Source organism: Bacillus sp. ISL-34 (assembly GCF_018613325.1).
Taxonomy (GTDB): Bacteria; Bacillota; Bacilli; order Bacillales; family DSM-1321; genus Peribacillus.
This window is the reverse complement of record NZ_JAGGQJ010000011.1, coordinates 229,432-321,120: the sequence shown is the minus strand read 5'-3', so window position 1 is coordinate 321,120 and position 91,689 is coordinate 229,432. Positions and strand designations below refer to the sequence as shown.

The 91,689-nt window shown below is 40.5% G+C and carries 87 protein-coding genes, 1 pseudogene and 1 riboswitch (1 of these 89 only partly in view); of the genes and pseudogenes, 28 read left to right on the top strand and 60 right to left on the bottom strand.

Going from position 1 to position 91,689, the window contains the following annotated elements; translation table 11 throughout:
• On the bottom strand, positions 1 to 923 hold a 923-nt coding region (locus J7E52_RS26915; protein WP_286197670.1), incomplete at its 3' end, for an SH3 domain-containing protein.
• 588 nt (positions 924 to 1,511) lie between these two features.
• Between J7E52_RS26915 and J7E52_RS11530 the strand changes: the two genes are divergently transcribed.
• The 4 genes from J7E52_RS11530 to J7E52_RS11515 all read left to right on the top strand — a co-directional run bounded on the left by J7E52_RS11530 (position 1,512) and on the right by J7E52_RS11515 (position 3,519).
• Positions 1,512 to 2,117 carry a protein kinase family protein gene (locus tag J7E52_RS11530; RefSeq protein ID WP_214746201.1) on the top strand — a complete coding sequence of 202 codons (606 nt, stop codon included), beginning with the start codon at positions 1,512 to 1,514 and terminating at the stop codon, positions 2,115 to 2,117.
• Between the two features lie 32 nt (positions 2,118 to 2,149).
• Complete coding sequence (locus J7E52_RS11525; RefSeq protein ID WP_214746198.1) at positions 2,150 to 2,593, top strand: DUF6376 family protein; 444 nt, start codon at positions 2,150 to 2,152, stop codon at positions 2,591 to 2,593.
• Positions 2,594 to 2,718: 125 nt separating this feature from the next.
• The gene (locus tag J7E52_RS11520) at positions 2,719 to 3,147 is read left to right on the top strand and encodes an SRPBCC family protein (protein ID WP_214746195.1); all 429 of its coding nucleotides are present in this window, start codon (positions 2,719 to 2,721) and stop codon (positions 3,145 to 3,147) included.
• Positions 3,148 to 3,519 (top strand): ArsR/SmtB family transcription factor, encoded by a 372-nt coding sequence (locus J7E52_RS11515; protein WP_214746193.1) that lies wholly within the window; start codon positions 3,148 to 3,150, stop codon positions 3,517 to 3,519.
• A 37-nt stretch (positions 3,520 to 3,556) separates the two neighbouring features.
• Here J7E52_RS11515 and J7E52_RS11510 read toward each other — a convergent pair whose 3' ends face one another.
• The 9 genes from J7E52_RS11510 to J7E52_RS11470 all read right to left on the bottom strand — a co-directional run bounded on the left by J7E52_RS11510 (position 3,557) and on the right by J7E52_RS11470 (position 12,379).
• Entirely contained in the window at positions 3,557 to 6,415 is a 2,859-nt protein-coding gene (locus J7E52_RS11510) for a YhgE/Pip domain-containing protein (RefSeq protein WP_286197687.1), read from the bottom strand.
• A 2-nt stretch (positions 6,416 to 6,417) separates the two neighbouring features.
• Positions 6,418 to 6,924: an Rrf2 family transcriptional regulator gene (locus tag J7E52_RS11505; RefSeq protein ID WP_214746189.1), complete on the bottom strand. Its 507-nt coding sequence runs from the start codon at positions 6,922 to 6,924 to the stop codon at positions 6,418 to 6,420.
• A gap of 174 nt (positions 6,925 to 7,098) precedes the next feature.
• Positions 7,099 to 7,413 (bottom strand): thioredoxin family protein, encoded by a 315-nt coding sequence (locus J7E52_RS11500; RefSeq protein WP_214746188.1) that lies wholly within the window; start codon positions 7,411 to 7,413, stop codon positions 7,099 to 7,101.
• A gap of 250 nt (positions 7,414 to 7,663) precedes the next feature.
• Positions 7,664 to 8,059: a VOC family protein gene (locus J7E52_RS11495; RefSeq protein ID WP_214746186.1), complete on the bottom strand. Its 396-nt coding sequence runs from the start codon at positions 8,057 to 8,059 to the stop codon at positions 7,664 to 7,666.
• A 45-nt stretch (positions 8,060 to 8,104) separates the two neighbouring features.
• Positions 8,105 to 8,476 (bottom strand): hypothetical protein, encoded by a 372-nt coding sequence (locus tag J7E52_RS11490; RefSeq protein WP_214746184.1) that lies wholly within the window; start codon positions 8,474 to 8,476, stop codon positions 8,105 to 8,107.
• A 9-nt stretch (positions 8,477 to 8,485) separates the two neighbouring features.
• Positions 8,486 to 9,382, bottom strand: coding sequence for a glycosyl hydrolase family 8 (locus tag J7E52_RS11485; protein WP_214746182.1), 897 nt, complete (start codon positions 9,380 to 9,382; stop codon positions 8,486 to 8,488).
• Positions 9,383 to 10,025: 643 nt separating this feature from the next.
• Positions 10,026 to 10,712 (bottom strand): VOC family protein, encoded by a 687-nt coding sequence (locus J7E52_RS11480; protein ID WP_214746180.1) that lies wholly within the window; start codon positions 10,710 to 10,712, stop codon positions 10,026 to 10,028.
• A gap of 260 nt (positions 10,713 to 10,972) precedes the next feature.
• Positions 10,973 to 11,620 carry a pentapeptide repeat-containing protein gene (locus tag J7E52_RS11475; protein ID WP_214746178.1) on the bottom strand — a complete coding sequence of 216 codons (648 nt, stop codon included), beginning with the start codon at positions 11,618 to 11,620 and terminating at the stop codon, positions 10,973 to 10,975.
• 276 nt (positions 11,621 to 11,896) lie between these two features.
• A complete protein-coding gene (locus J7E52_RS11470; protein ID WP_214746176.1) occupies positions 11,897 to 12,379 on the bottom strand; it encodes a YjdJ family protein in 483 nt (160 codons plus the stop codon).
• Positions 12,380 to 12,514: 135 nt separating this feature from the next.
• Here J7E52_RS11470 and J7E52_RS11465 point away from each other — a divergent pair, with 135 nt between their 5' ends.
• From J7E52_RS11465 to J7E52_RS11455, 3 genes are all read left to right on the top strand, one after another.
• The gene (locus J7E52_RS11465; protein ID WP_214746174.1) at positions 12,515 to 13,165 is read left to right on the top strand and encodes a DUF6944 family repetitive protein; all 651 of its coding nucleotides are present in this window, start codon (positions 12,515 to 12,517) and stop codon (positions 13,163 to 13,165) included.
• 487 nt (positions 13,166 to 13,652) lie between these two features.
• Complete coding sequence (locus J7E52_RS11460; protein WP_214746363.1) at positions 13,653 to 14,072, top strand: MarR family winged helix-turn-helix transcriptional regulator; 420 nt, start codon at positions 13,653 to 13,655, stop codon at positions 14,070 to 14,072.
• Positions 14,073 to 14,084: 12 nt separating this feature from the next.
• Positions 14,085 to 15,284, top strand: a complete 1,200-nt coding sequence (locus J7E52_RS11455) for an MFS transporter (protein ID WP_214746172.1) — start codon at positions 14,085 to 14,087, stop codon at positions 15,282 to 15,284.
• A gap of 237 nt (positions 15,285 to 15,521) precedes the next feature.
• On the opposite strand, the gene J7E52_RS11450 is transcribed toward J7E52_RS11455, so the two are convergent.
• The 9 genes from J7E52_RS11450 to J7E52_RS11410 all read right to left on the bottom strand — a co-directional run bounded on the left by J7E52_RS11450 (position 15,522) and on the right by J7E52_RS11410 (position 23,067).
• On the bottom strand, positions 15,522 to 16,742 hold the full coding sequence (locus J7E52_RS11450) for a hypothetical protein (RefSeq protein ID WP_214746170.1): 1,221 nt from the start codon (positions 16,740 to 16,742) through the stop codon (positions 15,522 to 15,524).
• A gap of 25 nt (positions 16,743 to 16,767) precedes the next feature.
• Positions 16,768 to 17,598 (bottom strand): hypothetical protein, encoded by an 831-nt coding sequence (locus J7E52_RS11445; RefSeq protein ID WP_214746168.1) that lies wholly within the window; start codon positions 17,596 to 17,598, stop codon positions 16,768 to 16,770.
• Positions 17,595 to 18,281 carry an ABC transporter ATP-binding protein gene (locus J7E52_RS11440; RefSeq protein WP_214746166.1) on the bottom strand — a complete coding sequence of 229 codons (687 nt, stop codon included), beginning with the start codon at positions 18,279 to 18,281 and terminating at the stop codon, positions 17,595 to 17,597. Before J7E52_RS11440 ends, J7E52_RS11445 begins: the two co-directional genes overlap by 4 nt.
• Positions 18,278 to 18,658 (bottom strand): GntR family transcriptional regulator, encoded by a 381-nt coding sequence (locus J7E52_RS11435; protein ID WP_214746164.1) that lies wholly within the window; start codon positions 18,656 to 18,658, stop codon positions 18,278 to 18,280. Before J7E52_RS11435 ends, J7E52_RS11440 begins: the two co-directional genes overlap by 4 nt.
• Before the next feature lie 191 nt (positions 18,659 to 18,849).
• Positions 18,850 to 19,605: an AAA family ATPase gene (locus J7E52_RS11430; protein WP_214746163.1), complete on the bottom strand. Its 756-nt coding sequence runs from the start codon at positions 19,603 to 19,605 to the stop codon at positions 18,850 to 18,852.
• Between the two features lie 106 nt (positions 19,606 to 19,711).
• Positions 19,712 to 20,326: a YdbC family protein gene (locus J7E52_RS11425; RefSeq protein ID WP_214746160.1), complete on the bottom strand. Its 615-nt coding sequence runs from the start codon at positions 20,324 to 20,326 to the stop codon at positions 19,712 to 19,714.
• A complete protein-coding gene (locus tag J7E52_RS11420) occupies positions 20,313 to 20,852 on the bottom strand; it encodes a GrpB family protein (RefSeq protein WP_214746157.1) in 540 nt (179 codons plus the stop codon). The genes J7E52_RS11425 and J7E52_RS11420 overlap by 14 nt, the downstream gene beginning before the upstream one ends.
• Positions 20,853 to 20,991: 139 nt before the next feature.
• Entirely contained in the window at positions 20,992 to 22,017 is a 1,026-nt protein-coding gene (locus J7E52_RS11415) for a 2-keto-3-deoxygluconate permease (protein ID WP_214746154.1), read from the bottom strand.
• 84 nt (positions 22,018 to 22,101) lie between these two features.
• Positions 22,102 to 23,067 (bottom strand): sugar kinase, encoded by a 966-nt coding sequence (locus tag J7E52_RS11410; protein WP_214746152.1) that lies wholly within the window; start codon positions 23,065 to 23,067, stop codon positions 22,102 to 22,104.
• A gap of 289 nt (positions 23,068 to 23,356) precedes the next feature.
• On the opposite strand from J7E52_RS11410, the gene kduI reads away from it, so the two are divergent.
• From kduI to J7E52_RS11395, 3 genes are all read left to right on the top strand, one after another.
• The gene (gene kduI / locus J7E52_RS11405; protein WP_214746360.1) at positions 23,357 to 24,187 is read left to right on the top strand and encodes a 5-dehydro-4-deoxy-D-glucuronate isomerase; all 831 of its coding nucleotides are present in this window, start codon (positions 23,357 to 23,359) and stop codon (positions 24,185 to 24,187) included.
• 46 nt (positions 24,188 to 24,233) lie between these two features.
• Positions 24,234 to 25,010 (top strand): 2-dehydro-3-deoxy-D-gluconate 5-dehydrogenase KduD, encoded by a 777-nt coding sequence (kduD, locus tag J7E52_RS11400; protein ID WP_214746150.1) that lies wholly within the window; start codon positions 24,234 to 24,236, stop codon positions 25,008 to 25,010.
• 161 nt (positions 25,011 to 25,171) lie between these two features.
• A complete protein-coding gene (locus tag J7E52_RS11395) occupies positions 25,172 to 26,179 on the top strand; it encodes a LacI family DNA-binding transcriptional regulator (protein WP_214746147.1) in 1,008 nt (335 codons plus the stop codon).
• A gap of 94 nt (positions 26,180 to 26,273) precedes the next feature.
• Here J7E52_RS11395 and J7E52_RS11390 read toward each other — a convergent pair whose 3' ends face one another.
• The 8 genes from J7E52_RS11390 to bioB all read right to left on the bottom strand — a co-directional run bounded on the left by J7E52_RS11390 (position 26,274) and on the right by bioB (position 33,704).
• On the bottom strand, positions 26,274 to 26,783 hold the full coding sequence (locus tag J7E52_RS11390; RefSeq protein WP_214746145.1) for a GrpB family protein: 510 nt from the start codon (positions 26,781 to 26,783) through the stop codon (positions 26,274 to 26,276).
• A 39-nt stretch (positions 26,784 to 26,822) separates the two neighbouring features.
• Positions 26,823 to 27,323, bottom strand: a complete 501-nt coding sequence (locus tag J7E52_RS11385; protein ID WP_214746142.1) for a hypothetical protein — start codon at positions 27,321 to 27,323, stop codon at positions 26,823 to 26,825.
• Entirely contained in the window at positions 27,320 to 27,691 is a 372-nt protein-coding gene (locus tag J7E52_RS11380; protein ID WP_214746139.1) for a hypothetical protein, read from the bottom strand. Before J7E52_RS11380 ends, J7E52_RS11385 begins: the two co-directional genes overlap by 4 nt.
• 570 nt (positions 27,692 to 28,261) lie before the next feature.
• Positions 28,262 to 29,062 carry a molybdate ABC transporter substrate-binding protein gene (modA, locus tag J7E52_RS11375; protein WP_214746136.1) on the bottom strand — a complete coding sequence of 267 codons (801 nt, stop codon included), beginning with the start codon at positions 29,060 to 29,062 and terminating at the stop codon, positions 28,262 to 28,264.
• 91 nt (positions 29,063 to 29,153) lie between these two features.
• The gene (locus tag J7E52_RS11370) at positions 29,154 to 30,320 is read right to left on the bottom strand and encodes an MGDG synthase family glycosyltransferase (RefSeq protein ID WP_214746133.1); all 1,167 of its coding nucleotides are present in this window, start codon (positions 30,318 to 30,320) and stop codon (positions 29,154 to 29,156) included.
• 101 nt (positions 30,321 to 30,421) lie between these two features.
• Complete coding sequence (locus J7E52_RS11365; RefSeq protein ID WP_214746130.1) at positions 30,422 to 31,021, bottom strand: DedA family protein; 600 nt, start codon at positions 31,019 to 31,021, stop codon at positions 30,422 to 30,424.
• A 17-nt stretch (positions 31,022 to 31,038) separates the two neighbouring features.
• Positions 31,039 to 31,737: a polysaccharide deacetylase family protein gene (locus J7E52_RS11360; RefSeq protein ID WP_214746357.1), complete on the bottom strand. Its 699-nt coding sequence runs from the start codon at positions 31,735 to 31,737 to the stop codon at positions 31,039 to 31,041.
• Between the two features lie 1,001 nt (positions 31,738 to 32,738).
• The gene (gene bioB, locus J7E52_RS11355) at positions 32,739 to 33,704 is read right to left on the bottom strand and encodes a biotin synthase BioB (protein ID WP_053537392.1); all 966 of its coding nucleotides are present in this window, start codon (positions 33,702 to 33,704) and stop codon (positions 32,739 to 32,741) included.
• Positions 33,705 to 34,307: 603 nt separating this feature from the next.
• Between bioB and J7E52_RS11350 the strand changes: the two genes are divergently transcribed.
• From J7E52_RS11350 to J7E52_RS11335, 4 genes are all read left to right on the top strand, one after another.
• Positions 34,308 to 34,892 (top strand): biotin transporter BioY, encoded by a 585-nt coding sequence (locus J7E52_RS11350; protein WP_214746127.1) that lies wholly within the window; start codon positions 34,308 to 34,310, stop codon positions 34,890 to 34,892.
• On the top strand, positions 34,871 to 35,578 hold the full coding sequence (gene bioD / locus J7E52_RS11345; protein ID WP_214746124.1) for a dethiobiotin synthase: 708 nt from the start codon (positions 34,871 to 34,873) through the stop codon (positions 35,576 to 35,578). The genes J7E52_RS11350 and bioD overlap by 22 nt, the downstream gene beginning before the upstream one ends.
• Positions 35,575 to 36,957, top strand: coding sequence for an adenosylmethionine--8-amino-7-oxononanoate transaminase (bioA, locus tag J7E52_RS11340; protein WP_214746120.1), 1,383 nt, complete (start codon positions 35,575 to 35,577; stop codon positions 36,955 to 36,957). The genes bioD and bioA overlap by 4 nt, the downstream gene beginning before the upstream one ends.
• A gap of 224 nt (positions 36,958 to 37,181) precedes the next feature.
• Entirely contained in the window at positions 37,182 to 37,562 is a 381-nt protein-coding gene (locus tag J7E52_RS11335; protein ID WP_214746118.1) for a hypothetical protein, read from the top strand.
• Between the two features lie 58 nt (positions 37,563 to 37,620).
• On the opposite strand, the gene J7E52_RS11330 is transcribed toward J7E52_RS11335, so the two are convergent.
• Positions 37,621 to 39,009 carry an amino acid permease gene (locus J7E52_RS11330; RefSeq protein ID WP_214746115.1) on the bottom strand — a complete coding sequence of 463 codons (1,389 nt, stop codon included), beginning with the start codon at positions 39,007 to 39,009 and terminating at the stop codon, positions 37,621 to 37,623.
• Between the two features lie 502 nt (positions 39,010 to 39,511).
• Positions 39,512 to 39,590: riboswitch (glycine riboswitch) on the top strand.
• Positions 39,591 to 39,796: 206 nt separating this feature from the next.
• Between J7E52_RS11330 and J7E52_RS11325 the strand changes: the two genes are divergently transcribed.
• The 4 genes from J7E52_RS11325 to J7E52_RS11310 all read left to right on the top strand — a co-directional run bounded on the left by J7E52_RS11325 (position 39,797) and on the right by J7E52_RS11310 (position 43,760).
• The gene (locus J7E52_RS11325; RefSeq protein WP_214746113.1) at positions 39,797 to 41,137 is read left to right on the top strand and encodes an amino acid permease; all 1,341 of its coding nucleotides are present in this window, start codon (positions 39,797 to 39,799) and stop codon (positions 41,135 to 41,137) included.
• A 273-nt stretch (positions 41,138 to 41,410) separates the two neighbouring features.
• Positions 41,411 to 41,611, top strand: a complete 201-nt coding sequence (locus J7E52_RS11320; RefSeq protein WP_214746110.1) for a DUF3311 domain-containing protein — start codon at positions 41,411 to 41,413, stop codon at positions 41,609 to 41,611.
• Positions 41,608 to 43,086 (top strand): sodium:solute symporter family protein, encoded by a 1,479-nt coding sequence (locus J7E52_RS11315; RefSeq protein ID WP_214746108.1) that lies wholly within the window; start codon positions 41,608 to 41,610, stop codon positions 43,084 to 43,086. Before J7E52_RS11320 ends, J7E52_RS11315 begins: the two co-directional genes overlap by 4 nt.
• Before the next feature lie 452 nt (positions 43,087 to 43,538).
• Positions 43,539 to 43,760, top strand: a complete 222-nt coding sequence (locus tag J7E52_RS11310) for a hypothetical protein (RefSeq protein ID WP_214746105.1) — start codon at positions 43,539 to 43,541, stop codon at positions 43,758 to 43,760.
• On the opposite strand, the gene argH is transcribed toward J7E52_RS11310, so the two are convergent.
• Genes argH through J7E52_RS11285 form a run of 5 tightly spaced genes read right to left on the bottom strand, consistent with a single transcriptional unit; the run spans position 43,754 to position 50,384 of the window.
• On the bottom strand, positions 43,754 to 45,238 hold the full coding sequence (gene argH / locus J7E52_RS11305; protein WP_214746100.1) for an argininosuccinate lyase: 1,485 nt from the start codon (positions 45,236 to 45,238) through the stop codon (positions 43,754 to 43,756). The genes J7E52_RS11310 and argH overlap by 7 nt on opposite strands.
• A gap of 15 nt (positions 45,239 to 45,253) precedes the next feature.
• Entirely contained in the window at positions 45,254 to 46,942 is a 1,689-nt protein-coding gene (locus tag J7E52_RS11300; RefSeq protein WP_214746097.1) for an ABC transporter permease, read from the bottom strand.
• A complete protein-coding gene (locus J7E52_RS11295; protein WP_214746094.1) occupies positions 46,939 to 48,051 on the bottom strand; it encodes an ABC transporter ATP-binding protein in 1,113 nt (370 codons plus the stop codon). The genes J7E52_RS11300 and J7E52_RS11295 overlap by 4 nt, the downstream gene beginning before the upstream one ends.
• Positions 48,052 to 48,066: 15 nt before the next feature.
• Positions 48,067 to 49,158: an extracellular solute-binding protein gene (locus tag J7E52_RS11290; RefSeq protein WP_214746091.1), complete on the bottom strand. Its 1,092-nt coding sequence runs from the start codon at positions 49,156 to 49,158 to the stop codon at positions 48,067 to 48,069.
• Positions 49,158 to 50,384 (bottom strand): ROK family transcriptional regulator, encoded by a 1,227-nt coding sequence (locus tag J7E52_RS11285; RefSeq protein WP_214746088.1) that lies wholly within the window; start codon positions 50,382 to 50,384, stop codon positions 49,158 to 49,160. Before J7E52_RS11285 ends, J7E52_RS11290 begins: the two co-directional genes overlap by 1 nt.
• Before the next feature lie 256 nt (positions 50,385 to 50,640).
• Here J7E52_RS11285 and J7E52_RS11280 point away from each other — a divergent pair, with 256 nt between their 5' ends.
• Complete coding sequence (locus J7E52_RS11280) at positions 50,641 to 53,148, top strand: NEW3 domain-containing protein (RefSeq protein WP_214746086.1); 2,508 nt, start codon at positions 50,641 to 50,643, stop codon at positions 53,146 to 53,148.
• A 63-nt stretch (positions 53,149 to 53,211) separates the two neighbouring features.
• Here J7E52_RS11280 and J7E52_RS11275 read toward each other — a convergent pair whose 3' ends face one another.
• From J7E52_RS11275 to J7E52_RS11230, 10 genes are all read right to left on the bottom strand, one after another.
• Entirely contained in the window at positions 53,212 to 53,946 is a 735-nt protein-coding gene (locus J7E52_RS11275) for an amino acid ABC transporter ATP-binding protein (protein ID WP_286197666.1), read from the bottom strand.
• Positions 53,943 to 54,587: an amino acid ABC transporter permease gene (locus J7E52_RS11270; protein WP_214746083.1), complete on the bottom strand. Its 645-nt coding sequence runs from the start codon at positions 54,585 to 54,587 to the stop codon at positions 53,943 to 53,945. Before J7E52_RS11270 ends, J7E52_RS11275 begins: the two co-directional genes overlap by 4 nt.
• A 64-nt stretch (positions 54,588 to 54,651) precedes the next feature.
• Entirely contained in the window at positions 54,652 to 55,428 is a 777-nt protein-coding gene (locus tag J7E52_RS11265) for a transporter substrate-binding domain-containing protein (protein ID WP_214746080.1), read from the bottom strand.
• A gap of 326 nt (positions 55,429 to 55,754) precedes the next feature.
• Complete coding sequence (locus J7E52_RS11260) at positions 55,755 to 57,071, bottom strand: MATE family efflux transporter (RefSeq protein ID WP_214746077.1); 1,317 nt, start codon at positions 57,069 to 57,071, stop codon at positions 55,755 to 55,757.
• A gap of 100 nt (positions 57,072 to 57,171) precedes the next feature.
• Positions 57,172 to 57,993 carry a nickel import ATP-binding protein NikE gene (nikE, locus tag J7E52_RS11255; protein ID WP_214746074.1) on the bottom strand — a complete coding sequence of 274 codons (822 nt, stop codon included), beginning with the start codon at positions 57,991 to 57,993 and terminating at the stop codon, positions 57,172 to 57,174.
• 33 nt (positions 57,994 to 58,026) lie between these two features.
• The gene (gene nikD, locus J7E52_RS11250) at positions 58,027 to 58,863 is read right to left on the bottom strand and encodes a nickel import ATP-binding protein NikD (protein WP_396020268.1); all 837 of its coding nucleotides are present in this window, start codon (positions 58,861 to 58,863) and stop codon (positions 58,027 to 58,029) included.
• Positions 58,864 to 58,873: 10 nt separating this feature from the next.
• Entirely contained in the window at positions 58,874 to 59,704 is an 831-nt protein-coding gene (gene nikC, locus J7E52_RS11245) for a nickel ABC transporter permease subunit NikC (protein WP_214746069.1), read from the bottom strand.
• Positions 59,701 to 60,645, bottom strand: a complete 945-nt coding sequence (gene nikB, locus J7E52_RS11240; RefSeq protein ID WP_214746066.1) for a nickel ABC transporter permease subunit NikB — start codon at positions 60,643 to 60,645, stop codon at positions 59,701 to 59,703. The genes nikC and nikB overlap by 4 nt, the downstream gene beginning before the upstream one ends.
• Before the next feature lie 17 nt (positions 60,646 to 60,662).
• A complete protein-coding gene (nikA, locus tag J7E52_RS11235; protein WP_214746063.1) occupies positions 60,663 to 62,288 on the bottom strand; it encodes a nickel ABC transporter substrate-binding protein in 1,626 nt (541 codons plus the stop codon).
• Positions 62,289 to 62,628: 340 nt separating this feature from the next.
• The gene (locus J7E52_RS11230) at positions 62,629 to 63,966 is read right to left on the bottom strand and encodes a YjiH family protein (RefSeq protein WP_214746060.1); all 1,338 of its coding nucleotides are present in this window, start codon (positions 63,964 to 63,966) and stop codon (positions 62,629 to 62,631) included.
• 796 nt (positions 63,967 to 64,762) lie between these two features.
• On the opposite strand from J7E52_RS11230, the pseudogene J7E52_RS27405 reads away from it, so the two are divergent.
• A pseudogene (locus tag J7E52_RS27405) lies at positions 64,763 to 65,041 on the top strand (potassium channel family protein); the annotation flags it as partial.
• Between the two features lie 27 nt (positions 65,042 to 65,068).
• The gene (locus J7E52_RS11220; protein ID WP_214746057.1) at positions 65,069 to 65,812 is read left to right on the top strand and encodes an NAD-binding protein; all 744 of its coding nucleotides are present in this window, start codon (positions 65,069 to 65,071) and stop codon (positions 65,810 to 65,812) included.
• A 177-nt stretch (positions 65,813 to 65,989) separates the two neighbouring features.
• On the opposite strand, the gene J7E52_RS11215 is transcribed toward J7E52_RS11220, so the two are convergent.
• From J7E52_RS11215 to J7E52_RS11190, 6 genes are all read right to left on the bottom strand, one after another.
• Complete coding sequence (locus tag J7E52_RS11215) at positions 65,990 to 67,495, bottom strand: malate:quinone oxidoreductase (protein WP_214746054.1); 1,506 nt, start codon at positions 67,493 to 67,495, stop codon at positions 65,990 to 65,992.
• A gap of 619 nt (positions 67,496 to 68,114) precedes the next feature.
• Positions 68,115 to 69,035 carry a type I pantothenate kinase gene (gene coaA / locus J7E52_RS11210; RefSeq protein ID WP_214746052.1) on the bottom strand — a complete coding sequence of 307 codons (921 nt, stop codon included), beginning with the start codon at positions 69,033 to 69,035 and terminating at the stop codon, positions 68,115 to 68,117.
• Between the two features lie 95 nt (positions 69,036 to 69,130).
• Positions 69,131 to 69,424, bottom strand: a complete 294-nt coding sequence (locus tag J7E52_RS11205; RefSeq protein ID WP_214746049.1) for an RNA polymerase alpha subunit C-terminal domain-containing protein — start codon at positions 69,422 to 69,424, stop codon at positions 69,131 to 69,133.
• A gap of 177 nt (positions 69,425 to 69,601) precedes the next feature.
• Positions 69,602 to 70,999, bottom strand: a complete 1,398-nt coding sequence (locus tag J7E52_RS11200) for an amino acid permease (protein WP_214746046.1) — start codon at positions 70,997 to 70,999, stop codon at positions 69,602 to 69,604.
• Between the two features lie 332 nt (positions 71,000 to 71,331).
• Positions 71,332 to 72,291, bottom strand: a complete 960-nt coding sequence (locus J7E52_RS11195; protein WP_214746043.1) for an L-threonine 3-dehydrogenase — start codon at positions 72,289 to 72,291, stop codon at positions 71,332 to 71,334.
• A 45-nt stretch (positions 72,292 to 72,336) separates the two neighbouring features.
• Entirely contained in the window at positions 72,337 to 73,527 is a 1,191-nt protein-coding gene (locus J7E52_RS11190) for a glycine C-acetyltransferase (RefSeq protein WP_214746040.1), read from the bottom strand.
• Positions 73,528 to 73,897: 370 nt separating this feature from the next.
• Between J7E52_RS11190 and J7E52_RS26910 the strand changes: the two genes are divergently transcribed.
• Entirely contained in the window at positions 73,898 to 74,029 is a 132-nt protein-coding gene (locus tag J7E52_RS26910) for a hypothetical protein (protein WP_309476882.1), read from the top strand.
• A 526-nt stretch (positions 74,030 to 74,555) separates the two neighbouring features.
• Here the strand turns inward: J7E52_RS26910 and J7E52_RS11185 are convergent.
• The 5 genes from J7E52_RS11185 to J7E52_RS11165 all read right to left on the bottom strand — a co-directional run bounded on the left by J7E52_RS11185 (position 74,556) and on the right by J7E52_RS11165 (position 78,946).
• A complete protein-coding gene (locus J7E52_RS11185) occupies positions 74,556 to 75,077 on the bottom strand; it encodes a YehS family protein (protein ID WP_214746037.1) in 522 nt (173 codons plus the stop codon).
• Positions 75,078 to 75,194: 117 nt separating this feature from the next.
• Positions 75,195 to 76,580, bottom strand: a complete 1,386-nt coding sequence (rlmD, locus tag J7E52_RS11180) for a 23S rRNA (uracil(1939)-C(5))-methyltransferase RlmD (protein ID WP_214746035.1) — start codon at positions 76,578 to 76,580, stop codon at positions 75,195 to 75,197.
• Positions 76,577 to 77,461, bottom strand: coding sequence for a DNA-3-methyladenine glycosylase family protein (locus J7E52_RS11175; protein WP_214746032.1), 885 nt, complete (start codon positions 77,459 to 77,461; stop codon positions 76,577 to 76,579). Before J7E52_RS11175 ends, rlmD begins: the two co-directional genes overlap by 4 nt.
• 122 nt (positions 77,462 to 77,583) lie before the next feature.
• On the bottom strand, positions 77,584 to 78,369 hold the full coding sequence (gene pdaA / locus J7E52_RS11170) for a delta-lactam-biosynthetic de-N-acetylase (protein ID WP_214746029.1): 786 nt from the start codon (positions 78,367 to 78,369) through the stop codon (positions 77,584 to 77,586).
• 391 nt (positions 78,370 to 78,760) lie between these two features.
• Positions 78,761 to 78,946, bottom strand: coding sequence for a hypothetical protein (locus tag J7E52_RS11165; RefSeq protein ID WP_214746026.1), 186 nt, complete (start codon positions 78,944 to 78,946; stop codon positions 78,761 to 78,763).
• Between the two features lie 111 nt (positions 78,947 to 79,057).
• On the opposite strand from J7E52_RS11165, the gene J7E52_RS11160 reads away from it, so the two are divergent.
• Positions 79,058 to 79,195 carry a hypothetical protein gene (locus J7E52_RS11160; RefSeq protein WP_214746024.1) on the top strand — a complete coding sequence of 46 codons (138 nt, stop codon included), beginning with the start codon at positions 79,058 to 79,060 and terminating at the stop codon, positions 79,193 to 79,195.
• Between the two features lie 49 nt (positions 79,196 to 79,244).
• Here J7E52_RS11160 and J7E52_RS11155 read toward each other — a convergent pair whose 3' ends face one another.
• Positions 79,245 to 80,813 carry a fumarate hydratase gene (locus J7E52_RS11155; protein ID WP_286197662.1) on the bottom strand — a complete coding sequence of 523 codons (1,569 nt, stop codon included), beginning with the start codon at positions 80,811 to 80,813 and terminating at the stop codon, positions 79,245 to 79,247.
• A gap of 304 nt (positions 80,814 to 81,117) precedes the next feature.
• Positions 81,118 to 81,303 carry an SE1561 family protein gene (locus tag J7E52_RS11150; protein ID WP_034305661.1) on the bottom strand — a complete coding sequence of 62 codons (186 nt, stop codon included), beginning with the start codon at positions 81,301 to 81,303 and terminating at the stop codon, positions 81,118 to 81,120.
• Positions 81,304 to 81,453: 150 nt separating this feature from the next.
• On the opposite strand from J7E52_RS11150, the gene yfkAB reads away from it, so the two are divergent.
• Complete coding sequence (gene yfkAB, locus J7E52_RS11145; protein WP_214746021.1) at positions 81,454 to 82,581, top strand: radical SAM/CxCxxxxC motif protein YfkAB; 1,128 nt, start codon at positions 81,454 to 81,456, stop codon at positions 82,579 to 82,581.
• 33 nt (positions 82,582 to 82,614) lie between these two features.
• Here the strand turns inward: yfkAB and J7E52_RS11140 are convergent, their stop codons facing one another.
• On the bottom strand, positions 82,615 to 83,427 hold the full coding sequence (locus J7E52_RS11140) for a YfkD famly protein (RefSeq protein ID WP_214746020.1): 813 nt from the start codon (positions 83,425 to 83,427) through the stop codon (positions 82,615 to 82,617).
• A 471-nt stretch (positions 83,428 to 83,898) separates the two neighbouring features.
• Positions 83,899 to 84,954: a calcium/proton exchanger gene (cax, locus tag J7E52_RS11135; protein ID WP_214746018.1), complete on the bottom strand. Its 1,056-nt coding sequence runs from the start codon at positions 84,952 to 84,954 to the stop codon at positions 83,899 to 83,901.
• Between the two features lie 222 nt (positions 84,955 to 85,176).
• Here cax and J7E52_RS11130 point away from each other — a divergent pair, with 222 nt between their 5' ends.
• Both J7E52_RS11130 and J7E52_RS11125 read left to right on the top strand, forming a co-directional pair.
• A complete protein-coding gene (locus J7E52_RS11130) occupies positions 85,177 to 86,313 on the top strand; it encodes an MFS transporter (protein ID WP_309476883.1) in 1,137 nt (378 codons plus the stop codon).
• Positions 86,314 to 86,636: 323 nt separating this feature from the next.
• Positions 86,637 to 88,556 (top strand): heavy metal translocating P-type ATPase, encoded by a 1,920-nt coding sequence (locus tag J7E52_RS11125; RefSeq protein ID WP_214746016.1) that lies wholly within the window; start codon positions 86,637 to 86,639, stop codon positions 88,554 to 88,556.
• Positions 88,557 to 88,776: 220 nt separating this feature from the next.
• Here J7E52_RS11125 and J7E52_RS11120 read toward each other — a convergent pair whose 3' ends face one another.
• Together J7E52_RS11120 and J7E52_RS11115 are read right to left on the bottom strand one after the other, a co-directional pair.
• Entirely contained in the window at positions 88,777 to 89,616 is an 840-nt protein-coding gene (locus tag J7E52_RS11120; protein ID WP_214746015.1) for a YihY/virulence factor BrkB family protein, read from the bottom strand.
• A 16-nt stretch (positions 89,617 to 89,632) separates the two neighbouring features.
• Entirely contained in the window at positions 89,633 to 90,025 is a 393-nt protein-coding gene (locus tag J7E52_RS11115) for a YtxH domain-containing protein (protein WP_214746013.1), read from the bottom strand.
• Positions 90,026 to 90,255: 230 nt separating this feature from the next.
• Here J7E52_RS11115 and J7E52_RS11110 point away from each other — a divergent pair, with 230 nt between their 5' ends.
• Both J7E52_RS11110 and J7E52_RS11105 read left to right on the top strand, forming a co-directional pair.
• Positions 90,256 to 90,480, top strand: coding sequence for a DUF1128 domain-containing protein (locus tag J7E52_RS11110; protein WP_034305672.1), 225 nt, complete (start codon positions 90,256 to 90,258; stop codon positions 90,478 to 90,480).
• Positions 90,481 to 90,577: 97 nt separating this feature from the next.
• Positions 90,578 to 91,689 carry the 5' portion of a molybdopterin molybdotransferase MoeA gene (locus J7E52_RS11105; protein WP_214746011.1) on the top strand. Its footprint extends 154 nt past the window's final position, so 1,112 of the gene's 1,266 nt are visible here — the first part of the coding sequence; it begins with the start codon at positions 90,578 to 90,580; the stop codon falls past the right edge of the window.

The following is a 91,689-nucleotide window of genomic DNA, read 5'->3' as shown; positions in this document are numbered from 1 at the left end:
TTGGATTCCGAATACACCGTCACTTTCGTACCTTTTGAAAGTATTGATACTATGCTTGCGGTAGCTTTTCCGCTTTTTCGCATATTGAGTGAGCCCGTGCTCACATTCACATATTTCGTCGTCGTTTTAACCGCTGCCTCAGCTTTTTTTACCGTTCCAGGCTTCGTTGCCGATAGATATTTGGTACTGACATATCCTTCTTTTCCATTGACTTTGATTTTCGCCCAGCCTTTGGATTCCGAATACACCGTTACCTGTGTGCCCCTTGTCAGCTTCGCGACTATGCTTGCACTATCTATCCCGCTTTTTCGCATATTAAGTGAACCTGTGCTCACATTCACATATTTTGTTGTAGTTTTAACGGGCGCCGCAACTTTGGTTACCGTTCCAGGCTTCGTTACCGATAGATACTTGGTACTGACAAACCCTTCTTTCCCATTGGCTTTCACTTTCGCCCAGCCTTTGGATTCCGAATACACCGTTACCCGTGTGCCCCTTTTCAGCTTCGTGACTATGCTTGCACTATCAATGCCGCTTTTTCGCATATTAAGTGAACCTGTGCTCACATTCACATATTTCGTTGTCGTTTTAATGGTTACTGCAGTTTTCGTTAAAGTCCCTGGCTTCGCTGCCGATAAATACTTGGTACTGACATATCCTTCTTTTCCATTGGCTTTGATCTTCGCCCAGCCTTTGGATTCCGAATACACCGTTACCTGTGTGCCATTTGCCAGCTTTGCAACTATGCTTGCACCTTCCGCCCCGGATTTTCTCATATTGAGCGAACCGGAATTTACATGGACAAACATGACGTCTTCAATATTGGCCTGTTCCGCATGTAGTGGAGCTGCAGATATTTTTTCTTCGAAGGCAACTGTAGACAGCACTGCAAAACAGAAAGTTGGTATAATTAATTTCTTCATCTCATTCTCCCTACTAAAGAATTATATTTTTAACATTTATTTAAATATCGGTTAAAATAAGTATAATAATATAGGTAAATATGCTCATTCATCTAAAATATATCATATTCCTTTAGATCTATAGGGAGATAGAGGAGATTGTAACACAATAGTAAACTAATAGACATTTAAGTAATTAAATAGAAATATTCGCAACGAAGCCTACGCGACAAGCCGATAATAAAAAATAAAGTATATTGATATAATTACTTAACAAGCAAATTAATAATGATGAGACGAGCATCTTTCTGCCTAAATCGAATATATATATAGGGTAAGCACCGATCCTTATATTTGACGGATCGATGCAATAACCTATATAATTACTGTATATAACTTATAAGAATCCTTCTGTTAAGGGGAGTAGCTATACAATAAAGTCGTCAGTACAGGATTGAATCCTCGGCTTTATTGGCAACTGTTTTTAGTTGTTTGCAAGACCTTGCCGATTATTTGGTGAGGTCTTTTAATTTTCAAAAGACGGTATAACCAAAAATCGGTTATACCGTCTTTTTTGATTCGAAAAATTGCACAATAGAGGTGAAAAGTATGCAGAACTATAATGAATTAGCTCAAAGCGTTAAGATTTCCGATGATAAAAAGCATATACTGCTTGATGCCGACCCATCTTTATCACTGATCGGAAAAGGCCGCAGCGCATATGTATTCCGAATACATTCCACCAATAAGGCACTAAAAGTGTTTTTCCCGGATCATACTCACACAGCTAAAGTTGAAGCTGAAATATACAATACCGTCCAATCCATCGAATACTATCCAACCTTATATGATGCGGGGGAAAATTACCTGGTTATAGATCACATTGAAGGCAACACTCTTTTTGAATGTTTAACATTGGGAATCCCGATAACGGAAGAAAACATCGCAGAGATAGACCATGCCCTGCAATTGGCAAGGAAAGAAGGATTGAATCCTTCAGATATCCATTTACGAAACATCTTCATCACTTCCGAAAAAAAGGTGAAGATCATTGACGTTGCAAGGTTTAAGCAAGTGAAATCCTGCAATCAGTGGCACGACTTGAAAAGTGCTTTTCACCTTTTTTATTCTAAGTCATTTTTTCCGAAGAAGATCCCAAGCTTCATACTGAATTCGATTGCAGCGATTTATAAAAAGAGATTTCTGCCCATCTGATCATTACTAAAAAAATCACATTGGAGGCACATATGAAAAAAATAATGACCATTGCTTTACTGTCCATCATTACATTAAGCGGATGCTCAGCTTTAGAAGAAGTCAATTCATCATTGGAGTATGCAGATAATGCGACGGAGTATGTAAATACCGTTAAGGACTTTGCCAATGAGGTGCCCGCAATGTCACAGGATGCCGTAACGAATGCCGAAGCAAGAGCAAATCTTGAAAAAGAACTGGAATTGATGAAAACGGAGATTGAAGAATTCAATGCAACTGAACCACCCCAAATCGCTGAAGGCATCCATGAGAAGATCGTCAGCTCCAATCAACAGCTTTCAGACGGAATAGAACTATACTTGAATAATATTGAAAAAGGCCAAATTGACCCTAAGGCATTGGAAAACTCAGAGATAATGAAGTCAATCGATAATATAACAGGATTGGCAAAACAAATCGAAGAGTTGGGTAATTAAGCAGCCTGCAATGAATAAAAAGGTATCGCTTGAAACAAATTATTGACATGAAACCAAAAGGTTTTATATAATCAACAAAGCAAAACCAATTGGTTTCATATCTTTAATTAAAAGGGAGAATCAGTATGGAAAATCAACATACATTACAGGATATCAAGAAGACGGTTATTCTTGAAGCACCTATCCAAAAAGTTTGGGATTCAGTTTCGACTGCAGAGGGCATAGCTTCATGGTTCATGCCAAATGATTTTCAACCGAAAGTGGGACATGAGTTCCATGTGCAATCACCTTTTGGTCCATCTCCTTGTAAGGTAATGGAGTTAGATGCTCCTCATCGGCTCTCATTCAGTTGGGATACGGACGGTTGGGTCATTACCTTCATTTTAAAAGAACTGGATGGCAAAACGGAGTTCACCCTTATTCATGGTGGTTGGAAAGAGCCTGAAACGATTCTTCCGAAACCGAACGAAAAAAGCTCAGTGATTCGCGATAGAATGGATCATGGCTGGGAACAAATCGTTCATGCAAAACTTAAAAAGGCTGTTGAGGGCTAAGTGTCTGCAGCAGAAAAACATGATGTATTTCAGGCTATCGCCGACCCAACCCGCAGAAAGGTCCTGCAATTGCTTGCTGAAGGGGATTTACCCATTTCAGAAATCACTTCTCACTTTTCGATGAGCCGTACAGCGATCGCCAAGCATCTTCATATCCTTTCTGAAGCTGAATTGGTCAGTGGCCGGAAGGTAGGAAGGGAGAAACGCTTTCGGCTTCAGCCAGAACCTTTAGCGGAATTGAAACAGTGGCTTTCTTTTTACGATCAATTCTGGGATAACAAATTATCCATCCTTAAACATGTGATTGAAAAATCAGGGGAAAATGGATTGAAAGTCATCGAAAAAGAAAAGGATACGGATGAAGAATCATGATCAAGAAAACCCCCGGCGCATTGCACCGGGAGTTTTTTCATTCGTTTATGGCATCCATCTCAATATTGTGTTCTTTGCGCTTCCTGATGACCATCGTTAGCAATAGCAGTAGATTAAAGACAATGATGTATCCAGTAAGGAACACTATACTCGCTGTCAATGCATCCGCTCCAAGGCTCGTACTCATCGCCTGACGGAAGCCCATGACAGAGTATGTCATCGGTATGAACGGGTGAACATGACTGAAGAAGTTATTGGTCAGTTCCACAGGGAACATCCCTCCGCTTGCACCTAGCTGTAATACAAGGAATATCATCGCCAATAAACGACCTGGATTTCCAAATCCTACTGTCAAGAAGGTAACGATGAACATGAAGGTAAGGGAAGTCAGAATGGAAACCCCAATGAATTGCCCCATGTTCTCGACCTGCAAATCCATTCCCCAAATCATGATCGCATCCAACACTAATGCTGAAAGCGTCGCTTGGATAAATAAAACCGTGAATTTACTGAACCACCATGCCACTCCTGATGTAGGCCTTGTAGAAGGCAAGCCTGTCGGGAATCCCATATTGAAGGCAATAGCTCCTACAAATAAACCAAGAGACAATACATAAGGAGCCAGTGCATGACCATAATTCGGCACGTCACTGCTTTTTTGTTCTTTAACCTGTGTCGGTTCAGCAATCATGCTGTAATTATCATCGGTTGTTTTATTTTCACTTATTTCTTCTGCACCATCACTTAGTTTTTCCGAAAGCTCGACCGTTCCATCTTTAAGTGATGATATTCCATCACCCAATTTACCGGAACCTTCAGCAAGTGCTGATGAACCTTCATTGATCTGACCTGCCCCATCAGCAAGCTGGATGACTCCATTGCTTAAAGTAGGCAGGTTGCTCGCCAATTGCTCAGTGCCTTTAACAAGTGCTGATGAGCCATCGTTCAAGGCAGCTGAGTTGGCATTCAGTTCATTGGCCCCACTAGCAAGCTTGTTTGCCCCTTCGCCAACTTGGCTAACACCGAACGCATACTTCTCAAGACCATCCCCGAAGGAGGTTGACCCTGCTTGAAGCTGTGAAACTCCATCAACCAACTGACCAGATCCCTCAGTTAGTTTTGAAAGACCATTATTCAACGAGGAACCGCCTTGTGCTAACTGGTTGATCCCCTTCACTAATTCTGGTGTCCGTTCATTTAAACTTTGTGTTGCCGCCGTTAATTGATTGCTGCCTTCAACAGCTTCATTCAAGCCGCCATTTAATTGGGTTGCACCCGGAATCAATTGTTCTTCAAGTGCGTTCCTTATTGCCGCATATCCGTTTAACGCTGAAACGGCGTTTGGATTGACTTTATTCACCGCATTATTTAAATTGGCCACTTGTTCCGGAAGCTGGCCTAATCCATTCAATACAGGCATTACTTTATCCGTTAATTGCGTTGATAAGTCTGATACACTTGCAGCAAGAGTCGATGCGATTTGTTTTTGTGCATCCGCCTGGTTTTGAAGTTCATTTTGAACCGCTCCGATTAATTCGGATTGTTGTTCACTGGTCATGCTTTTGAATGCTTCCGTGTTTTGAACGGCATTGATCGTGCTTTGACCATTATTCGCAATCGTTGATTGAAGTTCCGTTAAAGCCGATTGACTTTTATGGAGGTCTTCAGTAATGGCGGATACAGTACCGGACGTGCTGCTTCCTGCAGGAACTGCTTCTTGCAATTGATTGACACCGCTTTGAATGCTTGTCAGTCCTTGCTTAAGCTGACTCAGATGTTCTTCTGCAGGCAATTGGCCATCCATTTTCTTCAGGCCGTCATTTAACGCCTGGCTTCCTTCTGCCAGTTTATTGATTCCTTCATTTAAACTCTGCTGACCTGCTGCCAATTTTGGAATTCCTGTCGATTGGTCCGTCAGCTGGCTTGCATTTTGTGATAATTGATTCAACCCATCATTCAAATTCGCACTGCCTGTTTGCGCTTGTGCCAATCCCGTATTTAGAGTTCGCGCTCCTGGAACCACTTTGGCCAGCCCAGTGGATAATTGGGATGAACCTTGTATAAGTGCTTCACTATTATTAGTTAATTCCCCTGTGCCTGATGCGAGTTCGTCCGCACCCTCTTGCAACTGACCGACACCGGAAGTATATTGTGAAATTCCCATATTCAATTCCGATGCGCCACTTTCAAGCTTGTTGGCTCCTTCCAAAAACTCGCCGACGCCGATTTGAAGTTTATTCGCTCCATCTTTAAAAGTTAATGTGCTGGAAGCTAATTTACTCAGATTTTCCGTCACTTCTTTGTTTCCATCATGCAGTTTTTTTGCGCCGTCATCCAGTTTTGATGCCCCGTCTGCTGCATCATTGAATCCTTCTCCGATTTCATCCAATTGGGAGAAGATCGCTTCCGCATATTCTTTTGTGACACTTTCGGCAATTTCCGTTTTCAAATTATTCGTTGCCTGTTTCCCGACCGTTTCAGAAACGAAACTGCGTCCAGGATTCACGTCATACGTCAAATTCATTTTTTTTGGCTTATCATCCATGACGGTTGCAGCATTTTTCGAAAAGTCCTCAGGAATGGTAACGACCATATAATATGTACCTTCATCAAATCCTTTTTTCGCCGCTTTTTCCGTTACGAAATGCCATTCCAAATCATCATTGTCCTTTAATTGCTCGATTAGCTCATTACCGACTGTTAAGGTTTTACCCTCATATTCCGCCTTCACATCCTTATTCACGACTGCAACAGGCAATTTGCCTGTATTTCCGTATGGATTCCAAGCGGAACTAAGAAATACCCCCCCATAAATAATCGGTACGAACAGTAAAACGATCGCGACACCGACCAGTTTTCGATTTGTAAGGAAAAGCTTCCATTCTTGTTTAAGCATGTTCACTTCTTTTCACCTTTCTTTTCACGCAGTACATCACTCAATGATGTTGAATTCCAATTAAGAGTTGGTATGTCCGTGGTGCCAAAGCTTTCTTTCAGCAAATCTGCCACCGTTTGGCTGGAAAAGAACTCTATCAAAAGTTGATCCGCCCGAGAAAACATCCGACGAAGGACGTCCATCCCCTTCTCTGCATACTCTCCATCTTTAAACGCTTTTTCTATAAGTCCCGTATCCGGAAACATCGAAATGGGGCCTTCCATCGCCTCAATAATTTCAAGGTTTTTAATCTTATCTACACTTTTGGCAAGAGTAAGGCCGCCATTATTACCAGGAACGGAAGTGATTATTCTCTTAACGACCAATTTCCTTATGATTTTTTTCAAATAAGAAGGTGACACCTCCAATCGCCTGCTGATCTCATTAGACGAAAGCGGTACATTTTTATCCTGGGTAGAGAGGATAACAATGATGCATATAGCTTGCTCGACCCCTTTTGTTAATTGCAAATCAGTTCACCTCTTTCTGTATGTATGTGGATGTTCGATATCCATAATGGATATTCGGTATCTATAATTAAAACCCGATTCATCTTAGAAATCAAGTTTTTTCTAGCAAAAATTTCAAAAAAAAAATGAACCCCTTATTACAGCCTAATAAGGGGTTCACCTTTTCAAGGTCTTTTATAGGTCATTTAGAAATTCATTGACCGCTTCTGGCGTTTTAGCATTTGCACTGTGCAGGTGTGCAACCTTTTCTCCATTTTTAAATACTAATAGTGATGGAATTCCCATTACCGTTTGCTCTTCAGAAATCTCAGGGAACTCGTCACGATCGATTGTAAACCACTGTTTGTCTTGATGTTCCTGAGTGATCTCATCGATGAACATGTCTAAACGTTTGCAGTCTGGACACCATGTAGTCGTAAAAATCCCAACCGTCAATCCTTCTTGGTTGATTTGTTCACGGTATTCTTGTTCAGTTTTGATATTTTTCATGATTGTCTCCTCCGGGCTTTTATACTTTAATCCATGAATTGTACTCAAGGATTAATATATAATTAATTCCTTCACAGTACAAACGGTTTATCCTGGACTATCTAACTCTTGCCCGGTTTATGTTGATTGTTTATGAAAAATTCTTCTTTTTCCGTCGACAGGTATGTGATATTACTTTTTTAATCTAGCAATCCACAAATCAGTGTTTATTCATGAAAAAATCCCCTATCCAGTGGCTTTTTCACTTCATTCATATTGGGAGAGTAAGCTGCCAGGAAACGCCAAACCTATCAGATACCCAGCCGAACTTCTTACTAAAGAAATAATCACCCAATGGCATCATCACTTGTCCGCCATCAGTTAAGCTCGAATAAAGCCTGTCAATTTCCTCTTCACTATCACATGTAAGGAATATCGAAAAAGAAGGTGTAAACGTAAATTGATGCTTAACATTGCTATCGATGCACATAAATTCCTGTTCCTTCAAGGTAAAGGTAGCCTGCATGACACTTCCCTCTGTACCTGATTCATTTGCACCATACCGTTTCATGCTGGTTATTTTCGAGCCTTCGATTAAAGATGTGTAATAATTCATTGCTTCTTCCGCATTTCCTTCGAACATCAAGAAAGGTGTGACCTTCATCATTCTCATCAAACTCCTTTTCAGCTTTAATTAGTTTCTTGCCTTGTATCATGGCGCCCACCAGTTACCTGAAGCCACGATCATTGTCTGTAATTTTATCGTATTGGCAAAATAGTCATCATCATCATCTTGTTCCTGTATCGCCCGATTCCATAACCGATTAATCCATTGCTGATTGGAGGAATCAACCATGGCACTCACCATGAATGGAGCAACAAAGCAAGTGCTATTCCCTTCTTCCACGGCTTTTCCGCTTAGCGTATAGCCTGATTGGATATTTTCAGGGTTGCCATCCGATTCCGCTTTAATCCAATCATTCATCTTCTCTAATTGCGGCAGCGCTCTTTCATCACCAGTCAGTAAAAAATCGAGCGTATAGCGCCAAGGGGCCCTGCTGCTGTTCCAGCTATAATTGGTCATTCTCCCCTTCTAAAAAGTCAGCTTCTGCCGGCTGAAATTTTCCCTTGGATTGTACAATGAAGTCCGGCATGAGACCAGTATTGCCGCTTTCCTCCTCATAATCGAATGAATGATCGCATAGGCCTTATCCGTTACTCCTTTCCATTCATCATTCCCAGTTACCGCCTCAAATGTCTTAAAATGATTGAGAAGAAGGTCAGATGAACGAGTCGATTGTCCGTATGCTTCATCTCTATCTTCCGCCCAGTCCCCTAGTTTAACCAGGGACTCCGGCCGATTTATCTCATTCGACATGATCGCATCCAAGATGTCCTTTGCACTGGCAAGATAGTCGATTTCCCCTTCACTTCCCCACTGGCGATCGGCCAATAATAACGAATAGGCGATATCCATATCGCCATCAGTTGCTGAATCGGCATCCCCTGGCGTATTGATGATTTTACCCGATTTATCCTTTACTTGCTGCCATGCCATTAATGAAGGGTCATTATCACTTCCATGAGCTTTATAAAAACGATAAAGCCCATCGAAGTACTGCTTGTCCTTGCTGCCTGCCATGATTGCCGTTATCATCATCCCATAACCATGCGCTTCAGAAACGGTGACTGCATTCTTCGGCTCTGCGTATCCTTTATCATTGTAATAAATATAATATTCATCATTTTTATCAGCAGGCTGCTTAACATATTCATTTTTCCAAGTTTCATAAAAGTTCGCTACGGCAGCATCCATCTCCTCCTGTGACAGATTGTCGGGTTTTATCGTACCCGCTTGATAGACTGTATGCTGGGGAAATGCCCTTTTACCGGCGAACTCTTTCTTTTTCGTTTGAGAAACCAATGCTATCGAGGCAATGATCCCGAAAACGATCACGCCCGTCACTATAAATAAGCTTCTTTTTTTCATGGCTTTGCTCCTTGGGTTATGGTGCAGTATTCACCTCTTTTTTATGTTCGGCTAGGAACATTTAAAATGTGTTGTTAATTTCTTTTAGACTGCTAAGTTATCAATTCTTCCTGCTATTAACATGACTATTCTTTAGTATTTCAAAATGCCATAAGGTGTTTTGGATATTTATGTTAAAATAAACATTGAATTCAGAGTGTTTCTACTTAAGTATTTTTTAAATGAAAAAGGAGTATTTTAATGAAAAGAATTTGTAATCAGTGCCAAACTGAAATGATAGATGATTGCAAAGTAAATGTTCAATGCGGAATGTACGGAATAAAGCTTAGTCAAAAGAAAGGACTTTTCAATAGTGTTTCTGCAAACCCTAAAGCATCTGTATGCCCAAATTGTGGTTACGTAGCTTTCTAGAGAATTTATTAAGTAAAAATAAAATATATGCAGCTAACTTACGTTTGTGAACCAAAGGAGATTTATTAAAAATTTTAATATAGCCTTATTTAAATAAAAGTGATACTCCTAATTATTAATAAACTATTATTAGGAGTATCAAGTTTCTCCAATGGCAGGCAGCCCTGCTTCTGCGTTCGCTTTCATGATTGAATCGGTACAATGAAGTTTATGGCCAAAATATAAATCTACATCATTCCACTTTTTTCAGTTCCATTATTCCTTCGCCATCCAATGAGATATCTAGTTGCTGATTTATGACTATCGAAAGCGGAAAGATTTCCGACTCTTTATTCGAGAAAATCCAACGCCTTTTCCTTGGACCTAAAAGTAAAAACGAACCTGCTTCATGTTCCCCCATGAAATTCAATCCATCTTCACTTATCGCTTCACCATTCCTTACAGGTACACCATTATTGATCAACTCATTTCCCAAAGCCCTGACTTCATCTGTCGTAAGGTTTATTTCACTAATGCACAGGACGTTTTGAGCTGAAAAAGAATCAGCCTCGGATTCGGGTGATACGGAATATCTCGATATGAATTCGACAATGTTGCCTGAAGGGTCTAAAAAATAAAAAGCATGTGCATCTGAATAGCTGAAATAAACTTCGTCGTCATCATCTTCTCTAGTCAATTCCACTTTTGATTTCGCCCATGCTTTTGCCGAAGTAAATAAATTGGTCGGTATGTTCATGGCAAAATGGTAAAAAGGCTTTCCCTTGTGATGATTTTTTTTAATTTCAAGCACACTTTCCCCTGCCTTAATTTCAAAAACATCACCAGTTTGCGATAGTAACTCAAATCCTAACACATCAACATAAAAATTCCGCATTTCATCCCATGCATGACTATACAAAGTGACCTTATTGATAATCACGTTCAATCCCCCTTCCACCTAACAAATATTGTAAAGTAATCCTGTATTTGTGCAAATATTCCATACTTTCCGAAATTTATATATTTCTATTCACGCTACCCATTTTTACTACAAATCTCCAATAAAACTTCCCTTAATTAGTGACAAGCCGACTCAAAAAGGACCACCAAATCCGGTAGTCCCTCGTTTCAACTTTATTGAAAGATCTCGCCGCCAGCGAAGTTTACTCTCCACTAAGTCTTTTTTCATCTTAAAAAGGTTCACTCTTTAATTTTCAGTCCAAGCATGGCTGCAAAGACTATCGCTTGGTCCGGGGAAACTTCGCATCCATTTAAATCCTCCGGGGATACGGTAAGCCTTTGAAATGTAGAACTGCTAATATCAATTCCTTTGAGCGGTGTCCGGGAAAAGTTCACTTCATTTAACCTACAAGTTTCGAACTTCACTTTGATGAATTTACACTCATAATAATCAGCACTTTCCAATGAGCAATGATCGAACTTCACTTGCTTTAAACCGGAATATCCAAAAGCACTTAAACTCAAGTTGCAATTCTCAAAGGAGACATTTCCTAAACTTCCGTCAGACAGGTTAATGCCTAATAGTTTGGACTCTTTGAATTCCACCCGATGAATTGAGCCACCCATGAAATCGGCATTCGTCAAATCGCAATGATCAAAAATGACATCCGTCAGCTCGATATTCCTGAATGATACATCGCTGAATGTCACATTTTTGAAGACGACCTGTGATAATACGATTTTATCCATCTTTTCTCTATCGATCGTGCAATTGGTTATGATACAGGACTCAAGATAAGGCTCATCTTGGTAATATATTTCCTGAAAGTTCGCTTGAGTTAAGTTTTGGGGGATCTTTGGCTGTTCAATTTTAATTTTGCCTGACATATTATCACCTTTTCGCTTTATTCTTCAATCACTGGATAAATTTTTCCCAACTGCATCACACTTCTTTACCGGAAACAGTAGGTCTTGCTTTTAACTGCATATCCAACCGATAAGGGTCCACCGCTGGTGATATAGCAACTGGTCTACTCAATTTCGACTTAAATATAAACTACATTTCAGTGAAGTTCAATCTAAGAATTTCGCGAAAATGACTATTATTTTTCGTTATTTTGTGTCATCTTTCCACAAAAAAAGCTGCCTCATCGGCAGCCTTCCTTACTTCACTAATGTATTGAACCCTCTTGGCATCCGGTAATAATATAGAGCTCCACTTAATATGGCTATCATTCCGCCTATCAGAAAAAATGCTTGAAAGATATTTCCTCCAATAGTCGGGGAATTGGATACAAAACCACTTGAAAGCAGAAAAAGGATACCCAATCCAAATAAGAAAAGAGCCATTTTTTTAATACTTTTTTTGGATAAAGTATATCCCGTAAGCATGATTAAGTATGATGCTGTGATGACCATAAGAAATGGAAATAACGGTTTGAATTTTGCGGCATACACGAAATAATCGAAATTCGAAATATCTTCTGCATCCATTGCCTGATCATCATTTACTTGTGTGAAATGCGTGGAATACTTCCATTCCCAAGGTCTATCCAGAATTTCACTTCCTTCATACCAGGTACAAAACGTAAAAACCATAAAGAAAAGTGCAGTAATAATCATTTGCAATAAATTATTAAAAGACAATATCATCTCCTCCAGCTGCCATTATACCAATAAATAGGTAATTTTCAACCAGAGCTCACGGTGTTAAAGCTATATGTAAACAAACACTGTTTCCTGAATAATATACTATAACCACTTTTAAGGAGCGTTTGGGATATGATCACTCATGGAGATGACCTCCTTATTTCAGGAGCATGGTTACTTGGCATCGGAACACTTGTAGGTGCAATCGGGCAAACCCGGCAAACTTTAACGGGGACTAACCTCGGAAAAGATCTGGTCCTCAAAGGGAATGGCATCGAAGCCGTTGGAAATTCGCTGCAGGCAATCGGCCGTTCGAAAATGCCGAACCCTGAAAATGAACGATCGGAAACCTATTTCATATTCGGTGCTTGGCTTGAGGCTGTTGGAAATATCGCAAATTCAGTTGGAATAGATATACAGTTGAGTGGTTCAGAGGAAGAGGGCACCAGAACCGATGCACTCGGCAGCGGAATCCAAGGCCTAGGTGCAGCTTTTGAGGCATTCGGGGCATCATTGACGGAGGAGTCCATTTCACGCTCTCTTGAGATCAAGGGAAATGGACTCATTGCAGCCGGTTCTTTTTTGGAATCGGTAGGAAATATTTTCATAATAAATGAAAAACGACGGATAGGAGAACACATACTTTTACTTGGCAGCTGGACCCAAGTTTTCGGTGCATTCATATTGATTGATGCCTTTTCACTTGGCCCAGAACCCGAACAACCCGAGAAAGGTAAAGATGGACATAACGGCCATTATAGCTATGCCAACTATCACTTATGATTAAGGGGCTGCAAGTTCGCTCTTCATCCGATCAGGGATCTTCGTATAACTCCTCTACCCCATAATTTTTTGGTGATCTCATCTACATTATTACGGGAATTGGCATACACACTCGCTCCCTATCGCTTATACAAAAACAATGTACATCCCACCCAATCTCCAACTCTTCCCGCTTTTTCACTCCTGAAATGGCTTATATTACATTTTGGGCCTTTAACTCGTGAGTTTGGGCATTTTACTCGTGAATTGGCATTTACTAGTGAGTTTCCGCGTTTTACTCGTGAGTTTCGGCCTTTTACTCGTGAGTTTCGACGTTTTACTCGTGAGTTTCGACGTTTTACTCGTAAATTTCGACGTTACTCATGAGTTTGGTTCTTTTACCTCAATACAAATCCGAGTGGACAGAATGGATTTATTTTGATATTATAGTTACTCAGGGTAACAATTACTCACGGTAACTATATATTGATTATAAGGGGTGTTTCTGATAAAGACTTACCAAAAATTCTTTCAGCAATTATTACTGCTGTACCGTCCATTTGAAAATAATCTTAATATCCAGCTGAACAAGCATGATTTACACAGGGCACAATGGTCCATTTTATATTACTTAACCAATTATGGTTCGGCGACGCTTGTAGAGCTTGCCAATTACCAAAGTGTGGAGAAACCCACAATTACGAGAACCATAGCCCGCTTGGAAGAGCTGGGGTATGTCGAGCATGTCCCAGGCAAAGACAGACGCGAAAAAAGGATGCGGCTTACGGAGCTTGGCAAAAAGATCTACAGTGAAGTCCGCGTGACAATCGATCAATACGAACAGGAAATCTTGAAAGGGATCACTGAAGAGGAACAGCTCGCAGCCATCCGCATCATGGGCGAGATAAGAAATAACATAATCAAGTAAGGAGATAATAAAATGGAACAATCCAGACCTAGACTGTGGACGAAGGATTTTGTCATCGTTTCGTCCATCAATTTTTTCATAACATTAATCTTTTATTTACTGATGGTGACACTTGCCATCTATGCTGTAAATGAATTGGATGCTTCTACAAGCGAAGCCGGACTCATATCGGGTATTTTTATTATCGGGACGTTAATCGGACGTCTGTTCATTGGCCGTTTCATTGATTCAATCGGCCGCAAGAAAACATTATTCATAGGTTTGATCTTTTTCACTTTGACAACACTTCTATATTTTGTGGACCTTGGAATTGGCTTCCTGCTTGTTAACCGCCTTATCCATGGGATGGCGATGGGGATGGCAAGTACTGCGACAGGAACGATCGTCGCCCAGATCATCCCGGCAACACGAAAAGGTGAAGGCATCGGCTATTACAGCATGAGTGCAACACTTGCGACGGCAATCGGTCCTTTCATCGGTCTGTATATGGCTCAACATACAAGCTTCCAAGTGATTTTCAGTTTCTGCCTGGCTTTAGGAGTCATCAGCCTGATTACAGCATTCTTCCTTTATGTCCCGGCATTGAAAGTGGCTGCCAAAGTTACGGAAAACAAAGGATTCAAGCTTTCCAATTTCATTGAGCCTAAGGCACTGCCCATCTCAATCATCACTCTGTTATTGGCATTCTGTTATTCCAGCGTCCTTTCTTTCATCAGTTTCTATGCCATCGAAATCGACCTGGTCAATACAGCAAGCTTCTTCTTTGTCGTTTACGCAGTAGCCGTATTGTTATCACGTCCTTTCTCAGGACCGTTAATGGACCGGAAAGGATCGAACTTCATTATGTATCCGGCGTTCATTATTTTCGGGATCGGCTTGCTGCTTCTAAGTATAACAACCAATAGTTTCACTTTACTTGCAGCTGGTTTCCTCATAGGCCTTGGATTCGGTAATATGCAATCAAGCTCACAGGCGATTGCCGTTAAACAGACACCGCCTCACCGAATGGGGATGGCAACGTCGACCTTCTTTATCATGCTTGATGCAGGACTTGGATTCGGCCCTTATATTCTCGGATTCATCATTCCGGTAACAGGGTACAGCACACTTTATGTCATCCTGGGCGTTGTTGTCATCGCAACTTCCGTCCTTTACTACTTCTTGCACGGCAAGAAGGAACGTGCAGCCAGAACGAACTTAGCTTCCATTTAAATGATAATCAAAAAAAGGGATATCCCATTGGTGGATATCCCTTTTTCATGTAAAGCAGTAAGCCGATTAATTGCCCACGGGAATGCATCCGTCGTGGGGGATAATTCAGCCGTCATGAACCATAATTCGACCTACAGGCGAAATAATTCAGCCTTAACAACCGATAATTCGACCTTCATCAAAAGAAGCCGTCAAAAAAGTTTATACTTTTGAGATAGCTTCTATTGTTAGTGGTCCTTATTTGACGTCTAATTCACCGATAATAAATCCAAATTTTTTGCCGTTCTTTTTATTTATTGCTTGCATGACTGTTTCACCTTTATATAAAGTCTTTCCAGTCTTTATATCTGCAATCAGAAGTTTGGCAGGCTTGTATGTTAAATTGTCCATTTGACCCACTTCGTTGCCTAATAGGAAGTACACACGCCCATTCTTAATGGCAGCGAAGTTTTGTTCCTTTTTATTAACAGCTAAATCCAGCTCCATATCATCCGTTAATGTTTGACTGCTGAGGTCAAACATTTTAATGCGATAATTATCGGATTTCTTATCAATTAGGTAAAGGTTTTTCCCGTCCACATATCCTGATCCTACCATATCAAGGCTAAGAGATTCTTTTTTAACCGTTTCTAATTTTTCCGTTTCATAATTATATGATAACAGCTTGCTTTCCTTTAGCTTTTCCTCAAAGCCATCCTCATGATTTACCCCTTTAATTAACGAAATTAATACCATGTCGTTTGGCTGGGAGGGAGCAACTTCGATTGGCATCTCGAAATCAACTTGATTAGGGTAAGTGAAGGTTTCAGAAACAAGGGTTTTATCGCTCAAGACTCTTTTATTGGCTACATCGATCGTATACAGATGAACTTCTTTTGTCTGCTTCTCAATGTTAACATTCACATCATTCATCGTTAAAACCTGTAGTTTTGAATGGACCAACTGCACATCCCTGACATCAGCATTCATGATTCTCTCTTGATTGGGAAGCTCGATTTGGAAAGAAGTTTCCTCTTCATCTTTCTTTTCCAGTAAACCGATATCAAACTCCGCTTCCATTTTCCCGTTATTCGTAATATCGCTATTCACCCAAGCGTAAGCGAGAAAATCATCGTCTTCATATAAAGAACTAATGGAATCCTTGCCACGCATAAATGAACGATGTTCTTTTACTAATCTTTCAATTTGATGATCTTGTCTTCCATTTAAGTTCTCCAAGTAAGATCTTTCACTGTCATATGTGGTTGTATTGGATTCAAATGTTAATGATTCATAAAAAGGACCATTATCAAGCGAAGCATTTATGATCACCGGATCAAGCTCTTTATCACTGCCTTCCAGTGTCTTGAACGTATACTTTGGAAGGCTGGAAGCAGAGGAAGCTACTTTGACATAATAGGTCCCGATGCTTAAGATAACAACCATTCCAATAATGATGCTGCATAAATAACGTTTCACCTTGTTCACTCCTTTAAAGTTGTTGTTATACGGTCACGCGATTTTTCAATAACCAAGCGCCAAGCCAAACCGATAATCCTGTCAAAATGATTCCTAATGCGAGCAACAGGCCAAATAATTCATTAGGGTAAAAATAGAAATCCCCAAACGCCATTACGAAAAATGGAGCTAAAAACAACGCTATAGCAATTCCGCAATATACCAAGCCCATTACGACTCCTTTTATGCGGAAACTTCTTTCAAACATGATCGCCGTGAATAATATCGACATGACCATAAGACCAATGCCATACGAAAGCAGGAATTGAGTGAACGTGCTTGGGATGATCAATGCCAAAACCTGACTGGCTTTCGTGATGGTGGAAATTGATATTTCATTCAAAAGCGCTTCCGGAACATTTGAATGAAATAGGGCATTCTCCATTGGTAAAATGATGATTTGGAAAGCAATCATCCCTAATACCATCAGGAAGATGGCCGTAGCTTTGGAAAGGTAGATCGATAATCTGGATGTCGGTAACATCAATAGACGATAAATGAACGTATTTTTTCCAAACCAATCACGGTACCAAATAAGGAAAATATAAAAAATAAGGGCAACCGCACTTAGCGCAATCGGTCCTACAAACAAGAGGGTATTGGCGATATGGGTAAAATCAATGCCTCCATAATTTGCAATATAAGCTGCATCCGATAGTTTTTCATTTGAAATGGTCTCCCTGGCATCTTTAAGAAGACTCTTGGTTACGATGATCACTCCTGCAAATTGCGAAACCAAGGTGATCAACAATAAGCTAAGATAGATTTTACTGAAACGATTGATTTCAAAGTTCACTAGTTTTATATATCGCATCATGATTGATACACCTCTCTCATTACATCGACTACCGATTTTCCTTCCTCTTCCCGCATTTCTTCTGTATTGAACTCTCTTAGCACTGTACCGTTATCCAATAAAATGACCTTATCGATTAAATGTTCAATATCACCGATTTCATGGGTCGTGATGATGACTCCTCTATCTTCAATAAGGTGACTCGCAAAGACATCGGCAATTTGCTCGCGGCTAAAAATATCGATTCCCGAAAATGGTTCGTCCATCAGTACATAATCCACGTCAAGGGACAAACCAAGCATCAGGTTGAGCTTAGCTGTATTCCCTTTTGACAATTCCGAAATGCGACTCTCCTCTTTAAGCTTGAAAAACCCCATTAGTTGGTTAGCTCTTTCCGGGTTCCAGGACGTATAGAAATCCGACATGAAAACCATAGCCTGTTTAACGGTCATTTGCGGAAGCATGGTCGGTGCGTCAGGTATGAAGGTGATTTTTTCATAACTGTCCTTTGTCATCTTTTGATCATCGATCAGGATTTCACCTTTATATGGCGTCAATCCCATGATCGCTTTGAGTGTAGTCGTTTTACCGACACCATTTATCCCGATCAGACAAGTGACTTCCCCTTTATTGGCTGTAAATGAAACACTATCCAAGATCTTTTTCCGGCCATAGTTCTTGGAGATCTTTTTCACTTCTATCATTTTTCTTCCTCCTCCCTTATTTCTTCCGAGTATTTTTCTTTAACCACACGAAGCAGTTCATCGACTGGTACATTAATCGGACGAATCGCATCGACAAACGTATCGACGGCCGCCAAAATCAATTCCTGCCTCACAGCCTGTAAAATCGTTTCATTCGTCGTGATTTGACTGTGGAAATTTCGTTCAGTATGAATCAAGCCCTGTTCCTCCATTTCTTTATACGCTTTTTGGGCGGTATTAGGATTTATGTTCAGTGAAGCCGCCAGTTCTCTTCGGGAGGGAATCTCCTGTCCAGCCACGAATTTGCCTATGGCTATTTGTTCTTTAAAATGCCTAACGACTTGCAGATATACCGGTTCACGGGTATTTACGTTCATTAAAACCACCCCCTATTTATTTAAAAAAGTCTGATATGCATAGAGTCTTGCGTGTATGTACTAAGTGGTTCATACACCTTATAGATGTACTATACCCGTAATACACTTAAGCTGTCAATAATGAATTTCAACATAATGAAAAACCCGAATGTGCGTGCAGACGGGTTTTTTTTTAAAGAGATGCTAAAATCTCATTCGAATAGATGATGAAGCAGCCGATCTTTATCTTCAAAAAACTGTTTCATTAACAAAAAGTGATTGGACTCCTCTAAAGTCACCTCACTCATTCCCTCATCTGAAATCTGGAAGATTTTAGCGTCCGGGTAGGCCATGATGATCGGGGAATGGGTGGAAATGATGAATTGGGAACCTTGTTTGGCTAGCTCATTTATCCTGGCCAGCATCGATATTTGTCTCAATGGCGATAAAGCAGCTTCAGGCTCGTCGAGGATATACAATCCATTGCCTTGAAATCGTTCTACAAAGGCTGAAAAAAACGATTCCCCATGAGATTGATGGTGAAGTGATTTTCCACCGAAGGAATCGATGATTTTCGACCCAAACGATGCCTCCCTGTCCAATTCCTCTATATTCGTAGCTAAATTGAAAAAGGTTTCGGCCCTAAAGAAAAAATTATCCTTTGGTTTGTACACGCCCTTTTTCAAACGGAGATATTCGTCCAAATTGGAATGTGAATCATAGTTGGAAAAATTGAAATTCAACGTTCCGCCTTCTGGATTGAAGCCATACGCAATCGCAATACCTTCAAGCAAAGTGGACTTTCCCATTCCATTTTCACCGATAACATAGGTAACACTGGGATGAAAAGCCACTTCTTGAAGGTGCCTGATAACCGGCAGATCAAGAGGGAAATGGTCATACGAAGATATTCGATCTCTATTCAGGTAGATGCCCCTGATGTACTGTGTATCATAATCCAATTTCATTTGTTATCACCTTCTGAGAATATATTTAGGTCACAGATGTCCTTCTTACATTCCATTAAGACTGCAATCCAAGACGCCACATTTGATAGATTGGTAGTGTTTGATTCTAAATGACCGTCCACTTTGAATGCAATTCAATTAAACTTCCTGTAATGCGATGGGTTGAATCTTTCACTCCCGATTTGAATATCAGGGCAGGCAATTCCTTATCCGCATACCTTTGATGTGAATATTCACTGTCCCATAATGAGGCGACCAGGTATCTCCCGGATTGGCTTTTACCGAATCCGCCAGACAGCATGCCGCCCGGTGTCATCCCCTTGTTCCCTAAATCTTTTAGCACCTGCTCAAAATGGGCTTGTTTATCATTTTCAACAGAACATTCAGCCACTCGAAGTAATTTCCCCTTGCCAAAAAAATCCATAATGTCCGTTGTTCCTATATTGAATATTTTCTCGTATATATCGACAGAAATTTTTGTATATGCACTTCTTTGGTCACTCTTCCCGAATATTTCATCATGCTGATTCTGCATGAAACTTTGATAGGCATGGAGATCTTTCCAAACCGAGAGAATGCCCGCTTCAAAGGGTTCATTTCTATTCCACCCTCCGATTTGACCCATGAAACCAGCACAATGGCGCAATTCCTCCCAGACCTCTTGTGCTCTTGAAAATGAACGCTTGTTTTCCTCATTCACTTGGCATTTAATCCACTTCATTAACATGATGATCACCACGCTTCGCCCAATGTTTCGCTTTTTCATCAACCTTCTTGATAAAATCATTCTTCCCGTTTACATATCCTTTGATATCATCTGGGAATTCCGCTGCCAAGCGCTGCTTCAGCCTGCTATATTTTTGTGCTTCATCAGGATGTGCCAGCATATAATCCAGAAAAGTGAGGTGTCTGGCTATTTCTTCATGTCCTTTTTGGAACATGTGAATATGGTGCGTCCTCTCATCCCCGCCTTTTCGAAAAAAACGTCGTCCAGCGATTCCATTCTCCCCCCTGGCCTCATACCCGATCTCTTCCATCTCATTATTAAAATCAGCCACACAATCCACATCTTTAACCACTGCCAAAATATCTATTACTGGCTTGGCATGGATGGACGGGATGGACGTACTGCCAATATGGTATAACTTTATCATTTCAGGCCCGAAAATATCCTCTAATTTTTGGCATTCATCATGAAATAGCTTGGACCATTCTTTCTTATATGGTACGACCTCGACCTTTCTCATGAAACCTCCTTGATAAGAATTGGCATTTACATTCTTTTTTCATTTCCTTATTTTAACATCAATGTGTATATATCACAAAAAAGCACCTGGGACAAGAACCCCAGTTGCTTTTTTAGATGACGCTTACATTTCATTTGTTTTACTTCGCTTTTTGGATGGAAGTCACAGTTGAATCTTTCAAAATAGTTGGTTTCATGCCTCTTCGCTGCGGAATGCCTCTTTCTTCTTGTTTCTTTGCAACCCACATCGTCAGCATGGGTGTTAGAATTGCTGTCACCAATACACTTGTCGCGATGATTGCTGTTGCCGATTCTGCTACAGGAGCAAATTGCGGGTTTAACTCGGCAATAATGAAAGGTACAGCAACTGCGGCACCCGCTGTTGAAGATGCGGCGACCCCAGCAACACCATCTGAGCCTGTAACGTAGCGGTCCAGTAGATATAAGACACCTCCGGAAAGGAAGACGACAGCAACACCCATTAATATTCCCATGAATCCAGATTTTAAGATCATGCCAAAATCCAACCCGAATCCTAGTGCTAGTGCGAAGAACGGGATAAGGACCGGTACGGCCTGTCCAAAGAATTCCCGGCATTCTTTATCGATATTCCCTACAATCATACCGACTGCAAATGGAATCAATGTGGAGACGATTGTTTGCCATGGAAACGTTGCAAGGCCTCCAACACCTAGGATGATCATCGTGAAGAACGGTCCGCTTTCTATACTGATGAACGGGAATGCGGCAGCATCTTCCGTTCTGCCCAATTTTGTCATGAGTGCGGTATAAAGACCGCCATTCGTTTCATTAAAAGCTGCTATCAAAACTAAAACCGAAAGACCGGAAAAGAGACCAGTTTGAATCCCGTTCTCTGGAAGCAGCAAAGCTGCCCCATATCCTAATAATGCCGCAAATACGACTTTACCGAAAAGCAATGTAAATCCTTTTCTTGCAATATAACCGGATTGCTTAACATCTATCGTAGCTCCGACACAAAAGAAAAAGACGGCTAATATCGATGCGGTACCTGTTAGCATCGCACCTGTAAATCCTCCAAAGAAGGTTGCCGTGTCAGGAAAAATAGTATGTATCAAAGCACCTATGAACAAAGGGACAACCATCATGCCACCAGGGATTTTTTCTATTGCGGCTTTTATTCTCATCACAATCTCTCCACTTCATTATCAAATTTATGATTATTTGTAATTGGAAGTCTAGTTGTGGAGTTAACTGGTTGCTGTTATCGATCATTCAACGTTTAATAGTTCGTTCTGGCTTTCAATAAAGTCCTGTAATTTTTTCCGGCTAGGCATACCATCCATATCACCAGGAAACATGACTTGAAGAGCGCCAATCGCATTCCCCCGAGTAACGGTTTCCTTCGTAGATATACCTTCAAGCAAGCCGCTGATCACCCCAACGGCAAAACCATCGCCGGCACCAACTGTATCAACGACTTTTTCGGGTACAAATCCTTTAATATACCCTTCTTCATTCGCATTTTTATAATAGGCCCCCTCTGCTCCAAGCTTGATGACGATCATTTTAACTCCTTTTTTCAAATAAAACTCGGCCACCTCCTCAGGTGTTTGGAGTCCTGTTAAAACTTCCGCTTCCGACATGCCTGGAAGAAAGAAATCACAAATGTAGGCAAGCTGATTAATGCAATCCACCATTTTTTGTTTATTCGGCCATAGGTTAAGCCGTAAATTGGGGTCAAATGAAACCGTTTTTCCTTGGCTCTTCATAAATTTCATGGCAGCAACTGTAAATCCGTGGCAGCTTTCAGATAAGGCGGATGGAATACCTGTTGTATGCAGATGTTTAGCTTGCCGGAAATATTCTTCTGAGAGGTCGTCAATATTCAGCGTAGAAGCAGCTGAATTTTTTCGGAAATATTCCACTTCCGGGTCTCCGTCAAGCACTTTAGACTTAATTAGCATTCCAGTCGGATGTTCACTTGTAAAACGGATACCTGCCGTGTCGACTTTTTCTTTATTCAATTCTCCGATGATGAACTTACCGAAACTATCGTTGCCAAGTTTCGTCATATAAGCAACATCTAAATCCAGACGCGCCAATCCGCAAGCTACGTTTGATTCGGCTCCCGCAATCGCTCGGGAAAAGGATTTAACCTCATGTAAAGGCTCTACTTCATTTGCGTAGAACATGGTCATCGGTTCCCCAAAGGTGATCACATCTAAATCTTTCATTCCTTATTCCTCCTGAAAAAAGTGTATTAAGGTTTAGTAAACCAAATCTGCAAGAAAGCGCTTTCTTTTGAATGAAATCAGATTACCATATAAACCAGTTTTTAACAATACTAATCTTTATATTTTATTTTTCGTAAAAACTTAGTATTTATCCTCTTTATCTACTAAAATCTTCTATTAACATTGACTATTTGGAAAATATTATATATATTTTTAATATTGGTAGCGCTAACATTTTAAAAATTTGCGATAAACCGTTTTACTAAATTAGGAGGTTATTTATATGCATATGGAAAAACGTTATTCCATTCATCCGTCACAGGCCAAGCACTTTGATACAAGTGAAATCCGCAAAAACTTTTTAGTGGAAAATTTATTTCTCGATGATGACGTTTCTTTATGCTATTCCCTTGATGACAGGATCATCATAGGGGGAATCAAACCTGTTTCTAAAGGGGTTAAGCTTGAGGGCCATGATTTCATAAAAGCTGATTATTTTCTTCAACGAAGAGAATTAGGTGTATTTAATATAGGTGGATCAGGGAAAATCTCAGTTGATGGGGAAGTATTTTCCCTTCAAAATCGCGATTGTCTGTATATAGGATTAGGTTGTAAAGAGCTGATTTTCACTAGTGATTCAGACTCCGAGCCCGCTAAATTTTATTTAGCCTCTGCTCCAGCACATAAAAATCACCCCGTTCAACACGTAGCATTCAGGGATGTGCAAGGTGATGAAATGGGGTCACAGGAAACGGCAAATAAGCGGACGATTCGCAGAATGATTCATGAAAAAGGAATCCAAAGCTGCCAACTGTGTATGGGAATGACTGAATTGGCTCCAGGAAATGTCTGGAACTCCATGCCTCCTCACGTTCATGACCGCAGAGTGGAAGTATATATGTATTTTGACTTAGCAGAAGATGCCATTCTGTTCCACATGATGGGCGAACCCGATGAAACACGGCATATTGTCATGAAAAATGAACAAGCTGTCATTTCACCTCCGTGGTCCATACATAGTGGTTCCGCTACAAGCAACTACACATTTATTTGGGCAATGGCTGGAGAGAATTATACATATGAGGATATGGATACCTTTCCTATTTCAGAAATGAAGTAACATGCTAAGAGTGGTTTACTAATCCATATGGGATGGAGGAAACAAGATGAGTTTACTGGATTTTTCAATGGACTTTTTCAGTTTAAAAGGGAAAGTTGCCATCGTAACAGGAGGAAATACTGGATTAGGTCAAGGATATGCGGTTGCTTTAGCAAAAGCAGGTGCAGATGTTTTTATCGTTGCCCATGGTGATAATTGGCAGGAAACAAAGGATTTAATCGAAACGACCGGCCAAAAAGCAGTCTTTTATCAAGCAGAACTTACGAATAAAGAAAGCCTTAAAGGTGTTGTTAAAGGCTGTCTTGATGCATACGGGAAAATCGATATCCTTGTTAATAATGCAGGAACGATTCGCCGAGCTCCTTTATTGGAATATAAAGACGAAGATTGGAATGCAGTAATGGACATTAACCTTAATTCCCTGTATTTTCTTAGTCAGCTCGTGGCCAAAGAAATGGTTGAACAAGGCAGCGGGAAAATCATAAATATCGCATCGATGCTCACATTCCAAGGAGGCAAGTTCGTTCCGGCATATACAGCGAGTAAACATGGAGTTGCCGGGCTTACTAAAGCCTTTGCTAATGAATTAGCGTCTAAAAACATTCAAATAAACGCGATTGCCCCAGGATATATTGAAACGGCCAATACTGCCGCGCTTCGTGCAGATGAGTCAAGAAACAAAGACATTCTCTCAAGGATCCCGGCTGAAAAATGGGGAACACCCTTCGATGTCATGGGAACCGTCGTTTTTCTTGCAAGCAAGGCCTCTGACTATATGAATGGCCATATCCTCGCTGTTGACGGAGGCTGGCTCGTCCGTTAATCAGCCTAACACCCTTAGCCAAAGTGCTTAGGGTGTTTCTTACATCCAATGTTTAACAGTTTAACAGAATCTGCTAACTGGCGTTGGAATCGTGATGCTCCTTTGTTAAGATGAAGGTATCCCATTCTATTTCAAGAAATAATATCCTTTAGGAGAACATCATGAAAAAAAAGAAAACTACCATATCAGATGTTGCTGAGAAGGCCGGTGTTTCCAAAAGTACGGTTTCTCAATATATTAACCAACGTTTTCGTTATATGAGTGCTGAAACAAAAGACAGAATCGAGCAAGTCATCCAAGAACTTGATTTTCGACCAAATGATAATGCCAGGAATTTAAAAGTGAAAAAAACAAAAGTGATAGGCATACTCGTAGCTAATATTTTACATACTTTATCCACCGAAATCATTCGTACCGTAGAAGAACAGCTTCAACAGCATGGCATGAAGGTATTCATATGTGACTCTGCCGATGATCCAGAGAAAGAAAAAGAATACCTTGATTTGCTGGTTTCTACGCAAGTGGATGGAATCATCATCTTTCCGGTAGGAAATGATTTTAAAGTATATAATTACTTGATCGATCATTCAATTCCAATGGTATTCGTTGATCGATTAGTTGATGGGGTTACATCTGATTCCGTTCTATTAGACAATCATGCTGCAATATTTTTAGCTGTTTCCATGCTGGCTGAAAAAGGACACGAAAATATTGCGTTTTTAACCTTACCAATTGATATCCCGATCACACCAAGGTTGGAGAGAATCGAAGGATTTAAAAAAGCGATGGCAACTCATAAATTGGAAGTCAGGGAAGATGATATTCATTCTTTACCCAGAAACCAAATTCAAGAAAAATTGGCCCAAATATTCGATGCAGAAAAACCTCCAACAGCCATAGTGGCAGGAAATGATTTGGTGTTACGTGAAATCCTTAGCTATTTGAAAAGGCAAAAAATCTCGATTCCTGGGGAAGTGGCGATTGTCAGCATTGATGATGTTGCTTATACGGAGTTTTATGAACCATCCATCACAACAATTGGACAACCCATACAGCAAATGGGAATTAAAACAGCAGAGTTATTATTGAACCGGATAAATAATTCGGACCAGACCCCGTACATTACTTACCGGTTTGCCCCCGAACTAATTGTACGAAGTTCATGTTAATTGCTCATACAAAAACGGCAGTTTGAATTCACTGCCGTCTTCATTTTCTTCCAGACTTTTTACAGAAACATGGCTAAAACTTTCACCTTGGAAGTCACCCACCATTTGCTGATTCTATAACATTCAGGATAAATGGAGCTTTCGCTTTCGTGTACCCCACTATATCCCCAGGATGCTTTTGAGCTAAGGATATTTTTAATTCCTGATATTGTTTCCGTATGTCAGGATAGTTTCTTAGATAATCCCTGAATGAAAGTTGATTCTTCCACTGTTCACTTCCGAATCTATAGATATGCAAATGGTGTGTCCCCGCTCTCCATCGGCCTTTTCTAAAAAAACGCCTTTCGGGAAATTCCTGATGCGGGACAAATTCATAACCAATCGATTTCAAGGGTTCAATGAATGTGTCAGCTTCATCTAAATGTTGGACGCCAGCCATGATGTCCAAAATCGGTTTTGCCCCCAACCCTTCGACAGATGTACTTCCAATATGCTCAACACAAAGGGAATAGTTCTTTAACACCTCCGTTATCCTCGCTTTTTCCTGTTGAAATTCACTAACCCAATCAGGGTTATAATCCTCAATTTTTACTGTTTTCCCCATACAATCACTCAACTTTTCATGAAATGGTATTGTCAGCCATCATTTTTCATCACGTGACCATTTGACGATAGGCTCTTGCGTGCTCGGCTCATAATAAGTTCCGGCATACACCTTTTCTTTTCCCGTTATTTTATTCGTTCTGATGACTGTATATCTTCCTTTATCATAATTTCTGGTAAGATAATATTTCCGGTATGAAAACCCTTTTTCCGGACCTGTTAATTTTTCTTTAGTTTTATACGCCTGCGGCTTGTTCAAGCTCTCTTTCACTACACTTTTAATATTCAGCGGAGTTCTCTCAAGCTTAACATCACTTCGGAAATCGACATTCCTGGTCTCGGTTTTCCCTGAAGGCATGGATGCCAGTTCGATCGTATCTTGGGTTTGTTCCGAGAATGTTTTTGTGACACTGTAGGAATAAAGGATATTCATGGAACTTATATTATCCTTCATTTTGCCAGCAAATTCAGGCATGGCAAAATTTAATAGAAAGGTGATCGATATACATACGATTAATAAGGTAAGCGAAATTTTCTTCATATTTCCTCTTTCTCGACTATGTATTCTTGTAATTCAACTTGTTCATTTTCCTTAGGAATAACTCCCAATTTAGCGATTAATAGAATGGCAAGAAAACTGAAACAGCAAAAACTAGTATTATCACTTGTAATAAATGAAGCCGGTATAATACGAGAAGCCAGTAATGAATTCAAAATATAAGAAAAAAGAAAACCCGAATAGGATAGAAGGATCAGATAGTTTCCTATCAATGCCCTCTTGTAATGTACATACTCCGACTTATTTCCATTCCTGATACTGACACAATGTCTAAATTGCCTAATGAGACCGTATGTGAAACCAATAATTAACATGACTGCAATGACAAAATCAATTATTGCTTCCTCCACTTTTACTCCTCCTTGGTAATTGGCTCTAATCAAAAACTTGTAAAATATTACATTAAACCCATCATATACCATTTGTGATCAAATGATAAATATTTCCTACTTTTAAAATTGAAGTTGTATCACTATGTATGTTTCTTTATCTATTAATTCTTACAAAGCTCATTTTATTTAAATCCTTCTCGTTAACCTAAATCAATGCCACTATTGGGGTTCCCATAACTTCGTCCCTTTTAAAACCATTTTCTATTACCTCTTCTTGGCAGATGTAAATACATCCATCCGAATTGAGAATGGAACCATTCACACTGGAAGCCCGAGGACAGAAATATGCTGTCCGTCTTTTGTCACAAGTTTCTTTTCACGCAGCGGCCGAATTATTGACTTGTAGGTCGGATTATCCGCACTTTGGGTCGAATTATCCTCGCTTTAGGCTGAAAATCCGATTTAGTTGAGTGATGAATACATGGATGTTCTTATTCTTACGTTTAAAGCGAGACGATGTTTCAATATAAAGGAAAATATACCTAATATTACTTGAGATGCATAAAAAAAAGACCACCAGATTGGTGGTTATTTCAAATTTTTAAATCCGTATTTTTCAAAGCTTTTCATGGAGGCTTCCGTTTGGAGATAGTCATAGAATAGCTTGGCTTCCTTGTCATGATCCAGGTTATTGATCATTCCGACGGGATATATGATCGGATCGTGTAAATCTGCCTGGGCTGCTGCAATGATTTCAACTTTTGATGAGTTGAGCGCATCCGTTTTATAGACGAGGCCTGCGTCCACGTTTCCCGTTTCCACATATGTAAGCACTTGCCGGACATCCTTTGCATATACCAATCGATCTTCAACCTCTTTAAAGAGGTTCATGTTTTCCAAAGTTTGTTTCGCATATTGCCCTGCCGGTACAGACTCTGGAGTGCCAATCGAAATTTTGGCGGCCTTTGTGAGGTCTTCCAGCGATCCGATTTCCCTTTTGGAATCCTTTGGTACCACCAGCACCAGGTCATTGCCGACTAAATCGATTCCTTTTTTCTCTTCTATAAGATCTTCCTCTACTAATTTATCAAATTTATCTTCTGCAGCTGAGAAAAACAGGTCAACAGGTGCGCCTTGGGATATCTGCTGCTGAAGAGCTCCAGAGGCTCCAAAGTTATAATGAACTTCCACATTTGCATTTTCTTTTTCAAAAGACTTCTTTATATCATTTAAGGCATCTTCCAAACTTACAGCTGCGGAAACCGTCAATTCGACTTTTCCTCCGGCTTGCGCCTTCTTTTCCGTTTTTTCCGCTTCACCACTTGAACAACCTGCGACCGCTGCCGCAAGCAGCATAATCGAAAAAATCATAAGGTATGTTTTCTTCAAAGTCACCCTTCTTCAGACCTTTCATTATAGGATGGCTGCTAATTCAGCAGCCTTCCGTATTCATTCTTTTACCAGTGAGAACACCATACATTTAGCTAAAAAGAAGTTTGGGCTGTCGGGCTAGATAGGAAGGTGTACCATTTTGATTAAGATTAAGGATCAATTTCATGACCTCCACTATTCCCTCAGGTTTCTCCAACTCTATTTCCTTATGATAGGCTTCTATGGATGTGCTCCACCTTGTCATTTTTTTCTGATCTTTTAATATACTCAGCAATTGTTTTTCAAAAGGCTTTTTCTGATTAAGTTTAAATACAAGGCCTTGTTGTTTTAAATACTGCAGATTAATTTCCTCCTGCCCTGGAAGCCTGGAATGAACAAAAATGGGAAGCCTTTTCCGCAATGCTTCGCTAATCGTGACACCGCCGGGTTTCGTAACGATTGCGTCAACTTCTTCATAAAGCTTATTCATTTCAACCCTTGATGAAATATAAGGCAGTGGTTTGATATGAGGTAAATTCCATGTATCGATTTCTTCATACAGCTTGGTGTTATTTCCGCAAAGAACTAAATAATCAAAGTCGGCTGAAGTCTTTAACTCATCACTTAAGTTCAAGATCCCGCCCAGACCGCTATTTCCTCCGGATATCAAAATTTTTGGCCGTACTTTGTTTTTTTGTACAGAAGCATTTTTGGTTATTTCCTCGTGCACGGGTATGCCAGTGACCATCATCGTCTGTTTTGGTATTTGACGCTTACTCATCAGCTTTTCTTTCACTTCTTGACTTGGAAGAAAATGGGCATCTATTCCTTCGCTTCCCCACACATTATTAATAAAGAAGTCCGTGTACACGTTTATAACCGGTGTGCTGCACTTTCCTTTCATCTTTAGCTGACTCAAAAGATAGGAAGGGAAACCGTGTGTACACACAATTAGATCAGGCTTTTCTTCTTCTATCAATTGTTCCATTTTGTTCATGAATAATTGCTGATACCATTTAAATATCCGTTCCTTTGGCGAGTGAACATAAAACAGATTCTTATAGGCAAGATTATAGGTTTCCGGCGCATAACGGATCCATGTTAGATAACTATTTGTGATGATTTTTTCTAGAGAGGTATTGGTATAACTGATTAAATCGATTTTTTTATAGGTAATCCCATTTGAATGCTTTTTTAACATATCCATTAATGCCTCTGCAACTTGATGATGTCCCGACTGCATTCGAAAGAGAGGTAAAAACAAAACTTTCTTCATATGTGTCATCTCCTAAGAAATCATTCTGAAAATACGAAATATATAGTTCATGATATCTTCCTCTTACAATATAATTCCAACGTTTTTAATAAGGAGCCGACTCAACTTTTGGACATTTGTTTTCTCTTTTTAATGTATTTGATAGTAACATATAGTACAAAAATAACTAAAAATACAAGCCCTAAATATGGAACATATTTGGGATTAACATTAAAAGCATCCCCGACATAATAACCGGCCACTATAAAAGGGACGGTCCAGAGTATAGTGCCTAATAGGGAAAATAGGAAGTATTTCCGAAAGGGTATAGAAGAGATTCCTGCGAAATATGGACTAATTTGTCTTATCCCCGGAATATAAAATCCCAATACTAAGGTTTTTTGTGCATTATCCGTATAGTTTTTCTTTGCTTTCTCCCAGCGTTCACTCGTAATCCCAATGAATCTTCCAAATTTATTTATAAATGGATACCCCACATATTTTCCGCATGCATAAGCTGCAAGCATTCCGATAAAGGCGCCGAAAATTGCACAAAGCATTGCTAAGCCCAGTGAGAGCTTACCTTGGACAGCCAACACCCCAATCAGAAATAGAAGCGATTCTTCTGGAGCAGGCACTCCCACAATGCCAAAGAATAAAAAAAGAAAAATGATCAGGTATCCATATGATTCAATAAAATGTAAAAGCGTATCTATATTCATAATACCCCCAGAATTAGTTATAAGTCTTTTAAAGTAATAAAGTGTGTTCCTTTTTCCTTACTCTCCTGTAGGTAAATTTTTAACATTTCAATCATATAGCCTGGTGCTTCTTTATCCGCTCCCAATGTTTCACCACAGTCATGAAGCAACAGAATGGAACCTTCTGTCGAAGTGCCTCGCAGTTGATCAAGCAAAGTATTTTTGCAATTTTTGACTTTCCAATCCCCGAAGATGCCGGACCACATTATCACTCTATATTTCTTACTGAAAAATGGGTTGAACAAATTAAAATGGCCCCATGGAGGTCTATAAAAAACCACCTTTTCATTCGTACATTCATTTATCGCCTTTTCAGTCATTTCCAACTGTTTCCGTAGATGGATTGGGGATAGCACCCAACTTGAAACATGATGATAATGGTGGATCCCTATAGTATGTCCCTCTTCATGCATTCTTTTAATAATCTCAGGATTACTTTTCACTTTACTGCCAACAACAAAAAATGTGGCCTTTATCTCATACTCTTTTAAAAGATCAAGTAATTTTATCGTATATTCAGGGTTTGGGCCATCATCGAAAGTTAGCGCCATCCCATTATTCGAATTGATTCTTTTTATTATTCCCAGACTGCATCCACGAATAAGCACCGTTGGGATAATAGTATAAAATATTAATAGCAATAATAAAATAATAAAACTAATCAGCCATATATGCATCACACAAAACTATCCTCTCATTATTGATATTACCAATACTGATCCTTTCCCTATATCATATTCATTTACCACAATGCAGCAAATGTTATTTTATTCAGGTAATTCATAAAAAAAACCTCTTCTTACAATTTAGCATTTTTTTTTCATTATTTTCACTTATCTATCATTTTTTTATTTTTGTAAAGGTTGACTGACCACTAGCTCTCTTACAGCACATTAATAAAACACCCGGACTGTAGACAAATTTGAAGAAAGCGGGGTTTTCTAAAAAAATTCCAGTTGATTTCAGAAATCCGCTCCCTTTCCGCCGACTGTCTTCCATGCCTCCTCGCCGCTAGCGGCTGTGGGGTCTCGGCTAGCCAGTTATTCGGCAGGAGTGTCGCAAATTTCTTCAATCTAATAGGGATTATAGTAAAACATTAAGGATAACCAAGTTTTCTTTAAAAACATTCCAGTTGATTTTAGAAATCCGCTCCCTTTCCGCCGACTGCCTGCCAAGCCTCCTTGCCGCTAGCGGCTGTGGGGTCTCGGTTAGCCAGTTATTCGGCAGGAGTGTCGCAAATTTCTTCAATCCAATAAGGATTATAGTAAAAAAACATTAAGTATAATCTGCGTCTTGTTTTATAATCATGGTTCGGGGTGAGAGCATTCCGAACCTCCTTTTGTCGGCAAATTCGAAGAAAATCCAGTTTGCCTGCAGTTTTTTCTTTTAAAAAAGTTCCAGTTGATTTCATCCGGAGCTTTTTTTGGCCGTACACGATTTTTTTCGTCCTTCACAGTACTTTTTTCGACCTTCAACGCACTTTATTCGACCGTTCTCGAATTTTTTCGACCTTCAACGCACTTTATTCGACCGTTCTCGAATTTTTTCGACCTTCCACGCTCTTTATTCGACCGTTCTCGAATTTTTTCGACCCCAATCGGAACTTTTGCCGACAAACTGAAAAAAACACCCTAAGGGTGTTTTTTTAATCCATATTGTTTTTCTAAAATCTTTTTTATCATAAAGCACATTCTTCAATTTCGAATCCGAGGTCTTCGATGATTCCCCAATCCGCTGTGGGTTCTTGACCTGCTGTCGTTAAATAATCGCCGACGAAGATGGAATTGGCTGCATACAGTGCCATGGGCTGCATGGAACGGAGATTGACCTCACGACCGCCGGCCAGACGGATTTCTTTACTCGGATTAACGAATCTCATCATCGAAATCAATTTCAGGCATTTAGTGGGGGTCAACTCGGAAGTTCCCTCAAGCGGCGTTCCGTCAATTGCATTGAGAAAATTACAAGGAATGGAATCTGCATCAAGGCTGCGTAGGGATAGAGCGATTTCCACCGCTTCCGCCTCAGATTCCCCCATACCGAAAATGGCACCAGAACATGGGGACATTCCGGCTTCTTTCACAGCTTCGACTGTATCTACCCGGTCTTCATATGTATGTGTCGATGTAATTTTGCTGTAGTTTTCCTGTGATGTATTCAAGTTGTGGTTGTAGCGATGAACGCCTGCTTCCGCTAGTTTGCCGGCATGTTCCTCATTCAGGAAACCTAAACAGCAGCAGATTTTAAGATCCGTCGTTTCGCGGATTTCTTTTACCGCTTCAATGACATGATCGATTTCCCTGTTGGTCGGACGCCGCCCAGACGCAACGATGCAATAAGTACCGGCTTTGCGACGAATTGACTCTTGCGCTCCCTCGACAATCTTTTCTTTCGTCAGCCAAGCATATTTATCGATTGGGGCTTCCGATACGATCGACTGCGAGCAGTAGCCGCAATCTTCGGGACATAATCCTGATTTCGTATTGATGATCATATTCAATTTAACTTTTTTCCCATAATGATGCTTCCGTATGAGATAGGCTGCATTCAATATTTCCAAAACCTCTTCGTCTGGAGCTTGTACGATGGATAATGCCTCTTCCTCCGTCACTTTATATCCTTTGATAACGTTCTCCGCTAACATCTTCCAATCCCTTACCAATGTTTCCAAACCTAATCCCTCTTTTCTTTAATGTTGTATATTCCTTCCCATGAATCTTCCGCGATTAATTACCAGAAACCCTTGGAACGGATTGGATCATTCCCACGCTAAATCACATCTGTTGTTCCTGATGTGTTGCCATTAAAGTGTGGTGCATGGATTCCGTGACTATGTAATTCCTAAATAAAGACCTGCTGCCCGAGATATATCAACATACTGCTCCAACCGCGAGTGTCTCCATCTCCAATCCACTTTCCCTTCCAACCAAGCGGTCACATGTACACCATCAACCACAATGGGCAGCACTTAACATTTAGCAGTATCAATACTGCCTGGCAATGAAACGATAAGCCTTTAGATTTGTTAACCTAAAATATTTTAAGTTAACATATCGATAGAATAATAACATACAAACAAAATATTATTCAATGGTCTTTTTTCAATATTTTCCTAGTATGTCCTTTAAATCCCGAGAAAGCAGGCATTTTATATGTTAACTAAATAATATATTAGTTGACATATAAAATAGGAATCAGGCAAACTAATAGTGGGCATTCTGCCACCCAAAAAAAGGAGGTTGAAGACTTGAAAGCAAGGACGATTTCTTATGTGGCCCTTTTTACAGCGTTAACTGCCATTGGCGCCTTTATCAAGATACCTATCCCTTACATACCATTCACACTGCAAATTCTGGCAGTCTATTTGGCAGGCGCATTATTGGGGCCCCGGCTTGGGATGCTCAGTCAGTTATGCTACGTCTTGATCGGACTTATCGGGGTGCCCGTGTTTGCTGAAGGCGGGGGATTCGGCTATATATTCAAACCCACCTTCGGCTATTTGCTCGGATATATACTGGGAGCCTATGTAAATGGATGGCTGATCAACCGGTTTACCCTCTCCACGATTCGTTCCATATTCTTTGCTAATGCTGCCTCTTTGCTGACAGTTTACCTTTTCGGCTGCATCTGGCTGTACGGTGCGATGAAGTGGATTGTGGAAACGCCGCTTTCAATCAACCAAACGATTCTTTACGGCTTCTTGTTACCTGTACCCGGTGATTTACTGCTGTGCATTCTATGTACTGTCATCATTCAACTAGTACGTCCTCGCATTGCAAGATATATAAACGTAAAGGAGCTGAATCATCCATGGGCCAAGCCTACTTTATAACCGGAACTGGCACGGATATTGGAAAGACCGTCGTCACGAGTGCACTCTATCTGTCTCTTCAAACATTGGGAAAAAGCGTCACGATATTCAAGCCATTTCAAACTGGAATCAATGAGGAAAATAATACATACCCGGATATATCTTGGTTTGAGCAGGAACTCGGTGTAAAGGATTCAGGGTTTTACACACTGAAACCCGAAACCTCCCCACATTTGGCGATTAAATTAACCGGTAGTCAAATCGATGAGAAGAAAGTCGTGGAAAGGGTTCAAGAACTTGAGGAAATGTATGACATCGTATTGGTCGAGGGCGCTGGCGGATTGGCTGTGCCGCTTATTGAACGAACGGAAGGTTTCTATATGACGGCGGATTTCATTAGGGATTGCGGCATGCCCGTCCTCTTCGTATCCACAAGCGGTTTAGGGGCGATCCATGATGTCGCGACGACCCATACTTATGCCCAAGTTCATGATATAAACGTGATAACCATTTTATATAACCATTACCGGCCAGAAGATCGGATTCATCAAGACAATATCGAAACCATTGAAAAGCTTACTGGGCTGAATGGCCTCGCCTGCATCCCTACACTTGCCGATGTTAGAAAAGACTTGAGGAGCTGCATCCTTGATTTACTTGGTGACCAAGATTATACCCAACAACTGAAAGAGGTGTTCAAAGCATGAACAGTCAGGATTTAGAACAATGGGATAAGGAATATGTATGGCATCCGTTCACACAAATGAAAACGTATCGGGAAAGCAAACCGCTGATCATCGAGCGCGGCGAAGGCAGCTACCTGATTGATGTGGATGGCAAACGCTACCTCGACGGCTATGCTTCATTATGGGTGAATGTGCACGGGCATAACGAGCCGGAACTAAACGGCGCCCTTATTGAGCAAGTGAATAAAGTCGCGCACTCCACGCTGCTGGGATCTGCGAATGTACCATCGATCTTACTGGCAAAAAAACTGGCAGAGATCACTCCTGGTTCTTTATCTAAAGTCTTCTACTCTGACACGGGATCTGCCGCTGTGGAAATCGCCCTTAAAGTCGCTTATCAATATTGGCAGAATATCGACCCCGTCAAGCATCAGAATAAAAACAAATTCGTCTCACTTGACGAAGCATACCACGGCGATACTGTCGGGGCTGTGAGTGTGGGCGGTATGGATCTATTCCATAGAATCTTTAAGCCCCTCTTATTTCAACGGATTTCCGCCCCTTCACCATATGCCTATCACATGACTGAGTATGGAGATCAAGAAGCGGTGAAAAACCATTGCTTGAAGGAACTGGAGAAGTTACTGCAGAAACAATCAGAGGAAATTGCAGGATTGATCATCGAACCGCTGGTGCAGGGAGCAGCAGGCATCATAACCCATCCCCAGGGCTTTTTGAAAAAGGTCGAACAATTATGCAAAAAGTACAATATCCTCTTAATTTGTGACGAAGTGGCCGTAGGATTCGGTCGCACCGGTACAATGTTTGCCTGCGAACAGGAAGACGTCGTCCCTGATATCATGTGTATGGGCAAAGGGATCACTGGGGGATATATGCCACTCGCCGCCACCATCATGAACGAGCAGGTCTTTCAATCCTTCTTGGGAGAACGGGAAGAGCATAAAACCTTCTATCACGGCCACACCTATACAGGAAATCAGCTTGCCTGTGCACTGGCCCTGAAGAATATCGAGCTGATGGAAAGCCGCAATCTCATTAAAGACATCCAGAAAAAATCTAAATATCTATCACAAAGACTGCAAGCGCTATACGAACTTCCGATAGTCGGCGATATTCGCCAGCGCGGCTTCATGATTGGAGTGGAAATCGTTAAAGACCGCCAAACAAAAGAAACGTTCACCCTCCAAGAGAATGTCGTTTCCGGAATCATCCATACAGCACGGGAAAATGGCCTGATCATCCGGGAACTTGGTCCAGTCATCACGATGATGCCGATCCTTTCCATGTCAGAAAAGGAACTCGATTTCATGGTCGAAACCGTCTACCGTGCCATTCAGGAAGTCTCCATTCATAAAGGATTGATTCCAGCAGCAAACTGATTCAAAAAGAACCGAATAGATCGCCAGCAAAAAAGTATTATCAAATGTAAGTTAAAAATAACCCCTGATGACTCATGGGGTTATTTTTTAAGTCCAAGATATGTATTACCAAAATAGGGCTCCTGGCATGCTCATACTCAGCATCATTAGGTGTGACGACCCGCCCGGTAAGCTTTGTTCTTTCCAAAATATAACCCCTTTCTCGGGTAAAGATGTTACATCCTATGAAAAAATCTGGCAGGAAGACACATTCCATAGCTTTTGGATTCATTCCCCCTGCTGGCATCCCTTTTTATGGGGTCAAATTGGCTTTACTCGTGAATTTGGCTGTTTTACTCGTGAGTTTTACGGCTTTACTCTTAAATTTCGCCGATTTATTCGTGGATTCCACGCTTTTACTCGTGAATTTCACGCTTTTACTCGTGAATTTCGCTGATTTACTCGTGAATTCCACGACTTTACTCGTGAATTTCGCCGATTTACTCGTGAATTCCACGACTTTACTCGTGAATTCCACCGATTTACTCGTGAATTCCAACTTTACTCGTGAATTTCGCTGTTTACTCGTGAATTCCACGACTTTACTCGTGAATTCCAATAATTGATCCCCAAAGACAAAAAAGCCCTTCTCGAATTAAGAGAAGGGCTTTCTAATAGTATTTCTTATCCCGAAATCTCATCATCGGATTTAACATCCAATGGTGTTCGTTTATCCATTTTCAGCATGTAATAGCTTGCCACGACCAAGGCTAGGAAAACGATCCCGACAACCAAGGAAATCCTTGTACTAGGATTGATCCACATACCGACCAGCACCATCAGTAAAAAGGCAATTGTCGCATAGTTACTGTAAGGGGCCAATGGCATTTTGAACGGATGCTTCTCCATTTCAGCGGCATTCACCTTTCTGAATTTAAGCTCACTGATAAGTAAGACAAACCATGGAATCATCCCGGGTAATACACTCGCACTGTACACATAAAGGAATAATTGCGGCGGTGCAAGGTAATTCAGGATAACCCCGATGCCCAATCCTAAAAGTACTGCAATCGTGCAATATGCCGGTACTCCATTTTTTGATACTTTAGCAAAGATTTTCGGAGCTTGGCCATTCAATGCCAGTGTGTAAAGCATACGTCCCGCACTGAATATCCCACTGTTGCATCCAGACATTGCCGCAGTGATCACGACAAAATTAATGATGCCTGCCGCTGCAGTGATACCTATTTTGGCAAAGGTCGAAACAAATGGACTGCCTAAGTCATCCAGTTGATCCCAAGGGAAGACTGTCACGATGACGAATATGGCTCCAATGTAGAAAATTAAAATGCGCCATATGATTGATTGGATCGCTTTTGTTACGGTCTTCGTTGGATTTTTCGCTTCTCCGGCTGTAATCCCGATAAGCTCAACGCCTTGATAGGAAGCCACGACTAGGGAAAGCGCGAAGAAGAATCCTGTCCAGCCTCCCGTAAAGAAGCCGCCATTTTCCCAAAGATTCAATAATCCAATCGCATCCCCGCCATTCCCTATTCCAAAGAAGATAAGGCCTAGACCGGCAATGATCATCAATATAATCGTTATGATTTTTATAAGCGCAAACCAGAATTCAAATTCCCCGAAGGATTTAACGGAAATGAGGTTTGCCGCCCCCAAGATGATCATGGCGACCACACCTGGTATCCAAGCAGGTAAGTCCGGGAACCAATATTGCATATACAACCCAACCGCTATGATTTCGGACATTCCGACGATTACCCATTGAAACCAATTGCTCCAAGCAGTCATATAACCTGCCAAGGGATGTATATAGCTGCTCGCAAAGGTTGCAAAAGAACCTGTAGTCGGTTCTAAATATAGCATCTCACCCATGGAACGCATGATGAAAAATATAAAAATACCTGCGATGGCATAAGCAAGCATTACAGAGGGCCCGGTCCATTTGATCGTGCTTGCAGATCCCATGAATAACCCGACACCGATGGTTCCGCCCAAAGCTATCATTTGAATATGACGTGCTTCCAGCCCTCTCTTTAATTCCTTGTTCGACATGTTTAACTCCCCCAGATGCAATATCGGTAATGCTTTTCTATCCTTGCCACGAACGACTCTCTAATAATTATTGCGGTTAGAAATGCTCTATCGAAAAAAATATCAATAACACTTCAATTATGTTTTCTTATCTTATAATAGTAAATATTCTGTAAAAATACAATTGTATTTTTCAAATAAACAGTTACCAAATATATCTTGGCAATTTTCCTAATCTAAAAATATCATTTTAAAAAAATGATGATCAATATTTCATAATAGTGATCAGCCAAAAAATAAACTTTTTCAAGTACCTTAATAAAATCAAGACCATTATAAAACTGCAGATAATGCCTGTTTCACTTCAAAAAAACTTGTTGACCTACCCAAAAATAGATGATAGAATTCCAATATTATTTTATAAGCATAATGAATGATCCAGCAGTGGCAGATAATCACTGACAGACATTTACTCACAACCGCATACAAGCAAGCGATGAATGCTATGGATGACACTATAGCAGGAGCAGCTTCTGGAGAGACTGTACAAGATGCAGCGCCGAAGGATTCACAATCTCAGGCAAAAGGACAGAAGAGTAACGAATGATAAAATTGTTATTCTGAGCCCTTTAAGAGATTGGTATTATCCAATCTCTTTTTTTATTGTCCATTTTGTGATTGGACTAAAAACAAAAACTTTAAAACCAATGGGAAAGGCAAGCCGGGCGAAAAAATCACGTCCCTCTCTCCAATACCATGCAGGTAAAATCATTCACTACCAAGACTATAAAAGACGGGGGCGTACGAATTGGCTAAACAAGAATTAAAAAGAGATTTAAAAAATAGACATGTACAACTGATTGCAATAGGAGGAACCATTGGCACCGGATTATTTTTAGGCTCCGGAAAAGCCATACAATTGGCAGGACCTTCTATTTTATTTTCCTATCTGATAATAGGGATTGCCTTGTTTTTTGTGATGAGGGCACTAGGGGAATTGCTCTTATCCAACGCAGGTTATTCATCATTCACTGAATTTGCAACCGAATATGTCGGTCCATGGGCCGGCTTCGTGACAGGTTGGACATATTGGTTCTGTTGGATCATGACAGCTATGGCCGATATCATAGCTGTCGGTGTCTATGTACAATATTGGTTCGATATCCCTCAATGGATTCCGGCTCTAATATGCCTAGTCATTCTGTTAGGATTGAACCTATTGACCGTTAAGTTATTTGGCGAATTGGAATTCTGGTTTGCCATCATTAAAGTAATCACGATCATCGCCTTGATCATCGTAGGAATCATCCTTTTGATCATCGGCTTCAATACCAATACCGGAACGGTTTCCCTAACGAACCTATGGAATCATGGCGGCATGTTCCCCAATGGCATTTCCGGATTCCTATTATCTTTACAGCTGGTCGTCTTCTCATTTGTCGGTGTCGAATTGGTAGGGGTTTCCGCAGCAGAAACGGCAAACCCGAGAAAGAACATTCCATCTGCCATCAATAAAATCCCTATCCGGATTTTACTTTTCTATGTTGGTGCCCTATTCGTCATTCTCTGCGTCAACCCATGGACACAACTGGATGCCACGAGCAGCCCATTTGTAGAGGTCTTTGCGTTAATCGGCATTCCTATCGCTGCAGGGATCATCAACTTCGTCGTTTTGACATCCGCTGCTTCTGCATGCAACAGCGGTTTATTTTCAACAAGCCGAATACTTTATACGTTAAGCAGGAATGGCGAGGCCCCTGCTAAACTGGAAAAATTAAATAAACAGGCTGTTCCGAGCAATGCCTTGTTAACATCAACAATCGTTGTATCAATAGGGGCATTATTAAGCAAACTGATACCGGAACAGGCATTTACCGTCGTGACGACCATCAGTGCGATCTGTTTCATTTGGGTATGGAGCATTATCTTGATCTCCCATATCAAATATTCGAAAACAAGGCCTGACCTAAGAGCAAAATCGACTTTCAAGGCTCCTTTTACACCCTTTGTCAATTATGTCATTTTAGGATTATTCCTATTCATCCTTCTTGTTATGCTATTCGCTGAAGCTACACGACTATCACTGCTGTTGACCCCGATCTGGTTCATACTCTTGGTGATACTATATAACTATCGAAAAAAAAGATAACTAAAGGAAAGCCTTGAAATCAATATGAATTCAAGGCTTTATCTGTCTTATGAACACATCAGGGTTCCGCAGTTTTGCGCACTGTTGCTGAAATATATCAGGCAACTGCATTAAATTTTATATCAAAATAGTGTAAGCTAATATATATTATCGGATCTTTTCCGTCATGTATGAATTTTTCATCCCGGTTCGGTTCACCCATCCATCAGTGGCATTGAAGAATAAACCCCCATTGGTGGGCGTTTCACTTTATTAAAACGGAGGGGTTTGTTTATGAAGATTATATATATCCTTACTCTAGTTCCTTTTATAGGCATACTAGGATTTCTACCTTTTGTTAATAAAATAGAACCATATGTATTAGGGATGCCTTTCAATATGTTCTGGATGGCTATGTGGGTGGTCCTTACCTCTGCCATACTGGGCATCATGTATAAGCTGGATCCCAGGAATCGGGAAGGTGACGAGGAATGAATATTGCTCTCTTAATCATTTTAGCATTTTTACTTCTATCGATATTTTTAGGCATACGCTCTTCAAAAGGAAAAGATATGGACTTGGAACAATGGACGGTGGGCGGACGCGGTTTTGGTGCAATATTCGTCTTTCTGCTGATGGCCGGGGAAATCTATACGACCTTCTCCTTCCTTGGCGGCAGCGGCTGGGCTTATGGCAAGGGCGCACCCGCTCTATATGTTCTAATTTACATTACTTTGTCTTACGTATTATCCTATTGGCTCCTACCGGAAATATGGAGATATGCCAAGGAAAATAAACTGATGTCTCAATCCGATTTCTTTGTAAGCAAATATAAGAGTCCCAGTTTAGGAGTTTTGGCTGCGCTTGTCGGTGTGGTGTCGATGATTCCAGTGATCGTCGTGCAGCTGAAAGGATTGGGGATCATTGTCTCAGAAGCATCTTATGGTGCCATCTCAATGTCTGAGGCAGTTTGGATGGGGGCGATCAGCCTTACCATTTATGTGATGATCTCCGGTATACACGGTTCAGTTTGGACAGCGGTCATTAAAGATATCATGATGGTCGCCATAATAGGATTTTTGGGGATTTACCTGCCGATTCATTACTTTGGCGGATTTCAGCCGATGTTTGAAGCGATTGATGCGGCCAAGCCTGGTTTTCTTAAGTTCCCTGATCAGGGACTTAGCGTATCATGGTTCATCTCCACGGTAATATTGCTCGTATTCGGTTTCTATATGTGGCCCCAGGTTTTCAGCGCTGTTTATTCAGCACGCAGCGGCAAGGTATTTCGAAAAAATGCCATCATCAGCCCTTTATATACACTCATGCTGTTATTCGTCTTTTTCGTTGGGTTTACAGCTATATTGAAAGTGCCCGGGCTCGTTGGGGCAGATGCAGACCTCTCATTGCTGCGCCTTTCGATCGAGACCTTCGATCCATGGTTTATAGGCATAATCGGCGGAGCTGGATTGTTGACCGCATTGGTGCCGGGATCCATGCTTTTGATGAGCGTCGCTACACTGCTCGCGAAAAACGTCTATAAGGAATTTGCACCTGCAGTATCCGATCGCCACGTTGTACGATTGGCAAAGTTCCTTGTTCCAGTCATCGCCCTAATAGCCGTCTACTTCACCTTAAATGGCGGCGAAACGATGTCAGCATTAATTCTTATGGGATACAGTCTCATCACACAGCTTTTCCCGTCCCTTCTCTTTAGTCTGAAAAGGAATAATCCGATCAATAAATTTGGCGCAATCGCCGGCATCATTACAGGATTGGCCATTGTAATCTGCATTACACTCAGTCAATCAACAATAGGGACATTGTTTCCATCCTTGCCGCAAGCTGCGAAAGATTTGAATGTGGGTATCATCGCATTGGCAGTCAATTTCATTGTGATGATCACGGTAAGTCTTGCTTTCAGAAAGCGCGCGATTCAGTTGGAACCTGAATCCGTTAACGATATATGAAGCAGCTTTGATGCTGGTTAAAGGCTCAGTCAAAAGACTGAGCCTTCCTTATTATCGACATCCAAAGCATAATGTCCTTTTTCTCAAGATCGATTATAGGAAGTCTCATTTTAGACTGCTAATCTTTTTTGTTTATCATCAAATCCCCTATTTTGACTAATAAATACAACGAAAAAATAATCATCAAGGTTCTGGATACTACCAGACCATCATTAGCTAAATCATATCCTTTAGGTATTAATAAGTTAGGATTAAAGCAAAAAGTAATCGATATTACGAAAGCTATTAAAATCAGGATAAAACCGAACTAAGATCTATTTGACATTAACATTCCGCCTTATATTATGTATTTTACAAAGGAATAATCTACATTTATTCATAGATAAAAATCAAAAATAAATAGTCACCCTAATAAAGAATGACTATAAATCGTGAGTTTGGAGCAAATACTCGTGAGTTTCACGCTTTTACTCGTGAGTTTGGAGCAAATACTCGTGAGTTTCATGCTTTTACTCGTGAATTTGGAGCAAATACTTGTGAGTTTCATGCTTTTACTCGTGAGTTTGGAGCTTTTACTCGTGAGTTTCATGCTTTTACTCGTGAGTTTGGAGCTTATACTCGTGAGTTTCATGCCCATTAAAACTCATTTCCTTTTTACCCGGTACCTTCAGTAATCCACTAAAGCCTTCCTGCCATCATTCAATGCTTTGACCATTTCCTTGTATTCCTGCAGCTCTTGTTGCAGTTTTTGTTTTCTATTTACAATCATCCTTGTGACCTCTTTTGGGGAGGGCCCGCCTTGAATGCTTCTAATCTCCACAAAATATTCGGGAGAGATTATTTTTTTCCATTCATCTTCTGCTATGTTCACTGAAACGAATTCATTGATGATCTTGTTGACTTTTTGTGTGTCCCAATCATATAGCTCTTTGCCTTCACTAATTGACCGTTTTGCAATAGTACTGGCTATGGAATGGGCTTTTCTAAAGGATATGTCGTAATCTCTTGATAGGGTATCCGCTAATTCAGTAACCGTTATACTGGATTTTGCGGCCATTTTCTTTGTGTGTTCTTCATTTACTTTCAAAGTCGATATGACGGCATACATTAGTTTCATGACACGTCCTGCATTTGAAAAAGCCCGATATAAATGCGGCTGTAAATCATCTTCCGTATCGACGATATCACCAAATGGGGTATTGTGAATCATATTCATTGCAGCAAGTGCATCACCATACGCACTGCTTGCAATCGAACGGGAATGTTCAATTGAGACTGGATTTCTTTTTTGCGGCATGATGCTGCTCACTTGAACATAAGGATCCGCCACATGAAATGTTCCAAACTCCCTTGTCACATGCTGCAGGAAATCTTGAATCCATCTTCCGGTATTGACCATGCATGTCATGATGGCAGTTGCGGTTTCCAATAAATAATCCGCCCCGCCTATCGAGTCATAGGAATTCTCAATCACCGAATCAAATCCAAGCAGTTCAGCCGTACGGTTCCGGCTAATTGGAAAACCGGTGGTCGTTAACGCGGCCGCGCCCAAAGGGGATTGGTTAACCGTTTCATAGGCTGCCCATAACCGGCCAATATCCCTTTGAAGCACATCATAAATGGCCAAAAAGTAATGTCCTAATGTAGTCGGCTGAGCCGGCTGGGTATGCGTGTAACCAGTAATATAGGTTTCTGTATGTTTTTCAGCCTGCTCCAATAATGCCTCACTCAATTGGGTAGCATAGCCAATCAATTGGAGCAGATGACCTCTCAAAACAAGACGGTACATCGCAACGCCCATATCATTACGACTGCGGCCGATATGAATCTTTCCTGCAAGCTCATGACCGATTTCTTCGCCGATCTTAGCCTCCATCATGAAAAATAAGTCTTCGAATTGTGGCTGATAGGTCAACTGGGTGAGATCTGTTTGGGCCACTTTCCGAATCCCATCGAGCATGGTTTTCGCCTCTTCTTCTTTAATGATCTTTTGTTCCGAAAGCATGATGACATGAGCCCGATGGATATCGAACATTACATGAAACAAGTAATCTCTTTGATCATTAAAAACAGGCATCAAAAGCTCTCTAGCATATGTTTTTCCGGGAAAGACACTACCTTCATTTTTGATAAATTCTTCAAGCCTGCTCATCTTTGAACCTCCGTTTTATAAAGCTTTTTCCGCTTTGATTCCAAAAAACTTGTTCGAAATGAAGAGAACGATTACAATCAGCGTGATTTGAATCATCCCATAGGCAGCTGCCTGCCCCATATTGAACATCCGAAGCTGATTCATGATTTCAATGGATATGGGCCTGTTTGAAATTGTGTACAACAGGACCGAGGTCGGGAATTCCCCCACAGATTCGATAAATGCCAATAATGTCCCTGATAAAACACCAGGCATAATAATCGGGAATATGACTTTTCTGAAGGTATAAAACCACTTTGCCCCCAAGTTTCTGGCTGCTTCTTCAATCGAATCATCCAGCTGCTCCAGAACGGCGTTAGTCGAACGGACAACGAGTGGAATATGCCTGATGAAATAGGCAAGCGGCAAAATCCAAAATGTTCCAACCAATATTTGACCAAAGGAAAAAACGCTAGGTTCATTGAATGCGAATATCAAGTTCATCCCGATGACCGTTGCAGGCAACGCCCAAGGAATCATGACTAGAATATCGACAAAGCTTTTCCCGACGAATTTCCGTTTGACAAGGACATAGGACGCTATGACCCCAAACACCAGATTTGCCAACGTTGCAATAACCGCCATCAATAAACTATTTCGTAACGGTTTGAAGATATTAGGGTCTTCAAACAAAAGCCGGTAATTTTCCATATTAAATACTGTTGGATATGTTTGAAATGTCCAGGTTCCGTCCGGCACTAGTGAAAGCAATAGAATCGTAAAGTGCGGTAAAAGGAGAATAATAACGCCGATGATACCCGTTACGACCATCACCCATTTCATGAACGGGTTCTTCACTTCACTCCTGTGTGCACCAATTCCTTTCGAAGCCATGCGATAATCTTTCCTATTCTGATACCAACGCATGAATAACAGAAATGAAATCGAAACGATGGATAGAATGACGGATTGAGTAGCGGCTATTTCCATATCACCATTGATTTTTGAAAAATAAATTTGCAGGCTCAACACCCTGTACCCGCCAGCCAATAAAAACGGGGCACTGAATGAAGCCATCGATATCATGAAAACAAGTAAAGATGCGGCAACGATGGCAGGTGTCAATAATGGAAATGTCACCTTCCAAAAGACCTTGATTTTATTTGCTCCTAAGTTATAAGCGGCTTCTTCAAGGGACGGATCTATTTTATTGATTGCAGCGGATACGGTCATATAAAAATAAACATACATCGTATAGGCATGCACGATAAGGATCCCGGATACCCCGCCAATCTTGAAAGGAACTTTATCGAGACCAAACAGATCCTTGATGGCATTTGGAATCAATCCCGATTCTCCATATAAAAACATAAAGGCCATGACCCCTACCAATGATGGAAGGACAATCGGTAAAATCGCTGCTGATGAAAAGAAGCTTCTGCCGGGAAAATCGTAACGGTTAAAAATGAATGCGAGCGGGATGCCAATCAAGGCACTGACCAATACACTCAATAAGGATATATAAACAGAATTCCATAGAGCCTCTAAGTTCGTTTTCGATTCCTGTACGAAGAAGTCCTGATAATTTCCAAGGGATATCGATCCGTCTTTTTGCAGACTTTCTATGAAGGTCCTCAACGATGGGTAGAGTACGTAAGCTACGAGCACCAATACAACTGGTATAAGGAGCAAAATCGTCAATCTCGTATCACGGTTTTTAATCATGGAGCATCACCGCTTATGACGGGAATAAGACGCAGCTGTTTCTCAGGAAGCTGGACATACACTTCCTTTCCTTGATAAAAGTATCCAAAATCATGAGTGTTGAACACGTCGACCCTTAGTAACACGTCTTGAACATCCACCATGACATTCACAACAGAACCAAAGAATTGAACGGAATTTATTTTACCTTTAAAGATATTCATTCCTTCTTCGGTCACATCCAGAATTCTGATTGCTTCAGGACGAATCGAAACAGCAAGGTCATCATCAGTCTGTAGGATTGAATTTCCTTCCCTAGCTTGATTTTCCACATTCAATTTAATCGGCTGTTCACTATTTTTAAGGGCAACCACTATATTCTCTTGTTGAACTTTTTCGAGTTGAACGGGCAATAGATTAATCTCGCCTATAAAGCTTGCCACAAAATCATTGGCCGGCCGATTATAAATTTCTGCCGGCGTCCCGACCTGGTGACATACACCATAATTGAATACAGCGATCCGATCACTCATGGATAATGCCTCAGCCTGATCATGTGTGACATAAATGGTGGTTATCTTATAATCACGCTGCAGCCTTAAGATTTCCACTCTCATTTCATCACGAAGCTTAGCATCCAGATTACTTAATGGTTCATCAAGCAGTAATATTTCCGGTTCAATGACAAGTGCTCTCGCAAGGGCCACCCGCTGCTGCTGCCCTCCGCTTAACTGGCTCACTTGACGATTCGAGTAGCTCTCCAGCCTGACCTTTTGGAGGGCATCCTGCACTCTCCTCTTTAAGTCAGCAGAAGAAACTTTTCTCACACGCAAGCCAAACGCTACATTTTCAAAAACAGTCATGTGGGGAAAGAGGGCATAGTTTTGAAAAACCATGCCTGTATTTCTTTTCTCCGGAGGTACACGCGTCATATCTTTGTCGCCAAATCGGACGACTCCTTTTGTTGGATAATAAAAACCGGCAATCATCCGAAGCGTTGTCGTTTTACCGCAGCCACTTGGACCAAGAAAGGTAAAAAACTCACCTTCTTTGATGTCCAGATTCAAATGGTCAACAGCTATCGTTTTCCCGAAGGCTTTTTGGACATTCTCTATTTTTATTGACGCCATCCGAACGACACTTCCTTATTCTTTAATTTCTTTATCTCCACTTTTAATATTTTCGTCCCAATATTTCATCCACTCGTCACCTTTTTCCTCGAATGCATTCCAATCAATATCCATCGCTTTAATTTCTGTTTCCGTGATCCATTCAGGTAAATCCTTCACATCATTTCTGGTCGGAATTCTGTAAAATTCTTCTGCCAAAGTTTTTGCGGCTTCCGGTGAATTCACAAACTCATAAAAGGCTTCTGCCGCTTTTGGATGCTTGGCACCTTCAACGATGGCGATACCTTCTGTCAATACTGGCGTTCCGCTTTCTGGAATGACGAACTCAAACGGATAATTTTTATTTTCTTTCAGCATGACAACATCCGGCATTGCCCAAACGGAAAGTGAGCCCTCTCCTTTGGCTACCTTGTTATACATCATTTCCGGGTTTGCTGAATATTCCTTTGTGTTTTGGTCGAGCTTCTTTAACCAGTCATACCCTTCTTTTGGATCATTTGTATCCTTATAAGTACGATAGATCATCGCAGAAAAAATTGTCCTCATCGTTCCGGAGGCTAACGGATAGCGGATGATGATTTCGTCTTTCCACTTCGGATCAAGCAGCTCATCCCAATCTTTCGGCACCTCGTCTTTTGATAGTTCTTTGCTGTTATACATGATGACTTCCGGTGTCTGGCTCGTTCCCGTCCAATACCATTCCGGATCGCGGAATCCTTCATCGAGACTATCGGAATAGCTAGGCTTATAAGCAGCCAGCAGCCCATCACCCTTTGCTTGATTGAAGTTCGTGGAAGGTGCCCCCCACCAAACGTCTGCCTGCGGATTACTTTTCTCTGATCGAACGCGGTCAAGGATTTCCTGAGACCCCATATCAAGCCACTCAACATCAATACCATACTCATCTTCGAACTGTTTTTCGAATTTTGATAAAATATCTTTGCCATGCGGTGAATAAACAACGATCTTATCTTCCAGCTCACCCTTTTCTCCCTTGGCACCGCCAGCATCCGAATTCGTTTTCGTATCTGTACCGTTACATCCCGAAATCAATAGTGCTGCCGATAAGGCCATTACCGAAACAAGCGACTTTTTACTGTTTTTCATTAATACTCCCCCTCATCACGAAAATTCAAAATGCCATCATGTTCCCTTAAGAATAGGGAAACCGCTCCTAGTACTCCTGCGTTTTCTCCAAGTTGTGAAGTTTTCATTTCTACTAAACTTGGAAGATATCGATCAACGATCTCCTGAATTCTAGGTAAAATGTATTCGGATGAATTTAATACACCACCTCCTAAAATGATCACTTCTGGATTTAGCAAACTAGCCGCATTGACAATTCCGCAGGCTAAATGTTCGATGGCTTCATTTATGACGGCAATGGCTGTCGTGTCTCCTTTTTTTGCTGACAAAAAAGCATCCTCCCCCGATAGTTCGGAAGATTTGGCCCGTTCGAATAAAAGATGATCAGGATCCTTAAGAACCTCCCTTGTAAAATGACCGCCAATCGACTTTCCTCCTGCGACACTTTCCAAATAGCCGTATCTATGGAAAACCGGCTTGAATTCACGCTTCATATCCTCTTTGTCCGTTACCATATATCCCATTTCCCCAGCTGCACTTGAAGCCCCTCTGTATAACTGGTTATTCAAGATAATGCCGCTTCCTATCCCCGTTCCAACCGCAACGAACAGCAAATTCCGCTTATTTTGTGCATTACCCAGCCACTGTTCACCTAGCGCAGCCGCGTTTACATCATTGTCCAGAAAAATGGGGAAATCAAAATACCGTTTCGCTTCGGCTATGAACGGATATTGTACCCAGCCTAAACTCGGTGCCTCTATTACTAATCCGCTTGCCGTTTGCGTTATACCAGGGATCCCGACTCCCATCCCCAATATCCTGCCTTTCGCAATCTGATTCTTTGCAATTAACCGTTCCGTTTCAATCGCCATTTGTTTAAGAAGCCCTGATTGTAAATAGGTGTTAGTTGAAAAACTAGTGTCGGCAAGGATGTTGCCGCTTAAATCACTTAAAACGATTTTCACTTTCGTCCCGCCTATATCGACCCCAATGATATAGGCAGCCTTTTCATTAAAAAAGAGCTGGATGGGCCTTCTCCCGCCTTGAGAGGAGGATTCTCCTATTCCTTTCTCAAATACCCATTTCTCCTGTATAAGTTCATCCACAGCAAGAGAAACAGTTGGTTTACTTAGCTGAAGCTTAACGGAGATTTCAGCTCTTGAAATGGGCGAACATTCCTGGATGCATTGAATGATTCTTTTTTTATTGACATATTTTTGATGACTGGGTGGTCTTTTAAAACTCATCACATCACGGCCTTACATCATTTAGTTAGTAAATCTTCCTAATTAAGTAGAAATATAACTTAAAAAAATTCTGCACACAAGTAATTTTTCTGAACCTTTAAAATGTTCAATTTTTAATAGTTACTTCGCATTATTTACATTTATAACCATAAGTGCTATTTATTAGATAAGTTTTTTTCGTCTGGTTAGTTAGAAAATATTACTAACCTACATTTTTTTAGGTGTTTTATAAATGTTGAAGGGGGTTAAAAGAATAATGAAAAAAGCTCTGTTATCGTTGCTTTCCCTTTTGTTGGTTCTTGGATTATTGCCGCTTGGAGGTAGCGCTGCAAATCCTGATGAAGCCAACGTTGAGTTATGGAATGCGGTCAAGCCTCTCGAAACGACCGTGACATTCTTGAACAGCGGTGCCCATCCAGATGATGAACGCAGTGACTTCCTCGCTTATCTATCGAGAGGGTTAGGGGTTAAGACATCCAGCCTGATAGCGAACCGCGGTGAAGGAGGACAAAATGAAATCGGGGATGAATTGGACAATGCTCTTGGAATCATCCGTTCAAGGGAAATGATAGAAGCTGCAAAAATCACCGGGGTTAAGGCCTACCATCTAAGTGAAACTACCTCAGATCCCATTTATGATTTCGGCTTCTCCAAAACACCAGAGGAAACATTGGAAAAATGGGGCGAGGAACTCACCTATGAAAGGCTTATCCGCTTTATACGGACGTATCAGCCGGATATATTGATGCCATCCTTCCAAAATGATGATACCCAGCATGGACATCATCGAACAATGACAATCTTAAGTGAACGTGCCTTTAAGGATGCGGCCGACCCAACTGTGTTTCCGCAACAATTGAAACAAGGTCTATCGGTATGGCAAGTGAAAAAGTTATATTTGCCCGTTTCCTCGGCAGATCAAGCAACCACTTCGATTGAAATCGGTAAATATGACCCAATATACAATATGACTTACCCACAGCTTGGAGAACAATCACGCTATCTGCATAAAAGCCAAGGCATGGGTTCCGATATTCCTGCAGCACCTCGCCAGATCCATCTGGATTTGAAGCAAAGCGCCGTTGATGCAAAAAACCAGTCGGACCTTTTTGCAGGTGTACCTTACAATTTTACTGAATGGGCTGAAAAACTCCCCCGCTCAGCTTCAAAATTGAAAGGTGAATTTAAATACCTGCAACGGAATTTGGACGCCGTCATTGCGGCTTATCCCAATGAAAAACGTGTTTTTTCAACATCCCAAAATGCTCTCTCCAATGTTCGTTCAATTACTGCGCAAGTCAAAAAGGCAAAGCTAAGCCCAGCCATAAAGAACGACTTGCTTCATAAGCTCTCATTAAAAGAAGAGCAATTGCAAAACGTCAGTTATGTCTCTTCAGGACTCGAAGTTCAAGCTAACGCGGCTTCAAAGATCCTGACGAAAGGTCAAAATACGTACGTAACCGTAACCGTGAAGAATAACGGGAAACAAACACTGAAAAAAGTCGCTGCTGCATTGAATGTGCCTAAAGAATGGAAGACCAAAACAAAATCTAAAGATGTCAACCTAGCACCAAATAAATCAGCGACAATGACCTACCTGGTTGAAGTCCCTGAAGATGCAGCCTATTACCATGCCTATGATGAATCAGCCATTACAACCAGCATTTCTTATAAATACGGCAGCACAAAAACTGCCATCAAGGAAGAAGTGGATGGAACGATCGCTGTCCTTCCCGACGTCGGCCTTACCCTATCTCCTGAAGATATCGTCGTAAATACAGCAGATGTAAAAGAAGAAGTCCCAGTGACGGTAACCTTGAAAAACTATACAGAAGGAAAAGCATCGGCAAAGGTCGCTTTAAAAGTCCCTGAAAATTGGGAAGTTCATCCCAAAAATGCCACTGTATCATTTAATGAAAAATCAGAAGAAAAACAAGTGAAGTTCACCCTCAGACCGCCGAAGGCAATTCAAAATGGCGAATATCAGGTGAAGGCAGCTGCTACCGTCAATGGAAAAACCTTTGATACGACCATTCAGGAAATTTCCTATGACCATATCGGAACATTCTATTACCAATACCCAGCAGCTATCAACACCGTTGCATTTGAGCTTTTGAAGCCAGCTTCATTAAAAGTGGGGTACATTGAAAGCGGATTCGATAAAGTGGCAGATTACTTAAGCAATGCAGGTCTGAACATTACGAAGTTAACTGCAGCCGATTTAGCTGAAGGTGATTTAAGCCAATATGACACGATCGTTACAGGCATCCGTGCCTACCTATCAAGGGAAGATTTAAAGGCAAATAACGCGCGCTTACTTGAATATGTGGCAAACGGCGGTCATCTCGTCGTTCAATACCATAAACCGGGTGATGGATGGGATGCCATGAAGACAGCTCCATATCCCCTTACCCTCGGGAATCCTTCCATTCGCTGGCGGGTAACCGATGAAAAAGCCACGGTAAACGTCACGAAACCAGAATCGGCTCTCTTTAATTATCCAAATAAAATAACAAGTGATGACTGGAGCAATTGGGTCCAAGAAAGAGGATTGTACTTCCCAATGGAATGGGATGAACGGTTTGAAACATTCATTTCCATGGCCGATCCAAATGAAGAACCATTTGATGGCGGAATCCTCATGGCTAAATACGGTAATGGCACCTACCTCTACACCAACCTTGTGCTATACAGGCAAATTCAAGGCCAGGTTCCAGGTGGATATCGAATCATGACGAACTTGATTAGTTACGGTGCCAAGTAAATAAAAAAGAAACCTATGCATATCGCGAATGCATAGGTTTCTTTTTTGTTATTTGCCCGAACATTAAAGCACCTTGCTCAAGAATGCTTTCGTTCTTTCGTGCTGAGGGTTACCGAATAATTCATTCGGCTCATTTTCTTCCACGATATACCCTCCATCCATGAATATGACCCTGTCCCCGACTTCCCGGGCAAAGCCCATTTCATGCGTAACAACGACCATTGTCATGCCTTCTTTTGCAAGTTGTTTCATTACCTCCAAAACATCGCCGACCATTTCAGGGTCAAGGGCCGAAGTCGGTTCATCAAATAGCATGATCTTCGGATTCATCGCCAATGCCCTTGCGATGGCGACCCGCTGTTTTTGTCCGCCGGAAAGTTCCCCTGGATAGCTATTTGCTTTTTCCTTTAGACCAACCTTATCCAATAACTCGAGCGCTAACCTTCCTGCTTCCGCTTTATCGGTGGCACGAATTTTAATAGGGCCCAAGGTTATGTTCTCCAAAACGGTTTTATGGGGAAATAGATTGAAATGTTGAAAAACCATTCCAACTTCTTGCCGGACTTTGTTTATATTGATTTTCCTTTTAGGATCGGTTATTTCATGTCCGTTAATGACCACCTCACCGCCCGTAACTTCCTCAAGGAGATTCAGGCAACGCAGGAATGTACTCTTTCCAGATCCAGAAGGGCCTATTACGCAAATTACTTCCTTTTCCTGCACTTCTGCATTAATATCTTTTAAAACCTCGACAGTTCCAAATGATTTTCTCAGGTTTTTTACAGTAATGATGCTCATCGAACTTGTACCCTCCTTTCTATGAAATTAGCAATTAGGGTTAACAAATAGATGATGATAAAGTAAATCACACCAACTGCCAGCCAAATCTTGAATGCTTCAAAGGTTGCCGAAGCTTGAATCTGGCCTTGCTGGGTTAAATCGGCTATACCAATGACGGATAATAGAGAAGTGTCTTTCAAGCTGATGATCGATTGGTTCGTAATCGTAGGGAGCATCCTTCTAAAGGCTTGCGGAAGCACGACATATCTCATTGTTTGAGTTCCAGTGAACCCGATGGATCTTGCCGCTTCCGTTTGTCCTTTATCGATGGATTGTATCCCTGCCCTTATTATTTCAGCAAAATATGCCCCTGCATTGATTGCAACGGTAATTATTCCAGCTGTTGTACTGTTCAAAGAAATCAAATTCAGTGAATTCACACCAAAATAGATAAAAAACAACTGAACGATGAACGGTGTCCCTCGTATCGCATCCACATAAACCTTTGCAATCCAGTTCAAGATCTTGATGGGGGCAAGTCGCAGCAAAGCGATCAGTAAACCAATCAAAAAACCTAGGATAATGGCAATCACAAAGATATAAAGCGTCACCTGAAGTCCTTTTAATAAAATAGGCAATGCCGCAACAATTATATCCATTTCTTTCACCCCTTTGAAAAAGAAAGCGCGCCATAAGCGCGCCTATCGAGCTTTAATCTATTGTTTATTCACCAAGATACGTTTTAATTATTTCATCATACGTGCCGTCTTTTTTAAGATTGGCAAGACCATCATTTATTTTCTTCAATAAATCCTCGTTTTGCCCTTTCAATACAGCAATTCCATATTTGTCACCATTCAAACGGTCACCTACGATTTTCAACCCAAGATCTTTTTGGGCGATCGCATAGGAGATAACCGGGTAATCTTCTATAAGGGCATCGGCGTTGCCGTTGGCCACTTCCTGGAACATCGCTGGGCTATCATTGAATTGAACAACTTTAATTCCTAGTTCCGTAGCATTATCCTGTGCATATTTAGCACCTGTTGTTCCTTTTTTCACTGCTATGGTTTTTCCTTTAAGATCTTTAACAGTTTTAGTATTTGTATTATCTTTTTTAACAACTATTGTTAATCCTGCATCAAAATACGGTGTTGAGAAATCTACTACCTTTTTTCTTTCCTCTGTAATGCTCATTCCCGCAATGGCCACATCAAGCTGATTGGCTTGCATAGCCGGGATGATTCCGCCGAAATCCATTGGAGACAATTTGATTTTAAAATCCTGGTCTTTTGCGATTGCATTGATCAATTCAATATCAATGCCTTTATATTCGTTCCCCTCTTTAAATTCAAAAGGAGGATAGGTCGTATCCACACCAACTTTATATACCTTTTCAGGTTTCTTTTCCTCACCTGCATTTTTTTCTTCATTGGTTCCACAAGCCGAGATAAAGATAGTTAGAATCAAAAACATACTCAGTAAACCAAGTTTCTTCATTCAAATCACTCCAATTCTTAGATTATACGTGATAATAAATAATTCTCCCTATAATATAGCATAAGAATAAAGTATTATAATATGAATTTTCAGAATAAATATTATTTTCTCCAAATAATTTTTATGGATGTTTTTCCTAATATTGTTTCAGTGAGAAAAAAAAGAGGATATGGAATCCTTCACAATAAAAACAGCCGATCATAAAGAAAAAGCTGCCTTAAAAGACAGCTTCGATCTTAGTCCATGCACCTGTTGGATCAATAATCCACTATTTAGCAACTTGTCTCTATGATACTTCGGATTACCTTTATATTAAGGAAAGGCATTCACAATTCTTGTTTAACATGAAAAATTCTCTTATTCAGTCTAGGGATATACATAACTAGAAAGCAAGATCTACCCACACTAAAGACGATGAAGGCGAGCCATAAGCCATGATTGTCCCAGATGGGGGTTGCAGTGAATTGCACAATAATATACGCCATCAACGCGTAAATCATAGAGTTTCGAACCGGTACAATTTCAGTCGCTCCCGTGAAGACACCGTAAATGACGAGTCCGAAACAGGCTGTGAATGGGAAAATAATTAGCCAAGCTCCATATGTATTCGAAAGCTCGATTACTCTAGGTAAATTCGTGAAGAGTCCAATAATCCGTTCCTGAAATATTGCATAGGAACAAGCAATGAAGAAAGCGGATAGAATTGACCATTGCCAGGACAGGGTGAGCGTTTTTTTATATAATTTTTCATTATTTGAACCAATCGCTTTACCTACTAGTATGCTAGATGCATTCGCAAACCCATCAAAGAAATAAGCCATAATATAATGAATTTGAATCAATACAGCATTGGCAGCCAATAGCTCTGTACCAAAAGTAGCACCTTTTGCTGTAAACAAGTTAAAAACAGCTAATAAACAAAGCGTTCGAATAAATAAATCCCGGTTAACGATAAACATCTTTTTCATGGAATGTGAATCTATAAGCGTTCCCACAGCTGGCATTTTCCATCGAATCGGTGATGCCTTCAATAAAAGGAGTAAGCCAATTAAGAAGGCTGTGATTTCCGCGATTAAAGTTGCCATAGCCACCCCTTTTACGGCCAAGGAAAATACATGAACAAACAAAATGGCAAGAACCATATTTAGAACATTCATGAACACTTGCAAAAATAAAGATACTTTAATCTTCGACATGCCCATCAACCATCCAAGAATGACATAATTCATCAAAGTGAAGGGAGCTCCCCAAATTCGAATGCGAAAATATTCCGCTGCAAATTTGCTAACATTGAACTCAGGGGCAATTAGTTTTAAAGCCGCATATTCAATCGGCCATTGCAGGAGGATAAAACAAAGACCTACAATGACGGCTAATAAAAAAGGGCGAAACAAAGCGAGTGCTCCTTGAGCTTGATCGTTTGCCCCATTAGCTTGAGCGGTAAACGCAGAGGTGCTAACTCGTAAAAAACCGAATAACCAATATAAAGTATTAAAAATAACGCTACCTACTGCAACTCCCCCAATATACGCCGGGTCTGGAAGCTGACCAACAACTGCCGTATCCACAGCCCCTAATAAAGGTGTTGTCATCGTTGAAATCGTTAAGGGAATGGCTAAAGTAAGGTATGATCGATGATTCATCCAATTTCCCTCCAATATGTTCTTCAAAAGAAATATAAACAAGAGCCTCGATTATCAAATTGAAATCGAGGCCTTCTAATCAATAAATATAGATTCTAGACTAGGACTTGTTGGTCCTCGTCGGAAGAGAACGAAAACGCGGATGCTTAGCAAGGATAGAGCCTCTCATCTGTTTAATGACAGGATGTTCTGACGAAAAAAACTGATTTTTAGAATCGTAAAGCTCGATTAATTCTCCTTTTTCCAGTACACCCAAAGTATCAGAGATTGAATAGGCCGCTTTAATATCATGTGTAATAAAAAGATAAGATAAGCCGAAGTCTTTTTTCAACTCACTTAATAATTCTAAAATTAGTGTTTGATTAACCATATCTAGACTGCTTACGGATTCGTCTAAGACGATTAGCAGTGGCTTAAGAGAAATTGCTCTAGCAATATTAATTCTTTGCAATTGTCCACCGCTAAATTGGTGTGGGTATTTTTTTAAATCCTTCTCACTTAGGCCTACTCTTTCCAATAACTCAATAACTGTTCTTTTTTGTTCGGCTACGGTTAGTTTTTCATAGTTTTCTAATGGCTCGCCTATAATATGCTCGGCCGTCATTCGTGGATTGACAGATGAATGCGAATCTTGAAAAACAACCTGTAGATCTCGGCGTATCTTTTGTCGAATAAGCTTATCAGCAGTATAAATATCATGCCCTTGAAACAGAACCTGTCCTTGCTGTGGACGTTCTAAGCCAAGAATCACTTTTCCTAATGTGCTTTTTCCAGCTCCACTCGTCCCAAGTAGTCCTAAACATGTTCCTTCGTCAATAGAGAGGGAAATGTCAGTGAGTACTTTTTTAGAATGGTCTTTCCACTTAAAAAACGTATGAGAATTATAGCTATGAGTTACTGCTTTTACTTGTAATAAACTCATTTGTTCACCCCTCAAAAGAATGCAATCTATATATCACAACATATGGGCGATAGGTTCTTCAAGATTTAAGGTAAGTCGGGCATTTAGCAGTTTCTTTGTATACTCATGCTGCGGATTATCAAATAGTTCAAATACATTTGCAGTTTCTACAATTCTGCCATGTTGCATAACGACTACATCATCTGCCATTTCAGAAATGACTCCCAGATCATGAGAAATGAGTAAAATGGATGTTCCATATTCAGAACGAATTTTATCCAAGTGGCGAAGTACTTGTAATTGGTTATGAACATCGAGTGCAGTTGTCGGCTCATCAGCAATAATAACTGAAGGATGTAAACATGCAGCCATCGCAATCATCACGCGTTGAAGCATACCTCCACTCAATTGAAAAGGATAGCTTTTTAATAGTTTCGCGGGATCTGGCAGGTTTACATTTTGCATCGCATCGATGGCAAGCTCTTTTGCTTGTTTTTTATTCAATGAGGTATGAGACCTGATCGTTTCGATAAATTGATTGCCAATTGTAAAAACAGGCGTAAATGAATTCATCGGATTTTGCATAATAAAGGCAATATCCTTGCCACGGATTTTACGTATTTCTTTATCGTCTAACCCATTCAATTCTCGTCCTTGGAGGGTAATGCTACCTTCAATCGTCGTTGTTTTCCGATCAAGAAGCTGTAGAATGGACATACTCGTAACGGTTTTGCCACTCCCACTTTCCCCAACAAGACCTAGCACCCTCCCTTTTTTCAGTTCAAAATTAATATCCTGAACGAGGGTGGACGCACCATCTTTTGTTTGTACTTGTACATGTAGATCGCTGACTTTTAATACATTCGATCGTTCTGTTCTCAATCTTCTCATTCCTTTTTTATTAACGACGTTTGACTCCAAAACGTTCTGACAGCGCTTCGCCTAATAAATTGAAGGTGACGACAACGAGCATAATCATCAAACCTGGATATAGCATTAATTCTGGATTCGTCCGAATATACGATTTCCCTTCATGAATCATTGCTCCCCATTCTGGTGTAGGGGGTTGCACACCTAAACCTAGAAACGACATGGCGGATATATCCATGATCGCCCAGCCCATTTCTAATGTACCCATAACAGCGAGCGGCGGGAGAACATTTGGAACAATATGTTTCTTTATTATCTTCCATTGAGAAGAACCGCTTATTTTAGCAGCAGCTATATAGTTTTGTTCTTTCAGACTAAGTACCATTCCTCGGAAAATTCTCGCGTAATATACCCATTGCACAAGCATCAATGCTAAGATGACTTGTTTAAGGCCAGGTCCCAATATACCAACAAGTCCAAGAATGAGCAAAAGATTCGGAAATGCCATAATACCATCACAAAGTCTCATTAGTACCTGGTCCACCCAACCACCTTTATAACCAGCAATGGTTCCAACAATCAAACCGATGCCTAAAGATGAAATAAAGATTAATGTGGCAAATCCTAACGAAATGCGAGCTCCATATAAGATGCGTGATAACGTGCACCTTCCTAAATGATCGGTTCCCAATGGATACTCAAAGGAAGAGGGCTGTAGTTTATTAGCTAAATTGACAGCAATAGGATCATTAGGTGCAATCCAAGGAGCCAAGATGGTGATGATAAATAGGAAGCTCAATATTATCGAACAAAGGACAATCACTTTTTGACCTCTCATCATAATGCGAATACTTGTTATCATTGACGTTGCCCTCCTTTTTTGGAGATGCGTGGGTCAATACACATTTGAATAAGATCAACGATCAAGTTGCTAATGATGAATAGTCCCGCTGCTAAAAGCACATAGCATTGAATGACAGGAACATCCCGATTAAAAATAGCTTCAATAAAATAACGACCGAATCCTGGCCAGGAAAAGACCGCTTCGACGATAATGGTTCCAGTCAGCAGCTTTCCTAAATTCATCCCTAATCCAGTTATCATAGGGGATATGGCTATTCTCAATACATGTTTTCCCATAATGACTTTTTCATGAATCCCTCTTGTGCGGGCAAAAAGGATATAAGGCTCCTGTAAATTTTCAAGAACGCTAGCACGTAACAATCGAGTATACAAGGCTATTAATGGCATAGCTAAAGTAACGGAAGGGAGGACTAGATGTTGCCAAGTCCCGATTCCTTCAACAGGGAATAGGTCGAGTTTAACAGAAAAGAAAAAAATCAATAAATAACCAAGCCAAAAAGAGGGGATCGATGCCCCGAAAAAAGAAAGAAGTCGACTAAAATGGTCGATTCCACTGTTTTTCTTTATGCCTGCCCAAAAACCAAGAGGGACACTAATCAGGACCGCTAATGTGATGCTACCTAAAGCTAACTGAATTGTCGCTGGCATTCGATATGTAACCTCGTCCCAAACAGGTTTATTCGAAATATAAGATATGCCAAAATCAAATTGGCATATCTTAATGATAGAGTTTACATATTGAACATGGAGGGGTTGATCTAAGCCAAACTCATGTCTTTTCTGAGCCAATATCTCATCTGTAGATTGGATATGTGCTGCAGTTAAATATGCCTCAGCTGGGTCAACGGGTGAAAGGTGAATCATTCCAAACGTTAGAAGAGTGGCCAAAAGAAAGATGGGAATAATGGCCATAATTCGTTTCAAGATATAATTGCCCATGAAAACCCTCCTGTAACTTACTTCTCGATGCTAATTCCTGTGAATGGGTGTTCATCCCGGTTAGCAGGGAATGTAAAATTAGATACATCTTTTTGGTAAACAGCTATTTTCTTAATATAAGATATAGGTACAATCGCTCCTTGGTCTTGTAGTGATTCCAAAATAGTTGAGTAAAGTTCTTGACGTTCTTTTTCATCTGTTGTTCGAGGAACATCTGCAATTTGTTTTAACAACTTATCTCTGTTCGGATAAGATGAAATGGCTTCGTTAAAACCAAATCCTTCTGAACCAACGATGTTAACGAAAGTATGTGGATCATATGGTGCGCCGTAGTTACTAAAGAAATTCAATTCAAAATCATTAGCTTTAAATCTTTCAATTTGTACCGTAAGCTCAACTCCAACGATATTTAATTTAACACCTAGTGCCGCCCACTCAGATTGTAATGTTTCGGCCATTGCTTTTTGAACCGATTCTGCAGAGTCGTACATTAACTCAATTTCAAGTGGTTTTCCGTCTTTTTCACGAACGTTTTTTCCTTTTGGAAGCTTCCACCCTGCTTCATCTAATAAAGCTTTTGCTTTTTCGACATTATAATCAATCGCTGTTACATCAATGTCTGAAGTATAAGGGAAGTTTGTCGGTAAAATAAAATCTGCCTTCTCTTCCAACCCAGAAGTAACTCCGTCAACCATTGCTTTTTTATTAAATCCATATTGTAACGCTTGACGAACACGTAAATCTGAAAGCTGTTCTTTCTTCGTATTCATGACTAGTTGTCTTGTTGCTACCGGATCAGAAATACTAGTCTCATAGGTACCTGTTGTTTCTAATTGTTTGAAAGCATCTAGACTGATAACACCTTCACCATAAATAAGGTCTAGGTCACCTTTTTCAAAAGCAAGAACTCGGGTTTCAGCATCAGGAATGATCTTGACTTTGATTTTCTTTACTTTAGGGAGTTCACCCCAATAGTTATCATTGCGTTTGAAAATAGCATATTCATCTGCTTTATATTCTTCCAAAACCCATGGGCCTGTACCGACTGGTTTTGTAACACCTTTAGAAGTGTCACCATCTTTAGGAAATCCAGCATCACCTAAGAAACGGACTGGACGAACGACGGCTAACTCTTGAATAGTAGGATAATATGGCTCCTTTAATGTTAGTTTAAACGTGTTTTGGTCAATTACTTCCGTTTGATCCACTTTCGGAATAAAGCCCAACCAACTATGTAAATCAACATTTTTCAATATAGCATCAAAGTTCTTTTTCACAATTTCAGCATTAAAGCTTGTACCGTCAGAAAATTTCACATCTTGACGCAGGTTGAACGTATATTCCTTCCCATCCTTGGAAATTTCCCAAGATTCAGCTAAATGCGGTTTCAGCTCGCCTCCATCTTGGTAACTAACCAAAGGTTCGTATATCATTGATGTAGCGAATAATTGAGAAGGATTATAGACATGCGGATTCATTTCACCTATATCCCTAGGCCAAGCAAAAGTAAGCATGTCTTTACTGTCTTTATTTGAAGTTGAATTTTCTTTTGATTCATTTGTACATCCAAGTAAAAGCGTTGATAAAATTAAAACGATTGCGGATATAAATAACACTTGTTTGCTGTTTCTTCTTTTTGACATAACATTGGTGCCTCCAGTACCATATTGAGAATCATTTTCAATTCTAATGAGTAACTATATTATTGTCAATATAATGTCGAAATTCTCGAAAGATATAAATATGTTTTGTTAGAAACATATTAAACTCAATATCCTTTTCTGTGATGATGATGCTGCTCCAAATAATTTATACTACGTCCCAACAAGCCTTCAAATGTCCCGCGCACCCGTACGTCCTACCCTGGCTACTGATATAAAAGATTCTATTAAAAAAGGTCAACCAGTAATTTTTACTGGCCGACCTTATAATATGAACGCACCTGTTCGATTTGTGAATCGAATTAAGATTCGTTGATTTGTACTAAAGCAGCAATATTGCGATAGGTGCAGTAATAATTAACGTGATGAGCGTCCGTTCAAACCAGATTACAATCAACTTCGTAATGCTGATTGGGATTTCGGTTGATAGGATACAAGGTATCGTCGCTGAGAAGAACAATATGGATGATACAGATACCACGGCAATAATGAACTTAGTTACCAGAGGTGCATCAACTACGAGAAGCGCCGGCAGGAACATTTCTGCAATTCCTATAGCTGAAGCTTTTGCAGCCAAAAATGGTTCAGGTATTTGCAATGCCCAGGTAAATGGATAAAAAAGATAGCCAAGTAAATTAAATACTGGAGTATACTCCGCTAATACAAGGCTGATGAGACCAACGGATAAAATGGACGGCAGAATGCTCATTGTCATAAGAAAACCGTCCTTTAAGTTTTCCCATAAATTTCTGCCAAGACTTACGGAATTGTTTGCTCCCACCATCGCATTGTTCCAGGCATTTTTGAAAAGTCCTTCTTTGATAACTTCTTCCGGATCGGCATTATCCGAATAATAATCGTCGCTCATTTTATTTAGCGGCCAAATCCGTACGGTAATGGCAGTGACAAGATACGTTATCCCTAAAGAAACCCAAAAGAAAAGGGACCATAAGTCCATAAGCCCGAGAGTTTTTGCTACAACGATCATGAACGTTGCTGAAACGGTTGAAAAACCAGTTGCAATAATAGCAGCTTCTTTAAGCGTGTATTTTCCTTCTTTATATAGTCGATTCGTAATAAGCATACCAATGGAGTAGCTTCCTGCTAAATCAGCGACCATATCAACTGCTGAACGCCCCGGCGTTTTAAATATCGGCCTCATGATTGGCTGCATCAGTACACCCAAAAATTCGAGAAGCCCATATCCAATGAGAAGCGCCAAAAATATAGCACCAAAAGGAACGACAAGCCCTACAGGTATGACAAGTTTTTCGAAAAGGAAAGGACCCATACTTGGGGCCATTAACCATTCGGGCCCAATCTTGAAATATATTAAGATCGCAACAACAGCACCTATTACTTTTAAGAAAGAAAAAACTATTGATACCTTATCCTTGCTCCAACTTTTTGAGATAAATGGATAAACAGCTCCTACTAGAATGACAATGAGAGCATAAATAGGAACGGCTGACGGCAAGGTTACTTTGATCCATGTTACTATATGATCAATTGGTATGCTTGAAACACCATTTATGGTAATAGGAATAAAAAACATAAAACTTCCTATTAAACTATATATTATAAACTTCAGTATATTAGTAGTTGATTGAATTTGCGGCTTCTCTTGTTTCGTATTTGCCGCCACATTTGGTGATCCCATAATTATTCCCCCTATTATTAATTGCATGCTGGGTATTTAGTTCTCCGCTTGCCACCATATCGTTCAAAATTATCCAAACCCGGCACGTCCCCCATAGCCTAACCAGCAAAATACGGGAAGCCTTGGAACTAAATTTATTCTTTTGCCAATCCAATTTCAAAAATGCACATTGCCCGTGGTGCATCGGTATGCGCATGACCACGGGTTACCTAGATTGGATAAGCAAAGTTTCAACCTCTTCCAGCCCTTATTGAACATTCGAAGCAAAACACTCCCAATATGTGCCGCTTTCCAATCCAGCCGTTTACCACCACCTCGGTGCTAATCTACATTCCGGTTGTTCATTAATATAAGGAAGCACTGTCTTTTGTTTGCAATCCTGTTTCTTCGTATAGTCATTATTTCATTTTTGTATTCGCTTTCATTTTGATGGACCTCCTCGTCATTTAATATTAATTGTATACTGAAAATTCTAATAATCATTTTATTGTTTGATGATTATTTTATAATTTATTTTCAAATTTTCATCTATTATTGTTCATTTTATAATCTATATTAAAATTAAAGCGGAATTAAATAGCAGAATGTGTGGATCCTGTCCCTTTAATTACATACAAAAAAGAGCTGAACGTCACAGATTTTTAACGAACTAAGCTCTCTTTTATATGCTTCTTGCTCCTACTTGGGTAAAAATAGTTTTTACACTTACGTTTAATTAATTGATGAATTGGGGAAATATAAATTTAATCGATGATGACTTGAAAACTAGGATGGGTATGATGAGACGGTAAAAAAAATAATATATTACCTGATTAAATTAAGAGGTAGAATCTTTATACCATTTGCCATTTTATACATATTAGTTGCTGCGTATGTTGCTTTCTCTATAGAGCCACAGACGTTCGAATCATATTTAACCTCAGTTTACTGGGTTCTTACAACGCTTGCTACGGTTGGTTTTGGAGACTATGCACCGGTCACCGATCTTGGAAAAGCATTTACCATTGGTCTTTACATCACGGGTATTGGGCTTGTTAGTCTTTTTATTGGAAAAATCATTAAATCTGTATATCTTATCGAAAAACGTAAAGTTGGTGGAAAAGTGAAATATACAGGTAAAAATCATATCATTCTGATTGGATGGAGTGATAAATCAAAATCAGCACTCCAAGAAGTTTTTAAATCTGATGAAACCATTGATATTGTAATCATTGATAACTTAGAAAAAGCTCCCATGATGGAGGAGCGTCTGTTTTATGTTCGAGGGGATGCTACCGATGAAGAAGCATTACTCCGTGCAAATCTGCCTAAAGCAAAAGGCGTTATCATTTTTGCTGACCAAATTACACAGGATAATTATGCTACAAAAGATCCGTTACTTGTCGATGGAAAGACATTATTAGTTGCCACTGCCATAACGGCCATTGAAGAAAAAACGAATACGTCCATTCATGTCACCGCCGAAGTGATCAATCAAAAGCATATTCGTTTATTCGAGCGTGTAAAGGTGGATGAGTTTATTCCTACACAAGAAATGATCTCCCATGCAGCAGTACGATCATTATTTTCTCATGGAGTCACCCACATGTATTCTGAACTTATGAGCACAAAGTATGAAGAAACCATGTATGAGATTCCTAAACAAGATGAATGGCGGACCTATCGTGATGCGTTTATAGATCTTCTTAACAAAGGAGCCACACTGGTAGCGGATCGTGGTGATCTTAACATAAACCAAAAATTAGATGAACGAATTCCTGATGATGCACAGCTTTTCGTTATTTGCGATAAAGAGACCATTTCCCAAATAAATTCAAATACACACATTAGAAGCCGAAATCTTTAGGGATGCCATAATAGCATCCCTTATTGAATTTTCTTATTAAACTATACTGCCCTCTTTAGTCCAACCCTCCCTTTCGAAGGTTGAATCAGCTTCAAGACAAAAAAAAAGAACCTTCAATCAAAGATAGATTAAAGGTTCTGTTGTTTTTAATCTCAATGTTGCTTCCATATCCAAATATTAACTATAAACTAGCTCTTTTTTTTTGCTCAGACCAAGCGTCTCTGCTGTTGAAGTTTGAATTTCGTGCAGAAGTTCTGTATTTTCCATTAGTGACTCTCCATAAGAAGGAATCATTTCTTTAATTTTCGGTTCCCACTCTTTCATACGTTGCGGGAAGCATTTATTAATTACCTCAAGCATAACGTGTACAGCAGTAGAAGCACCTGGAGATGCACCTAGCAATGCTGCAATCGAGCCATCGGATGCACTGACAACTTCCGTACCAAATTGAAGTGTACCTTTGCCGCCTTCAGCAGTATCCTTGATAACTTGTACACGTTGGCCAGCTACTACTAAATCCCAATCCTCGCTCTTAGCGTTCGGGATGAACTCTCGTAACTCTTCCATGCGCTGTTCTTTCGATAACATAACTTGCTGGATCAGGTATTTTGTCAATGGCATCTCTTTTGCGCCTGCCGCCAACATAGTTAAAACATTATTCGGTTTTACGGAAGTTATTAAATCGAACATTGAACCTGTTTTTAGGAACTTCGGTGAGAAGCCCGCAAATGGTCCAAATAGCAACGATTTTTTATTGTCGATAAAACGTGTATCAAGATGCGGAACAGACATTGGTGGAGCACCAACTTTAGCTTTTCCGTATACTTTTCCATGATGCTGCGCAACAACTTCCGGATTATTACATACCATGAAGTATCCGCTTACTGGGAATCCGCCGATATGTTTCCCTTCAGGAATACCGGATTTTTGCAGCAAATGCAAGCTTCCGCCCCCGCCTCCGATAAAGACGAATTTAGCATTATGGCGTTCTACGCTGCCGGTATCGACATTACGCACTTTTAATTCCCATGAGCCATCGCTAGCCCGTTTAACATTATCAACACTATGTTTATATTTGATATCGACGTTTTTAGTCTTTAAGTGGTCAAACAACATGCGTGTTAAAGCACCAAAGTTAACGTCTGTACCGTAATCAATTTTTGTTGCCGCTATAGAATCATTCGATGGACGGTCTTGCATAATAAGTGGAATCCATTCCATCAGTTTTGCTGGGTTATCGGAATACTCCATACCTTGGAACAGAGGATTTTTTGACAGCGCTTCAAAACGTTTCTTTAAGAACGCTACATTTTTATCCCCTTGTACCATACTCATATGAGGCAATGGCATGATAAAGTCTTGCGGATTATCAATCAGCTTACAGTTTACAAGATACGACCAAAACTGCAATGAAACTTGGAACTGTTCATTAATTTTAATTGCTTTGCTTATATCTATAGACCCATCAGATTTTTCGGATGTATAGTTAAGCTCGCACAGTGCAGAATGTCCCGTACCCGCATTATTCCATTCGTTAGAGCTTTCTTCTCCTGCGTTTGCAAGCTTCTCAAATACTTTGATTTCCCATTCCGGTGCTAACTCTTTCAGTAATGATCCCAAAGTCGCGCTCATGACTCCGCCGCCAATTAAGATAACGTCTGTTTGTTTCTGTATGTTGCTCATTATAACCTTCCTTATCCCCTATATTTGCAAAAAAGATGTAGGCGCTCCTGCTTAGGTGTCATAAAAAGCCAGGCACGAACAAGGAACACACCTTTTCTGTCTCCTTATAACTATATCATAGTCTATTATTATTATTTCATAGATTAAAATATTCTACTATTACTTTTTTTGTTAAAATATTGATTTTGTGAAGAAATTAGCTTAAACTTATCCGCTTCGATAGTCACATTAAAAGATTTCTTCAGCAACATCTCCTTATTGAAGGAAGAAACTGTTAGTGAAATAATATTGACACATCGGAAAAAGCAACGAAAATACACATTTAATGACAAATTCAGAAGTGAAATTAGAAGGATCTGTAACCATTTCCCTAAAAAATAAGGACCTTCCTGAAATTGTTAAAATCCTACCTTTTTAACTTGGATCATAAATTCCACCCAATTATTAGATATTATAACAATACCAATAATTACTGATAATTAAACCAATATAAGGTAAGATCCTTGATAATATTCCTAATTTTAAGACTTATCGTATAGTCCCTTATAAATAAAATTCCTTACTTTATTGCTATTACAATAAAATATTATTCTAATACACAATCCACACATTCATTTTATCATTTTCGCAAAAAGATATTTTCAACTTTGTGTTCTGATCCTTTTTTCAAGACGAGTTTTGCCCGTCCTTTTGTCGGCAGTATATTTTCATGTAAATTTTTCAAATTAATTTCTTCCCAAATTTGGGTCGCTTGTTTAATGGCTTGTTCCTTAGACAAGTTAATATAACGATGAAAATAGGATTCGGGACTTTGAAATGCGGTCTTTTGAAGTAAAAGGAACCTTTCAACATACCATCGTTCTATGTCGTTTACGTCTGCATCAACATAGAGTGAGAAATCAAAAAAGTCACTGACGAATACTTGATTTTCCCTGTCAACTTGAAGAACATTAACACCTTCCACTATTAAAATATCCGGATTACAGATAGTCTGCACTTCATTTGGCAAAATGTCATACTTCAAATGTGAGTAGATTGGAGCTTCCACTTTATTTTTTCCCGCTTTTACATCTCCGATAAGATTGATTAATTTTTGTGTATCATAACTTTCAGGAAACCCTTTTCTTTTCATGAGTCCTTTTTCTTCTAAAAGATCATTTGGGTACAAAAAACCGTCGGTAGTGACAAGACCTACGTTCCTGTGATTATCCCATCTAGATAATAAAGTCTGAAGCAGCCTTGCTGTCGTACTCTTTCCTACAGCAACACTCCCTGCAATCCCAATGATATAAGGTACTTTTTTAGCATCAGTTTTTAGAAATGAAGAAGTGGCTGTGTTAAGCTGCTGAGATGCTTCAACATGTAAATTAATTAAACGGGTCAAGGGCAAATAAACCTCTTCTACTTCCTGAATGGATATTTCTTCATTTATTCCTTTTAAGTTATCCAATTCTTCTTCAGTTAAAGGAAGAGGAGTATGGTTTCGCAGAGATGCCCACTTTTCTCGATTGAATTCAAAATAGGGAGTATAGGAACTCATGATTTTTCGTTACCTCACTTTTTAGAGTTACTATCAGTTTAACAAGGATGATGTCCATAAAAAAGATGTTCCTGATCACTTATCACGTAAAGTGATTAATCTTTGAATGATAACCCACCTGTCTCCAAAGCAGCCCTAAGTTTAGGTAAAGAAGCTGGTCCCATACCGTGAAATTTCAATATCTCTTTTTCACTATATGTTGAGAGCTGTTGTAAAGAGGTTATCCCATTGTTTTCCAATGCACGTCTGGCTGGTGCCGAAAGCAATGAAAGAAATCCAGTATCAGGTTTTCGTTCCTGTTCACATACAGGGCAGGTCGGACAGTCGCTGGATTTATAGTATTTGTGTCCCTTTTCACAAGTCCTCAAATTCTTCTTTGAAGCTGTCATTGTCAACTTCTCCTTTTCTTAGGATTTTTAAGTCCGAACATAAAAAGTTCACCCTTCACAAGGAAGCAATCATTTTAATCCATTTTATCATCTCTTGTTAAAACTGAACGCCCTTTTGGTTTCATTGGAAAAGGGCTGCCGCAGCAACCCTTTGCAAAACCCAAAGTGAATGATCGATTAACCCACCTTATCTTCCTTCTGAGCCTCTGTCAGAGCATCGGCTTGTACACGCTTGCCTATTCCAAAAGCGAAATAACTTATTGCAACGATAGCCAGAAAACCTATTCCAACCATAAGAGATGTACGTGTGTCATCATTAAACCACATACCGATCAATACCATGATCAAGAAAGCGATGGTCAGGTAGTTTGTGACAGGTGCAAAAGGCATCTTGAATGGATGATTGTGCATTTCAGCTTTTTTGATTTTCCTGAATTTAATTTGACTGATCAGAATGACAAACCACGGAATCATTCCAGGAAGTACACTCGCACTGTATACATGCACAAATAAATTTTCTGGTGCAATATAACTTAAAACAACCCCAATTGCTAAACCTACTATCACTCCGAATGTACCGAATAAAGGGACACCGCTATTAGATACTTTCGCAAAGAATTTTGGCGCTTGTCCATTCATCCCCAATGTGTAAAGCATACGTCCTGCACTGTAAATACCACTATTGCAGCCAGACATTGCAGCCGTGATTACGACAAAATTAATGATTCCAGCTGCTGCGGTGATACCAACCTTCGCAAAGGTCGCAACAAATGGACTGCCAATCGCATTTAATTGATCCCAAGGGTAAACGGTTACAATAATGAAAATCGCACCGATATAGAAGATCAAAATACGCCAAATGGTACTTTGAATCGCTTTGGTTATCGTTTCTTGCGGATCTTTTGCTTCACCAGCTGTAATCCCAATTAATTCTACACCTTGATAAGCGGCAACAACAAGCGAGAGAGCAAAGAAGAAGCCCTTCCAGCCACCTGTAAATAAACCACCATGTTCCCAAAGATTCGATAATCCTAAGGCTTCCCCTCCGTTACCGATTCCAAAGAAGATAAGTCCAAATCCTGCAACGATCATTAAAACGATCGTTACGATTTTAATCAGTGCAAACCAAAATTCAATTTCCCCAAAGGATTTAACGGAAATTAAGTTCGCTGCTCCAAGAATCACCATTGCGATTAAACCTGGAATCCAAGCAGGGAGATCAGGGTACCAATACTGCATGTACGTCCCCACTGCAATAATTTCTGCCATCCCGACAATGACCCACTGGAACCAGTTACTCCATGCAGTCATATACCCTGCCAATGGATGAATGTACTTATAACCAAATGTTGCAAATGAACCTGTACTTGGCTCTAAATACAACATTTCCCCCATTGCGCGCATGATCAAGAATATAAAAATTCCAGAGATCGCATATGCTAACATTACAGACGGACCTGTCCATTGGATCGTGCTGGCTGAACCCATAAATAAACCGACACCAATCGTTCCGCCCAAAGCGATCATCTGAATATGACGACCTTTCAAGTCCCTATTCAAATCTTTGTTTGCCATTCCATTTCCCCCTACACTACTAATAGTCGAAATTTTATGCAAGATGCTTAGTACACTCCCTATTTAGTATAGAAATGATATAGCAGGCACCACTTTATTTAATCTTTCTTAAAGCTGCCCCATAAAATCATTCTTCACTTTTAAGCATTCCTGACAGTTAGAAAGATTACTATCCATTTTCATGTTATTTCTTGATTCTGTTCAAGGCATCATAGAAAGCGCTTACTTTTTATCGGTTATAACAGCTCACCCCTTAAACGTTAAAATTCCCCTGTATAAGGTAACTCGAATAAAAGAGTTTTGCAACTCTTTTATTCGGCTGGCAGGTTTATTCATGCTGTTACTAAAAGGGACTTTAATCTCAGCTTTAACAACATATCATTGGTCATTTTCTCCAAATCATATTCCGCCTTGAATCCCCACTCTTCCTTTGCACAAGTTGAATCAATTGTATTTGGCCAACTGTCTGCAATGGATTGTCTTACAGGATCGACTTCATAATTCATGACAAATTCCGGAATATGCTTTTTAATTTCGGCTGCAATTTGCTCGGGATCAAAGCTCATGGCAGAAACATTGAAAGAATTCCGATGTTTCAATTTTGAAGCATCTGCCTCCATTAATGTAATGATGGCTGCTAATGCGTCCGGCATATACATCATATCCATATACGTCCCCTTATCGATGTAAGAAGTATATCGCTTGTTTTTAATCGCTTCATAGTAAATTTCGACTGCATAGTCAGTAGTTCCGCCGCCTGGAGGTGTCACATACGAAATCAGTCCCGGGAATCGAAGACCTCTCGTATCAACCCCAAATTTATGATGATAATAATCACATAATAACTCTCCGGATACTTTATTCACGCCGTACATCGTGTTCGGCCGTTGAATGATGTCTTGCGGTGTCCAATCTTTAGGTGTGGTTGGACCAAACGCACCAATGGAACTAGGTGTGAATAATTGGCAATCGAGTTCTCGTGCCGATTCCAAAGCATTGACCAATCCGCCCATGTTTAAATGCCAAGCTAAAAGCGGCTTCTTTTCAGCTGTTGCCGACAATAAAGCGGCTAAATGTATAATCGTATCCACTTCATGTTTTTTTGCCATGTTATACATCGCTTTTTCATCCGTAACATCCAAAATCTCAAATGGACCTGATTGAGCAACATCGCTGTCCGTTTTTCGAATATCTGTTGCAATGATATTGTCAGCTCCATAAACCTCTCTCATTTTCAGCGTCAGTTCTGAACCAATTTGACCTAAAGCCCCCGTTACTAAGACCTTTTTCATCAAAAATCCCTCCCCATGTTTTAAACTCTGAAACAAGCAATCTACTTATATGATCGACATCTCTTTTCCTACTTTTTCATAAATCGCCAATGCGCTATCCAGCATCTCTTTTGTATGAGCAGCCGTAGGCATATTCCTCACTCTTCCTGTTCCTTTTGGAACGGTAGGGAATACGATGGATTTAGCATATACACCTTCTTCATTCAGCCTCTTGCTGAAATGCTGCGTTTTTGCCTCATCACCTATTATGCAAGGCGTAATCGGTGTTTCGCTCTCCCCGATATCAAACCCTAATTCTTTTAGGCCTTTTTTCAAGTAATCGCTGTTTTCCCAAAGCTTATTTTGAAGTTCTGAGCTATTCATCAAAATATCGATGGCTTCTATACTAGCTGCAACTGCTCCCGGTGTGGCAGCCGTTGAAAATAAAAATGGACGGCTTCTCACTTTTAGCCAATCAATCAAATCTTTCTTTCCTGCTACATAGCCTCCAACAACACCAATGGCTTTGGATAATGTTCCAATTTGGAAATCCACTTTATCCGATAATCCAAAATGTTTTACCGTTCCTGCACCATTACCTAATACACCCGAACCATGCGCATCATCAACATACGTAATTAAATCGAACTCTTCGGCAATCTTCACAATTTCAGGAAGCTTGGCAATATCCCCATCCATCGAGAACACTCCATCGGTAATAATCATGACTTTGTTATACAATCCGGATTCCTTGGCTTGACGTGCTTTTGTCCGTAAATCGTCCATGTCGGAATGGATAAAGGGAATAATTTTCGCCTTGGATAATCGGCATCCATCAATGATTGAAGCATGATTCAGTTCATCTGAAAGAATCGCATCGTGTTTATCCATCACTCCTGAAATCGCTGCCATATTACAGTTAAATCCAGATTGGTAAGCAATGGCCGCTCCTGTATGTTTAAACTCGGCAAGCTTTTCTTCTAATTTGACATGAATATCTAACGTTCCATTGATCGTACGAACGGCCCCGGCACCGACACCATAAGTTTTCGTCGCTTCTATGCAAGCCTCTATTAATCGTCTATCTGTAGCTAAACCTAAATAATTATTGGATGATAAATTAATAAGCTCTCTGCCTGCAATGGTGATTACCGGACCATTTGGACCTTCCACCGGATCAATAACGTTGTACAGTCCCTTTTCTTTTAAATCTTCCAAATTTTCTTTCAAAAATTTATTTAATATTTCACTTGACATTTAACATACCCCCTCATTGATGGTTGGAATAAATGCAGGATCTTTATATGTTTTACCCCTATTTAAAAAATATTGTATTTTTTCCATTTTTCCAAAAATACACGTGTCTTCTCCAAAAACACACACGGTATTAACACAAACCCTTTTATACTAAGAGTTATAACAATCATAATAATAGATAATTTTAATGTTGTCCATATTGTGTGGACAAAAAAATTGATTTTTTGTAGTTTTACAATCAACATTCGCCTAAAATGCGTTTATATCAATGGAAATACGAAGAGAATTTCATCAATTTTCCAAGGTAACCGATGTTTTATCTTTTGGTTTTTGGAGACCTTAACAATTAACCTAATTAAGGAGGGGTATAGTGAAAACGGAAGATGAAAAAACCTCAGAAGGCTTAAATGAGATTTTTGAGATTATCAATGCAAAAGGTGACATTGGTGAATTAAAAGAAATCGTCCAAAAATCTGATGAACAAACAGTTGAAGACAAGTAAAAACGCAGTTCGGAATGGTTTCCTGCCGAATAACTGGCTAGACGAGACCCGCTAGATGCTTCTTTGATAAGGCTTGGCAGACAGCCGGCGGAAAGGGAGCGGATTTCTGAAATCAAGCTGGAACGTTTTTCAAAAACTGCAGGCAAATCCCGATTCCTCGAATTTGTCTATAGTCTGCAAGGGGATTAATTATCCTCTTTTTTTGTCTGTTTTACATTGTACTTATGGACGCTTACGTCCATTACAACAATAAAAAAAGAGCTACTGATCAGCTCCGGATATGCCGTAACGTTCACGTAAATCAAAAAAACAAAAAAAGTTGTGCACATTATCAGGAGGAAAGTTTGAAGAATAAGGATTTACCCTTTTCCTTCACCCACACCTTGTGCACAACTTTGAAAATTCAAGCACGCTCCCTTAGAGATGCCGACTTAAAATTCATACGAAAAAAAGACCCTGAAATCCTTTTCACGAAAATCAAGGTCTAATTATAATGATGTGCATGATAAAAACAGTTACTGAACCCTTATCCCCTATATCTTAAAGTTAATCCTTTTAAGAAATTCCTCGCGTATCGATCTCCGCACTCTTTATAATTCCTATGACCCACTTTTCTTAATATAGCGCTTAATTCCCCTTTAGTAATCATGACCCCTGCTTCTTCCAAAATATCAATTATATCCTCACTGGTTAATGATAATGCTATTTTCAGTTTCTTCAGAAGGATATTATTCATACTTTCCTTATTCTTTACAGCCGGTGCCTGACTTTGAGGCTGACCAGGTTTTGGCTCTTGTCTCCCTCTTTTAAAAATGATCAAACCATTTAAAAAGGACTCCAACATCATGTTATTGCAGGTTATCCCATCTTCATCTTCATCCATATCATCATCATATTCATCATAATAATCATCTTTTGGTTTTGTGAGCATCTGCATGACTTCTTCTCTTGTCACTTCGATTTCCCCGAGTTTAAATATCTCTACCATATCTTTATTTTTAATATCCAGCGCATATCTTAATCGAATTAATATATCATGATTATGCATCCAAAAACCTCCTATGTATTTCTCGATTTTCACAGTACTTTCATTATTTCACAAATGGATGGAAATAAACGCAGATTAAAATCCGAGAACCTTTTACAGATTCCCGGATCACTCTGCTTATTCTTTAATCAGCTTCAACGAGGTAACTACTTCAACATGGCTCGTCTGCGGGAACATATCCACCGGCTGCATGGCCTCCACGCGATAAGAAGTGCCCAGTTCTTGTAAGTCCTTCGCCAATGTGGACGGGTTGCATGATACGTACACTATGGTTTTCGGTTTTACTTTCAAGATTGTCTGCAGTAATGATTGGTCACAGCCGGATCTTGGCGGGTCGACGACAAGTACATCCGGTTTCCAGCCTTCTTTGGTCCAGCGCGGAAGGATATTCTCGGCCTTGCCTGTTTCATAGTATACATTGTTGCGTTTATGTTTTTTGGCATTTTTCTTGGCGTCCTCAATGGATTCTTTAATGACGTCCATTCCTCTGACTTCTTTGGCATTTTCAGACAGCCATAGCCCAATGGTTCCAACACCGCAATAAGCGTCAACCACTTTTTCCGTGCCGGTTAAGGCTGCCGCTTTTTTCACTTCATCATATAAGCGAACAGTTTGAACGGGGTTAAGCTGGAAGAATGTACGGGCTGATAGTTCGTATGATAGGTCACCCAATGTTTCGTTGATGACTTTTTCGCCTGCCAGGTGAATCGTTTTTTCGCCAAAGATCAGTGATGTGTTCTGGTTGTTGATGTTTTGAACGACCGATTTCACTTCTGGCAATTGGTCCCGAATTTGTTTTAGCAACTGATCTTTTTGTGGAATTTCCTCTGCTCCTGTAACAAGGACAACCTGCACTTCACCTGTTTCAAAACCTACCCGTGTAATGACCGTACGGATAACACCTTTTCTTTTTCTTTCGTTATATATCGAGATGTTCAGGTTCTTCAGTATCTTTTTCACTGTACGTGTTACCTTATTTGTTGCCTTATGCTGTACAAGGCAATTCGGGATATCGATCAGTGTATGGGAATTCAAGCCGTAAAGGCCAGCAATCAATTTGCCATCTTTTTGGCCGACTTGGTACTGACTTTTATTGCGGTAATTCCATGGATCTTCCATGCCGATCGTTTCTTTTACATTTAATGAAGAAACTGGGAATTTCGAATGACGTTCCATCGCTTGAATGACGATATCGCGCTTTTCGATAAGCTGCTGGTCATAGCTTAAATGCTGTAACTGACATCCGCCGCATTCTGCGTAAACCGGGCATGGCGCTGCAATGCGATGCGGTGATTCTTTACGGATGGTTTTTATTTTCGCTTCGGTGAAGTTTGGCTGTACCTTTGTAACCAAGGCTACAATTTCTTCACCAGGCAATGCTCCTGGGACGAAGACGACTTTCTTTTTGAAATAACCGACTCCCTCTCCATTAATGCCAAGCCGTTTAATCGTAAGGGGAAGGGTTTGGTTCACTTCCAGTTTTGTATCTTGAATGTTTGTCATTTCTTTTCACTCCGTTTTTCAATGCTTCTCCACAAATAGAGGGAAGCGTAGCTTAGATATGGAGCCCATTTCACACTATAGGACTCCATTTCTTCTTGGGTTGGCTTTTGCGGTAAGCCATATAATATTTTCAAGGCATTTTGAATGCCAATATCGGCTTTAGGAAATAGGTTCGGCCGGCCAATTCCAAAAAGCAGGAAGTTTTCAGCCGTCCATCTACCGATACCGCGTATTTTTATTAGTGTATCCATAACCTCTTGATCGGATAGCTTTTCCATTATATCAAGGTTGAGATGGCCCTGAATGATCTGCTCGGAAAGTCCGATGACGTATTCCGCTTTCCGGCCACTGAATTGAATGGCTCTTAATTGCTCGATTTGAAGTTGGGCGGTTGTTTCCGGCGTCGGATAAAACCAGGCACCTTCCATCTGGTAGCCGAAGGTTTTAACGAATCTTTCCGTGAGCGTATGGGCAAAGGATAAGTTCAATTGCTGATGTATGATGCATTTAACGAGGCAACTGTAGTAATCGAAGTCCAAGACTATGGCAGTACCGCGGTGCTCTTCGAAGATTTCCCGCAAATCGGATTCCCGAAAATGCCGGGAAACGTCCTCTAATGGCTGATGCCAGTGGAAAACCTTTTTTAACCGTTCGATCGCTTTTGACTTGTACACCTCTGAATGACCTTTGATGATAAAAGATGGTTCATCGATATTTCCTATTGCCTGAACCTGCAAAACGATTGGTTCTTTTTCTATATATAGCGGAACTTTTACCGTCCTGTTTGTAAAATCAACTACCTGAAGTGGGTCTAACGATAATCGTTCGAGAACTAGATCGAAATTATAGGGTCCTTGAACCTGTAATTTTTCTGTCCACACAAGCGATCCATCCTTTAGCAGTTTTCCACGTATTATAGCATGTTTCCTGAAATATTACTTGAATTTGAGGTGAATGGATAAAAGCGGGACCTGAATTATCACTACAGGACCCGCTTCTCATTTTAATAAAGCATTCGGTTCGGCAACTGTTTCTCGATCATTAAATCATCAAGGCTACTAAATGTGTACCCCTGTTTTTCAAGATCCGTCAGAATCGAGTCCAATGCTTCCGCATTATCCCTCGATACGGTATGCAATAATAAAATCGCGCCTGGATGAATCTGCTTAAGCACTTCATCGTGTGCGAACGCTGCACCCTTTTGTTGATCAACAATCCAGTCTCTATATGCCAGTGACCAGAAGATGTGGTAATAGCCTTCTTTTTTTGCTATCCTCATCGTTCTCTCATTAAATACCCCACGAGGCGGCCTTAAGTAATTCATTCCCTTTTGCCCCGTTAATTTTTCCGTTGCTATTTTTACCCGCTCAAGCTCCGTACGAATCACATCGTCCGTCACGCTTGTCATATCCGGATGGTTCCATGAATGGTTTCCTACGATATGACCCTCATTAGCCATACGGACAACAAGCTCAGGTGCCGTTTTTAAATAATGACCCGTGACAAAAAAAGCTCCAGGTGCACGATGTTTCTTCAGAACATCTAAAATTTGGGCTGTATAGCCATTTTCATAACCGTTATCAAATGTTAAATAAACGATTTTTTTCTTTGTATCCCCTTTATAAACCGCTTCATATTCAGGCAGCATTTCATTGAATTTTTTACCGGCATCGGCAGGTGTCCCATTTTTCCCTTTATTGAAACCCCAGTTATAGGATTCTGCAAAAGCCGGGCTAGCGAAAGAGCATATCAAGCAAATAAAAGCGGATAAAATCACCATTTTTTTCATTGGAATATCCCCCATGTTCTTTTTTCTTATTGTTTGGAACATGGAGATTTATATGCATGATATTGTGAAGGTCAAAATGATCTCGTAGTAGGTCGAATTAATGTCACCGTGGGTCGAATTTTCGGCCTGTGGGTCGATTATTGCCATTGTGGGTCGAATTTTTCGCTCCTTGGGCCGAATTACTGCCGCCATAGGTCGAATTTTCGCTCCGTGGGTCGAATTATGGTCACTGTAGGTCGAACTTTTCGCTCCGGAGGCCGAATAAAATTTCACTCTGGATCAAATTAACGCCCCGGAGTCCGAATTAGTTAGTTCATATCTCCCGACAAAACCTTAATCCGACGCAAAAAAAGGCCTTTCCTCCGAAAAGGATTGGCCCTCCATGTTTTGTTTATCCTTTAAATAACGCTTGTGCCGCCTTCCAAATAATGGCGATAGCAAAAATGAGAACGATTACAATTCCGATTACGTCAAGGAATGTTTCAAGACCGGAGAAAATCGTGTTTGCCACAGGAAGTTTGATGAAAGCAAAACCAGTTAACATGGCGATAAAGAATAAGATATAGTTGTTCTGCATGAAAATCCCCCCTTTCTCTTCTAATGTATGTGCGTCCGTTCCAAAAGATTGTACTTTTCTGAGGTAATTATCGCTTTTTTTTTCATATACATTTAGCAAGGGGGGAATGAAATGCTGGAATGGGTTATCACTTTAGGCTTTGTTGGCTGTCTTGGATTAGGTGGTGGGTTGTTTGTTCATTTTGTGAAAAGTGGATTGAATTTAGAGGATTCATCAAGGATCGATCCACTGCCGGAAACCGAAGAATAAGATATGCAAAAGACGCTCAACCGTTTGGGGAGCGTCTTTTTTCCATTCATTATTTAAATACTGGTTCTTTGAATTGTGCCAATTTTTCCAATGAAGATTGCTGAACGTCTTTATGCAGACTGTTTCCATGTGAATCCATGGTAACTACGGCAGTAAATCCTTCAACATTCAGATGCCACATTGCTTCTGGAATACCAAATTCAGTGAAGTTCACACCTTCGACGGATTTGATGCAGTCTGCATAATATTGAGCAGCCCCGCCGATTGCATTTAGGTAAACGCCGCCGTGTTCACTTAGTGCTTCCAGTGTTTTTGGTCCCATTCCGCCTTTACCGATAACTGCACGGATGCCGAATCGTTTCATGATATCGCCTTGGTATGGTTCTTCACGAATACTTGTTGTTGGTCCGGCAGCCTTCACATGCCATTTACCTTCTTCGTCCTTCAGCATAACCGGTCCACAGTGATAGATGATTTGTCCATCCAGGTCGATTGGTGCAGGATTTTCAGATAAGTGCTTGTGAATTGCGTCACGGCCTGTATACATTCTGCCGTTAATATGAACTACGTCACCAACTTTTAATTCACGGATTTGTTCTTCCGTGATCGGTGCTTGCAGGGTGATTTCACGGGAAGCTTCAACGTCCGATTCTGCAGTGGCTGCCACTTCATCTTTCGCTGCTTTTTCTGCTTCTAGAGCAAAGTCGATTTTCTCGCCTTCTTGATATAACCACTCATTGATTTCGCCTGTTTCAGGATTGACTTTCACTCCTAAACGGCGGAACGCCCAGCAGTTGTAAGCAACGGATACGAAGAAGCTTGCCGGAATACGGTGCATGACCCCGATTTTACATCCAAGCAGTGTAGTTTCGCCGCCAAAGCCCATCGTACCGATTCCCAATTCATTAGCTGTCTTCATGATGTAATCTTCAAGTTTGCGAAGGTCTTCATTCGGATTCACATCTTCATTACTGCGGAAAAGTTGAGACTTAGCCAGATCATATCCAGATGAACGGTCCCCTCCGATACCGACGCCGATGAAGCCCGCACTGCAGCCTTGTCCTTGTGCTTGGTAGACAGAGTGAAGGACACATTTACGGATTCCGTCCAAATCTCGGCCCGCTTTTCCCAATCCTTCAAGCTCCATAGGCAGACTGTATTGGATGTTTTTATTTTCACAGCCGCCGCCTTTTAAGATGAGACGAACATCAATATAGTCTTTTTCCCATTGATCGAATTTAATGACAGGAAGACCTTCCCCAAGGTTATCCCCGCTATTTTCACCCGATAAAGAGTCAACTGCGTTTGGACGAAGTTTTCCGCCTTTTGTCGCTAAAATGATCGCATTTCGGATTGCTTTTTTTATTTCAAGTTGGTTCACGCCAACTGGAGTTTTTATTTTGAATGTCGGCAGACCAGTATCCTGACAAATCGGCGATACATTGTCGTCAGCCATTGTAATATTATTCGTGATGGTGTCCAGGCTCAATGCAGAACGAGTACCTGCATTTTCACGTTGTTTTGCACTTTTGACCGCACGACGAACATCCTTTGGAAGATTCGTTGAAGTTTCAACGATAAGACTGTACATACTTTCTTGGAATTTTTGAATATCCAAATTTCTCTTCCCCCTCTTATTTCCCCTAGATTAGATTTAATCATTTCCCTGCTTCTCTATAAATAGCGAATGATACAACACCCGTTTTATTATACATCTAACATAATCTTTCGAAAACAAGTAATTATTTTTCATAATGAAAAGCAATTTGGTGAGAAATGATCAAAGCGCCAGAAATAGCCCATGAGTTAAATTCCATCACCAATCATTTCCACTCTGAAGATATTAAAAAGGGATGACGCAGGTTACTCGTCATCCCTTCATGAATATTAACATTGAAAAAATCATACTATCGAAACAGATATTAGTCTTCCCGGGTTTTGAATTGTTCAACTTTGCCTTCCAAATCATCTATCATGCCGATTAAACGGTCTATATCTTCCAACTCCGTATTTTCCGGTTCGATATGATCAAGAACTTCCATGAACATCGTGAGGCGTTCTTTTAAGTATGTTAATTGTTCGTTTTTACCTGTAATGGATTTTCCCATGAGGCACTCTCCTTCCGTTCTTCTTTCATCGTAACGAAATCTGCTTGAAAGTGCAATGGCAAGCTATAAATGCCGCTCTCCGCCATTTGACAATTTTTGTCCCCATTGTTCATAATGGGTTAGTGCATTATTACGTAAGGAGTTTTAAATATGTCAATAATCAAGCAAGATCTTTTAACACCAATTACACCCAAGTATGATCCTTGGGAAGCATATATGGACGTTGAACAATATGGAAAACTCAGCCTTACCAACGTGGAGTTCACCACAACCACCCTTTGCAATATGCGTTGTGAGCATTGTGCCGTCGGTTACACACTTCAGCCCAAGGACCCGGATGCATTGCCTCTGGAATTACTGATTCAGCGCCTCGATGAGATCCCTTTGCTTCGCTCGCTCAGCATCACTGGCGGGGAACCGATGCTTTCAAGAAAACAAGTGAAGAATTATGTTTTGCCTCTATTGAAATATGCCCGTACCCGCGGGGTCCGGACACAAATCAATTCCAATTTGACCCTTGACTTGGAACGGTATGAGGAAATCATTCCTTATTTGGATGTTCTGCACATTTCCCATAACTGGGGAACGATCGATGAATTCATTGATATCGGCTTTGCCATGATGGACCGAAAACCATCTCGGGAACAGCGAAAGAAATTATTTGATAAAATGATCGAAAATTCCCGGGCACTGACAAAGGCGGGTGTGCTGGTATCTGCAGAAACGATGCTTAATAAACGGACATTGCCACATCTTGAGCATATTCACAGACAGATCGTTGATGAAATGGGATGTCAAAGGCATGAAATTCATCCGATGTATCCAAGCGATTTCGCTTCGGCACTTGAAACTTTATCATTGGACAAAATGCGTGAAGCGATTCATCATTTGCTTGATATCCGTGATGAAAATGTTTGGATGCTTTTTGGTACCCTGCCATTTTATCCTTGCAATAACAGTAAAGAGGATATAAAGCTGCTTCAACGCCTGTATGGTTCACATAAAGTGACTGTTCGTAATGACCCTGATGGACGTTCCCGGTTGAACATCAATATTTTCACCGGGGAAGTGATCGTGACCGATTTTGGGGACGCGCCTACATTAGGGAATATCAAAGACCAGCCCTTGACCGAATCCTATGACACATGGATGAATTCGAAACTTGCCAATGAATTGAATTGCCACTGCCCGGCAGTCAAATGTCTAGGCCCGAATGTTCTCGTCAAAAATGCATACTATTCAAAGGTTGACTTCAGGATCAGGAAGTCAACCATATGAAGAAAAACTCGCCAATCCGGCGAGTTTTTCAATTTACCTGGGTTGCTGCGAGACTGTAAAGCTGAAGGAAACATGGTCCTGAACCGGTATCCATGCACCGATGCCTTGTGAAGTGATGTTCTTTATCGTAATGGTTCTTTTATTTCCTTTTAGGTTCAAATACACTTCCCCATATGTGACCTTGCCTTTTTCATTGACGGCGGAAGCATAACTGGATAAGTAACCAATCCTATTTGAAGCAACATTGTATACTTCATCTTTTTTCGTACCAGCTCCGATGATCGTCTCAAAAGCCAATGGCAAATTCGTTTTCTCAGTGGCTTTTAACAGCATCATCTTTTGAACATCCTCTGCCTTAGGGATTTTCGCTGTGAGACCGCCACTCACTGCCTTCTGACTTTCCTGAACATAACGGATCTTGTATGGAACTTCACCGCCACGATTATCATAGTAATTTGTATTGATCTTTTGGTATTCCCAGTTTGGTGCCGTTTCCGTCGACTCATAATTCAATGCCCAATGGCCAAGGTAAATGGTCGCCCTGTAACCAAAAGCAAGCGGAGCCTTTGCGACTGCCGATTCATTCAACATATGGATGAGTTCTGGATTTTCAATCTTGATATCCGACGAATTAATCAATTGTTTGGCAAACTTACTCGGCTGCAGCATCGGTAGATCTTGGGTCGGGTTCGGATACGTATTCTCCTTTGCAATATTCAATACGGAAGGTGGGATATTCACCTTATTCGGATTTGCTTTGTTTCCTGGTATATCAGCTGCAAAACTTACATTCGCCTGAATGAAGGCAATTAGGGCAATCATCGTTATAAGAATAGTTCTTCTCATGCTGTCGCACTCCTTTTGAGGGGGTTCAATCATTTTGTTATAGATTTTGTTTTTAGCCAGCATTCTATACATTTCATTCTTATTTCGATTTTGTAATGAATTTGTAAAGTTCAGAATATTTACTTTTCTATTCAAATCGGTTATACTTAATTTACATTATAAAAAGGAGGCGAAATCGTTCATACCTATTAAACCTTCAGGAGGTATGCTTATCGAACAATCCATGACACCCTTTTAAAGGATGACAGAAAACGAAATTCGCCTATACTTAAATCTGATGTAAAAGGATGGTGTGACACTCTAGAATATTTTCTCAACTTTTACAAAAGCATGATGAAAAATTTTGGAATAACTTATGAATGGTAATTTACTAATATAGAAATGACTCTGCTAAATCTAACCTGAGCAGAGTCATTTTTATTTTTTAATTATATAAAAAGAAAGACCTCCCGCATCGGAAGGCCTGCATTCTTATAATAAGTAAAATCCAATTCCCATAATGAAGTAAGCGGCCAATAAGGTAAGGCCTTCAAACCAGTTCGTTTCCCCGTCATTCGAAATCATGATCATCAAAAAGACTGCTGTAACCATTGATATCAGTTCTGGCATTGTGAAAACAAGCGGCATATGTGTTGGATACATTAATGAAATAAGTACAAGTACAGGAGCTACGAACATCGCTACTTGAAGCGTGGAACCAACGGCAATCTCCACTGCGACATCCATTTTGTTTTTATAGGCCATTATGACGGCTGACGCATGCTCTGCCGCGTTACCGACTATCGCAACGATAATGACACCGATGAATAACTCCGACCATCCGAAGGTTTCCCCCACTTCGCTGAACGTATGGACAAGTTTCTCCGATACGTAAGCAACGGCCAATGTAGCGGCAGCAAGTATTATAATTGCCTTTTTCCTGCTCCACTCCGGTTCTTCCTCTTCATGTTCCTCGGGTTTCTCCGTATGCTGATATACCCCGCGGTGAGTAACCAATTTAAAGAATAATGCAGCAAGATATAATAAGATCAAAATAATGGAAATTCCGACACTTAACGACATCGTGCTTGATTCACTCATGTCTTGTGTGAATACTTCCGGTATGACGAAGGCTACAATAACTGCAAAAATCAATAGACCGGCATTATGCCTCGCATCGAATACATTAAATTTCTGCCGTTTGTATTTAGTCCCTCCGACAAAGAATGAAAGTCCTGCCACCAACAATAAGTTTCCTAGGACGGAACCAGTCAAGGAAGCCAACACGACCCCTACAAGCCCCGCCTTTAATGAAAAGATGGATATGATCAATTCAACTGCATTTCCAAAGGTAGCATTCAAAAGGCCGCCAATCCTAGGTCCCATAACGATCGCTAAGCTTTCAGTCGCCCGGCCCATGAATCCTGCTAGAGCGACGATGGTTAAGCAATATACGATGAACATGATCACACTCGGCCAATGCAATAATGACCCAATGACAGATATAGGGACGCCTATCAGGACAAGCCCCAAAAATATTTTATTCACGATACTTCTCCTCACAATCCTATAGTTCTTATTATGTAACAAAAACTATCATACATAATCTTCGGGCGATGACAAAGGAAAATTTTATCATCTTCTCTCTTCTTGTCAATATTTACCCAAATTTCTATTGCTTAATCCTCTTCCTAGGATGTAACATCAAGAAGGTATACATTTCTTAGGAGACATGATTTTATGAATAATAAATTGCTTTTAAGCGTTTAAATCTTAATTGTCGGCATATCGGGTTTTTCTCAAGGGATGCTTCTGCCGATCATTGCCATCATTTTTGAAAATGAAGGAATTAGCTCATCCCTAAACGGGTTTCATGCAGCCTCCCTTTATATTGGGATTCTGTTAATTTCTCCTTTTATGGAAGCCCCACTCCGTAAATACGGCTATAAGCCATTAATATTATTTGGCGGGATAACGGTCATTCTATCGCTTGCCTTATTTCCTGTCTGGAAATCATTCTGGTTTTGGTTCATACTGCGTTTCTTCATTGGAATCGGCGATCATACACTTCACTTTGCTACCCAGACATGGATCACTGCCATTTCACCAATAGCAAAGCGCGGAAGGAATCTCGCCATTTATGGACTTTTCTTCAGTCTCGGCTTCATGGTTGGCCCGCTGATGACGAAGCTTCTCGAGATTAATCAGTCTTTGCCTTTCATCATCACATCCATACTCAGCCTTCTAGCTTGGTCCACTGTTTTCCTTATTAGAAATGAGCTTCCTGAACAGGATGATTCTGAAAGCACATCATTCCTTGGCACACTCAAAAGGTTTACGAAAGTTAGCCGCATAGCTTGGGTCGCTTTTTTACTTCCGTTCACATTTGGCGTGCTTGAAGCATCATTGAATAGCAATTTTCCTGTATTCGCCCTGCGCTCCGGAATCGATTTAACCGCAGTATCCATCATCATTCCGGCATTTTCCGCGGGTACTCTGCTTACCCAGATTCCCTTGGGGATGATCAGTGACCGTTTTGGCCGGCGAAAGACCTTGCTGACGATCCTTTTTTCAGGGTTTGCCATATTCACGCTTGCAGGGATTTATTCCTATTCAGTGCTTGGTCTATTCATCTGCTTTATGTTTGGCGGAATGATGGTTGGTTCGACTTTCTCGCTGGGAATCAGTTATATGGCAGATCTTTTGCCTCGAAACCTATTACCTGCTGGAAATTTATTATGCAGTATTTTCTTTAGCCTCGGCAGCATCGGCGGTCCATTCTTTGGCGGCCTGGTCATTGAACATATCCAGGGCGGAAATTTTTTCTACATGATCAGCATCATGCTTTTCCTTGTCTTCATTTCATTGGCCCTGTTTAAGGAGAAAATGCCTGCATCAGTTATGTAATATAGTTTATTATCTGGACTACTTCTTTTATTATTCAAATTGAACGGGATTTATCAATAATGTGGATAAACAGTACTTTATATTTTTTACTAGATTAGAATCATTCTTCTTTATTTCTGAATAAGATATGTGGTATTATAATAATAACAAAAGGGACATTACACTTATAAACCTTTGAAAGCATTGCTGTCATCGCAATTACGGTGGCAGCTTTCATATTTTATCCAGAGAAATGACGTTGATTATCTTTCTCAATTATATATCACGCAAATGATAATCCATATCATTTACACAAAATAGAGAAGAATGTGGGAGGGAATCTTATGACTACAGATACTAAACATTTAACCCAACCGGCTACATGCAAAACCACTTGGTTGGAAAAAGCAAAACCTCATCTAGAACTTATTGCTGCATTATTCAGCGGTTTATTAATAGTTTTGGGCTGGGCCCTTTCAAAAAACGGAATGGAGTCCACTTCCATCGTCATATACGTAGCCTCTTTCTTGATTGGCGGATATGCCAAGGCAAAAGAAGGCATAGAAGATACGATTGCCGACCGGGAATTGAACGTTGAAATGCTGATGATTTTTGCGGCCATCGGTTCTGCGGTCATCGGATACTGGACGGAAGGTGCCATATTGATTTTCATCTTCGCTTTAAGCGGTGCCCTTGAGACATACACGATGAATAAAAGCCATAAGGAAATCTCGGCACTTATGGACTTACAGCCTGAGGAAGCGCTGCGCATCACGAACGGATATGAAGAAACCGTATCCGTTTCACAGCTGCAAGTCGGGGATCTCATTTTAGTGAAACCAGGTGAGAGAGTTCCTTCAGATGGAAAAATCACGGACGGCCGTACCAATATCGATGAAGCCGCCATCACTGGCGAATCCATACCGGTAAGCAAATCATTGGATGATGAAGTATTTGCCGGAACGGTTAATCTCCGTGGTACGATTACCGTGGAAATCACCAAACCAGCAAGTGAAACATTATTTCAAAAAATAATCACTCTCGTTCAATCCGCCCAAAGTGAAAAGTCCCCTTCCCAGCTGTTCATTGAACGGTTTGAAGGGACTTATGTAAAAGTGGTATTGACGGTTGTCGGCTTGATGATGTTCGTACCCCATTTCGTATTGGGGTGGAGCTGGACCGAAACATTCTACAGAGCTATGATCCTGCTCGTTGTCGCTTCTCCTTGTGCCCTTGTGGCCTCTATTATGCCAGCTACACTTTCTGCCATTTCAAATGGTGCTCGTCATGGGATTTTATTCAAAGGCGGCATCCATCTTGAGAATCTAGGTAACCTGCAGGCAATTGCTTTAGATAAAACCGGTACATTGACAAAAGGAAAACCAGAGGTAACGGATGTCATTATCCGCGAAGATTTAAACGAAGATGATTTCTTATTTCATATTGCATCTGTTGAAAATTACTCAAACCACCCTTTGGCAACATCGATTGTACGTTATGCCAAAACGAAATTGAAAAGAGACATCATTAAACCGGATAACATGGAAGATATCTCAGGTAATGGGGTTCAAGCTTACATCAATGGCGTGCTTTGGAAAGTCGGAAAAGCTGATTTCGTCGGTCGCAGTGAAGCAGAACGATTCCAAAATGGCATTGCACTGACATTTGCTGAACAAGGTAAGACAATCGTTTATGCAAAGGATGATCAAGGGATTGCCGGTATACTCACTTTGAAGGATGTCGTGCGTGAAGAAACCGTTACAGCCATCGAAGCATTGAGAAATGAAGGCATCCATACCGTCATGCTGACAGGCGATGGTGAAAAAACGGCAAAAGCGATTGCCTCGGAAAGCCATATTGATGCATATATTGCCGAATGCCTGCCTGAAACGAAAGTGACTGAAGTGAAAAGGCTGAAAGAACATTTTGGCACTGTAGCAATGGTTGGGGATGGCATCAATGATGCACCTGCACTAGCAACAGCATCTGTTGGAATTGCAATGGGTGAAGGCACGGATGTTGCCTTGGAGACAGCGGATGTTGTTCTGATGAAGAACGACCTGCCGCGCATCGCGGAAGCAGTCAAATTATCCAAAAAGATGAACCGGATCATCAAACAAAACGTCATCTTCTCAATTTCGGTCATCATGATCCTGATCGCATCCAATTTCCTTCAATTCCTTGACCTTCCATATGGCGTCATTGGCCATGAAGGAAGCACAATTCTCGTTATACTGAACAGCTTAAGACTATTGAGAAACTAAACATGAAAAAGGAGCCCTCCAAGGCTCCCTTTTTTCATTTAGTGATATCCGTTCTTACCGTTTGCAGAACCTGATGTTTTATGTTTCGAACTTTTTTTCCCTTTTTGCTTTGTGCTGCCATCCTTTTTACTCATGAATGAACTCCTCCTCTTTAAAAGTTGTCATTTCTTGAATAGTATCCGCAGCATGATATTCCGCTATTACGGGAACTCAAGGAAGCTCATTCACATTCTGGCTTTTCCTTTTCACTAATTAGCGCATTTATTTCCCCGCCCAGTATGATGATCAGTCCCGATAAATAAAACCAGACCATTAATACGATGATCCCTCCAAGACTTCCATATGTTGCGGAATAATTAGTGAAGTTCTCCACATAAAAAGAAAACAAAAAGGAAGCGAGACTCCATCCAGCGGTAGCAAAGATAGCACCAGGCAGTACGGTTATGCATTTCAGCTTAATATTGGGCGCAATCCAATAAAGGATGGTGAACACAATTAAAAATACAAGCGTACTGATCACCCAGCGAAGCTGGTTCCAAATCGTAAGAAACTCATCGGATTGTCCAATTTCGGCAAATAGGAATACTCCGATCTGTTTTCCGAATACCGGCAGCAATAAAACGACAATAAAAACAAAAATCATCGCTAAAGTGAGAAGAATCGACATTCCCCGGGAAATAAAGAAAGTTCGACTTTCTTTTACACCATATGCATGGTTAAATGCTTTAATGATTGCATTCATCCCATTCGATGCCGACCATATCGTTCCGATGACACCAAACGACAATAGCGTCCCATTCGCTTCCATCACTTCCGATAGGTTGGCCTCAATGATCTTCATCGAATCGTCAGGCGCATAAGTACGGACGGTATTTAAAATATCTTCTTGTGAAAATGGCAGATAGGCCAATAAAGTGAATAAAAAAATAAGTAACGGAAACAGGGAAAGTAAGAAGAAATAAGACAGTTGTGCGGCAAGCCCCGTCACATCATCGATCTGTAACCGTTTTATGAAAGTCTTGAAGAATGAGCCTTTCAGCCATTCTTTTTTATTGGCCATACCTCCACCCCATTTTCTAATTTAAGGAAATTTGTTCATGGTGACTTGAAGACGGCTCTTCTTGCTCTGCAGCAAAAACTTCTTTCGTCTCCATCACCACTTGGGCAACTTGCGATGGAATATCTTTCATTTCCTCAACCTTTTGGGAAATGAAAGATACATCATCGGAAATTTTTTCAACAGTGGAACGGACCTTTGATGATGTTTCACGTACTTGTGTAAGCACCCTATTGGGATTCTTCACGAATTCCTTCATATTACTCATGCAGCTTTTGCTGTTTTCCAATACAGAATAACGCGTTTCCTTGTCAAAAAGGCTTATCGCAGCCCCAGCTAACGCCCCAATAAAGACCGCTTGCATAAATTTACTTTTCTTGGCACACTTATATTCTTCTCGAATGTTGCTCATATATTCTCCTCCTCTTCATATATTAGTTGATGGATAATGGTAGCTATCTCCATTATACAATGTTTAAAAAAGTTTTTTCCTATCTTTTCCCAAACTCTCTCACTTTAAAACGTGGAGATGACCAAGAATCTCGGGGATCAAGCTTGTTTTCCACCCGAATATTCATTGACTTCCAGCGATAATCATGCAAAGATGAAAATAATTTAGGAACGTATGAAAGGATGAGGGAAATGGATTTAACGCAAAACACAGCCGAAAGTGTCGAGTTTATGATCGAAGCAATTAAGGATAAATTAAAAGTGATGAACTTCGGTGCAATCAAATCGACCCATTTTGATATCGAAATGTACGAAGAGCTGCACGATATTTATACAATGGTGATGAAAAAAACGAATTTCAGTGTCCGTGAAATGGAAGCGATCGCTGAAGAACTTGGAAGACTGCGTAATAAGTAACATTCAAATCCTCCCATACCGGTGAGGATTTTTTTCATTTTTAAAATAATTCTGCTACATTTGATATAGGAATTGAAAACCGATAGGAGTTGTAAGCATGGTAGAAAGAAGAACGCCCATCAGTATTGCCGAAGCAGTGGAAAAAGTGATGAAGCATAAATTAGTAGGACACGTGGAACTGATTCCCCTCGAGGAAAGCCAAGACCGTTTTTTGGCTCAAGATATTGTAGCTACAAATGATGTTCCGCATTTTAACCGCTCGCCATATGATGGATTCGCCCTCAGGTCCAAGGACACGGCAGAAGGTTCCATAAATAACCCTCTTGTGTTTGAAGTGGTTGAAGAGTTGGCTGCGGGTATGGTATCGTCTATCCCTGTACAAAAAAATCAAGTGGCGAGAATCATGACTGGAGCTCAGATGCCAGCTGAGTGTGATGCAGTAATCATGCTTGAGCTCACGAAGGAATTCGAAAAGGATGGAAAGAAGTACATATCATTTAAACGCTCACTTAAGGAGGGCGAAAACGTTTCTTTTCAAGGAGAGGATGCAAAGAAAGGCGATGTTCTTGTAAAAAAAGGAACAGCGATCAATCCAGGGATCATCGGCTTACTGGCAACATTCGGTTATGCCGAAGTGCCAGTTGCCAAGAAGCCTGCCGTCGGATTATTCGCTACGGGTTCAGAACTTCTTGATGTTAACGAACCGTTGCAGCCCGGGAAAATCCGCAACAGCAATTCACATGCCATCTCCGCCCAAATTCGGAGGGCCGGAGGAGAAGTCCGTTTTTATGGAAAGCTTAAGGACGAATTCGAATTAAGCTACGAAGCCATTTCAACTGCCTTGGAGGAAGTGGATTTGCTCATTACAACAGGAGGAGTTTCTGTCGGTGATTTTGACCTCCTCCCGGATATTTATCAAAAAATCGGCGCTGAAGTCTTATTCAACAAAGTGGCCATGCGCCCCGGCAGCGTGACGACCGTAGCGGTATATAATAACAAATTTTTATTCGGTTTATCCGGCAATCCATCCGCCAGTTATGTCGGCTTTGAACTATTCGCAAGACCGATCATCCGCACCATGCTGTTTTCGGAACATCCGCATTTACGAAAAGAGACGGCCCAATTGGCAGAGGACTTCTTAAAGCCCAATCCATTCTCACGTCTGCTTCGGACCCGATTATTTTACGAATCCGGTCAGTTGAAGGTAAT

Coding starts and splice junctions, on each gene's coding strand:
- J7E52_RS11530 (WP_214746201.1), top strand. CDS start 1,512: ATGCAGAACTATAATGAATTAGCTCAAAGCGTTAAGATTTCCGATGAT.
- J7E52_RS11525 (WP_214746198.1), top strand. CDS start 2,150: ATGAAAAAAATAATGACCATTGCTTTACTGTCCATCATTACATTAAGC.
- J7E52_RS11520 (WP_214746195.1), top strand. CDS start 2,719: ATGGAAAATCAACATACATTACAGGATATCAAGAAGACGGTTATTCTT.
- J7E52_RS11510 (WP_286197687.1), bottom strand. CDS start 6,415: ATGCTTAAACAAGAATGGAAGCTTTTCCTTACAAATCGAAAACTGGTC.
- J7E52_RS11500 (WP_214746188.1), bottom strand. CDS start 7,413: ATGAAAAATATCAAAACTGAACAAGAATACCGTGAACAAATCAACCAA.
- J7E52_RS11495 (WP_214746186.1), bottom strand. CDS start 8,059: ATGATGAAGGTCACACCTTTCTTGATGTTCGAAGGAAATGCGGAAGAA.
- J7E52_RS11490 (WP_214746184.1), bottom strand. CDS start 8,476: ATGACCAATTATAGCTGGAACAGCAGCAGGGCCCCTTGGCGCTATACG.
- J7E52_RS11485 (WP_214746182.1), bottom strand. CDS start 9,382: ATGAAAAAAAGAAGCTTATTTATAGTGACGGGCGTGATCGTTTTCGGG.
- J7E52_RS11475 (WP_214746178.1), bottom strand. CDS start 11,620: ATGTCAGGCAAAATTAAAATTGAACAGCCAAAGATCCCCCAAAACTTA.
- J7E52_RS11465 (WP_214746174.1), top strand. CDS start 12,515: ATGATCACTCATGGAGATGACCTCCTTATTTCAGGAGCATGGTTACTT.
- J7E52_RS11455 (WP_214746172.1), top strand. CDS start 14,085: ATGGAACAATCCAGACCTAGACTGTGGACGAAGGATTTTGTCATCGTT.
- J7E52_RS11445 (WP_214746168.1), bottom strand. CDS start 17,598: ATGATGCGATATATAAAACTAGTGAACTTTGAAATCAATCGTTTCAGT.
- J7E52_RS11440 (WP_214746166.1), bottom strand. CDS start 18,281: ATGATAGAAGTGAAAAAGATCTCCAAGAACTATGGCCGGAAAAAGATC.
- J7E52_RS11435 (WP_214746164.1), bottom strand. CDS start 18,658: ATGAACGTAAATACCCGTGAACCGGTATATCTGCAAGTCGTTAGGCAT.
- J7E52_RS11430 (WP_214746163.1), bottom strand. CDS start 19,605: ATGAAATTGGATTATGATACACAGTACATCAGGGGCATCTACCTGAAT.
- J7E52_RS11425 (WP_214746160.1), bottom strand. CDS start 20,326: ATGAAGTGGATTAAATGCCAAGTGAATGAGGAAAACAAGCGTTCATTT.
- J7E52_RS11420 (WP_214746157.1), bottom strand. CDS start 20,852: ATGAGAAAGGTCGAGGTCGTACCATATAAGAAAGAATGGTCCAAGCTA.
- J7E52_RS11415 (WP_214746154.1), bottom strand. CDS start 22,017: ATGAGAATAAAAGCCGCAATAGAAAAAATCCCTGGTGGCATGATGGTT.
- J7E52_RS11410 (WP_214746152.1), bottom strand. CDS start 23,067: ATGAAAGATTTAGATGTGATCACCTTTGGGGAACCGATGACCATGTTC.
- kduI (WP_214746360.1), top strand. CDS start 23,357: ATGGAAAAACGTTATTCCATTCATCCGTCACAGGCCAAGCACTTTGAT.
- kduD (WP_214746150.1), top strand. CDS start 24,234: ATGAGTTTACTGGATTTTTCAATGGACTTTTTCAGTTTAAAAGGGAAA.
- J7E52_RS11395 (WP_214746147.1), top strand. CDS start 25,172: ATGAAAAAAAAGAAAACTACCATATCAGATGTTGCTGAGAAGGCCGGT.
- J7E52_RS11390 (WP_214746145.1), bottom strand. CDS start 26,783: ATGGGGAAAACAGTAAAAATTGAGGATTATAACCCTGATTGGGTTAGT.
- J7E52_RS11385 (WP_214746142.1), bottom strand. CDS start 27,323: ATGAAGAAAATTTCGCTTACCTTATTAATCGTATGTATATCGATCACC.
- J7E52_RS11370 (WP_214746133.1), bottom strand. CDS start 30,320: ATGAAGAAAGTTTTGTTTTTACCTCTCTTTCGAATGCAGTCGGGACAT.
- J7E52_RS11365 (WP_214746130.1), bottom strand. CDS start 31,021: ATGAATATAGATACGCTTTTACATTTTATTGAATCATATGGATACCTG.
- J7E52_RS11360 (WP_214746357.1), bottom strand. CDS start 31,737: ATGCATATATGGCTGATTAGTTTTATTATTTTATTATTGCTATTAATA.
- bioB (WP_053537392.1), bottom strand. CDS start 33,704: ATGTTAGCGGAGAACGTTATCAAAGGATATAAAGTGACGGAGGAAGAG.
- bioD (WP_214746124.1), top strand. CDS start 34,871: ATGGGCCAAGCCTACTTTATAACCGGAACTGGCACGGATATTGGAAAG.
- bioA (WP_214746120.1), top strand. CDS start 35,575: ATGAACAGTCAGGATTTAGAACAATGGGATAAGGAATATGTATGGCAT.
- J7E52_RS11335 (WP_214746118.1), top strand. CDS start 37,182: ATGAAAAAATCTGGCAGGAAGACACATTCCATAGCTTTTGGATTCATT.
- J7E52_RS11330 (WP_214746115.1), bottom strand. CDS start 39,009: ATGTCGAACAAGGAATTAAAGAGAGGGCTGGAAGCACGTCATATTCAA.
- J7E52_RS11320 (WP_214746110.1), top strand. CDS start 41,411: ATGAAGATTATATATATCCTTACTCTAGTTCCTTTTATAGGCATACTA.
- J7E52_RS11315 (WP_214746108.1), top strand. CDS start 41,608: ATGAATATTGCTCTCTTAATCATTTTAGCATTTTTACTTCTATCGATA.
- argH (WP_214746100.1), bottom strand. CDS start 45,238: ATGAGCAGGCTTGAAGAATTTATCAAAAATGAAGGTAGTGTCTTTCCC.
- J7E52_RS11300 (WP_214746097.1), bottom strand. CDS start 46,942: ATGATTAAAAACCGTGATACGAGATTGACGATTTTGCTCCTTATACCA.
- J7E52_RS11295 (WP_214746094.1), bottom strand. CDS start 48,051: ATGGCGTCAATAAAAATAGAGAATGTCCAAAAAGCCTTCGGGAAAACG.
- J7E52_RS11290 (WP_214746091.1), bottom strand. CDS start 49,158: ATGAAAAACAGTAAAAAGTCGCTTGTTTCGGTAATGGCCTTATCGGCA.
- J7E52_RS11285 (WP_214746088.1), bottom strand. CDS start 50,384: ATGAGTTTTAAAAGACCACCCAGTCATCAAAAATATGTCAATAAAAAA.
- J7E52_RS11280 (WP_214746086.1), top strand. CDS start 50,641: ATGAAAAAAGCTCTGTTATCGTTGCTTTCCCTTTTGTTGGTTCTTGGA.
- J7E52_RS11275 (WP_286197666.1), bottom strand. CDS start 53,946: ATGAGCATCATTACTGTAAAAAACCTGAGAAAATCATTTGGAACTGTC.
- J7E52_RS11270 (WP_214746083.1), bottom strand. CDS start 54,587: ATGGATATAATTGTTGCGGCATTGCCTATTTTATTAAAAGGACTTCAG.
- J7E52_RS11265 (WP_214746080.1), bottom strand. CDS start 55,428: ATGAAGAAACTTGGTTTACTGAGTATGTTTTTGATTCTAACTATCTTT.
- J7E52_RS11260 (WP_214746077.1), bottom strand. CDS start 57,071: ATGAATCATCGATCATACCTTACTTTAGCCATTCCCTTAACGATTTCA.
- nikE (WP_214746074.1), bottom strand. CDS start 57,993: ATGAGTTTATTACAAGTAAAAGCAGTAACTCATAGCTATAATTCTCAT.
- nikD (WP_396020268.1), bottom strand. CDS start 58,863: ATGAGAAGATTGAGAACAGAACGATCGAATGTATTAAAAGTCAGCGAT.
- nikC (WP_214746069.1), bottom strand. CDS start 59,704: ATGATAACAAGTATTCGCATTATGATGAGAGGTCAAAAAGTGATTGTC.
- nikB (WP_214746066.1), bottom strand. CDS start 60,645: ATGGGCAATTATATCTTGAAACGAATTATGGCCATTATTCCCATCTTT.
- nikA (WP_214746063.1), bottom strand. CDS start 62,288: ATGTCAAAAAGAAGAAACAGCAAACAAGTGTTATTTATATCCGCAATC.
- J7E52_RS11230 (WP_214746060.1), bottom strand. CDS start 63,966: ATGGGATCACCAAATGTGGCGGCAAATACGAAACAAGAGAAGCCGCAA.
- J7E52_RS11215 (WP_214746054.1), bottom strand. CDS start 67,495: ATGAGCAACATACAGAAACAAACAGACGTTATCTTAATTGGCGGCGGA.
- coaA (WP_214746052.1), bottom strand. CDS start 69,035: ATGAGTTCCTATACTCCCTATTTTGAATTCAATCGAGAAAAGTGGGCA.
- J7E52_RS11205 (WP_214746049.1), bottom strand. CDS start 69,424: ATGACAGCTTCAAAGAAGAATTTGAGGACTTGTGAAAAGGGACACAAA.
- J7E52_RS11200 (WP_214746046.1), bottom strand. CDS start 70,999: ATGGCAAACAAAGATTTGAATAGGGACTTGAAAGGTCGTCATATTCAG.
- J7E52_RS11195 (WP_214746043.1), bottom strand. CDS start 72,291: ATGAAAAAGGTCTTAGTAACGGGGGCTTTAGGTCAAATTGGTTCAGAA.
- J7E52_RS11190 (WP_214746040.1), bottom strand. CDS start 73,527: ATGTCAAGTGAAATATTAAATAAATTTTTGAAAGAAAATTTGGAAGAT.
- J7E52_RS11185 (WP_214746037.1), bottom strand. CDS start 75,077: ATGCATAATCATGATATATTAATTCGATTAAGATATGCGCTGGATATT.
- rlmD (WP_214746035.1), bottom strand. CDS start 76,580: ATGACAAACATTCAAGATACAAAACTGGAAGTGAACCAAACCCTTCCC.
- pdaA (WP_214746029.1), bottom strand. CDS start 78,369: ATGAAAAAAATGGTGATTTTATCCGCTTTTATTTGCTTGATATGCTCT.
- J7E52_RS11165 (WP_214746026.1), bottom strand. CDS start 78,946: ATGCAGAACAACTATATCTTATTCTTTATCGCCATGTTAACTGGTTTT.
- J7E52_RS11160 (WP_214746024.1), top strand. CDS start 79,058: ATGCTGGAATGGGTTATCACTTTAGGCTTTGTTGGCTGTCTTGGATTA.
- J7E52_RS11150 (WP_034305661.1), bottom strand. CDS start 81,303: ATGGGAAAATCCATTACAGGTAAAAACGAACAATTAACATACTTAAAA.
- yfkAB (WP_214746021.1), top strand. CDS start 81,454: ATGTCAATAATCAAGCAAGATCTTTTAACACCAATTACACCCAAGTAT.
- J7E52_RS11140 (WP_214746020.1), bottom strand. CDS start 83,427: ATGAGAAGAACTATTCTTATAACGATGATTGCCCTAATTGCCTTCATT.
- J7E52_RS11125 (WP_214746016.1), top strand. CDS start 86,637: ATGACTACAGATACTAAACATTTAACCCAACCGGCTACATGCAAAACC.
- J7E52_RS11120 (WP_214746015.1), bottom strand. CDS start 89,616: ATGGCCAATAAAAAAGAATGGCTGAAAGGCTCATTCTTCAAGACTTTC.
- J7E52_RS11115 (WP_214746013.1), bottom strand. CDS start 90,025: ATGAGCAACATTCGAGAAGAATATAAGTGTGCCAAGAAAAGTAAATTT.
- J7E52_RS11110 (WP_034305672.1), top strand. CDS start 90,256: ATGGATTTAACGCAAAACACAGCCGAAAGTGTCGAGTTTATGATCGAA.